108 protein-coding genes, 2 pseudogenes and 1 riboswitch (1 of these 111 cut by a window edge) are annotated in these 109,905 nt (G+C 72.3%); of the genes and pseudogenes, 50 read left to right on the top strand and 60 right to left on the bottom strand.

All coding sequences use genetic code 11. The features are described 5' to 3' along the window. Positions 1-59: 59 nt before the first annotated feature. The 3 genes from ACFTZC_RS14965 to ACFTZC_RS14955 all read right to left on the bottom strand — a co-directional run bounded on the left by ACFTZC_RS14965 (position 60) and on the right by ACFTZC_RS14955 (position 2,347). Positions 60-308 (bottom strand): chaplin, encoded by a 249-nt coding sequence (locus ACFTZC_RS14965; protein ID WP_382889565.1) that lies wholly within the window; start codon positions 306-308, stop codon positions 60-62. Positions 309-498: 190 nt separating this feature from the next. After that, positions 499-1,128, bottom strand: a complete 630-nt coding sequence (locus ACFTZC_RS14960) for a response regulator (RefSeq protein ID WP_382889586.1) — start codon at positions 1,126-1,128, stop codon at positions 499-501. Between the two features lie 61 nt (positions 1,129-1,189). Beyond that, the gene (locus ACFTZC_RS14955; RefSeq protein ID WP_382889563.1) at positions 1,190-2,347 is read right to left on the bottom strand and encodes a GAF domain-containing sensor histidine kinase; all 1,158 of its coding nucleotides are present in this window, start codon (positions 2,345-2,347) and stop codon (positions 1,190-1,192) included. A gap of 287 nt (positions 2,348-2,634) precedes the next feature. Here ACFTZC_RS14955 and ACFTZC_RS14950 point away from each other — a divergent pair, with 287 nt between their 5' ends. The 3 genes from ACFTZC_RS14950 to ACFTZC_RS14940 all read left to right on the top strand — a co-directional run bounded on the left by ACFTZC_RS14950 (position 2,635) and on the right by ACFTZC_RS14940 (position 5,672). Further along, positions 2,635-3,333 (top strand): SDR family NAD(P)-dependent oxidoreductase, encoded by a 699-nt coding sequence (locus ACFTZC_RS14950; RefSeq protein ID WP_382889561.1) that lies wholly within the window; start codon positions 2,635-2,637, stop codon positions 3,331-3,333. Between the two features lie 110 nt (positions 3,334-3,443). Then, positions 3,444-4,601 (top strand): S-adenosylmethionine:tRNA ribosyltransferase-isomerase, encoded by a 1,158-nt coding sequence (locus ACFTZC_RS14945; protein ID WP_382889584.1) that lies wholly within the window; start codon positions 3,444-3,446, stop codon positions 4,599-4,601. A 309-nt stretch (positions 4,602-4,910) separates the two neighbouring features. Continuing rightward, positions 4,911-5,672 carry a transglycosylase SLT domain-containing protein gene (locus tag ACFTZC_RS14940; RefSeq protein ID WP_382889559.1) on the top strand — a complete coding sequence of 254 codons (762 nt, stop codon included), beginning with the start codon at positions 4,911-4,913 and terminating at the stop codon, positions 5,670-5,672. 223 nt (positions 5,673-5,895) lie between these two features. Here the strand turns inward: ACFTZC_RS14940 and ACFTZC_RS14935 are convergent, their stop codons facing one another. Beyond that, entirely contained in the window at positions 5,896-8,526 is a 2,631-nt protein-coding gene (locus ACFTZC_RS14935; protein ID WP_382889556.1) for an FHA domain-containing protein, read from the bottom strand. A gap of 489 nt (positions 8,527-9,015) precedes the next feature. On the opposite strand from ACFTZC_RS14935, the gene serB reads away from it, so the two are divergent. After that, entirely contained in the window at positions 9,016-10,290 is a 1,275-nt protein-coding gene (gene serB / locus ACFTZC_RS14930; RefSeq protein ID WP_382889554.1) for a phosphoserine phosphatase SerB, read from the top strand. A gap of 217 nt (positions 10,291-10,507) precedes the next feature. On the opposite strand, the gene ACFTZC_RS14925 is transcribed toward serB, so the two are convergent. From ACFTZC_RS14925 to ACFTZC_RS14910, 4 genes are all read right to left on the bottom strand, one after another. After that, positions 10,508-11,026 (bottom strand): SixA phosphatase family protein, encoded by a 519-nt coding sequence (locus ACFTZC_RS14925; RefSeq protein ID WP_382889552.1) that lies wholly within the window; start codon positions 11,024-11,026, stop codon positions 10,508-10,510. 93 nt (positions 11,027-11,119) lie between these two features. Further along, positions 11,120-11,329, bottom strand: coding sequence for a hypothetical protein (locus ACFTZC_RS14920; protein ID WP_382889551.1), 210 nt, complete (start codon positions 11,327-11,329; stop codon positions 11,120-11,122). 198 nt (positions 11,330-11,527) lie between these two features. Further along, positions 11,528-11,644, bottom strand: coding sequence for an SGM_5486 family transporter-associated protein (locus ACFTZC_RS14915; RefSeq protein ID WP_283958703.1), 117 nt, complete (start codon positions 11,642-11,644; stop codon positions 11,528-11,530). 4 nt (positions 11,645-11,648) lie between these two features. Then, positions 11,649-13,007, bottom strand: coding sequence for a CynX/NimT family MFS transporter (locus ACFTZC_RS14910; protein ID WP_382889548.1), 1,359 nt, complete (start codon positions 13,005-13,007; stop codon positions 11,649-11,651). A gap of 111 nt (positions 13,008-13,118) precedes the next feature. On the opposite strand from ACFTZC_RS14910, the gene ACFTZC_RS14905 reads away from it, so the two are divergent. Beyond that, positions 13,119-13,799: a FadR/GntR family transcriptional regulator gene (locus tag ACFTZC_RS14905; protein WP_382889546.1), complete on the top strand. Its 681-nt coding sequence runs from the start codon at positions 13,119-13,121 to the stop codon at positions 13,797-13,799. Here ACFTZC_RS14905 and ACFTZC_RS14900 read toward each other — a convergent pair. From ACFTZC_RS14900 to fabG, 3 genes are all read right to left on the bottom strand, one after another. Then, positions 13,780-14,148 carry a hypothetical protein gene (locus ACFTZC_RS14900; protein WP_382889544.1) on the bottom strand — a complete coding sequence of 123 codons (369 nt, stop codon included), beginning with the start codon at positions 14,146-14,148 and terminating at the stop codon, positions 13,780-13,782. The two genes, ACFTZC_RS14905 and ACFTZC_RS14900, sit on opposite strands and share 20 nt — an antisense overlap. Before the next feature lie 161 nt (positions 14,149-14,309). Next, entirely contained in the window at positions 14,310-15,080 is a 771-nt protein-coding gene (fabI, locus tag ACFTZC_RS14895) for an enoyl-ACP reductase FabI (RefSeq protein ID WP_382889541.1), read from the bottom strand. Between the two features lie 4 nt (positions 15,081-15,084). After that, positions 15,085-15,804 (bottom strand): 3-oxoacyl-[acyl-carrier-protein] reductase, encoded by a 720-nt coding sequence (gene fabG, locus ACFTZC_RS14890; protein WP_365818582.1) that lies wholly within the window; start codon positions 15,802-15,804, stop codon positions 15,085-15,087. A gap of 338 nt (positions 15,805-16,142) precedes the next feature. On the opposite strand from fabG, the gene ACFTZC_RS14885 reads away from it, so the two are divergent. The 3 genes from ACFTZC_RS14885 (at position 16,143) to tyrS (ending at position 20,613) form a co-directional block, all read left to right on the top strand. After that, on the top strand, positions 16,143-17,666 hold the full coding sequence (locus ACFTZC_RS14885; RefSeq protein WP_382889538.1) for a TldD/PmbA family protein: 1,524 nt from the start codon (positions 16,143-16,145) through the stop codon (positions 17,664-17,666). Between the two features lie 190 nt (positions 17,667-17,856). Then, the gene (locus ACFTZC_RS14880) at positions 17,857-19,269 is read left to right on the top strand and encodes a metallopeptidase TldD-related protein (RefSeq protein ID WP_382889536.1); all 1,413 of its coding nucleotides are present in this window, start codon (positions 17,857-17,859) and stop codon (positions 19,267-19,269) included. Between the two features lie 75 nt (positions 19,270-19,344). Further along, positions 19,345-20,613: a tyrosine--tRNA ligase gene (tyrS, locus tag ACFTZC_RS14875; RefSeq protein WP_382889534.1), complete on the top strand. Its 1,269-nt coding sequence runs from the start codon at positions 19,345-19,347 to the stop codon at positions 20,611-20,613. 154 nt (positions 20,614-20,767) lie between these two features. Here tyrS and ACFTZC_RS14870 read toward each other — a convergent pair whose 3' ends face one another. Further along, positions 20,768-21,067, bottom strand: a complete 300-nt coding sequence (locus tag ACFTZC_RS14870) for a GlsB/YeaQ/YmgE family stress response membrane protein (protein ID WP_382889532.1) — start codon at positions 21,065-21,067, stop codon at positions 20,768-20,770. A 235-nt stretch (positions 21,068-21,302) separates the two neighbouring features. On the opposite strand from ACFTZC_RS14870, the gene ACFTZC_RS14865 reads away from it, so the two are divergent. Continuing rightward, a complete protein-coding gene (locus ACFTZC_RS14865; RefSeq protein ID WP_382889530.1) occupies positions 21,303-21,689 on the top strand; it encodes a DUF3099 domain-containing protein in 387 nt (128 codons plus the stop codon). Between the two features lie 246 nt (positions 21,690-21,935). After that, a complete protein-coding gene (locus ACFTZC_RS14860) occupies positions 21,936-22,208 on the top strand; it encodes a hypothetical protein (RefSeq protein WP_382889528.1) in 273 nt (90 codons plus the stop codon). On the opposite strand, the gene moaA is transcribed toward ACFTZC_RS14860, so the two are convergent. The 3 genes from moaA to ACFTZC_RS14845 form a co-directional block, all read right to left on the bottom strand. Further along, complete coding sequence (gene moaA, locus ACFTZC_RS14855; RefSeq protein ID WP_382889526.1) at positions 22,191-23,180, bottom strand: GTP 3',8-cyclase MoaA; 990 nt, start codon at positions 23,178-23,180, stop codon at positions 22,191-22,193. The genes ACFTZC_RS14860 and moaA overlap by 18 nt on opposite strands. Before the next feature lie 207 nt (positions 23,181-23,387). After that, positions 23,388-25,040 carry a cation acetate symporter gene (locus ACFTZC_RS14850; RefSeq protein ID WP_382889524.1) on the bottom strand — a complete coding sequence of 551 codons (1,653 nt, stop codon included), beginning with the start codon at positions 25,038-25,040 and terminating at the stop codon, positions 23,388-23,390. Then, positions 25,037-25,480, bottom strand: coding sequence for a DUF485 domain-containing protein (locus ACFTZC_RS14845; RefSeq protein WP_382889522.1), 444 nt, complete (start codon positions 25,478-25,480; stop codon positions 25,037-25,039). The genes ACFTZC_RS14850 and ACFTZC_RS14845 overlap by 4 nt, the downstream gene beginning before the upstream one ends. Positions 25,481-25,744: 264 nt before the next feature. Between ACFTZC_RS14845 and ACFTZC_RS14840 the strand changes: the two genes are divergently transcribed. Together ACFTZC_RS14840 and ACFTZC_RS14835 are read left to right on the top strand one after the other, a co-directional pair. Then, on the top strand, positions 25,745-27,325 hold the full coding sequence (locus ACFTZC_RS14840) for a S8 family serine peptidase (protein ID WP_382889520.1): 1,581 nt from the start codon (positions 25,745-25,747) through the stop codon (positions 27,323-27,325). A gap of 89 nt (positions 27,326-27,414) precedes the next feature. Then, on the top strand, positions 27,415-30,462 hold the full coding sequence (locus tag ACFTZC_RS14835; protein WP_382889518.1) for an NACHT domain-containing protein: 3,048 nt from the start codon (positions 27,415-27,417) through the stop codon (positions 30,460-30,462). Here ACFTZC_RS14835 and ACFTZC_RS14830 read toward each other — a convergent pair. Beyond that, positions 30,459-31,208, bottom strand: a complete 750-nt coding sequence (locus tag ACFTZC_RS14830; RefSeq protein ID WP_382889517.1) for a VIT family protein — start codon at positions 31,206-31,208, stop codon at positions 30,459-30,461. The two genes, ACFTZC_RS14835 and ACFTZC_RS14830, sit on opposite strands and share 4 nt — an antisense overlap. Before the next feature lie 123 nt (positions 31,209-31,331). Here ACFTZC_RS14830 and ACFTZC_RS14825 point away from each other — a divergent pair, with 123 nt between their 5' ends. From ACFTZC_RS14825 to ACFTZC_RS14805, 5 genes are all read left to right on the top strand, one after another. Continuing rightward, positions 31,332-32,435 (top strand): DEDDh family exonuclease, encoded by a 1,104-nt coding sequence (locus ACFTZC_RS14825; protein WP_382889515.1) that lies wholly within the window; start codon positions 31,332-31,334, stop codon positions 32,433-32,435. Positions 32,436-32,511: 76 nt separating this feature from the next. After that, entirely contained in the window at positions 32,512-32,745 is a 234-nt protein-coding gene (locus tag ACFTZC_RS14820; protein WP_382889514.1) for a hypothetical protein, read from the top strand. Positions 32,746-32,850: 105 nt separating this feature from the next. Continuing rightward, the gene (locus ACFTZC_RS14815; protein ID WP_382889512.1) at positions 32,851-33,660 is read left to right on the top strand and encodes an SURF1 family protein; all 810 of its coding nucleotides are present in this window, start codon (positions 32,851-32,853) and stop codon (positions 33,658-33,660) included. A gap of 63 nt (positions 33,661-33,723) precedes the next feature. Then, positions 33,724-35,613, top strand: a complete 1,890-nt coding sequence (locus tag ACFTZC_RS14810; protein WP_382889510.1) for a glycoside hydrolase family 15 protein — start codon at positions 33,724-33,726, stop codon at positions 35,611-35,613. A 5-nt stretch (positions 35,614-35,618) separates the two neighbouring features. Beyond that, complete coding sequence (locus tag ACFTZC_RS14805; protein WP_382889508.1) at positions 35,619-36,374, top strand: SDR family oxidoreductase; 756 nt, start codon at positions 35,619-35,621, stop codon at positions 36,372-36,374. Positions 36,375-36,417: 43 nt separating this feature from the next. Here ACFTZC_RS14805 and amaP read toward each other — a convergent pair whose 3' ends face one another. The 5 genes from amaP to ACFTZC_RS14780 form a co-directional block, all read right to left on the bottom strand. Further along, a complete protein-coding gene (gene amaP, locus ACFTZC_RS14800) occupies positions 36,418-36,996 on the bottom strand; it encodes an alkaline shock response membrane anchor protein AmaP (RefSeq protein ID WP_382889505.1) in 579 nt (192 codons plus the stop codon). 4 nt (positions 36,997-37,000) lie between these two features. Then, positions 37,001-37,669, bottom strand: a complete 669-nt coding sequence (locus ACFTZC_RS14795) for a DUF6286 domain-containing protein (protein WP_382889582.1) — start codon at positions 37,667-37,669, stop codon at positions 37,001-37,003. Positions 37,670-37,812: 143 nt separating this feature from the next. After that, positions 37,813-38,160, bottom strand: a complete 348-nt coding sequence (locus tag ACFTZC_RS14790; protein WP_382889503.1) for a hypothetical protein — start codon at positions 38,158-38,160, stop codon at positions 37,813-37,815. A gap of 21 nt (positions 38,161-38,181) precedes the next feature. After that, complete coding sequence (locus ACFTZC_RS14785; RefSeq protein WP_382889502.1) at positions 38,182-38,373, bottom strand: hypothetical protein; 192 nt, start codon at positions 38,371-38,373, stop codon at positions 38,182-38,184. Between the two features lie 35 nt (positions 38,374-38,408). Then, entirely contained in the window at positions 38,409-38,876 is a 468-nt protein-coding gene (locus ACFTZC_RS14780) for an Asp23/Gls24 family envelope stress response protein (RefSeq protein WP_382889500.1), read from the bottom strand. Between the two features lie 93 nt (positions 38,877-38,969). Here ACFTZC_RS14780 and ACFTZC_RS14775 point away from each other — a divergent pair, with 93 nt between their 5' ends. Beyond that, entirely contained in the window at positions 38,970-39,749 is a 780-nt protein-coding gene (locus ACFTZC_RS14775; protein WP_382889498.1) for a hypothetical protein, read from the top strand. An 8-nt stretch (positions 39,750-39,757) separates the two neighbouring features. Here ACFTZC_RS14775 and ACFTZC_RS14770 read toward each other — a convergent pair whose 3' ends face one another. The 6 genes from ACFTZC_RS14770 to ACFTZC_RS14745 all read right to left on the bottom strand — a co-directional run bounded on the left by ACFTZC_RS14770 (position 39,758) and on the right by ACFTZC_RS14745 (position 46,896). Then, positions 39,758-40,549 (bottom strand): enoyl-CoA hydratase/isomerase family protein, encoded by a 792-nt coding sequence (locus ACFTZC_RS14770; RefSeq protein ID WP_382889496.1) that lies wholly within the window; start codon positions 40,547-40,549, stop codon positions 39,758-39,760. Between the two features lie 131 nt (positions 40,550-40,680). Then, complete coding sequence (locus tag ACFTZC_RS14765; RefSeq protein ID WP_006123601.1) at positions 40,681-40,902, bottom strand: helix-turn-helix domain-containing protein; 222 nt, start codon at positions 40,900-40,902, stop codon at positions 40,681-40,683. Between the two features lie 410 nt (positions 40,903-41,312). After that, a complete protein-coding gene (locus ACFTZC_RS14760; protein ID WP_382889494.1) occupies positions 41,313-42,911 on the bottom strand; it encodes an ABC-F family ATP-binding cassette domain-containing protein in 1,599 nt (532 codons plus the stop codon). Between the two features lie 298 nt (positions 42,912-43,209). Beyond that, the gene (locus tag ACFTZC_RS14755) at positions 43,210-44,619 is read right to left on the bottom strand and encodes a hypothetical protein (protein ID WP_382889493.1); all 1,410 of its coding nucleotides are present in this window, start codon (positions 44,617-44,619) and stop codon (positions 43,210-43,212) included. A 332-nt stretch (positions 44,620-44,951) separates the two neighbouring features. Further along, the gene (locus tag ACFTZC_RS14750; RefSeq protein ID WP_382889491.1) at positions 44,952-46,079 is read right to left on the bottom strand and encodes an alpha/beta hydrolase; all 1,128 of its coding nucleotides are present in this window, start codon (positions 46,077-46,079) and stop codon (positions 44,952-44,954) included. A 115-nt stretch (positions 46,080-46,194) separates the two neighbouring features. Next, a complete protein-coding gene (locus tag ACFTZC_RS14745) occupies positions 46,195-46,896 on the bottom strand; it encodes a class II aldolase/adducin family protein (protein WP_382889580.1) in 702 nt (233 codons plus the stop codon). A 194-nt stretch (positions 46,897-47,090) separates the two neighbouring features. Here ACFTZC_RS14745 and ACFTZC_RS14740 point away from each other — a divergent pair, with 194 nt between their 5' ends. The 7 genes from ACFTZC_RS14740 (at position 47,091) to ACFTZC_RS14710 (ending at position 55,785) form a co-directional block, all read left to right on the top strand. After that, positions 47,091-48,374: an anion permease gene (locus tag ACFTZC_RS14740; protein ID WP_382889489.1), complete on the top strand. Its 1,284-nt coding sequence runs from the start codon at positions 47,091-47,093 to the stop codon at positions 48,372-48,374. Positions 48,375-48,446: 72 nt separating this feature from the next. Beyond that, positions 48,447-48,710 carry a hypothetical protein gene (locus ACFTZC_RS14735; protein ID WP_382889487.1) on the top strand — a complete coding sequence of 88 codons (264 nt, stop codon included), beginning with the start codon at positions 48,447-48,449 and terminating at the stop codon, positions 48,708-48,710. Between the two features lie 146 nt (positions 48,711-48,856). Continuing rightward, a riboswitch (cobalamin riboswitch) is annotated at positions 48,857-48,977 on the top strand. 36 nt (positions 48,978-49,013) lie between these two features. Then, a complete protein-coding gene (locus ACFTZC_RS14730) occupies positions 49,014-50,015 on the top strand; it encodes a cobalamin biosynthesis protein (RefSeq protein ID WP_382889485.1) in 1,002 nt (333 codons plus the stop codon). Next, the gene (locus ACFTZC_RS14725) at positions 50,012-51,568 is read left to right on the top strand and encodes a cobyric acid synthase (RefSeq protein WP_382889483.1); all 1,557 of its coding nucleotides are present in this window, start codon (positions 50,012-50,014) and stop codon (positions 51,566-51,568) included. Before ACFTZC_RS14730 ends, ACFTZC_RS14725 begins: the two co-directional genes overlap by 4 nt. Before the next feature lie 70 nt (positions 51,569-51,638). After that, on the top strand, positions 51,639-53,765 hold the full coding sequence (locus ACFTZC_RS14720) for a putative cobaltochelatase (protein ID WP_382889481.1): 2,127 nt from the start codon (positions 51,639-51,641) through the stop codon (positions 53,763-53,765). Further along, complete coding sequence (gene cobO / locus ACFTZC_RS14715; RefSeq protein WP_382889479.1) at positions 53,765-54,364, top strand: cob(I)yrinic acid a,c-diamide adenosyltransferase; 600 nt, start codon at positions 53,765-53,767, stop codon at positions 54,362-54,364. Before ACFTZC_RS14720 ends, cobO begins: the two co-directional genes overlap by 1 nt. Further along, a complete protein-coding gene (locus tag ACFTZC_RS14710) occupies positions 54,358-55,785 on the top strand; it encodes a cobyrinate a,c-diamide synthase (RefSeq protein ID WP_382889477.1) in 1,428 nt (475 codons plus the stop codon). Before cobO ends, ACFTZC_RS14710 begins: the two co-directional genes overlap by 7 nt. Positions 55,786-55,817: 32 nt before the next feature. On the opposite strand, the gene ACFTZC_RS14705 is transcribed toward ACFTZC_RS14710, so the two are convergent. Continuing rightward, positions 55,818-56,642 (bottom strand): ZIP family metal transporter, encoded by an 825-nt coding sequence (locus ACFTZC_RS14705; protein WP_382889475.1) that lies wholly within the window; start codon positions 56,640-56,642, stop codon positions 55,818-55,820. Positions 56,643-56,705: 63 nt separating this feature from the next. Here ACFTZC_RS14705 and ACFTZC_RS14700 point away from each other — a divergent pair, with 63 nt between their 5' ends. Next, entirely contained in the window at positions 56,706-57,107 is a 402-nt protein-coding gene (locus ACFTZC_RS14700; protein WP_382889473.1) for a cobalamin biosynthesis protein, read from the top strand. 236 nt (positions 57,108-57,343) lie between these two features. After that, positions 57,344-58,405, top strand: coding sequence for an Rv2231c family pyridoxal phosphate-dependent protein CobC (gene cobC, locus ACFTZC_RS14695; RefSeq protein ID WP_382889471.1), 1,062 nt, complete (start codon positions 57,344-57,346; stop codon positions 58,403-58,405). Positions 58,406-58,457: 52 nt separating this feature from the next. On the opposite strand, the gene ACFTZC_RS14690 is transcribed toward cobC, so the two are convergent. Next, entirely contained in the window at positions 58,458-59,807 is a 1,350-nt protein-coding gene (locus ACFTZC_RS14690) for an MDR family MFS transporter (protein ID WP_382889469.1), read from the bottom strand. Positions 59,808-59,989: 182 nt separating this feature from the next. Beyond that, on the bottom strand, positions 59,990-60,568 hold the full coding sequence (locus ACFTZC_RS14685) for a TetR/AcrR family transcriptional regulator (RefSeq protein WP_382889577.1): 579 nt from the start codon (positions 60,566-60,568) through the stop codon (positions 59,990-59,992). A gap of 77 nt (positions 60,569-60,645) precedes the next feature. Between ACFTZC_RS14685 and ACFTZC_RS14680 the strand changes: the two genes are divergently transcribed. From ACFTZC_RS14680 to ACFTZC_RS14670, 3 genes and pseudogenes are all read left to right on the top strand, one after another. Beyond that, positions 60,646-61,419, top strand: a complete 774-nt coding sequence (locus ACFTZC_RS14680; RefSeq protein ID WP_382889467.1) for an oxidoreductase — start codon at positions 60,646-60,648, stop codon at positions 61,417-61,419. Positions 61,420-61,451: 32 nt separating this feature from the next. Next, positions 61,452-61,820, top strand: coding sequence for a VOC family protein (locus tag ACFTZC_RS14675; RefSeq protein WP_382889465.1), 369 nt, complete (start codon positions 61,452-61,454; stop codon positions 61,818-61,820). A gap of 118 nt (positions 61,821-61,938) precedes the next feature. Continuing rightward, positions 61,939-62,796: pseudogene (locus ACFTZC_RS14670) on the top strand (GNAT family N-acetyltransferase); the annotation flags it as partial. A gap of 232 nt (positions 62,797-63,028) precedes the next feature. Here ACFTZC_RS14670 and ACFTZC_RS14665 read toward each other — a convergent pair. From ACFTZC_RS14665 to ACFTZC_RS14655, 3 genes are all read right to left on the bottom strand, one after another. Further along, positions 63,029-63,394, bottom strand: a complete 366-nt coding sequence (locus tag ACFTZC_RS14665) for a hypothetical protein (protein ID WP_382889463.1) — start codon at positions 63,392-63,394, stop codon at positions 63,029-63,031. Positions 63,395-63,551: 157 nt separating this feature from the next. Continuing rightward, a complete protein-coding gene (locus tag ACFTZC_RS14660) occupies positions 63,552-65,126 on the bottom strand; it encodes a TIGR03086 family metal-binding protein (protein ID WP_382889460.1) in 1,575 nt (524 codons plus the stop codon). Positions 65,127-65,231: 105 nt separating this feature from the next. Continuing rightward, positions 65,232-65,651 carry a winged helix-turn-helix transcriptional regulator gene (locus ACFTZC_RS14655; RefSeq protein ID WP_382889458.1) on the bottom strand — a complete coding sequence of 140 codons (420 nt, stop codon included), beginning with the start codon at positions 65,649-65,651 and terminating at the stop codon, positions 65,232-65,234. A 130-nt stretch (positions 65,652-65,781) separates the two neighbouring features. Between ACFTZC_RS14655 and ACFTZC_RS14650 the strand changes: the two genes are divergently transcribed. Then, positions 65,782-66,654 (top strand): aldo/keto reductase family oxidoreductase, encoded by an 873-nt coding sequence (locus tag ACFTZC_RS14650; RefSeq protein WP_382889457.1) that lies wholly within the window; start codon positions 65,782-65,784, stop codon positions 66,652-66,654. A 126-nt stretch (positions 66,655-66,780) separates the two neighbouring features. On the opposite strand, the pseudogene ACFTZC_RS14645 reads toward ACFTZC_RS14650, so the two are convergent. From ACFTZC_RS14645 to ACFTZC_RS14615, 7 genes and pseudogenes are all read right to left on the bottom strand, one after another. After that, positions 66,781-67,440, bottom strand: a pseudogene (locus tag ACFTZC_RS14645) (SCO1860 family LAETG-anchored protein); the annotation flags it as partial. Positions 67,441-67,581: 141 nt separating this feature from the next. Next, positions 67,582-68,025, bottom strand: a complete 444-nt coding sequence (locus ACFTZC_RS14640) for an NUDIX hydrolase (protein ID WP_382889455.1) — start codon at positions 68,023-68,025, stop codon at positions 67,582-67,584. A gap of 57 nt (positions 68,026-68,082) precedes the next feature. After that, positions 68,083-68,310, bottom strand: coding sequence for a hypothetical protein (locus tag ACFTZC_RS14635; protein ID WP_382889454.1), 228 nt, complete (start codon positions 68,308-68,310; stop codon positions 68,083-68,085). 233 nt (positions 68,311-68,543) lie between these two features. After that, entirely contained in the window at positions 68,544-69,152 is a 609-nt protein-coding gene (locus tag ACFTZC_RS14630; protein WP_382889452.1) for a dTMP kinase, read from the bottom strand. Between the two features lie 56 nt (positions 69,153-69,208). Next, complete coding sequence (locus ACFTZC_RS14625) at positions 69,209-70,225, bottom strand: radical SAM protein (RefSeq protein WP_382889450.1); 1,017 nt, start codon at positions 70,223-70,225, stop codon at positions 69,209-69,211. Positions 70,226-70,440: 215 nt separating this feature from the next. Further along, positions 70,441-70,644: a hypothetical protein gene (locus ACFTZC_RS14620; protein ID WP_382889448.1), complete on the bottom strand. Its 204-nt coding sequence runs from the start codon at positions 70,642-70,644 to the stop codon at positions 70,441-70,443. After that, positions 70,641-71,087: an ATP-binding protein gene (locus ACFTZC_RS14615; protein WP_382889446.1), complete on the bottom strand. Its 447-nt coding sequence runs from the start codon at positions 71,085-71,087 to the stop codon at positions 70,641-70,643. Before ACFTZC_RS14615 ends, ACFTZC_RS14620 begins: the two co-directional genes overlap by 4 nt. 231 nt (positions 71,088-71,318) lie before the next feature. Here ACFTZC_RS14615 and ACFTZC_RS14610 point away from each other — a divergent pair, with 231 nt between their 5' ends. After that, positions 71,319-72,602 carry an XRE family transcriptional regulator gene (locus ACFTZC_RS14610; RefSeq protein ID WP_382889444.1) on the top strand — a complete coding sequence of 428 codons (1,284 nt, stop codon included), beginning with the start codon at positions 71,319-71,321 and terminating at the stop codon, positions 72,600-72,602. Then, entirely contained in the window at positions 72,599-73,138 is a 540-nt protein-coding gene (locus ACFTZC_RS14605; protein ID WP_382889442.1) for a GNAT family N-acetyltransferase, read from the top strand. The genes ACFTZC_RS14610 and ACFTZC_RS14605 overlap by 4 nt, the downstream gene beginning before the upstream one ends. Positions 73,139-73,161: 23 nt before the next feature. Here ACFTZC_RS14605 and ACFTZC_RS14600 read toward each other — a convergent pair whose 3' ends face one another. Next, on the bottom strand, positions 73,162-74,253 hold the full coding sequence (locus ACFTZC_RS14600; protein ID WP_382889440.1) for an amidohydrolase family protein: 1,092 nt from the start codon (positions 74,251-74,253) through the stop codon (positions 73,162-73,164). A gap of 111 nt (positions 74,254-74,364) precedes the next feature. On the opposite strand from ACFTZC_RS14600, the gene ACFTZC_RS14595 reads away from it, so the two are divergent. The 5 genes from ACFTZC_RS14595 (at position 74,365) to thpD (ending at position 79,169) form a co-directional block, all read left to right on the top strand. After that, positions 74,365-75,507: a pyridoxal-phosphate-dependent aminotransferase family protein gene (locus tag ACFTZC_RS14595; RefSeq protein WP_382889438.1), complete on the top strand. Its 1,143-nt coding sequence runs from the start codon at positions 74,365-74,367 to the stop codon at positions 75,505-75,507. Positions 75,508-75,836: 329 nt separating this feature from the next. Beyond that, a complete protein-coding gene (gene ectA, locus ACFTZC_RS14590) occupies positions 75,837-76,385 on the top strand; it encodes a diaminobutyrate acetyltransferase (RefSeq protein ID WP_382889436.1) in 549 nt (182 codons plus the stop codon). Positions 76,386-76,502: 117 nt separating this feature from the next. After that, positions 76,503-77,771, top strand: a complete 1,269-nt coding sequence (gene ectB, locus ACFTZC_RS14585; RefSeq protein WP_382889434.1) for a diaminobutyrate--2-oxoglutarate transaminase — start codon at positions 76,503-76,505, stop codon at positions 77,769-77,771. A 100-nt stretch (positions 77,772-77,871) separates the two neighbouring features. Further along, positions 77,872-78,270 carry an ectoine synthase gene (locus ACFTZC_RS14580; protein ID WP_365808728.1) on the top strand — a complete coding sequence of 133 codons (399 nt, stop codon included), beginning with the start codon at positions 77,872-77,874 and terminating at the stop codon, positions 78,268-78,270. A 2-nt stretch (positions 78,271-78,272) separates the two neighbouring features. Then, entirely contained in the window at positions 78,273-79,169 is an 897-nt protein-coding gene (gene thpD / locus ACFTZC_RS14575) for an ectoine hydroxylase (RefSeq protein ID WP_382889432.1), read from the top strand. Between the two features lie 201 nt (positions 79,170-79,370). Here thpD and ACFTZC_RS14570 read toward each other — a convergent pair whose 3' ends face one another. Then, the gene (locus ACFTZC_RS14570) at positions 79,371-80,774 is read right to left on the bottom strand and encodes an aminotransferase class I/II-fold pyridoxal phosphate-dependent enzyme (RefSeq protein ID WP_382889430.1); all 1,404 of its coding nucleotides are present in this window, start codon (positions 80,772-80,774) and stop codon (positions 79,371-79,373) included. 165 nt (positions 80,775-80,939) lie between these two features. On the opposite strand from ACFTZC_RS14570, the gene ACFTZC_RS14565 reads away from it, so the two are divergent. The 5 genes from ACFTZC_RS14565 (at position 80,940) to ACFTZC_RS14545 (ending at position 85,692) form a co-directional block, all read left to right on the top strand. Further along, on the top strand, positions 80,940-81,908 hold the full coding sequence (locus ACFTZC_RS14565; RefSeq protein WP_382889428.1) for a hypothetical protein: 969 nt from the start codon (positions 80,940-80,942) through the stop codon (positions 81,906-81,908). Between the two features lie 114 nt (positions 81,909-82,022). Continuing rightward, on the top strand, positions 82,023-82,829 hold the full coding sequence (locus ACFTZC_RS14560) for a nitrilase-related carbon-nitrogen hydrolase (RefSeq protein ID WP_382889426.1): 807 nt from the start codon (positions 82,023-82,025) through the stop codon (positions 82,827-82,829). Beyond that, the gene (locus ACFTZC_RS14555) at positions 82,829-83,788 is read left to right on the top strand and encodes an ABC transporter substrate-binding protein (protein ID WP_382889424.1); all 960 of its coding nucleotides are present in this window, start codon (positions 82,829-82,831) and stop codon (positions 83,786-83,788) included. Before ACFTZC_RS14560 ends, ACFTZC_RS14555 begins: the two co-directional genes overlap by 1 nt. Positions 83,789-83,812: 24 nt before the next feature. After that, the gene (locus ACFTZC_RS14550) at positions 83,813-84,850 is read left to right on the top strand and encodes an amino acid ABC transporter permease (RefSeq protein WP_382889422.1); all 1,038 of its coding nucleotides are present in this window, start codon (positions 83,813-83,815) and stop codon (positions 84,848-84,850) included. Beyond that, the gene (locus ACFTZC_RS14545; protein WP_382889420.1) at positions 84,847-85,692 is read left to right on the top strand and encodes an amino acid ABC transporter ATP-binding protein; all 846 of its coding nucleotides are present in this window, start codon (positions 84,847-84,849) and stop codon (positions 85,690-85,692) included. Before ACFTZC_RS14550 ends, ACFTZC_RS14545 begins: the two co-directional genes overlap by 4 nt. 34 nt (positions 85,693-85,726) lie before the next feature. On the opposite strand, the gene ACFTZC_RS14540 is transcribed toward ACFTZC_RS14545, so the two are convergent. The 5 genes from ACFTZC_RS14540 to ACFTZC_RS14520 all read right to left on the bottom strand — a co-directional run bounded on the left by ACFTZC_RS14540 (position 85,727) and on the right by ACFTZC_RS14520 (position 90,164). Further along, a complete protein-coding gene (locus ACFTZC_RS14540; RefSeq protein ID WP_382889418.1) occupies positions 85,727-86,785 on the bottom strand; it encodes an aminotransferase class V-fold PLP-dependent enzyme in 1,059 nt (352 codons plus the stop codon). A 70-nt stretch (positions 86,786-86,855) separates the two neighbouring features. Continuing rightward, positions 86,856-87,515, bottom strand: a complete 660-nt coding sequence (locus ACFTZC_RS14535) for a DsbA family oxidoreductase (protein ID WP_382889416.1) — start codon at positions 87,513-87,515, stop codon at positions 86,856-86,858. Between the two features lie 161 nt (positions 87,516-87,676). Next, positions 87,677-87,922 carry a hypothetical protein gene (locus ACFTZC_RS14530; protein ID WP_382889414.1) on the bottom strand — a complete coding sequence of 82 codons (246 nt, stop codon included), beginning with the start codon at positions 87,920-87,922 and terminating at the stop codon, positions 87,677-87,679. A gap of 107 nt (positions 87,923-88,029) precedes the next feature. Further along, positions 88,030-88,371, bottom strand: coding sequence for a hypothetical protein (locus ACFTZC_RS14525; protein WP_382889412.1), 342 nt, complete (start codon positions 88,369-88,371; stop codon positions 88,030-88,032). Positions 88,372-88,631: 260 nt separating this feature from the next. Further along, positions 88,632-90,164: an aldehyde dehydrogenase (NADP(+)) gene (locus ACFTZC_RS14520; protein WP_382889411.1), complete on the bottom strand. Its 1,533-nt coding sequence runs from the start codon at positions 90,162-90,164 to the stop codon at positions 88,632-88,634. Positions 90,165-90,305: 141 nt separating this feature from the next. Here ACFTZC_RS14520 and ACFTZC_RS14515 point away from each other — a divergent pair, with 141 nt between their 5' ends. The 3 genes from ACFTZC_RS14515 (at position 90,306) to ACFTZC_RS14505 (ending at position 94,026) form a co-directional block, all read left to right on the top strand. Beyond that, the gene (locus ACFTZC_RS14515; protein ID WP_382889409.1) at positions 90,306-91,076 is read left to right on the top strand and encodes an IclR family transcriptional regulator; all 771 of its coding nucleotides are present in this window, start codon (positions 90,306-90,308) and stop codon (positions 91,074-91,076) included. Positions 91,077-91,190: 114 nt separating this feature from the next. Further along, positions 91,191-92,639: a peptidoglycan D,D-transpeptidase FtsI family protein gene (locus tag ACFTZC_RS14510; protein ID WP_382889407.1), complete on the top strand. Its 1,449-nt coding sequence runs from the start codon at positions 91,191-91,193 to the stop codon at positions 92,637-92,639. Positions 92,640-92,802: 163 nt separating this feature from the next. Continuing rightward, the gene (locus ACFTZC_RS14505; protein WP_382889405.1) at positions 92,803-94,026 is read left to right on the top strand and encodes an MFS transporter; all 1,224 of its coding nucleotides are present in this window, start codon (positions 92,803-92,805) and stop codon (positions 94,024-94,026) included. Here the strand turns inward: ACFTZC_RS14505 and ACFTZC_RS14500 are convergent. Together ACFTZC_RS14500 and ACFTZC_RS14495 are read right to left on the bottom strand one after the other, a co-directional pair. Then, a complete protein-coding gene (locus tag ACFTZC_RS14500) occupies positions 94,009-95,187 on the bottom strand; it encodes a hypothetical protein (protein WP_382889403.1) in 1,179 nt (392 codons plus the stop codon). The two genes, ACFTZC_RS14505 and ACFTZC_RS14500, sit on opposite strands and share 18 nt — an antisense overlap. Continuing rightward, on the bottom strand, positions 95,184-96,182 hold the full coding sequence (locus ACFTZC_RS14495; protein ID WP_382889401.1) for a 5-dehydro-4-deoxyglucarate dehydratase: 999 nt from the start codon (positions 96,180-96,182) through the stop codon (positions 95,184-95,186). Before ACFTZC_RS14495 ends, ACFTZC_RS14500 begins: the two co-directional genes overlap by 4 nt. Positions 96,183-96,489: 307 nt before the next feature. Here ACFTZC_RS14495 and ACFTZC_RS14490 point away from each other — a divergent pair, with 307 nt between their 5' ends. Beyond that, positions 96,490-97,299 carry an NAD(P)-dependent oxidoreductase gene (locus ACFTZC_RS14490; RefSeq protein ID WP_365808693.1) on the top strand — a complete coding sequence of 270 codons (810 nt, stop codon included), beginning with the start codon at positions 96,490-96,492 and terminating at the stop codon, positions 97,297-97,299. A 165-nt stretch (positions 97,300-97,464) separates the two neighbouring features. Next, a complete protein-coding gene (locus ACFTZC_RS14485; RefSeq protein ID WP_382889574.1) occupies positions 97,465-98,649 on the top strand; it encodes a TerD family protein in 1,185 nt (394 codons plus the stop codon). 126 nt (positions 98,650-98,775) lie between these two features. Here the strand turns inward: ACFTZC_RS14485 and ACFTZC_RS14480 are convergent, their stop codons facing one another. Both ACFTZC_RS14480 and ACFTZC_RS14475 read right to left on the bottom strand, forming a co-directional pair. Beyond that, positions 98,776-99,003 (bottom strand): hypothetical protein, encoded by a 228-nt coding sequence (locus ACFTZC_RS14480; RefSeq protein WP_078490871.1) that lies wholly within the window; start codon positions 99,001-99,003, stop codon positions 98,776-98,778. 127 nt (positions 99,004-99,130) lie between these two features. Then, positions 99,131-100,549, bottom strand: coding sequence for an alkaline phosphatase PhoX (locus ACFTZC_RS14475; RefSeq protein ID WP_382889399.1), 1,419 nt, complete (start codon positions 100,547-100,549; stop codon positions 99,131-99,133). A gap of 158 nt (positions 100,550-100,707) precedes the next feature. Here ACFTZC_RS14475 and ACFTZC_RS14470 point away from each other — a divergent pair, with 158 nt between their 5' ends. Then, on the top strand, positions 100,708-101,511 hold the full coding sequence (locus ACFTZC_RS14470; protein ID WP_382889397.1) for an SDR family NAD(P)-dependent oxidoreductase: 804 nt from the start codon (positions 100,708-100,710) through the stop codon (positions 101,509-101,511). A 150-nt stretch (positions 101,512-101,661) separates the two neighbouring features. On the opposite strand, the gene ACFTZC_RS14465 is transcribed toward ACFTZC_RS14470, so the two are convergent. From ACFTZC_RS14465 to ACFTZC_RS14455, 3 genes are all read right to left on the bottom strand, one after another. Continuing rightward, a complete protein-coding gene (locus ACFTZC_RS14465) occupies positions 101,662-103,194 on the bottom strand; it encodes a hypothetical protein (protein ID WP_382889395.1) in 1,533 nt (510 codons plus the stop codon). A 173-nt stretch (positions 103,195-103,367) separates the two neighbouring features. After that, positions 103,368-104,096 (bottom strand): antibiotic biosynthesis monooxygenase, encoded by a 729-nt coding sequence (locus ACFTZC_RS14460; protein ID WP_382889392.1) that lies wholly within the window; start codon positions 104,094-104,096, stop codon positions 103,368-103,370. A 285-nt stretch (positions 104,097-104,381) separates the two neighbouring features. Further along, the gene (locus ACFTZC_RS14455; protein ID WP_382889390.1) at positions 104,382-104,957 is read right to left on the bottom strand and encodes an SMI1/KNR4 family protein; all 576 of its coding nucleotides are present in this window, start codon (positions 104,955-104,957) and stop codon (positions 104,382-104,384) included. Between the two features lie 632 nt (positions 104,958-105,589). On the opposite strand from ACFTZC_RS14455, the gene ACFTZC_RS14450 reads away from it, so the two are divergent. Further along, a complete protein-coding gene (locus ACFTZC_RS14450) occupies positions 105,590-106,492 on the top strand; it encodes a 4-hydroxy-tetrahydrodipicolinate synthase family protein (protein WP_382889388.1) in 903 nt (300 codons plus the stop codon). 16 nt (positions 106,493-106,508) lie between these two features. Here the strand turns inward: ACFTZC_RS14450 and dapD are convergent, their stop codons facing one another. The 6 genes from dapD to ACFTZC_RS14420 all read right to left on the bottom strand — a co-directional run. Then, the gene (dapD, locus tag ACFTZC_RS14445; RefSeq protein ID WP_382889386.1) at positions 106,509-107,516 is read right to left on the bottom strand and encodes a 2,3,4,5-tetrahydropyridine-2,6-dicarboxylate N-succinyltransferase; all 1,008 of its coding nucleotides are present in this window, start codon (positions 107,514-107,516) and stop codon (positions 106,509-106,511) included. Positions 107,517-107,645: 129 nt separating this feature from the next. After that, positions 107,646-107,849, bottom strand: a complete 204-nt coding sequence (locus ACFTZC_RS14440; protein ID WP_382889384.1) for a hypothetical protein — start codon at positions 107,847-107,849, stop codon at positions 107,646-107,648. A 4-nt stretch (positions 107,850-107,853) separates the two neighbouring features. Further along, entirely contained in the window at positions 107,854-108,402 is a 549-nt protein-coding gene (locus ACFTZC_RS14435) for a TetR/AcrR family transcriptional regulator (protein ID WP_382889382.1), read from the bottom strand. Further along, the gene (locus ACFTZC_RS14430; protein ID WP_382889380.1) at positions 108,402-108,728 is read right to left on the bottom strand and encodes a DMT family transporter; all 327 of its coding nucleotides are present in this window, start codon (positions 108,726-108,728) and stop codon (positions 108,402-108,404) included. Before ACFTZC_RS14430 ends, ACFTZC_RS14435 begins: the two co-directional genes overlap by 1 nt. A gap of 74 nt (positions 108,729-108,802) precedes the next feature. Beyond that, a complete protein-coding gene (locus tag ACFTZC_RS14425; RefSeq protein ID WP_382889378.1) occupies positions 108,803-109,468 on the bottom strand; it encodes an aspartate/glutamate racemase family protein in 666 nt (221 codons plus the stop codon). Positions 109,469-109,572: 104 nt separating this feature from the next. Beyond that, a protein-coding gene (locus ACFTZC_RS14420; protein ID WP_382889376.1) for an AroM family protein crosses the window boundary here: on the bottom strand, positions 109,573-109,905 show its final stretch. The gene runs 423 nt beyond the window's last position; 333 of the gene's 756 nt are visible here — the last part of the coding sequence; its start codon lies off the right edge, out of view; its stop codon occupies positions 109,573-109,575.

Here is a 109,905-nt window from a genome sequence, read left to right as displayed (position 1 = left end):
GCCGCCCGGTGCGGCGCCTCGCGGCGGCGCGCCGGGCGGCGGCCCGTGGCCCACTGGGGTCAGTGGTTGACCGAGTGGTTGCCGAACGCCGGGTTCAGCAGGCCGATCACGGTGGCCGTGTTACCGGTCACGTTCACCGGGACGTGCACCGGGACCTGGACGGCGTTGCCGGAGCCGACCCCCGGGGAGTGCTGGGCCACGCCGTTGGCGTGGGCGCCGCCCTCGGTGGCGAACGCGGCACCGGCCGAGGCGCCCGCGGCGAGACCGGCGGTGACGAGGACCAGGGCGGCCTTCTTGGCAACCTTCATGGGGTGTTCCTTAATCGCGTGATCAACAGCCGCGGCGGTATGCGGCGGCACGCCATGGAGAACGCCCGACCGGCGCCCAGGATGCGCCGTGTGGGTGACATACACCCGACAGTATGAATCTCGGATCGGAAGATGACCCTCCGGTTCGTGCCGGGTCATGCGCCGCGCGCCGTCGTATCAGCCGGTCACCTCAGCCGGTCACCCCATGGCGTACGGCCCACAGCGCCGCCTGCGTACGGTCCGACAGGTCGAGCTTCATCAGGATGTTCGAGACATGCGTCTTGACCGTCTTCTCGGAGAGCACCAGCGCGCGGGCGATCTCCCGGTTGGAACGCCCGTCGGCGATCAGGGTGAGCACCTCGCGCTCCCGTTCGGTGAGCGAGGTCCCCCTCCCCTGGCCCGTCGCCGGGTCGTCCTGGGCCAGCAGCGCGCCCGCCACCTCGGGCTGGAGCAGTACGTGACCGGCATGGACGGAACGGATGGCGCCGGCCAGCGCCTCGGGGTCGATGTCCTTGTAGACGTAGCCGGAGGCCCCGGCGCGCAGTGCGGGAACGACGGTGCGCTGCTCGGTGAAGCTGGTGACGATCAGCACCCGGGCCGGGTTGCCGAGGTCGCGGAGCCGGCGCAGCGCCTCGATCCCGTCGGCGCCGGGCATCTTGATGTCCATGAGGACGACGTCGGGCCGCAGCTCCTCGGTGCGGGCGACGCCCTCGGCCCCGTCCGCCGCCTCCCCCACGACCTCGATGTCGGGCTGGATCTCCAGGAACGTGCGCAGCCCGCGCCGTACCACCTGGTGATCGTCGACCAGCAGTACCCGGATCGCCCTCCCGGCATCCGGTACCGGCCCTCCTTCGAAGCGCTGCCCGCCGCCCTCGTGCTCTTCAGCCACCGGGCACCTCCATCTCGATCGTGGTGCCCTGTCCGGGCGCCGATCGCACCCGGAGCCTGCCGCCGACGCCGCTCGCCCGGTCGCGCATCGAGACCAGTCCGAGGTGGCGTCCGGCCCTGCGGACCGCGCGGGGCTCGAAACCCTTGCCGTTGTCCGTGACGCTGAGGACCGCGCCCTGGGCGCGGCGGGCGAGGGTGACGTCGACGCGGTCGCCCCCGGAGTGGCGCAGCGCGTTGTGCAGGGCCTCCTGGGCCACCCGCAGCAGCGCCTCCTCCTGGGCCGCGGGCAGCGCCCGTACCGCGGAGCTGTCGAAGGTGACCCTGGCCGAGTGGGCGCGGTCGAGCACCTGGATCTGGGTACGGAGCGTGGCGACCAGGCCGTCCTCGTCCAGGGCCGCGGGGCGCAGCTCGACCACGGCGGCGCGCAGCTCGTCGGCGGCCTCCGCGGCGAGGGCGGCGATCTGCTGGAGCTCGCCCTTGGCGCGGGCGGGGTCGCGGTCGACCAGCGCGGCGGCGGCCTGGGCGGTGAGCCGCAGGGAGAAGAGCTTCTGGCTGACGGCGTCGTGCAGCTCGTGCGCGAGCCGGGAGCGCTCCTCGACGATGGTGAGTTCGCGGCTGCGCTCGTACAGCCGGGCGTTGGTCAGGGCGATCGCGGCGTGCTGGGCGAGGATCGAGAGGAGTTCCTCGTCCTCCTCGGTGAAGCCGCAGCCGTCCCCGCGGGAGGACGGGGGTCGGGGGCAGCGTTTGTTGGCGAGGAAGAGCGCGGCGATGATCTCGTCGCCGTCCCTGACCGGCAGGCCGAGGAAGTCCGACATGTCGGGGTGGGCGGAGGGCCAGCCCTCGAAGCGGGGGTCCTTCCGTACGTCGGCGAGGCGCTCGGTCTTCTCCTCGTGGAGCATCGCGGCGAGGATGCCGTGCTGCCGCGGCAGCGGGCCGATGGCCTTCCACTGTTCGTCGCTGACGCCGTCCACGACGAACTGGGCGAAGCCGCCGTGGTCGTCCGGCACACCGAGGGCCGCGTACTCGGCGTCGAGCAGTTCGCGGGCGGAGACGACGATCGTCTTGAGGACGTCGTGCACCTCCAGACGCCTGCTCATCGCGAGGAGTGCGGTGCTCACGGCCGCGAGGCCGGAGCTGGGTCGGTGGCTCATGTGGCCACCGTACCGGCGGGCCGGTAGGCCGCGTATCGGACCGGGGACCGCCTGGGGCCGGGGTCTTTGGGCCTAGGACCCGGCCGCTCCGGCCTAGGGCGAACTGCCCGCGTGGGTCAGGGCCCGCGCACGAGGCGGCGGGGGCGGGAGCGTTCCTACGTTGGACGCGTCACAAGGCCAGGAGCGACAGGGCCACAGGGCTGCCAGGGCCGCCGGTCCCGCCGGGACACGACGGCGGGAAACCGGTGGCCGGTGGCCGGGAACGCCGACGCGAAGGAGCGGACGTCATGCCGGTAGCGGTCATCACGGGGGCATCGAAGGGGCTGGGGCGGGCGCTGGCCGAGGAGCTGGCGCGGCGCGGCTGGGATCTGGTGCTGGACGCCAGGACCGCGCGCGTACTGGAGGAGACGGCGCGGGCGGCCGGGGCGCACGGGACCCGGGTGGTGGCGCTCGCCGGGGACGTGACGGACGCCACGCACCGCGCGGAGCTGGTGGCCGCGGCGGCGGGGCTCGGCTCGCTGGACCTGGTGGTGAGCAACGCGAGCGCGCTGGGCGCGGAGCCGCTGGTACGGCTGGACGCGCTGCCGCTGACGGGGCTGCGGGCCGCGCTGGAGACGAATGTGGTGGCGGCGCTCGGGCTGGTGCAGGAGGCGCTGCCGCTGCTGCGGGCGAGCGCGGCGGGCGCGGTGATCGCGGTCAGCTCGGACGCGGCGGCCGAGGCGTACGAGACCTGGGGCGGGTACGGGGCGTCCAAGGCGGCGCTGGACCATCTCGCGGCCGTGCTGGCGGTCGAGGAGCCCGGGCTGCGGGTGTGGTCGGTCGACCCGGGGGACATGGGGACGGATCTGTACGCGGCGGCCGTACCGGACGACACGGACCCGCGCCCGGCGCCCGAGGCGGTGGTGCCCGGCTTCCTGCGGCTGCTGGAGCGGCGGCCGGCCAGCGGCAGGTACGCGGCGCCCGCGCTGCTGGAGGCGACGGCATGAGCGGCGGAACGGGGGCGGCCACGACGGAGACGGCCATGTGTGAGACGGGAACGGGCACGGCGGAGACGGGAACGGGCACGGCGCCGGGGGCCGGGGCGGGGCCGCTGGAGATGCCGGAGGTGCCCGAGGAGCTCTCGGCGCGGGTTCCGGCGGAGCAGCGCGGGGCGGGGCGGGACGACGTACGGCTGCTGGTGTCCCGGGGGACGCGGGTGAGCCACCACGCCTTCCGGGAGCTGCCGGGGCTGCTGCGGGCCGGGGACGTCCTGGTGGTCAACACGTCGGCGACGCTGCCCGCGGCCGTCGACGGGCGGGTCGGTCCCGATCCGGGCGGTGAGCGGGTGGTCGTGCACTTCTCGACGGTGGGTGACGACGGCAGGTGGGCGGTCGAGCTACGGACGCCGCAGAGGCGGGGCGGCGCCGCGGCGCGGGCGGGGACGGGTGCCGCGGCAGAAGCAGGCGCCGCGGCCGGGACCGGGGCCGGAACGGGGGCAGGAGCCGGGACGGGGGCAGGAGCCGGGACGGGGACCGGGGCGACGCTGCCTCGGCCCGGTGGCCCGGCCGGTCTGGTCGTACGGCTGCCGGGCGGGGCGGAGCTGGTGGTGGAGGAGCCGCTGGACCCGGCGGGCGTGCGGCTCTGGTGGGCGCGGGTTCTCGGCGCCGGGGTGCCCGAGCTGCTGAGCCGCCGCGGCCGGCCCATCCGGTACGGGTACACCGAGCGGGACCAGCCGCTCTCCGCGTATCAGACGGTCTTCGCGCTCCCCTCCCCCGACGGCCGCGGCTCGGCGGAGATGCCGAGCGCGGGGCGGCCCTTCACGGCGGGGCTGGTGGCGGCGCTGGTGAGCCGGGGCGTGCAGTTCGCGCCGCTGGTCCTGCACACGGGGGTGGCCTCGCCCGAGGCGCACGAGCCGCCGTACCCGGAGCGCTTCGCGGTGCCGGAGTCGACGGCGCGGCTGGTGAACGCCGCGGCGGCGGCCGGGGGCCGGGTCGTCGCGGTCGGTACGACGGCGGTGCGCGCCCTGGAGTCGGCAGCGGACCAGGACGGGGTGGTGCGGGCGGCCGCCGGCTGGACGGACCTGGTGGTGACGCCCCGGCGCGGGGTACGGGTCGTGGACGGGCTGCTGACCGGGCTGCACGAGCCCGCCGCCTCGCATCTGCTGATGCTGGAGGCGATCGCCGGGCGGGCGGCACTGGCCCGGGGATACGCGGCGGCGCTGCGTTCCCGCTATCTCTGGCACGAGTTCGGGGACGTGCATCTCCTGCTGCCCTGAAAACGCCCCGAAATCACTCACTCTTCGAATTGCTGGAGCAACAACCGGTCATGGAGCGGGGGGCCCGATGTGAGCCCCGGCATAGGACCCACGTCACTTACGAGCGGGATTAGTCGACGGATAAGGGCCGCGTGAGCACGGCAAAACCGGACATTGGGGCGCCTTCCCGGCGCCCCTTTGCACTATCCGGGGTCGTACGTCACACCTTTGCCAGGGCATTTTGCGGGCGCTAACAATTGCCGACGTCGCCGCCGAGATGGCTGGCCGTCCGGCCTCCGCGACTCCCGCTATTCGAAGAGGTACGTCTCTATGTTCTCGTCACGCACCCCTGGCTTCGGCCGCCTGAACAAGACCCACAAGGTTTCGATCGCCGGTGTCGCAGCCGCCGGAGCCGCGGCTCTGACACTCTCCCTGGTCCCCGGGGCCCACACCGCCTCGGCCCAGCCCGCGGCCCAGGCCAAGTCCTCCGCCGCCACTCAGGTGGCGTGGACGCCCTCGGCCGACGGCAAGCAGGCTTCGAACGTGCAGGCGGTCATCGCCAAGCAGTACACGCACTCGCTCGACAGTCAGGCCAACGTCCACACCGTCGGCATCACGAAGTCCGACTCCGAGTCCAAGGCGAAGGCCGCCGCGAAGGCGAAGGCCGAGGCGAAGGCCAAGGCCGCCGCCAAGGCGAAGGCCAAGGCCGCGGCGGAGAAGCGTGAGAAGACCACGTCCGCCAGCCGCTCGACCGTGCGCAAGCCGGTCTACGCGAACAACCTGGACGGCTGGATCCGCGAGTCGCTGGCCATCATGAAGAAGCACGGCATCCCGGGCTCGTACAACGGGATCCACCGCAACATCATGCGTGAGTCGAGCGGTAACCCGAACGCGATCAACCTGTGGGACATCAACGCCCAGAACGGCATCCCCTCCAAGGGGCTGCTCCAGGTGATCCCGCCGACCTTCAAGACGTACCACGTCAAGGGCACGCCCAATAACATCTACAACCCGGTCTCGAACATCGTGGCCGCGTGCAACTACGCCGCGGACAAGTACGGCTCGATGGACAACGTCAACAGCGCGTACTGACCGGCGCGGACACATACGGACGCGCACAGACACGTGCAGGCAGGCGCAGACACGTGCGGACGCGTACGGACACGCACCGGCACCGGATGATCCGGGCAGCCGTGTGAACGGCTGAGGGCGGCACCCCCACTGCGGGGGTGCCGCCCTCCGGCATGTTCCGGCGCGTCACGGGCGTGCCGCGCCCGGGTGCCTCACGCCCGGCCGTGGCCGGGCGCGCCGGTCGTCACTTGCGCATGACCTCGGGCTCGTGGCGGCGCAGCAGCCGCGCGACGGCGAAGCCGCAGACGACCCCGATCAGCAGCAGGACCGAGATGTTCAGGGCCCACTGGCTCGCGGCGTGCTCCCACAGCGGGTCCAGGTTCGTCGGGTCGTTGATGTCCCACGGCGCCATCAGGTGCGAGAGGTCGAGGGTCGTGCCCGCTCCGGCGATGGCCCAGCGGGACGGCATCAGCCAGGCGAGCTGCTCCAGGCCCGGCGAGTCGTAGAGCTGGAAGAGGACGCCGGTGAAGACGACCTGGACGATCGCGAACATGACGAGCAGCGGCATCGTCTTCTCGGCGGTCTTCACCAGCGAGGAGATGACCAGGCCGAACATCATCGAGGTGAAGCCGAGGGCGATCACGACCAGGCAGATCTCGACGGCGGGCGGCATGATCAGGCCCTCTTCGGGCAGCACGCGGGGCGCGAAGCCGATACCGCAGATGATGACGCCCTGGAAGGCGGTGATCACACCGAGTGTGATCACCTTGGACATCAGATAGGCGGAACGGGAGAGGCCGGTGGCCCGTTCCCGTTCGTAGATCACCCTCTCCTTGATCAGTTCACGTACGGAGTTGGCCGCGCCGGAGAAGCACATGCCGACCGTGAGGATCAGCATGATCGTGCCCGCGGCGCTGTTGAACCGGGACGGCGCCTCGGGCGGCCCGAGGCCGAACTTGGCGGGGATCACGACGCTGACCACCCCGAGCACGGCGGGCAGGATCAGCATCAGCCCCATGAAGCCCTTGTCGGAGGCGATCACCGAGGAGTAGCGGCGTATCAGCGTCCAGAGCTGGGAGCCCCAGCTCTGGGCCTTCGGCGGGCGCAGCTGCTGGTGCGGCGGCATGGGGACGGACTGCGGGGCGACGGCGTCGAGGTCCGCGGCGTACATCTGGTAGTGCTGGGAGCCGCGCCAGCGGCCCGCCCAGTCGTAGTCGCGGTAGTTCTCGAAGGCCGAGAAGACATCGGCCCAGGTGCTGTAGCCGAAGAAGTTGAGCGCCTCCTCCGGCGGGCCGAAGTACGCCACGGAGCCGCCGGGGGCCATCACGAGCAGCTTGTCGCAGATGCCCAGCTCGGCCACGGAGTGGGTGACCACCAGGACCGTACGGCCGTCGTCGGCGAGGCCGCGCAGCAGCTGCATGACGTCGCGGTCCATGCCCGGGTCGAGGCCGGAGGTCGGCTCGTCCAGGAAGATCAGCGACGGCTTGGTGAGCAGTTCGAGGGCCACGGACACGCGCTTGCGCTGACCACCGGAGAGCGAGGTGATCTTCTTGTCCTTGTGGATGTCGAGCTTCAGCTCGCCCAGCACCTCGCCGATCCGGGCCTCACGCTCGGCCTCGGCGGTGTCGCCGGGGAAGCGGAGCTTGGCCGCGTACTTGAGCGCCTTCTTGACGGTCAGCTCCTTGTGCAGGATGTCGTCCTGCGGAACGAGACCGATGCGCTGGCGCAGCTCGGCGAACTGCTTGTACAGGTTCCGGTTGTCGTAGAGGACCTCGCCCTGGTCGGCGGGGCGGTAGCCGGTGAGCGCCTTGAGGAGCGTGGACTTGCCGGAGCCGGAGGGGCCGATGACCGCGATGAGCGACTTCTCGGGGACGCCGAAGGAGACGTCCTTGAGGATCTGCTTGCCGCCGTCGACCGTGACCGTGAGGTGCCGGGCGGAGAAGGAGACCTCACCGGTGTCGACGAACTCTTCGAGCCGGTCGCCGACCAGCCGGAAGGTGGAGTGGCCGACGCCGACGATGTCGTTGGGGCCGAGGAGCACGGTGCCGGACTTGGCGATCGGCTGACCGTTGACGTACGTGCCGTTGTGGGATCCGAGGTCGTGGATCTCGAAGCGGCCGTCGGGGGTCGCCGTGAACTCGGCGTGGTGGCGCGAGACCTGGAGGTCGGAGACGACCAGGTCGTTCTCCAGCGCACGGCCGATGCGCATCACCCGGCCGAGGGAGAACTCGTGGAAGGTGGTCGGGCTGCGGTCCCCGTACGTGGACGGGGCCCCCGCGGCTCCGCCCGCACCGCCCATGTCCGGCCGCTGCGCCTGCTGGGGCTGGTACGCCTGCTGCGCGGGAGCCTGCGCCTGGTGCGGTACGGAGCCCTGCGGCGGGGCCTGCTGCCAGTTCTGCTGCGGCGGAGCCGCCTGCTGCTGGGCCGCCCAGCCCTGCTGGGGCGGTGCCTGCTGGGCCCCCGCCTGCTGCGGCGGAGCGCCCTGGGCGGCGGCCTGGGCGCTGTAGGCCCCGGCGCCGGCCCCCGCCGGCGCTCCCGCTGCCGCCGCCGCGCCGGTGAGGCTCACGCGCGGTCCGTCGTTGGCGTTGCCGAGGTGGACGGCGGCGCCGGCGCCGATCTCCGTCCGCTGGACGCGCTGCCCCTGCAGATACGTGCCGTTGGTGCTGCCGTGGTCCTCAATGACCCAGCCACGGCCTCCCCAGCTGATGGTGGCGTGACGCCACGAGACCCTGGCGTCGTCGATGACGACGTCGCCCTGTGGATCGCGGCCGAGGGTGTACGACCTGGATGGATCGAGCGTCCAGGTCCTTCCGTTCAATTCCAGTACGAGTTCCGGCACTCCATGCCCCACTTGTTGTCCCCCGAGTTCCCCCATCGCAGGGAGTCTAGGGATGGCGAACATCGGTGGGAACTATTTCAGGCTCGCTCCTGACTTTGAAAGTCGGGCCGTGTGCAATACCGGCACAAGCGTGTAACAGCCCCACAAGGGAGGGCTGTCGGCGGAGAACAAAGGCCCATGCAAAGCAACAAGACCGACAAACCACGGCCCCGGCCGGGGCGCCGGGAGGGATGTTCCGGGGCCGTGCCGGAGCACACCGGACGGCATCGGACCGGTTGGGGGCGATATAAACCGTCGCTTTCTCGCCAATCAGTGACCGGACGGAGAGCCGTAGCGGAGTCAGGTAATCCGGTACGTCGGGTACTTCCCGCGTACCGGAGGGTGCGCGGGAGGCGCCAGGGAGTGACCCGGGGTCCAGGGACACACCGTATCCGCTGGTCATCCCCGCCCTCGCCGGATGATCGCTGTCCGGTACGCGGGACGGTTGGCCGGTTTCCGCGCCCCGCCCGATACGGTGGAACCACCATGAGCGCAACTCAGACCCGTCTGAACTCCGACGTCCCGACCCTCCTCGTCAAGATCTTCGGAAAAGACCGCCCGGGGATCACCGCCGGGCTCTTCGACACCCTCGCCGCCTTCTCCGTCGATGTGATCGACATCGAGCAGGTCGTCACCCGTGGCCGTATCGTCCTGTGCGCACTCGTCACCGCGCCGACCGCGGGCGGTGCCGGCGAGGGCGAGCTGCGGGCCACCGTGCACAGTTGGACCCAATCCCTCAAACTACAGGCCGAGATCATCTCCGGTACGGGCGACAACCGCCCGCGCGGCAGCGGCCGTTCGCATGTCACCGTCCTCGGCAACCCGCTGACCGCCGAGTCGACGGCGGCCATAGCCGCCAGCATCACCGCGACCGGCGGCAACATCGACCGGATCTTCCGGCTCGCGAAGTACCCGGTCACGGCGGTCGAGTTCGCCGTGTCCGGGGTGGAGACCGAACCGCTGCGGACCGCCCTCGCCACCGAGGCGGCCGGCATCGGGGTGGATGTCGCCGTCGTCTCGGCCGGGCTGCACCGCCGGGCCCAGCGGCTGGTGGTGATGGATGTGGACTCGACCCTGATCCAGGACGAGGTCATCGAGCTGTTCGCGGCGCACGCCGGCTGCGAGGCCGAGGTCGCCGCGGTGACCGCCAGGGCCATGCTCGGCGAGCTGGACTTCGAGGAGTCCCTGCACGCCCGGGTCGCCCTGCTCGCCGGGCTCGACGCTTCGGTGGTGGAGAAGGTACGGGCCGAGGTACGGCTCACCCCCGGCGCCCGCACCCTGGTCCGTACCCTCAAGCGGCTCGGCTACCAGGTGGGGGTGGTCTCCGGCGGATTCACCCAGGTCACCGATGCCCTCCAGGGACAGCTCGGGCTGGATTTCGCCGCCGCCAACACTCTGGAGATCGTGGACGGGAAGCTCACGGGACGGGTCGTGGGCGAGATAGTCGACCGGGAGGGCAAGGCCCGGCTGCTGCGCAGGTTCGCGGCCGAGGCCGGGGTGCCGCTGGCGCAGACGGTCGCCATCGGGGACGGCGCGAACGACCTCGACATGCTGAACGCGGCGGGGCTGGGCGTGGCTTTCAACGCCAAGCCGGTGGTCCGCGAGGCCGCGCACACGGCGGTGAACGTACCGTTCCTGGACACCGTGCTCTATCTGCTCGGCATCACCCGCGAGGAGGTCGAGATCGCGGACTGCGAGGACGGCCTCGACGAACCGGTCGTACCGGTCGAGCCGGGTCCGCGGAACGGCCGGACCGGCTGAGCCGACGGCCGCGTGAGGCCGGAAACAGGTGAAGGGGAGGGCCCCGGTGCGGAGTCGGCGTACGCGCCGGCCTCCGCACCGGGAGCCCTCCCCTTCGCCGTGTACAGCCCGGCCCGCGTACGGCCTGATCGGGCGTAGGACCTGGCGGGTGTACGGCCCGGCCCGCGTACACCCGCCCCTGCCGTACGGCCGGAATCACTCGCGCGTCAGCTGCGTGTCAGTCGCGCGGCGTCCAGAACTCGGTGAGCGTCGCCACGCCGTGCTCCACCGACTTCCAGGTGCCGTCGAAGGTGAGGACCGCGAAGGCCGCGGTGGGGAACGCGCTCCTGTTCATCCGGGTGAGCGCGTCGCCCTCCGTCCTGCCCGCGAGCGCGTCGGCGAGGGCGTGCGTGCCGGGGTTGTGCCCGACGAGGAGGAGGTCGCGCACCTCGTCAGGGGTTTCGTTGACCACGGCGATCAACTCACCGAGGGCGGCGTCGTACAGCCGGTCCTCGTAGACGGTCCTGGGGCGCTGCGGCAGCTCCGCCACGGCGAGCTTCCAGGTCTCTCGCGTTCTGACCGCGGTCGAGCAGAGGGCCAGATCGAAGGCGATACCCGTCGCGGCCAGCCTGCGGCCGGCGATGGGCGCATCCGCACGGCCCCGGTCGGCGAGCGGCCTTTCGTGGTCGGCCACGTCCGGCCAGTCGGCCTTCGCGTGCCGGAGGAGGACGATCCTGCGGGGTGTTTCGACGCTCATGCTTCCCAGCTTCGCATGAAATGAGCCAGCGGGCGCAGGGTGTTGACGTGCTCACCCGGCACGGGTGAACGCCGTCGTCACCGCTGACCGGTACTACCGGGCCAGCGTCAGATGCAGCTGTTCCAGGATTCGGCCGACCGCGGGGTCGGCGGGCACGGCATGCGCCTGGCCGGGATCCGCCACCAGCAGGAACAGGACCACGAAGGCTATGGAGGGCAGGGCGACCGACCACCACGGCAGCCGGGTTTCGAAGCTGCCGGAGGAAAGCGGCGAGTGGGACCGGGAGTGGGTACGGGCCGGCATGGCCGCCTCCGGAAGTCGGTGATTCGGGTCGGTGATCCGTGATGCCTCCACGCTACGGATCGGCGGGCCCTGCTCCCATCCGGTGACCCACCCACTTGACCCTGACCCACGCCCCCTAGGGGATGGGGGGACAACCCCACCCCGGCCGGCCCACGCGCACGGCCCACGAGCAAGGAGCGAGGGCGGACGGGGCGGCTGTCAGGGGCTGGCGATGGTCGCGATGATGCTGATGATCACCATGATGCCGATGATCGTGCCGAAGACGAGCAGCAGTTTCCGCTGCCCGTTCTGGGGGTTCGGGTCAAGGACTGGCATGCGCTCAGTCTCGCATCCGCGTCTCGTCCTCGATCGTCCGGTCCCGCCCCGCGATGACGCCCATCACCATCTGCGGCACGAGGAACCCCGCCATCAGCGCGATCGGCAGCCCCCAGCCGCCGGAGTGCTGGTACAGGACGCCCACCAGTACGGGGCCCGGGATGGAGATCAGGTAGCCGGTGCTCTGGGCGAAGGCCGAGAGGCGCGCGACACCGGCGCCCGTCCTGGACCGCAGGCCGATCATGGTGAGGGCCAGCGGGAAGGCGCAGTTCGAGATGCCCAGCAGCACGGCCCACAGCCACGCTCCGCCGGCCGGCGCGACATACAGCCCGGCGAAGGCGGTCAGCCCGCAGAGCCCCAGGGCGACGACGATCGGCCCCTGGCTGCTCATCCGGGTCGCCACCCGCGGGATCACGAAGGCCAGCGGCACGCCCATCGCCATGGTCACGGCGAGCAGCAGCCCCGCCGTGCCCGCCGGGACCCCGGCGTCCCGGAAGACCTGCGGCATCCAGCCCATGGTGATGTACGCGCCGGTGGCCTGAAGGCCGAAGAAGCAGGCCAGGGCCCACGCCGTACGGCTGCGCCCGAGCCGGAGACCGGACCCGTCACCGCCACCGCCCGGAGCCACCGGGGCGGCCCCGGCCGGAGCCGCGGCCCCGCCCGGGGCACGGTCGCGCGCCAGGGCGGTCCACGGCAGTACGGCAGCGGCGGCGAGCACCGCCCAGACGCCCAGTCCCGTACGCCAACTGCCGCCCAGCGCCTCGGTCATCGGGACCGTCACCGCGGCCGCCGTGGCGGTGCCGAGCGCCAGCGCCATGGAGTACAGGCCGGTCATGGTGCCGACCCGGTCCGGGAAGTGGCGCTTGACGATCACCGGCATCAGCACGTTGCTGACGGCGATCCCCATGAGCGCGAAGGCGCTGGCGGCGAGGAAGCCTGCCGTACCGCCGGCGAACGGCCGGAGCGCCGCTCCGGCGGTGATCGCCACCATCCCGGCGAGCACCACGGCGCCGGGGCCGAAGCGGCGCGCCAGCCGAGGCGCGGCGAAGCCGAAGGCGGCGAAGCAGAGCGGCGGTACGGAGGTGAGGACCCCCGCGAGGGTGCCGCTCATCTGCAGCCCGTCCCGCACCTCTTCCAGGAGGGCGCCGAGGCTGGTGATGGTGGGGCGGAGGTTGAGGGCGGCGAGGACAAGCCCGGCCACGAGAAGCCGTGTGCGCCATTTCGAGGGCCGGCCGGGGAGCGGCGGCGCGCTCACGGCCCCGCCTGCGGCTGCCGCCGGTATGCGCCGGGTCTGTGGACGGAGGGGGGTCCCCGGGCGGGGAGAGGCGTTCGGACGGAGGGAGGTGTGCGGCTCGTCGGGCATGAGCCCATCATAGAATCATGGGATGATTAACTGTCCACTCGTGGGTCACCGCCCGCCTGCGGGAGACTGCCCACCTGCGGGACGCTGTCCCTCTTAGAGACCAGGAGCACCATGGCACTGACCTCTCCCCGGCGCTCCGCGCTCTCCGATCAGGTGATCGCGGAGCTGCGGAACCAGATCACGTCGGGCGCGTGGCCGGTGGGCTCACGCATCCCCACCGAGCCCGAGCTGGTCGAGCAGCTCGGCGTGGCGCGCAACACCGTCCGCGAGGCGGTCCGCGCCCTCGCCCACAACGGGCTGCTGGACATCCGCCAGGGCTCGGGCACGTATGTCGTCGCGACCAGTGAGCTGGCCGGGGTGATGCACCGCCGGTTCGCCGACGCGGATCCCCTGCACGTCGCGGAGCTCCGCTCCACGCTGGAGTCCTCGGCCGCGCGGCTGGCCGCCCGGCGCCGTACCGAACGCGATCTGCGGCAGCTCGACACGCTCCTCGCGCGGCGCGAGGAGGCGTGGTCCGCGGGGGACGCGGAGCGGTTCGTGGCGGCCGACGCGACCCTGCACCTCGCGGTCGTCGCGGCCTCGCACAACGAGGTGCTGACGGCGCTCTACGCGGATCTGGGCCATCTCCTGCGCGACTGGCTCCGCGACGGCGTGGGCCGGGAGCTGCGCCCCGAGAACCACATGGACCACGCGCGGCTGGTGGCGGCGATCCGGGCCGGCGACGCGGAGACGGCGGCGGCCGAGGCGGCCAGCTACACCGAGCACTGCGTGGTCACGGGCGTTCGTGGCTGACCCGTACGGAACGGATCTCCTTCCAGCACCGGTCGGCGAGCCGGACGTATCCGGCGGCCGGGATGTCAACGGCCGCGCCGACGGTGTCGATGTCCCACCAGCGCGCGCAGTCCACGTGCAGCCGGACCCGGTCCGTCTCGGGGTACGGGTTGTGGCAGTACGCGAGGGCGCGGGAGCCCCGTATCTCCGTACGGCAGGTGGCGTGGAACCGGTCGGCGCCCGGGCGGTCCTGGCCCGGGCGCCCGGCGGCCACGGTGAACGCCGAGGCGACCAGCACGGCTGCTGAGAGAACGGCCGCCCGGCGACGGTGACGGGAGAGGCGGGCGAGGCGGGAACGGCGGGGACGCATACGGGCACCTCCTCCCCCACCGCACGGCGCGTTGCGCCCAGTGTGCGGCGAAGCGGCGCACTTTTCGACTCGGGGAGCCGGGGAGAAGCGCGGGAGCCGCGTGCCGTCCCCGGGACGGAACACGCGGCTCCCCAGCACTGCCGAGAGGTGTCAGCCCCCGGTCAGGCACCCATCATGTGCACGCCGCCGTCGACGTGGACGATCTCGCCGGTGGTCTTCGGGAAGAAGTCCGACAGCAGGCCGACGACACCGCGCCCGGCCGGCTCCGGGTCCGAGAGGTCCCAGCCGATCGGAGCCCGGTGGTTCCAGACGTCCGCGAGCGACTCGAAGCCCGGGATCGACTTGGCCGCCATCGACTTGAGGGGGCCGGCCGAGATCAGGTTGCAGCGGATGTTCTGGGCGCCCAGGTCACGCGCGAGGTAGCGGTTGGTGGACTCCAGGGCCGCCTTGGCGACGCCCATCCAGTCGTACTTGGGCCAGGCGACCTGCGCGTCGAAGGTGAGGCCGACGACCGAGCCGCCGCGCCCCATCAGCGGCAGGCACGCCGTCGTCAGCGACTTCAGGGAGTACGCCGAGACGTGCACCGCCGTGGAGACGTCCTCCCAGCTTCCCTCCAGGAAGTTGAAGGCGCCCTGCGGGCCGAAGGCGATGGAGTGCACGATGCCGTCGAGCCCGGCACCCTCGCCCTGGTGCTCACGGATCTTGTCGGCCAGCCCGTCCAGGTGCTCCTGGTTGGTGACGTCCAGCTCGATGACCGGGGCGGGCTTGGGCAGCCGCTTGGCGATGCGCTCGACGAGCGAGAGCCTGCCGAAGCCGGTGAGGATGACGTCCGCGCCCTCCTCCTGCGCCACCTTGGCGGCCTGGAAGGCGATGGAGGACTCCGTGAGGACCCCCGTCACGAGAATGCGCTTGCCGGCGAGGATTCCACTCATGTGATCAGTGACCCATGCCCAATCCGCCGTCAACGGGAATGACGGCTCCAGTGATGTACGAGGCGTCGTCGGAGGCGAGGAACCGCACCGTCGCGGCGATCTCCTCCGGCTGCGCGTAACGGCCGAGCGGCACCTGCGAGACGATGCCCGCGCGCTGCTCGTCGGTGAGTACCTGTGTCATGTCGGTGTCGACGAAGCCGGGCGCGACGACATTGAAGGTGATGTTCCGCGAACCCAGTTCACGGGCGAGGGAACGGGCGAACCCGACCAGACCGGCCTTGGACGCGGCGTAGTTCGCCTGCCCCGCCGAACCGAGCAGCCCGACCACGGACGAGATCAGCACGACCCGGCCCTTCTTGGCCCGCAGCATCGCGCGGTTGGCGCGCTTGACGACGCGGAAGGTTCCGGTGAGGTTGGTGTCGAGCACGGACGCGAAGTCCTCCTCGGACATCCGCATCAGCAACTGGTCCTTGGTGATACCGGCGTTGGCCACCAGCACCTCCACGGGACCGTGCTTCTCCTCGATCTCCTTGTATGCCTGCTCCACCTGCTCGCTGTCGGTGATGTCGCAGCGGACCGCCAGGCAGCCCAGCTCCGTGAGAACCTGCGGCGGCTCGCCGGAGCGGTAGGTGATGGCGACCTTGTCGCCGTTGTCGGCGAAGGCACGGGCGATGGCGAGGCCGATGCCCCGGTTTCCTCCGGTGACGAGAACCGAGCGGCTCAACGGATCAGCCTTTCCTCAGGGGGTCTGCTACCCCTGAAAACCTATAGGTCCCACCCGTTCCGCGGGGACTCGGCCCCTGACAGCGCCTCGGGGCACTCCCTGTCGGATCCCTACAGAAACGCGCCGGGTCCGATCGCCGCACGGACCCGCCGCGGGCTCACTCCCCGCCGTACAGCCGGTCAAGATCCATGAGCAGTGCCTGTACCGCGTCTACCACACACGGCGCCGCGCTCGGCCGAGGAGCCGTAATGGGCCTCCGGACCGGCTGCCCCGCATGATTCACTGCGGACGCATGGAAGGTGCGACAACCAGAGCGTGATCAGAAGGGAAGGCAGCACGTGCCCCACGAGGTAGATCAGTCGTTCCTGGCGCTGCCGCTGCGGGCGCTCGCCGACGCCGCGCTCGCGCGGGCGCGGGCGCTCGGTGCGCAGCACGCGGATTTCCGGTTCGAGCGGGTGCGCGGCGCGGCCTGGCGGTTGCGGGACGGGAAGCCCGCCGGGTCCTCCGACACCACCGATCTCGGGTACGCGGTCCGGGTGGTGCACGGCGGGGCCTGGGGTTTCGCGTCCGGGGTGGATCTGACGATGGACGCGGCGGCGCGGGTCGCCGGGCAGGCCGTGGCGATGGCCAAGCTGTCGGCGAAGGTGATCGCCGCCGCGGGGTCCGACGAGCGGGTGGAGCTGGCCGAGGAGCCGGTGCACGCCGAGAAGACCTGGGTGTCGGCGTACGAGATCGATCCGTTCACCGTCCCCGACGAGGAGAAGAGCGGGCTGCTCACCGAGTGGAGTGAGCGGCTGCTGCGGGCGGAGGGCGTGGCGCATGTGGATGCCTCGCTGCTCACCGTCCACGAGAACAAGTTCTACGCGGACACGGCGGGCACCGTCACCACCCAGCAGCGGGTACGGCTGCATCCGCAGCTCACGGCGGTCGCGGTCGACGGCAAGAGCGGCGAGTTCGACTCGATGCGCACCATCGCGCCGCCCGTCGGCCGGGGCTGGGAGTACCTGACCGGGACCGGCTGGGACTGGGACGCGGAGCTGGAGCGCATCCCGGAGCTGCTCGCGGAGAAGATGCGGGCGCCGAGCGTCGAGGCCGGAACGTACGACCTGGTCGTCGACCCGTCCAACCTGTGGCTGACGATCCACGAGTCGATCGGCCACGCCACCGAGCTGGACCGGGCGCTGGGGTACGAGGCGGCGTACGCGGGGACGTCGTTCGCCACGTTCGACCAGCTCGGGACGTTGGCGTACGGCTCCCCGGTGATGAATGTGACGGGTGACCGCACCGCCGAGCACGGGCTCGCCACGATCGGGTACGACGACGAGGGCGTCGAGGCGCAGTCGTGGGACCTGGTCAAGGAGGGCACCCTCGTCGGCTACCAGCTCGACCGCCGGATCGCGCAGCTCACCGGCCTCGGCCGGTCGAACGGCTGCGCGTACGCGGACTCGCCGGGGCATGTGCCCGTGCAGCGCATGGCGAACGTCTCGCTGCGGCCGGATCCGGGCGGGCTCGCCACGGAGGATCTGATCGGCGGGGTGGAGCGCGGGATCTATGTGGTCGGCGACCGGTCGTGGTCGATCGACATGCAGCGCTACAACTTCCAGTTCACGGGGCAGCGGTTCTTCCGGATCGAGAACGGCAAGCTGGCGGGCCAGCTCCGCGATGTCGCCTACCAGGCGACGACCACGGACTTCTGGGGCTCGATGGAGGCGGTCGGCGGACCGCAGACCTATGTCCTGGGCGGCGCCTTCAACTGCGGCAAGGCACAGCCCGGCCAGGTGGCGGCGGTCTCCCACGGCTGCCCGTCGGCGCTCTTCCGCGGCGTCAACATCCTTAACACCACGCAGGAGGCCGGGAGGTGACCGCGGCGATCACCCGGCCGGGGGTCCGGGGGTCGTCCCCCGGGACAGCACAGTCTCAACACGACGCAGGAGGCGGGCCGATGACCACAACGACCCCGATCGGCCGGGGGTCCGGCCCGCGGCGGAGCCGCCTGCAAGCAGAGTGTCCCCCGGGACAGCACAGTCTCAACACCACGCAGGAGGCAGGCCGTTGACTTCCCCGACTTCCCCCACGAGCCGTATCAGCGCGCCGCACGAGATCGTCGAGCGCGCCCTCGACCTGTCCACCGCCGACGGCTGTGTGGTCATCGCCGACGAGCAGTCCTCCGCCAACCTCCGCTGGGCGGGCAACGCGTTGACGACCAACGGGGTCACCCGGGGCCGTACGCTCACCGTCATCGCGACCGTGGACGGGGCGCGGGGCACCGCCTCCGGGGTCGTGTCACGCTCCGCGGTCACCGCCGACGACCTGGAGCCGCTGGTGCGGGCCGCCGAGGCCGCCGCGCGGGGGGCCGGGCCTGCCGAGGACGCGCAGCCGCTGGTGGGGGCGGGGCAGGTGTCGGGGGACTTCACGGACGCGCCCGCCGAGACGACCTCCGCCGTCTTCGCCGAGTTCGCGCCGGCACTCGGCGAGTCCTTCGCCCGGGCCCGGGCCGGCGGCCGGGAGCTGTACGGTTTCGCCAACCACGAGCTGACCTCCACGTATCTCGGTACGTCGACGGGCGTACGGCTGCGCCACGACCAGCCGAGCGGCACGCTGGAGCTGAACGCGAAGTCGCCCGACCGCTCGCGCTCCGCCTGGGCCGGGCGGGCCACCCGCGACTTCACGGACGTGGACCCGGCCGCCCTCGACGCCGAGCTGGCGCGGCGCCTCGCCTGGGCCGAGCGCAAGGTGGAGCTGCCCGCCGGGCGGTACGAGACGCTGCTACCGCCGACCGCCGTGGCCGATCTGCTGATCTACCAGCTCTGGTCGTCGGCGGCCCGGGACGCGGCCGAGGGCCGTACGGTCTTCTCCCGGCCCGGCGGCGGCACCCGCGTCGGGGAGAAGCTGTCGGAGCTGCCGCTCACGCTGCGCAGCGACCCCGGCGAGCCCGGTCTGGAGTCCGCGCCGTTCGTGATCGCGCACGCCTCCGGCGACGACGCCTCCGTCTTCGACAACGGGCTGCCCCTCGCCCCCACGGAGTGGGTACGCGGCGGCACCCTGGACCGTCTGATCACCACCCGGCACAGCGCCGCCCTGACCGGGCTCCCGGTCGCGCCCGGCATCGGCAATCTGATCCTGGACGGCGGGGGCGGGCGCTCGCTGGACGAGATGGTCGCGGACACCTCGCGCGGGCTGCTGCTGACCTGCCTCTGGTACATCCGCGAGGTCGATCCGGCGACCCTGCTGCTCACGGGGCTGACCAGGGACGGTGTCTATCTGGTCGAGAACGGTGAGGTCGTCGGCGAGGTGAACAACTTCCGGTTCAACGAGTCGCCCGTCGATCTGCTGTCCCGGGCCGCGGAGGCCGGCCGTACGGAGAAGACGCTGCCGCGCGAGTGGGGCGACTGGTTCACCCGGGCCGCGATGCCCGCCCTGCGCATCCCCGATTTCAACATGAGCTCGGTCAGCCAGGGTGTATGACCCCCATAGACTGGTGATTCGGCGCGGCATCATCCGCGCTGTCCGAGTGTGCACCATCCGAGGAGAGAAACGACCGTGACGGACATCGTCGACGACCTGAAGTGGCGCGGGCTCTTCGCCCAGTCCACCGACGAGGACGCCTTGCGCAAGGCGCTCGCGGACGGTCCCGTCACGTTCTATTGCGGCTTCGACCCCACCGCGCCCAGCCTGCACGTGGGCCATCTGGTGCAGGTGCTGACCGTACGCAGGCTCCAGCGGGCCGGGCACCGGCCGCTGGCGCTGGTGGGCGGGGCCACCGGGCAGATCGGTGACCCGCGGCCGACCGCCGAGCGCACGCTGAACGACCCGGAGACGGTGGCGGGCTGGGTGCAGCGGCTGCGGTCGCAGATCGAGCCGTTCCTCTCCTTCGAGGGCCCGAACGCGGCGACCATGGTCAACAACCTGGACTGGACCGCGGGCCTGTCCGCGATCGAGTTCCTGCGGGACATCGGGAAGCACTTCCGCGTCAACAGGATGCTGACCAAGGACTCGATCGCGCGGCGGCTGGAGTCCGACGAGGGCATCAGCTACACCGAGTTCAGCTACCAGCTGCTCCAGAGCATGGACTTCCTGGAGCTGTACCGCCGGTACGGCTGTGTCCTCCAGCAGGGCGGCAGCGACCAGTGGGGCAATCTCACGGCCGGCCTGGATCTGATCCACCGCCTGGAGCCGGGCGCCGAGGTGCACGCGCTGGCGACGCCGCTGATGACGAAGGCGGACGGCACCAAGTTCGGCAAGACGGAGGGCGGCGCGGTCTGGCTCGACCCGGAGATGACGACGCCGTACGCGTTCTACCAGTTCTGGCTGAACGTGGACGACCGCGACATCTCCGCGTACAGCCGCATCCTCAGCTTCCGGTCCCGTGAGGAGCTGGAGGAGCTGGAGCGGGCCACGGCGGAGCGTCCGCAGGCGCGCGCCGCGCAGCGGGCACTGGCGGAGGAGCTGACGACGCTGGTGCACGGCGCGGAGCAGTGCGCGGCGGTCATCTCGGCCTCCCGGGCGCTCTTCGGCCAGGGCGAGCTGACGGAGCTGGACGAGGCGACGCTGGGCGCGGCGCTCTCCGAGGTGCCGCGCGCCGAGGTCACGGAGCTGGCGTCGGTGGTGGATCTGCTCGCCGCGGTGGGTCTGGCGCCGAGCAAGTCGGCGGCGCGGCGGACCGTCAAGGAGGGCGGCGCGTACGTGAACAACGTGAAGGTCGCGGACGGCGAGGCGGTCCCGGACCGTACGGAACTGCTGCACGGCCGGTGGCTGGTGCTCCGCCGTGGGAAGAAGAACCTGGCCGCGATCGAGGTCACGGCGGGCTGAGCCGAGCCGGCGCGTCACGACGCCGAGTCGGCGCGTCAGGACGACGCCGGGTGACGACAGCACCGCGGCCGGGGGGGCGGGCCCAGCGCCTTCCCCCTCCGGCCGCGGTGCTGTCGTACTCCCCGCCCGGGAGGGGAGGGGGTCCCGGAATCCGTCAGATTCGCTCCCGGGTGCCGGTGGTGCCCGTGCCCTTGCTGCCGCGGATCGTCTGCCAGAGCTTGGCGACCAGCGCGACCACGATGACGGCCCCGATGAGCTGGAGCACGTGCCGGGTCCAGTCGACCCCCTTGGTGTCGGCCACCCCGAGCCAGCCGGCGACGGCGTTGCCGAGCACGCTGCCCAGGATCCCGCAGAGGATCGTCAGCCACAGCGGGATGTTCTGCTTGCCCGGGATGATCGCTTTGGCGATCAGGCCGAGCACCAGGCCCACGATGATGACCCACAACCAGCTCATGGTCGCCTCCTCACGCGGCGCGATGTGCGCATGAGGGCCAGTCTGTGGCGATCGCCCATACGGCGCATGTCGGACGCGGCCGTACGGGGCGTGACGAGCGGCGTCGGCCGGACCGACGAGGGGCGTCGGTCGCTCTGAAGGGTGACCCCCTCTCGTCGCCGCCGGGCGCCGGGCGTACCGTGAGGGGTACTCCGGTCCGGGGAGTCCGGCGGCGGGAATCGGGTGGTGGAACGTGATGCGCAAGCAGAGCGGCACGGAGGTCTTCCAGATCACCGGGGCCCGTACGGGACTGGCCGAGGATGTACGTGGCCGGCAGCGCCGGTATGTGATCTCGATGACGGTGCGGACGCTCTCGGTGATCGCCACGGTGGCCCTGTGGAACGTGCAAAGGCCTGTCGCGATCGTGACGCTCGCCCTGGGGGTGCTGCTGCCCTATGTGGCGGTGGTGATCGCCAACGCGGGCCGGGAGAACTCCCCCGCACTGCCCGCCACGTTCGTGGCCACGCCGACACTGCCCCCGATGATCGCGGCGCCGCCCGCGCCCGGTACGGCGCAAGCGGGGGCCGGGGGCACCGGCCGGGAGTACCGCGAGGGGCCGTCACCGACACATGAACCGACGTGACGAGAGGCGGCGGACACCGGCGGGAGCGGACTCACCGCGTCCGCCTGAGGCAGGCGCAGCCTCAGGAAAAGCTCAGATCAATCGTGAAGTTCCGGTGCACGGCACCCCATTGCGCGTGACATACTTTGCAGGCGCTCCGCATCCCCCGTCGGAGCGACGGACCGACGCCGGGCAGCTCCCCCCGTGGCTGCTCGGCGTCGCCTTTTCCGGGGTCGAGCGCGGTCTTTTCCGTCCTAGGGTGGGTGGGTGAACTTCCCCCTCTTCCCCACTCCTGATTCCCCCGACGACAGCGCGGCTCCGGTCTGCTCGGCGAAGGGCTGCCGGGACGCCGCCGTCTGGGTCCTCGCCTGGAACAACCCCAAGCTGCACACGCCGGAGCGCCGCAAGACCTGGCTGGCGTGCGACGCGCACCGGGAACACCTTTCGTCGTTCCTGGGGGTGCGCGGGTTCCTCAAGGAGGTCGTGACCCTGGCGGAGTGGGAGGAGCGCGAGGAGCCCGGTTCAGCCTCCGATGGCTGACATGGGCCGGTCCGGCTGGAGGAACGCGGGATCGTCCAGACCGGAACCGGCCTTCTTTCCCCACATCGCCAGCTTCCAGAGCGTGGCTATCTCCTCGTCGGGGGCGCCCGAGCGCAGGGCGGCCCGCAGGTCGGTCTCCTCCCGGGCGAACAGGCAGGTACGCACCTGGCCGTCGGCCGTCAGCCGGGTGCGGTCGCAGGCGCGGCAGAAGGGACGGGTGACGGAGGCGATCACCCCCACGCGGTGCGGGCCGCCGTCCACGAGCCAGCGTTCGGCGGGCGCCGAGCCCCGTGCGCTCCCGCTCTCCTCGGTCAGCGTGAAGCGGGTCCGCAGCGAGGCCAGGATGTCACCGGCCGTGACCATGCTGTCGCGCTTCCAGCCGTGCTGCGCGTCGAGGGGCATCTGCTCGATGAACCGCAGCTCGTAGCCGTGTTCGACCGCCCAGGCCAGCAGGTCGGGGGCCTCGTCCTCGTTGACCCCCGGCATCAGGACCGTATTGACCTTGACGGGGGTCAGCCCCGCGTCACGGGCCGCGCGCAGTCCGTCGAGGACGTCCCGGTGGCGGTCCCGGCGGGTGAGGGCCTTGAAGGCGTCGGGCCGCAGGGTGTCGAGGGAGACGTTGACGCGGTCCAGCCCGGCGGCCTTCAGCGCGGCGGCCGTACGCACCAGCCCGATGCCGTTGGTGGTCAGCGACATCCTGGGGCGCGGCTCCAGCGCCGCGCACCGCTCCACGATGCCGACGAGCCCCGGCCTGAGCAGCGGCTCACCGCCGGTGAAGCGGATCTCCTCGATGCCCAGACGCGTCACGGCCAGCCCGATCAGCCGGACGATCTCGTCATCGGTCAGCAGCTCGGTTTTCGTGAGCCACTGGAGACCCTCCTCCGGCATGCAATAGGTGCACCGCAGGTTGCACTTGTCCGTGAGTGAGACACGAAGGTCCGTGGCAACCCGGCCGTAGGTGTCGATGAGCACGCTGGCCCCTCCCGGTGATGTCTGGTGGTGGGTATGGCTCCCCGGTGACCGGCCAGTGACCGGCCGGTGACCGGCCGGTGATCGGATCCGGACTCCTTCGAGCCTACGTCAGACCTCCAACACCGTTGTCGGTGCTGACAGCAGCGGGGCCGCGTCGCGGGATTCCACGACGCGGCCCCGGATCAGGACTCGTTCACCCGATCGAGGTCAGTGCGCCCCCGTACCGGTGAGGGACTTGACCTCCAGCTCGGCGTACTTGCCGCTGTCGGGCTCCTCCTTGGAGAGTACGGTGCCCAGCCAGCCCAGCAGGAAGCCCAGCGGGATGGAGATCAGCCCCGGGTTCTCCAGCGGGAAGAAGTGGAAGTCGACGTCGGGGAACATCGACGTGGGCTTGCCCGAGACGACCGGCGAGAAGAGCACCAGCAGGACGGACGAGGACAGACCGCCGTAGATGGACCACAGGGCGCCCTGGGTGGTGAACCTCTTCCAGAACAGGCTGTACAGGATCGTCGGCAGGTTGGCCGAGGCGGCGACGGCGAAGGCGAGCGCGACCAGTCCGGCCACGTTCAGATCGCGGGCCATGGCACCGAGTCCGATGGAGACGACACCGATGGCGACGGTCGCCCAGCGGGCCGCGCGGACCTCCTCCTGCTCGGTCGCCTCACCCTTGCGGATCACATTGGCGTAGATGTCGTGGGCGAACGACGAGGACGAGGCGAGCGTCAGCCCGGCCACCACCGCGAGGATGGTGGCGAAGGCGACCGCCGAGATCACGGCCAGCAGGATCGCGCCGCCCGTCGACCCGGCGCCACCGCCGATCTCCAGGGCCGCCAGGGGAGCCGCCGTGTTGCCCGCCTTGTTGGAGGCGATGATGTCGTCCGGCTTGAGGAGCGCGGCGGCGCCGAAGCCGAGGACGATCGTCATCAGGTAGAAGGCGCCGATGATGCCGATGGCCCAGATGACCGACTTGCGGGCCGCCTGCGCGGTCGGCACGGTGTAGAAGCGGATCAGGATGTGCGGCAGCCCCGCCGTACCGAGGACCAGGGCGATCCCCAGCGAGATGAAGTCCAGCTTCGAGGTGGCCGTCGCACCGTACTTGAGACCGGGCTCCAGGAAGGCCGCGCCCTTGCCGCTGTTGCTCGCCGCCGTGCCCAGCAGGTCGGAGAGGTTGAAGTGGAACTTCCACAGGATCAGGAGCGTGATCAGCAGGGTGCCCGCGATGAGCAGGACGGCCTTGACCATCTGCACCCAGGTGGTGCCCTTCATGCCGCCGATCGTGACGTACACGATCATCAGCAGGCCGACCAGCGCGACGATCGCGATCTTCCCCGCGTCGCTGGTGATGCCGAGCAGCAGGGAGACCAGCACGCCCGCGCCGGCCATCTGCGCCAGCAGGTAGAAGATCGACACGACGATGGTGGAGGTGCCCGCGGCGGTACGGACCGGGCGCTGGCGCATGCGGTACGCGAGGACGTCGCCCATCGTGTACCGGCCGGAGTTGCGCAGCGGTTCGGCGACGAGCAGCAGCGCGACCAGCCAGGCGACCAGGAAGCCGATGGAGTAGAGGAAGCCGTCGTACCCGAAGAGCGCGATGGCCCCGGCGATCCCGAGGAACGACGCGGCGGACATGTAGTCGCCGGAGACGGCGAGGCCGTTCTGGAAGCCGGTGAACTGCCGGCCGCCCGCGTAGAAGTCCGAGGCGTCCTTGGTCTGGCGGCCGGCCCAGACGGTGATGATCAGGGTCGCCACGACGAAGAGCCCGAAGAGCGTGATGATCAGCGGCCGGTGCTCGCTGGCGTCGCCGGCGGCGGCGAGCCGCACCGGGGCCGACTGGCCGAGGAGAGTGACGGGATGGCTCATGCGTCCGCCTCCATGCGGGACTTGATGGCCTCGGCCTGCGGGTCGAGCTTCCGCGCCGCGTGCCGCGAGTAGACCCAGGCGATGAGGAAGGTGGTGGCGAACTGCGCGAGGCCGAGGACCAGCGCGACGTTGATGTTGCCGAAGACCTTGGTGCCCATGAAGCCGCCCGCGTAGTTGGACAGCAGGACGTAGAGCAGGTACCAGGCGATGAAGGCGACGGTCAGCGGGAAGGCGAAGGAGCGGTACGTACGGCGCAGTTCGCCGAACTCCTCGCTCTGCTGCACCGCGACGTACTGGGCCGTCGTGGGCTGGGCCGTCGTGGGCCCGTCCTTCTCGATCCGGACCTGCGGAGCCCCGTCCTCCGGGGCTCCCTCGGGTGTGGACGGGGCGGTGCTGGTGTCCGTACCGCCCTCGGGCGGCGGCGGTGTGTCGGAAGCCACGGACTCTCCTCGTGACGCGGGTGCGGTGGGGTGGTTCATGGGGACGGGAGACCTCACAGGAATCGCGTAGGCACTGGTCCCCCTGACAACGGCACGGGAGGCGTGGCGAAGCGGTTCAACACCGGCCTTTTTCTTCCGGTTCTTCCGGAAAGGATTCGGGAAGTGATTGATGAGCGCGGCTGGTCGGCGATAACTTCACTGGTCATGTACCCGTCCAGGCGTAGCCCGCGCCCGGACGGCTCTCACGGATGATGTGGAGAACCCATGGCTCATCTGGGATCCAGACGGCGGCGCGTCCTCGCGCTGCCCGCAGGTCTGGCCCTCACCGTCACGCTCGGCTTCCTGCCGGCGGGTACGGCCACGGCCGCGGTCACGGCCCCGGAAGGCGGCCCGTCCGCCCCCGTCGTGACGGACGGGCCGAAGCTCTCGTACGTGGTCAACACCCGCGGCGGACGCTCCACGGCCCGGTCGGTCGAGAAGGCGATCGGCAAGGCCGGCGGCACGGTGGTGACGACGTACGACCGCATCGGGGTCATCGTCGCCACCTCGCAGAACCCCGACTTCGCCCGGACCGTCCGCAAGGTCAGGGGCGTCGACTCGGCCGGGGCGACCCGTACCTCGCCGCTGCCCTCCCAGTCCACGACGGACCTCGGGGCGCCCCGGGCGGTAACGGCCGAGGAGATCGCGGCGGCGACCGCCAAGGCCGAGCGCGCCAACAAGCAGGCGGGCGGGGCGTCGGGCCGGGCACTGGCCCAGGACCCGCTGGAGCCCTTGCAGTGGGACCTGCCCGCCATCAAGGCGGACAAGGCCCACGAGAAGACCCTCGGCAGCAAAAACGTCACTGTGGCGGTCATCGACACGGGCGTGGACGACACGCACCCGGACATAGCCCCGAACTTCGACCGCGCCGCCTCGGTCAACTGCGTGAGCGGCAAGCCCGACACGGCGGACGGCGCCTGGCGGCCGACCGCCGAGGAGAGCCCGCACGGCACCCATGTGGCGGGTGAGATAGCCGGGGCGAAGAACGGCGTCGGGATCACCGGTGTCGCGCCGGGCGTGAAGGTCGCCGGCATCAAGGCGTCCACCCCGGCCGGGTACTTCTTCACCGAGGCCGTCGTGTGCAGCTTCGTCTGGGCCGCCGAGCACGGCGTGGACGTGACGAACAACAGCTACTACACCGACCCGTGGTACTTCAACTGCACGAGCGACCCGGACCAGAAGGCCCTGGTCGACTCGATCACCCGGGCCACCCGGTACGCGGAGAGCAGGGGCACGGTCAACGTGGCCGCGGCGGGCAACGAGAACTACGACCTCGCGGCCGACTCGATCACCGACCCGAGCAGCCCGAACGACTCGACGCCGGGTGAGCGGGTCATCGACCCGTCCGAGTGCTTCGACATACCGACCCAGCTGCCCGGCGTGGTGACGGTCGCCTCCACCGGCGCCAAGAACCTGAAGTCCTCGTTCTCCAACCACGGTCTGGGCATCATCGACGTCGCGGCCCCGGGCGGCGACTCCACCCGCTACCAGACCCCGGCCCCGCCGGCCACCAGCGGTCTGATCCTCGGCCCGTTGCCGGGCGGCGGCTGGGGCTACATGGCCGGTACGTCGATGGCCTCCCCGCACGCCGCGGGCGTGGCGGCGCTGCTGAAGTCGACGCACCCGCACGCCCCCGCGTGGGCGATCAAGGCGCTGCTGAAGGCGCAGGCGGACGACGTCGCCTGCCCGGAGGCGTACGACATCGACGGTGACGGCCGGATCGACGCCGTCTGCGAGGGCGGCGAGCGCTACAACAGCTTCTACGGGGCGGGCCTGGTCGACGCCCTGGCCGCCGTCAGCAAGTAGCGGCGCACAGCACCGGGCGCGGGCGAACGCGCCCCCGGCCTCCCCCGACGACCGTACGATCATGTGTACCGGCGTCGGGGGAGGCTGCTGTGTCAGGTCCGGAAGTGCTGCTGATCCGTCTCGCGGGTACGGTCGCGGGCGCGATCGCCAAGTCCCTGCTGACCCCGCGGCCGGGCGCGGCCCTGGTCGGCGACCCGGTCCGCCCGCTCCCCCGTCCGGTGGGCCAGGACGCCCCACGCCGCCTGGCGAGAGTCCTGGCCGGACGCCTCTCCGACGCGTACGCCGCGCTCCCCGAACACGAACGGCAGGCGGCGGCCGACTCCGTACAGGACACCTTCGCGGCGGCGGGCGCCCTCGACGCGGAGCTGCTCTTCTCGCTGGACCTGGACCCGGCCCGGCTGTGCGCCCGGCTGCGGGCCCCGGCGGCCGGGCTGAGCGAGCGAGCACTCGGGCTGTACGACGAACTGCTCGGGCTGTGTTGCGCGCATGTGGTGGAGCAGCTCACGGCGCACCCCTCGTTCACGGCCCGGGCGGCGGTGGAGCAGACCCGGTCGGCGGGGCGCACCCGGGATCTGGTGGAGGACGTACGGGACCGGCTGGGCCCGCGCCCCGCCGCTGCCACGCTGGAGTTCGAGGGGCGGTACGCGGAGTACGTGGCGGCGACCCAGGGCCGGCTGGAGCTGTACGGGCTGACGCTGGGCAGGTCGGCGAGCGAATGGCCGCTGGACACGGCGTACATCAGCCTCGCGGTCACCGGTGACCGGGAAGAAACCCGATGGCAGAATCCCTGGAGCGAGAGCGCCTCCCCCCAGGGCCCGGTCAAGGCCGAACAGGCCCTGCGGGGCGCGCGCCGGGTGGTGCTGCGCGGCCCGGCCGGCTCCGGCAAGAGCACGCTGGTCCAGTGGCTGGCGCTGAACGCGGCCCGGCGCACCTTCCCCGCCGAACTCGCGGCCTGGAACGCGTGCGTGCCGTTCGTCCTGCGGCTGCGCGCGTTCACGACCTCCGCCGAACTGCCGCTGCCCGCCGACTTCCTGCGGGCGGCGGGCGTACCGCTGGGCGCCTCGGCACCCGCGGGGTGGGTGGAGGACCTGCTGACGAGCGGCCGGGCGCTGGTGCTGGTGGACGGGGTGGACGAGGTCCCGGCGCGGCTGCGGGCCCGTACGGAGAGCTGGCTGAAGTCCCTGATCGCGGCGTTCCCGGAGGCGCGGTACGTGGTGACGACGCGGCCCTCCGCCGTCCCCGAGGAGTGGCTGACGGGCCATGGCTTCACCGCGCACTCGCTGCTGCCGATGGAGCGCGGCGACATCCGCGCGTTCGTCAGGCACTGGCACGACGCGGCGCGCCAGGAGTGCCCGCCGGACGCGGCTCAGCTGGATACGTACGAACAGTCCCTGCTCCAGGCGGTCTCGGGGCGGCGCGACTTGGGCCGGCTGGCGACGAACCCGCTGATGTGCGCGCTGCTGTGCGCCCTGAACCGCGACCGCAGGATGCGACTGCCGCGCGCGAGGAAGGAGTTGTACGACGCGGCCCTGGACCTGCTGCTCGTACGGCGCGACACGGAGCGCGAAGTCGTCGGCGTCGAAGGCGTGGACCTCACGCGCGACGAGCAGACGGTGCTGCTCCAGCGGCTGGCGTACTGGCTGATCCGCAACGGCCAGGTGGAGGCGGCCCGCGAGGAGGCCGTGGAGATGGTGGGCGAGTGGCTGGCCGTGATGCCCCAGGTGGAGGGCGACGCGGACCAGGTCTTCGCGCATCTGCTGATCCGCAGCGGCCTGCTGCGCGAACCGGTCCCGGGTTCCGTCGACTTCGTCCACCGGACGTTCCAGGACTACCTGGGCGCGAAGGCGGCGGTCGAGGCGCGCGACTTCGGTGTGCTGGTACGCCACGCACACGACGACCAGTGGGACGACGTGGTCCGGATGGCGGTGGGCCACGCCCGCCCCGACGAACGGACCAGGCTGCTCCGGCAGTTGCTGCGCCGCGCGGACAAGGTTCAGCGCCACAGGAGCCGCCTGGTCCTGCTGGCGGCGGCATCACTGGAGCACGCGCCGGAGCTGGATCCGGCGGTCCGGGAGGAGATCGAGGAGCGGACGGCGGGGCTGATTCCGCCGCGTGGCCCTGAGGAGGCCGAGGAACTGGCCAAGGCGGGCGAACTGGTGCTGGAGCTGCTGCCCGGGCCGGAGGAGCTGGATGAGGAGAGCGCGGCGGGGGTCGTGCGGACGGCCGGGCTGGTGGGGGGCGACGCGGCGCTGGAGGTGATCTCGCGGTTCCGGGAGGACGAGCGTTACTGGGTCGGCATCGAGATGTCGTCGGCCTGGGGCAGTTTCGAAGCGGACACGTATGCCCGGTCGGTGTTGGCCCCTCGCGAGTGGACACAGGTCTCCCTCCACGTACGGACGGAGGATCAGCTCCGTGCGCTGCGGCTGCTTCCGGAGGTACACGACCTCTCTCTGCTCGGCTCCTTTGCCGATGTATCACCCCTGAGCGTTCTCCGCGCACTCGAAGAGCTGTACGTCGGCAACAACCCCCGGGTGACCGATCTCTCCCCCTTGGCGGACATCGCCTCCCTGCGCGCACTGAGCTTGATTCGCTGCACCGCGCTGCGGGACCTGTCCCCGCTACGGCGGCTGGAGGGCCTCACGGACTTCGCGCTCAACTCCCCCGTGGCGGCGGCCTCGGTCGGTGAACTCCCCCTCGGTCCACAACTGACCCGTCTCTTCCTGGGCAAGGATGCCGGCCATCTGACACTGGACGGAGTCGGCAGCTTGCCGGCGCTCCGTGAGCTGGCGGTCTCCGGCACCCGGCAGGTCGACGAGGTGAGCGGTCTTCCTGCCCCGCTCCCCCTCACCACTCTTCATCTCATCGAGGACGACAGCCTGAACCTCGCATGGCTGGCCGACTGGGACTCGCTGAGCGATATCCAACTGTCGAATTGCCACCACGTCGGCGGACTGGAGCCGTTGACCCGCCTCCCGAACCTCCGCAACCTCATCCTCTCCTTCTGCACGCAGGCCAGCGGGCCGATCGATCTGTCTCCGCTGACCGCCGTGGACGACCTGATGATCATGCTGCGCGGAGACACCCCGGTCCGTGGCGAGGACACATTCCCGCCGGGCCGGATCATCCACGCCGGTTAGACCCCCGCCGCCCCCAGCAACGTCCCCGCCCCGTACGTCACCCCCATCGCCACCGCTCCCCCGGCGACGTTGCGCAGCAGTGCGGGGCCCACCGACGCCGAGCCGAGGCGGGCGCTGACCCAGCCCGTCAGGGCCAGGGCCGCCAGGACCGACAGGACGGTGATCCAGAGGCGCAGGGACGCCGGTGGGAGCACCATCGCCAGGAGGGGGAGCAGGGCGCCCGCCGTGAAGGCGAGGAAGCTGGCGCCCGCCGCGTGCCAGGGGTTGGTGAGGGCGTCGGGGTCGATGCCCAGTTCCACGCTCGCGTGGGCGCGCAGGGCGTCGCTGTGGGTGAGTTGTTCCGCGGCCTCTCTCGCCACGTCCTGCGAGAGACCGCGGGCCGCGAGCATCTCCGTCAGCTCGTCCAGTTCGGCCTGCGGCTGCTCGCGCAGTTCCCGCTTCTCCGTCTCCAGTGCCGCCTTCTCCGAGTCGCGCTGGGTGGAGACGGACACGTACTCCCCCGCCGCCATCGACATCGATCCGGCCAGCAGCCCGGCGAGCCCCGCCGTGAGCAGGGTGGAGCGGGCCTGGGTGGCGCCCGCGACCCCGACGACGATGCCCGCCGTGGAGACGATGCCGTCGTTCGCGCCGAGGACGGCCGCGCGCAGCCAGTTGAGGCGGGGGCCGAGGGAGTCACCGTGGGGTTCGTCGTGGGGTTCGGGACGGGGTTCGCCGGACGGTTCATCCTGCTGCGTGGGGTCGGTCATCCCGCCAAGGTCTCACCCCGGGGCCTCGTGGCGCGCGTACCGACCCGCCCGTCAAGGCCGTTGACGGGGCAACGGCTGACCGGGCAACAGCACTGTCGGTCCCGGCCCGTATTCTCTGTGACCATGCTTGACGACCAGACGCAGACGACTTCAGCGGCATGGCCGACCGCCTATCCACAGGGGTACGCGGTGGTCGACGTCGAGACCACCGGTCTCGCCCGCGACGACCGGATAATCTCCGCCGCCGTCTACCGTCTGGACGCCCTCGGCAATGTCGAGGACCACTGGTACACCCTCGTCAACCCGGAGCGCGATCCGGGGCCCGTGTGGATCCACGGTCTGACGAGTGAGGTGCTGGCGGGCGCGCCGCTCTTCCCCGAGGTGGCCGAGGAGCTGGCCGAGCGGCTGGACGGGCGGGTGCTCGTGGCGCACAACGCGATCTTCGACTGGTCGATGATCGCCCGGGAGTACGCGCGCGCGAAGCGCACCGCCCCCACCCGGCAGCGGCTGTGCACCATCGCGCTCTCCAAGGAGCTGGGCCTGCCCCTGCCCAACCACAAACTGGAGTCGCTCGCCGCGCACTTCGGTGTCGAACAGCGGCAGGCGCACCACGCGCTGGACGACGCCCGGGTGCTGGCCGAGGCGTTCCGGCCGAGCCTGCACGCCGCGGCGCGGGGCGGCGTACGGCTGCCGCTGCTGGAGTGCCGGCCGCTGACCGAGTGGTCCGACGCCCCGTCGCGGCCCCGGGTGGGGTATCAGCCGTCGTACGGCCAGTCGTCGTACCGTCAGGGAAGCTGGCGGCCGTCGCGCAAGCGGCCCGCCTGTCCGTATCCGAACCCGGGGCGGTACGTGCCGGGCGGGACGCTGAAGCAGGGGATGCGGGTGGCGTTCTCGGGGGACACGTCCGTCGACCGGGAGCTGCTGGAGGACCGGGCGGTGGAGGCGGGGCTGCATGTCGCGACGAGCGTGTCCCGGCTGACGAGTCTGCTGGTGACGAACGATCCGGGGGCCTCGACGTCGAAGACGGTCAAGGCGGCGTCGTTCGGGACCCCGGTCGTGGACGAGGCGGCCTTCACCCAGCTCCTGCGGGACGTGACGCCCGCGGGCGGCCCCGTACCGGAGGACCGCCGCGTGCAGGAGAACCGTCCCGTGCCGGAAGGCCGTCCCGTACCGGCGCAGGAGTCGGCTCCCGCGCTGTTCCCCATGGACGGATCGGCGGACGGGTGAGCAGACGGGTGAATTGACCCGCGACTCGCCACCGGACCGCTCGCTCCCCGGCCCCTCGCGCTCCACTCTGTGGCGCATGGCACGTTGTGAGGTCTGCGGAAACGATTACGGCATGTCCTTCGAGGTGCACGCGCAGGGCGCGGTGCACATCTTCGACTGCTTCGCCTGCGCCATCCACCGGATGGCGCCGATCTGCGAGCACTGCCGGGTCCAGGTCATCGGGCAGGGCGTCGAGGTGGACGGGCACTGGTTCTGCGGCGGCCACTGCGCCCGCGCCGACGGCAGGGTGGGGATCGTCGACCGCGTCTGAGGCCCCCGGCCGCACTGATCCGGCGCACGACCGTGCGCGGCCCGGCGGCGGCCGAGGCCGACCCCCCGCTCCGGGCGCCGGGACCCGCCGGGTACCGTCGTTGGCGTGTACCGCTTCCTGTTGTCCCGGCAATGGGTGATCCTCACCCTCCTTGCCCTCGCGCTCATCCCCGCGATGATCGAGCTGGGCTTCTGGCAGTTGCACCGCCATGAGCGCAAGGTCGCCCAGAACTCACTGATCTCGGCCAACCTCGCGGCGAAGCCCGTACCGGTCACCGAGCTGACCTCCCCCGGGCACTCCGTCCCGCGCGCCGACTACTGGCGCGGCGTCACCGTCACCGGCACGTTCGACCCCGAGCACGAGGTCGTCGTACGCCGCAGGACCTCCAACGACGACCGGGTCGGCTACCACGTCCTGATCCCGCTGATCATGAAGGACGGGCGGGCGGTCATCGTCAACCGGGGCTGGATCCCGGCCAACGGCGACCAGCACGCCTTCCCGAGCATCCCCGCCCCTCCCGAGGGCGAGGTCACCATCGCGGGCCGGCTGAAGGCCGACGAGACCTCCGCGGTCACCGGCATCCGGGACGTGGGGGACCTGCCGCCCCGCCAGGTCATGCTGATCAGCAGCCGCCAGCAGCAGGAGGAGCTGGGCCGTACCGTCCTCGGCGGCTATGTCGAGCTGACCTCCCCGGTGCCGGCGGACGGCAGTCCCCAGCCGATCCGGAACCCGGACGACAGCTCGATCGGCCCGCACATGGCGTACGCCGTCCAGTGGTGGCTGTTCGTGGCCGCCGTGCCGGTCGGCTGGGGAATCCTCGTACGCAACGAGAAGCGCGACCGCGCCGCGGCCGCCGCCGCGAAGAGCGCCGAGGAGACGGACGCGGGGGCCGAGCCCGAGCCCGCGAACGCCTGACCCCCGCCGCCCCGGCCGGGCTCCCGCTGCTTAGCGCCCCCGCCGTACGGGAACAGCCCTGGCGTGAACCAGCAACGCATCGAGGATTACGCACTCATCGGCGATCTCCAGACCGCCGCCCTGGTCGGCAGGAACGGCTCCATCGACTGGCTGTGCCTTCCTCGCTTCGACTCGGCCGCCTGCTTCGCCGCGCTGCTCGGCGGCGAGGAGAACGGTCACTGGCGGGTCGCTCCCGCCGGGGCCGGGGTGTGCACGCGGCGCGGCTATCTGGGTGACTCACTGGTGCTGGAGACGGTGTGGGAGACGAGGACCGGCACCGTCCGCGTCATCGACTTCATGCCGCAGCGCGAACGGGCCCCCGACATCGTGCGGATCATCGAGGGCGTCAGCGGCTCCGTGGACATGACCGCCACCCTGCGGCTGCGCTTCGACTACGGCTCCGTGGTGCCGTGGGTGCGCCGCTCGGACGGCCACCGGGTCGCCGTCGCGGGACCCGACTCCGTCTGGCTGCGCAGCCAGCCTCCGGTGAAGACCTGGGGGCAGCACTTCAGCACCTGTTCGTCGTTCACGGTCGGGCCCGGCGAGTCGGTGGCGTTCGTCCTCACCTGGCACCCCTCGCACGAGCCGCGCCCGACGCGCGTCGATCCGTTCGACGCGCTGGCGCACAGCCTGGAGGACTGGGAGACCTGGGCGGCGCGCTGCCGCTACCGGGGCCAGCACCGCGCGGCCGTCGTGCGCTCGCTCATCACGCTCAAGGCGCTCACCTACGGCCCGACGGGCGGCATCGTCGCCGCGCTCACCACCTCGCTGCCGGAGGTGCTGGGCGGCGTACGCAACTGGGACTACCGCTACTGCTGGCTGCGCGACTCCACCCTGGTGCTGGGGGCGCTGGTCTCCGTCGGCTATCTGGAGGAGGCGGCGGCCTGGCGCGACTGGCTGCTGCGCGCGGTGGCCGGCGATCCGGCCGATCTCCAGATCATGTACGGGCTGGGCGGTGAACGCCGGCTCCCGGAGAGCGAGCTGCCGTGGCTGCGCGGCCACGCGGACTCGGCACCGGTCCGTACCGGCAACGGCGCCGTCGACCAGCTCCAGCTCGATGTGTACGGGGAGGTCATGGACTCCCTGGACGTGGCGCGTACGGCCGGGCTCACCCCCAAGCCCCACGCCTGGAACATCCAGCTCAGCCTGCTGGGCTTCCTGGAGTCGAAGTGGCGGGAGCCGGACGAGGGGCTGTGGGAGGTACGGGGACCGCGCCGGCACTTCGTGCACTCCAAGGTGATGGCCTGGGTCGCGGCGGACCGTGCCGTACGGGCCCTGGAGGAGGACCCCACGCTCCGCGGCGACGTGCGCCGGTGGCGGGCGATGCGCGACGAGGTGCACCGGGAGGTGTGCGAGAGGGGGTACGACCCGGAGCGGAACACCTTCACCCAGTCGTACGGCTCGGCGGAGCTGGACGCGGCGACCCTGCTCATCCCGCGCGTCGGCTTCCTGCCGCCGGACGACCCCCGGGTGATCGGCACGGTCGACGCGGTACGGGCGGAGCTGGGGCAGGACGGTCTGCTGCGCCGGTACAGCACGGCCGGACCGGCGGTGGACGGGCTGCCCGGCGAAGAAGGAACGTTTCTGGTCTGCTCGTTCTGGCTGGCCGACGCGCTGCACCTCACCGGGCGCGCGGCGGAGGCCGAGGAACTGTTCGAGCAGTTGCTCGCGCTCCGCAACGACGTCGGGCTGCTCGCGGAGGAGTACGACCCGGTGGCGCGGCGGCAGCTCGGCAACTACCCGCAGGCGTTCAGCCACATCGGCCTGGTGGTGACGGCGCTGACGCTGGCGGGGGTGGCGGCGGGGAAGGAGCCGGACACCACCGCGCTGGAGACCGGCGGACGGGAGGGGCCCGGGGACGGCGGACGGAACGGGCCCGGGGACGACAGTACAGGGGCCGGCACGGCAGGATAGGGGCCATGGATCTTGGACTGAAGGACCGCGTCTACGTCGTCACCGGTGGCTCACGGGGGCTGGGCCGCGCCGCCGCCGGAGCACTCGCGGCGGACGGTGCGAAAGTCGTCATCTCGGGGCGCGACGAGAAGAGCGTCGCCGCCGCGGCGGCGGAGATAGGGCCCGGCGCGCACGGAGTGGCCGCGGACAACGCGGACCCGGCGGTGGCCGAACAGCTCATCGCGACCGCCAAGGAGCGGTTCGGCCGCTTCGACGGCGTCCTGATCAGCGTCGGTGGTCCGGCCCCCGGGTCGGCCGCGGACAACACCGACGAGCAGTGGCGTACGGCGTTCGATTCGGTCTTCCTCGGCGCGGTACGGCTGGCCCGCACGGCGGCGGCGGAGCTGACCGAGGGCGGGGTCGTCGGCTTCGTGCTCTCCGGCTCGGTCCATGAGCCGATGGCGGGCCTGACCATCTCGAACGGGCTGCGCCCCGGGCTCGCGGGGTTCGCGAAGTCCCTGGCGAACGAGGTCGGGCCGCGCGGAATCCGGGTGCTCGGCCTGCTGCCGGCCCGGATCGACACGGACCGGGTCCGCGAACTGGACGCGCTGTCGGGCGACGCGGAGGCGGCGCGGGCGGCGCACGAGTCCCGGATCCCGCTGCGGCGGTACGGGACGCCGGAGGAGTTCGGCAGGACGGCGGCGTTCCTGCTGTCGCCCGCCGCGTCGTATCTGACGGGCGTGATGCTCCCGGTGGACGGCGGCTCGCGCCACAGCTTCTAGTGCCCTCCCGGCAAGCTTTGCCCTGCCGTCGTGCACGGCCCTCTCAGCTCACCCGTTCCGCCCGGTGCTTCGCCGCCCGGAGCCGTACCTTCGCCGGGAGGGACGTCAGGCCGGCCGAGCTCCGGGCGCGCTCCAGGGACTCGTCGGAGAGGCGGCGCAGTGTCGCGGCCGGGGGCGCGTGCGGTTCCAGGAGGAGGCGGATCCGGGCAGAGGGACCGGTGCGGCGGCCGGTCAGCCGGACATCGGCGCGGGCCACGCCGTCCAGGGACTCCGCGTCGCCGGCGAGCACGTCCTCCAGCGCCCGGCCGCGCACCACCGCGCCCTCGCCGTCACCGCTGCCGATCAGAACCTCCGGCAGCCGGGCGCGGCGCAGTTGGGCCAGCAGCCACCACAGGGCGAGCACGACCAGGATCGCGAGGGCGGCGATGACCGCCGGCCACCACCACTCCTCGTCGCGGTAGCGGAGCCGGTCCGCGCGGCTCAGCAGGACGCCGCGTGGTCCGGCGTACGGCCACCAGGACGGCACCGGCCACCCCGCCCCGGCCGCGAGGACCACCCCGCCCCCGCACACCAGGGCCAGGCCGATGAGAGCGAGCAGCACCCGGTTGACCAGGCGGATCATCCCGTCACCTCTTCTTCGGGGGCCGGTGGACCCGTACGGTCAGCCCCGGCCGCCGCGCCAGGCCCAGTTCGCCGATGCCGTCGCCGAGCTCCCGCTCCAGGTCCGCCCGTACATCGTCGAGTGCGCGGAAGTGCGCGGCGGCGCTCACCCTGGCCCGGGAGCGCCGCAGCCGTACCTGTGCCGACCGGACGCCGGAGACCTCCATGGCCCGGTCGCGCAGCGCCAGTTCGGCGGCTTCGCGGTCGATCCCGGCTCGTACCGACGCGGACTCCCGCCGCATCGGCAGCAGCCGGCGCAGTCCCGGGGTGAGGGCGAGGGCGAGCAGCCACAGGCCGAGGAGCGCGGCGACGCCGGCGGCCACCAGGATCCACAGCTCGTCCAGCGGCCGGCGCGCGAGTTGGTCGGCGAGGGCGCGGCGCCAGTACATGGCGGGGTGGCCGGCGCGTACCGCCGCGATGTCGTAGAGGAGCAGCCCGGTCGCGCCGAGCAGGATCAGTGCGGTCAGCGCGGCGGGGACGCGGCGGAAGGACCAGAAGCGCCCGGCACGGGCCACGCCGGCGCCGGGGTCGGCGTGGCGGCCGTCGTCGTCACCCTGCCCGTCGCCGTCGCCATCGCCGTAGCCGTCGAGGGTGGGCCTGCGCCGCCGGCCGAACGCCTCGTCCGCGTCGTCCAGTTCGAGTACGCCGCCCCGGTCCGCGCCCGTGGCCGCATCGCCCGTCGCGCCCGCGCCCTCACCCGCGTCCGCGTCCGCGTCCCCGTTGTTCCAGTCCCCGTTGTTCCAGTCCCCGTTCCGTCCCCCCTGCGCGGGCTCCTCGCTCATCCGGTCCTCCCCCGCGCCGCGAGACGCGACCGTTCGGAGTGCAGTCGCTCGACCCGCACGTCCACCTCCGGTACCTCCATCCCCACCAGCGTTCCGACCCGGTGGACGACCTGCCGGCGTACCGCGCCGCACTGGGCCCCGAGGTCGGAGGGGTACTCCAGCTCGACCCCGACCCGTACCCGCGCGCTGTCGTGGCGCACCGTCACCGAGGCGTGCGGCGGCGCGCCGCCCTCCGGTACGCCGTCGAGCGCCTCCCTGGCCGCCTGCGCGGCGACCTTCGCGACGACCCGGTCGGCGATGGTGGTCGCTCCGCGTCCGGCCGCCGCGACCCGGTCATCCGTCATCCGCTCCCCCGCCACCCGGGGTCACCGCCGCCGGTCGTCGCGCTCGCGGGGGCGGAAGAAGTCGCCGGGTTCCAGATCGCCGTCGATGAACTTCCCCGCCAGAAAACCGACCGCGCCCAGCACGGCCACCACCACAAAGGCTCCGAAACCGCCGAAGTATCCGGCGAATCCGAGCACCATCCCGGCCACCAGGCCCACCGCCGCCATGCTCATCGTGCGCTCCTCTTCCGCCGCGCCCCCGCCGGCCGCTACTGGAGCCGTGATTCCGGCTCTTCGTCGTCTTCCTCGTCGGGGAGCTTCACATCGCTCACCGCGATGTTGACCTCGACGACTTCGAGGCCGGTCATCCGCTCGACGGCGGCGACGACGTTCTCCCTGACGGCGCCGGCGACCTCGGTGATCGAGACGCCGTAGTCGACGACGATCTCCAGATCGAGTGCCGTCTGGACCTCTCCGACCTCGGCCTTCACCCCCCGGCTGACGGACTTGCCGCCGCCGGGGACCCGGTCGCGTACGGCGCCGAAGGTGCGGGACATTCCACTACCGAGGGCGTGCACGCCGAGGACGTCCCTGGCCGCGAGACCGGCGATCTTCTCCACCACGCCGTCGGCGATGGTCGTACGGCCGCGCGAGGCCGGGGCTCCGCCGCCGCGCTTGGTGACCGGCGTGGCTCCCCCCTTCTCGTCGGACCGGCTGCGGGGTGCGGTGTCTGACATCGCCGTTCATCCCTTCCGCGCGGTGATTGACTCCTTTGCCCACATTAGGTGTGCTTGCCCCGTCTCGCGCCGTGGATGCGGCAGGGTGGCGGAATGACGACCGGACAACGGAGCGAGGCGTGGCCCGCCGCGGTACGGCATCGGCTCACCCTGGGCCGACTGCTCGCCCTGGGCGACGCGGCCGACGGGGCGTGGCTGGCCGAAGGGGCGGCGACGGCGGAGCTGCGGCGGGCCGCGGCGGGCGTCGCGGGGGCCGCGCTGGGCACGGTACGGATCGCCCTGGCCGACCCCGAGGGGGCCGGGGCCCCGGCCGTGGCCCCGCCGCCCGGCGCGCAGCCGCCGGGGCCGCTGCGGATCGACGCGGAGTTCGCCGCGGGCCCGGGAGAGCCGCTGCCGGTGCTGGCGGAGCGGCTGCGCGGGGCGCTGTTCGGATGCGCGGTGGACGGGCTGGGGCTGCGGGTGACCGGCGTCGACCTCCGGGTGACGGCGCTGCTGGACTCGGCGACGCGGCCCCCGTCCCCGGCACCCGCCGGGCCGGTCGGGCGGGACGCCGCCGAGCCGGAAGGGGCGACGGGGCGGGCCGTCGCGGCGGTGCCCGGGGTCGCGTATCTGACCAGGACCCTGGGCAGGGCGGTGTGCGAGACGGCGGCGCCCGACGGCGGCGTGGCGCGGGTACGGGTCGAACTGGCGACGGCGGCGGGGCATCGCCCGCTGGACGTGGCACGGGCGGTGCGCGCGCGGCTGGCCGGGTCTCCGGGGGCGCCCTCGGTGACCGTACTGGTGACGGCGGTGGAGGCCCCGGCCGAACGCACGACGCCCCGTGCGCCCCGGACGCCCCGTACGGGAAGCACGGGGCGTCCGGGGAGGAGCTGACGGGTGGATCAGTCGCCCAGGCCCGCCAGGTCGCGCAGCCGGCGTGCCTGTGCCGCCCGCTCGGCGGTGCGCTGGGCCTCGAAGGAGCGGTCCGACGCGCCCTGGAGCAGCGCCTTGGTCTCGATCAGCGCGTCCCTGGGCGCGGCGAGCAGCGCCGCCGCCAGGTCCTTGGCCGCGGCGTCGAGTTCGCCGGGGGGCACCACGAGGTTGGCGAGCCCGGTCCGTTCCGCCTCCTCGGCGTGGACGAAGCGGCCCGTGGCGCAGATCTCCAGCGCGCGGGCGTACCCGACGAGCCCCACCAGCGGATGGGTGCCGGTGAGGTCGGGGACGAGGCCGAGGCTGGTCTCACGCATGGCGAACTGCGCGTCCGACGCGACGACCCGCAGGTCGCAGGCGAGGGCGAGCTGGAAGCCCGCCCCGATCGCATGCCCCTGGACCGCCGCGATCGACACGATGTCGCTGCGGCGCAGCCAGACGAAACCGTCCTGGTATCCGGCGATCGCCGCGTCGAGGTCCGCGTCGGATCCCCGGGCGAGATCGGTGAAGGACGGCTCGCCGTCGAACCCCTCTGGGGTGAACGCCTGCCGGTCGAGCCCCGCGGAGAAGGACTGCCCCTCACCGCGCACCACCACGACCCGGACGCTGCCCGGCAGTGACCTTCCGGCTTCTGTCAACGCCCGCCACAGAGCGGGAGACTGGGCGTTGCGCTTGGCCGGAAGGGCCAGTGTCACCGTGGCAACCGCGTCCTCGACGGTGAGCCGTACGCCGTCCTTGTCGAGTACTGGTGCGAGTGAAGTCATGGGGCGCCTCCGGTTCGGGCAGTCGGACTCACCTAGCTAAGTGACTGCACAGTAACCACCCGGCCGATCGTCCGATCGACCCGGGTGGCCACCCTCCGAACCGGTGGCCCAGCAGGAGCCGCGTCCGGCCGTCAGGCCGATGCGGCCTTCTTGCCTCGCGTAGCCCCACCGCGTCCCCGCAGTGTGACTCCGGACTCGCTGAGCATCCGGTGGACGAATCCATAGGAACGGCCGGTTTCCTCGGCCAGTGCCCGGATACTCGCACCACTGTCGTACTTCTTCTTCAGGTCTGCCGCGAGCTTGTCGCGCGCGGCGCCGGTCACCCGGCTGCCCTTCTTCAGAGTCTCGGCCACCCGTGCCTCCTCATGGGAAGTGCGCTCTGGACTTCTCATGATCACCCCTCGCGGGCGTCCTGGCCACCCATTCAGCAAGGTCCGTACGACAAGCTTCGGCGTGCTTCAACCTTCGAGCACGAACGGAATGCCGCATTCCAGAGCCGCCCGGATCCGGCCCTGACCTGCATGGGACGAGAAGTGCCAGGTCAGGGCCGTGCGGCGGAAGAGGGTGCGGATGATGTACGCGGGGACGCGTTCCGTCGCGTACCACGCCGACGGTACGAGACACAGTCACTCAGATGGTGGATCACTGCTGAGCCGAATGAGCCGAATGATCCAGAGGAAGTGGATCACACCGGACGATCACGCCGTCGGCGCCTCCCGGGGCGGCACCCGGGCAGGGCGGGCACGGCGCGGGCACGGCACGGTCAGGCGAGCGCGACCAGGTCGGCGTAGTCCGCGCCCCACAGGTCCTCGACGCCGTCCGGCAGCAGAATGATCCGCTCCGGCTCCAGGGCGTGGACGGCGCCCTCGTCGTGGGTGACGAGGATGACCGCGCCCTTGTACGTACGCAGCGCCCCCAGGATCTCCTCACGGCTGGCCGGGTCGAGGTTGTTCGTCGGCTCGTCCAGCAGCAGCACGTTGGCGGAGGAGACGACCAGGGTGGCGAGGGCCAGCCGGGTCTTCTCCCCGCCGGAGAGCACCCCGGCGGGCTTGTCGACGTCGTCGCCGGAGAAGAGGAAGGAGCCGAGCGTCTTGCGGACGGCGACCAGATCGAGGTCGGGGGCCGAGGAGCGCATGTTCTCCAGGACGGAGCGCTCCGGGTCGAGGGTCTCGTGCTCCTGGGCGTAGTAGCCCAGCTTGAGGCCGTGGCCGGGGGTCACCTGGCCGGTGTCCGGCTTCTCGACCCCCGCCAGCAGCCGCAGCAGGGTGGTCTTGCCGGCGCCGTTGAGGCCGAGGATGACGACGCGGGAGCCCTTGTCGATGGCGAGATCCACGTCCGTGAAGATCTCCAGCGACCCGTACGACTTGGACAGGCCCTCGGCGGTGAGCGGGGTCTTGCCGCAGGGGGCGGGCTCCGGGAAGCGCAGCTTGGCGACCTTGTCTGCCTGGCGCACCTGCTCCAGGCCGGAGAGCAGCCGCTCGGCGCGGCGCGCCATGTTCTGCGCGGCGACGGTCTTGGTGGCCTTGGCGCGCATCTTGTCGGCCTGCGAGTTGAGCGTCGCGGCCTTCTTCTCGGCGTTGGCGCGCTCGCGCTTGCGGCGCCGCTCGTCCGCCTCGCGCTGCTGCTGGTAGAGCTTCCAGCCCATGTTGTAGACGTCGATGTGCGCGCGGTTGGCGTCCAGGTAGAAGACCTTGTTGACGACCGTCTCGACCAGTTCGACGTCGTGGGAGATCACGATGAAGCCGCCGCGGTACGTCTTGAGGTAGTCGCGCAGCCAGACGATGGAATCCGCGTCGAGGTGGTTGGTGGGCTCGTCGAGGAGGAGGGTGTCGGCGTCCGAGAAGAGGATGCGGGCCAGCTCGACGCGGCGGCGCTGACCGCCGGAGAGGGTGTGGAGGGGCTGGCCGAGCACCCGGTCGGGCAGGCCGAGCGCGGCGGCGATGGTGGCGGCCTCGGCCTCGGCGGCGTAACCGCCCTTGGTGAGGAACTCGGTCTCCAGGCGCTCGTACCGCTTCATCGCCTTCTCGCGGGTGGCGCCCTTGCCGTTCGCCATCCGGTCCTCGTTCTCGCGCATCTTCTTCAGTACGGAGTCGAGGTCGCGGGCGGAGAGGATACGGTCGCGGGCCAATACGTCGAGGTCGCCGGTGCGCGGGTCCTGCGGGAGATAGCCGACCTCACCGGAGCGGGTGATGGTGCCGGCGGCGGGGATGCCCTCGCCCGCGAGGCACTTGGTGAGGGTGGTCTTGCCGGCCCCGTTGCGCCCGACGAGACCGATGCGGTCCCCCTTGGCGATGCGGAACGAGGCGGACTCGATGAGGACGCGGGCGCCGGCGCGCAGCTCTACGCCGGTTGCGGTGATCACGGAAAGACTCCAGGGCGGTATGGACGGCGGAAGAGGGCAGGCGGAGGGATTCTTCGACGCCGGCTAATGCACAAGGAGAAATGCCATACGGGTCAGTCTAGCGGGGCGGCGCAACTGCTTTGTCTGGGCGGGCCCCGGTTCTGTCCGGGCGGGCCCATGGTCTGTACGGGCGGGCCCCGGGCGCCGGGCCCCCTGTTCCGGGGCCGGGCGTCGGGATCCGCGTACCGGCCCGACGCGCTGTCCCGGCGGCCGGGCCCGGTCCGGCGCCCCTGGGTGCGCGCAGGGGCGCCGGGGCGGGTCAGGAGCCTCCGGTGTGCACCTGGAAGGCGGCCCTGCGGACGGCCTTGGCCAGCGCCGGGTCGGGGTGCGCGGCGGCGAGGGCGACCAGGACCTGGACCGTACGGGGATGGCCCAGGGCCCGGACCTCGGCGAGCAGGGCCGGCACATTGCCCTGGACGGCGGATTCGAGGTGGCGCACCAGCAGATCGCTCTCGCCGTGGTCGGCGACGGCCGCCGCCGTGTCGACCCACAGCCAGGTCGACTCCTCGCGGGTCAGCACCTCGGCGGCGTCCTCGGGGTCGGCTCCCTCGTACTCGGCCAGCCAGAGCAGCGCGTAGGGCCGCAGCGAGGTGTCGGTGGCGGCGGCCCGTACATCGGCCTCCGCGGGTGCGCCGACCACGCGGAGCGCCTCGAAGGCGAGCCCGCGCAGCAGGGCGTCCTCGCCCCGGGCGACGGTGAGGAGTTCGGTGACGGCGCTGCCGACGGTACGGGCCGCGAGCCAGGCCCGGTACTCGGCGCGGGCCGGGCCGGGGGTGAGCCGGGCGCAGCCGCGCAGCATGTGCTCCGCGGACTGCTCGATGTTGCCCGCGGGGCTCTGGGCGGCGACGCAGATCTGTTCGAGCTTGACCCAGACCGCCCAGCTGCCGAGCGGGGTGAGCGTGGCCTGGCCCTCGCCCCGGGTGAGCGCGCCCACGGCGGCCAGGCCGTCCAGGGCCCAGTCCAGGAGCGGGGGCAGCAGGGCCTCGTCGACCGGGGCGACGGCCCCCGGCTCGGTGGAGGCGGGCGCCGGGGCGGGCTGCGGGCCGTAGGGGACCTCGCAGCGTTCCTCGTGCAGCTCCGCGACCCGCTGCTGGAGCAGGTCGAGCAGGGTCGGTTCGAGCACGGGCCCGGCCGAGAGCTGGAGGAGGGAGAGCACCTGGGGGACGGCCTCGATGACCTCGCCGACCGTCGCCGGGGCGATGTCGGCGGGGCCGGGGTGGACCAGCGACCAGGCGTCGAAGAGGGCGACCCAGCCGCGCTGGACGGCGCTGTCGTCGCGGTCCCACGCCTGGAGGCGCCAGCCGGGGCGCACGGTGCCGTCGTGCAGCTCGACGAGGCCGGCCAGCCGGGCCCTGTCCCAGGCCGCGCTCACCTGGTCCGGGGTCAACTCCAGCGCCGTCGCGGCCCGTTCGCGTGCCCCCGCGGCGAGCGGGCCCGCGCCGGGGTCCCGGTCGACGGCGGCCCAGCGGGCCAGCCGTACCGCGTCGGCGAGCACGGCCCTCGCCTGCCGGGCCAGCTCCGCCTGGGGCGGAGTGCCCTGGGGCGGCCGCGGGGCCGGCCGGCCGCGCCCCTCGGTCACAGCCCGTCGGGCCGTGGTCAACGGCCGCGCGGGGACGAGTCGGAGTCTGGAGTTGCGCGCCAATTGCTCATCAGGCTTTCGGGACGTCACGGGGGCAGTCTTCCCGGTGACTGCCCGAAAGCCCAAACGGAACCCCTTTCAGCGGTACCGGAACGACGGAAGTGGCCCCTCGTGCGGAGGCGTCCCCTCGGTACGCGGAGCGTCGCACGGGCCTGTTCGGGGAGGTGGGGGACGGGAACGGCGCATTGCGGACCGTCGGGGCGGCACGGTCCGCGCGAGGGCGCGAAGGCGGCGCAAGGAGTCCAAGCGGAGGCGCCGGAGGTGAGCCCTGCGGAGGGCCTGACGGCGGGCCCGGCAGCCGGCCCGGCGGCGGGGCGTCCGGCCCGGGGCGGGCGTGGCGCTCCATCCGCAGGGTCCTGGTGCTACATGAGCGGGGTGAGGAAGCGGCGGAGCGTCTCCTCGTAGCCGTCGGGATTCGCGTTCCACATCGCCGCGTGCGGGGCGTGCGGGACGGCGTGGAGGCTGACCAGATCCGACCGGTGGGCCGCGAGTTCGCGCGAGGGGTTCCAGGGGGCGATCGTGTCGTCGGGGCCGTGGAAGATCAGCGTCGGTACGTGCAGATTGCGCGGGTCCGCCGCTTCCAGCAGCCGGTCGCCGTGCAGTCCCGTCCGCCCCTGGGCGGCCCGCACCGCGAGCGGCAGCAGGGGCCCGGGGATCCGGCGGGCGGAGGCCAGCGCCCGCAGGGTGGCCTCCCAGTCCAGCACCGGTGAGTCGAGCACGAGGCCGGAGATCCGCTCGCTCAGCGCCGAGTTCGCGGCGGCGTGCAGGGCCATCGAGGCGCCGGTGGACCAGCCGTGCACGACCACGCGCTCGGCGCCGAAGCGGACGGCGTAGCGGATCGCCGCGTCGAGGTCGCGCCATTCGGAGTCGCCGAGGTGGCCGAGGCCGTCCGGCGAGCGGGGTGCGCCGGGGTCGCCCCGGTAGGAGATGTCGAGGACGGGCAGCCGCTGGGCCGCGAGGAACTCCATGACGTTCAGCGGATGTTCCCGGGTGGTGCCGAGGCCGTGCACCGTGATCACCCAGGTGTCGCGCGGCCCCGGTACGAACCACGCGGGCAGGGAACCGAGTTCACCCGGGATCCACACGTTCTTGTGCGTGAGGCCGAGGGCGGTGCCGGGGTCCCCTTCGTACAGCCGCGGGGTGAACCGTACGCGGCTCCCGGGCACGAGGGTGCCGCGGCTGACCCGTTCCAGCCGGCGCACCACGGTGTCGGCCGGGCGCGGGACCCCGTCCAGGACCGGTCCGACGACGGCGTGCGCGCCCGCCCCCTCGATCCCGTACGTTCCGGGGCGCAGCGAGGCGAGCGAACGGGTCAGGGTGACCTGCCCGGCGGCCAGGGCGTGCACCGTGATCTTCGGGTCGCTGGGCAGGGGCCGCCCCGGCGGTGCCTTCAGCGCGGCATCGCTGGCGTACCGGCCGGCCGCGACCGCAGCCGCGCCGACCCCGAGCACTGTGGTGACGGCCGCTGCCGCCGCTGTAGCCGGGCGCACGCTCCCAGTGTCACCACCCGTGCGCGCCCCGGCCAGCGGGCGGGGGCCGTCGGAGGCGGAGACGGGAAGCGGGAGACGGGAAGCGGGAGGCGGGAGGCGGAGCCCGGGACCGGGGTCAGGTCCGCTGGCCGTACCCCTTGAGCTTCTCCGCCACCTCCCGCACCTGTTCCTCCGACAGCAGCGAGGGTTGGTGTCCCGGCACCGCGGCGGCCGTGAGCCAGAGGCGGCACATCCATTCGAGCTGGGCGGTGCGGTCGTACGCCTGGGCGAGGGTGTCGCCGTACGCCACCGTGCCGTGGTTCTGGAGCAGGCAGGCCGTACGGTCCACCAGGGCCTCCCGCATACCGCGGGCCAGCGCCTCCGAGCCGTACAGCGCGTAGGGGGCGACCCGGACGGCGCCGCCGAGGGCCGCCGCCATGTAGTGGATCAAGGGGAGTTCGGTGACGAGTGTGGAGACGGCGGTGGCGTGCACGGCGTGGGTGTGCACGACGGCCGTCGCCGATGTGTCGCGGTAAACGGAGAGATGCAGGGGAAGTTCGCTCGTTGGGGTGAGAGTGCCGAGAACCTGCCGTCCGGCGAGGTCCACGGCGATCGCGTCGCCCGGCGCGAGCCGGTCGTACGGCACTCCACTGGGGGTGACCAGGACAAGCTCCCCGACGCGCACGGAGACATTGCCCGAGGTGCCGACGACCAGGCCCTCCGCGGCCGTTCTGCGGGCTGTGTCGACGAGCTCCGCCCAGGCCCGTTCCAGAGCCTCCTGACCGGCCCCCCGACCGGCCTCCGTCCGGCCCTCCGCCACGCCCCGCGCGCCCGTCATCTCGCCTCGCTCGTCCGCCAGTTCGCCGTGTTCGCCGGTCCCGTCATCCGTCATACGGCGATCCTGCCAGGCCCCGCCGTCAACCTCACGGGGTGAGTCACCCCGAAGACCCACCTAGTTCATCTTCCGTTCACCCTGACTCCCTACGTTCACCGAGGCCACCGACGTCGAACGATTGCCTGGGTCCTGGGTCAATGGAACACATCACACTGCTGCTCGCGATCGTGATCGTGACAGCGCTCGTGTTCGATTTCACGAACGGTTTCCACGACACCGCCAACGCGATGGCGACGACCATCTCGACCGGCGCTCTGAAGCCCAAGGTCGCGGTGGGCATGTCCGCGGTCCTGAATCTCGTCGGCGCGTTCCTGTCCGTGGAGGTCGCCAAGACGATCTCCGGCGGGCTCATCAACGAACAGGGCATCAGAACCGAAGTCATCTTCGCGGCGCTCGTCGGCGCCATCCTGTGGAATCTCTTCACCTGGCTGCTCGGACTCCCGTCCAGCTCCTCCCACGCTCTCTTCGGCGGCCTGATCGGCGCGACCCTGATGTCCGTCGGCGCCTCGGGCGTCAACGGCGGGGTCGTCATCACCAAGGTCCTGATCCCCGCGCTCGCCGCCCCCGTCGTCGCCGGGCTCGCCGCCCTCCTCGCGACGCGGCTGACGTACCGGATCGGCCAGGCCGTCAACGACGGCGACGACCGGGTCACCGCCAAGGGTTACCGGGCCGGGCAGATCGCCTCCGCCGGGCTCGTCTCCCTGGCCCACGGCACCAACGACGCGCAGAAGACCATGGGCGTCATCACGCTCGCGCTGGTCACCGGCGGCGTTCTCGCCCCCGGCTCCAACCCGCCCCTGTGGGTCATCGTCTCCGCCGGGATCGCGATCGCGCTCGGCACGTACCTGGGCGGCTGGCGCATCATCCGCACCATGGGCACCGGCCTCACCGACCTCCAGCCGCAGCAGGGCTTCGCCGCCCAGACCAGCGCCGCGACGGTCATCCTGGCCTCCTCGCACCTCGGCTTCTCGCTCTCCACCACGCAGTCCTGCTCCGGCGCCGTCATGGGCGCGGGGCTCGGCCGCAAGGGCGGGGTGGTGCGCTGGTCCACGGCCACGCGGATGTTCGTCGCCTGGGGGCTGACGCTCCCGGCCGCGGGTCTGGTCGCCGCCGGCGCCGAGTTCCTGACCGGCCAGGGCACCTGGGGCATCGTCGTCGTCGCGGTGCTGCTGATCGCGGGCTCCGCCGGGATCTGGCTCGCCTCGCGCCGCAAGCCCGTCGACCACACCAACGTCAACGCCGACGAAGCCGTCGCCGACGGCGGCTCGGGCCGGACCGGTGAGCCGGCCGGTGTGGTGACCGCCGCCGTCGCGGCCGTCACCCCGCCTCCCCCGGCGGGCGCCGCGGGCCAGGACCTCTCGGCCACCATCCCCGCCCCGGCGGACCAGAGCGGCGAGCCCGCCCGCCGCGCCACGGTGTGATCCGCGCCGCCTCTTAGCGCCGCTCCTCCTCTCCGCCTCATCTCTCCGCGCCACCTCTCAGGAAGCGACCGCATGGACATCGACTGGGCAGCACTCGGCTCCGTCTTCGGCGTCAGCCTCGTGGCGACCGTCGCCCTCGTGGGCCTCTTCAGCCTGGGCGTCGTGGGCCTCGCCAAGCGGGGTTCCGCGCCCGCGCAGGGCCAGGCCGGGACCTCGACCGCCGCCTCCACCCCCGCCACCGGACCGGCGCCCCTCACCGCCCGCGCCGGCGCCTACCTGTGCTTCGCGCTCTGCGCCGGAGCCGTCGCGTACGGGATCAGCCTCATCGTGGCCTGACCGTCACGCACGCCATACGCGCCACACGCGCCACGCACGTCCCCGCGGGAGCCCCGCATCGGCCGACCGGTCCGGTGTGGGGCTCCGCACACTGTCCCGCCGCAGGTCAAGGATGAGTTGACGGGTCCTGCGCGGCGTGGTGGACTTCCGGGGCCATTGACGACGGCAGCAGAGGAAGCCGGTGCGAATCCGGCGCGGTCCCGCCACTGTCACTGTGAGCCTCGCCTCCAGGAGCCAGGAACTCTCGCCGTCGCATCACGTACGTCGAGCCGGGGCGCGGACCCTGAGTGAGGACACTTCGCCATGCCTGGCTGCGGTTCTGCCGCCGCGCGCGGCGGCGGCCGGGCCGCCCCTGCCGCCGAGCGGATCTTCGCGTACGGTGCCACCCTCGGGCTCCTGGCCGACCGGCTGTTCGGCGATCCGCGCCGGGGACATCCGGTGGCCGCCTTCGGCCGGGCCGCGGGAGCTGTCGAGCGCGCGCTGTGGCGCGACCACCGGGGCCGCGGCGCGCTGCACACCGCGCTCTGCGCCGGAGCCGCCGCCGGGGTCGCGGCACTGGCCGCGGCGGCGGTACGCGAGCGGCCCGCCGCCGCCGTGACGCTGACCGCCGCCGCCACCTGGGCCGTGGTGGGGGGCACTTCGCTGGGCCGGGAGGCACGGGCCGTCGGCGCGGCGCTCACCGCCGGGGACCTCGAAGGGGCCCGCGGGCGACTGCCGCATCTGTGCGGGCGTGACCCGTACTCCCTGGACGAGGACCAGATCGCGCGCGCCGTCGTGGAGTCCGTCGCCGAGAACACCTCCGACGCCGTCGTCGGCGCCCTGGTGTGGGGCGCGCTCGCCGGGACGCCGGGGCTCGTGGGGTTCCGCGCCGTGAACACGCTGGACGCGATGGTGGGTCACAAGAGCGCCCGTTACCGCCGGTTCGGCTGGGCGTCGGCCCGCCTCGACGACGTCGTGGGGTGGCCGGGCGCCCGGCTGACCGCCGCGCTGGCCGTCGCCGCGGGCCCGGACCGCCGAGGCGCGCTGCGGGCCCTGCGGCAGGACGCGCACCGCCATCCGAGCCCCAACGCGGGCCCCGTGGAGGCGTCGTTCGCCGGGGCGCTGGGCGTACGGCTCGGCGGGACCCTCGCGTACGGCGGGCGGGTGGAGCACCGGCCCGTCCTGAACGGCACGGGGCGCCCCGTCGGGGTCCCGGACATCGAGCGCGCCGTACGGCTGGCCGGCCGGGTCAACGTGCTGGCTCTCGCGGCCTGCGTGACGGGCCGATTCGTGTACGGGGCGATGCGTACCGGGAGGCCTGGATGAGCCGGAACAGCGGTGGCGCGGGGCTCGGCGGAGGGCTGCTGATCGCCGGGACGACCTCCGACGCGGGCAAGAGCGTCGTCACGGCGGGGATCTGCCGCTGGCTGGTGCGCCAGGGCGTGAAGGTCGCGCCGTTCAAGGGCCAGAACATGTCGCTGAACTCGTTCGTGACGCGCGAAGGGGCGGAGATCGGGCGCGCCCAGGCGATGCAGGCACAGGCCGCGCGGGTGGAGCCGACCGCGCTGATGAACCCCGTCCTGCTCAAGCCGGGCAGCGACCGCAGCAGCCAGGTGGTGCTGATGGGGAAGCCCGTCGGGGAACTGAGTGCACGCGGCTACCACGGAGGCAGGCAGGAGGCGCTGCTCGGGCCGGTTCTGGAGTGCCTGGCGGAGCTGCGGTCCACGTACGACGCCGTGATCTGCGAGGGCGCCGGCAGCCCGGCGGAGATCAATCTGCGCCGGACGGACATCGTGAACATGGGCATCGCGCGGGCCGCGCGGCTGCCGGTGGTCGTGGTCGGGGACATCGACCGGGGCGGGGTGTTCGCCTCCTTCTTCGGGACGACCGCGCTGCTGAGCCCCGAGGACCAGGCGCTGGTCGCGGGGTATCTCGTCAACAAGTTCCGGGGCGACGTGTCGCTGCTGGAGCCGGGGCTCGACATGCTGCGCGGGCTGACCGGGCGGGCGACGCTCGGGGTGCTGCCCTTCCGGCACGGTCTGGGCATCGACGAGGAGGACGGGCTGCGGGTCTCGCTGCGCGGCGCCCTGCGCGAGTCGGTGGTGGCTCCCCCGTACGGCGAGGACGTGCTGCGGATCGCGGTCTGCGCCGTACCCCTCATGTCGAACTTCACCGATGTGGACGCGCTGGCGGCGGAGCCCGGGGTCGTGGTGCGGTTCGTGGACCGCCCCGAGGAGCTGGCCGACGCCGATCTGGTGATCGTGCCGGGCACGCGCGGCACGGTGCGGGCGCTGGCCTGGCTGCGGGAGCGCGGGCTCGCCGACGCGCTGGTCCTGCGGGCCGCCGAGGGCCGTCCCGTGCTGGGGATCTGCGGCGGCTACCAGATCCTCGGCGAGCGGATCGACGACGAGGTGGAGTCCCGGGCGGGATCGGTGGCCGGGCTCGGACTGCTGCCCGTACGGGTCAGGTTCGACCGGGAGAAGACCCTCGCGCGGCCGGTCGGGGTGGCCCTCGGCGAGCGGGTCGAGGGGTACGAGATCCACCACGGCGTGGCGGACGTGCGCGGCGGGGACGCCTTCGTCTCGGACCCGCAGGGGCGGGCGCTGGACGGCTGCCGGGCCGGGGCCGTGCAGGGCACGCACTGGCACGGGGCGCTGGAGAGCGACGCGTTCCGGCGGCGGTTCCTGGCGGAGGTGGCGCGGGCGGCCGGCCGGCGGTTCGTGCCCGCGCCCGGCACGAGCTTCGGCGCACTGCGCGAGGAACAGCTCGACCTGCTCGCGGACCTCGTCGAGGAGCACGCGGACACGACGGCGCTGCTGCGGCTGATCGAGGAGGGCGCCCCGGCGGGGCTGCCGTTCATCCCGCCGGGGGCGCCGTGAGCGCCGCGCGCCGCCCCGGAGTCCGTCCGGTCATCGACGAGTCACCCGAACCCGAAGGAGCGATCAGCCTATGAGCACCCCCTTTCCGTTCACCGCCGTGGTGGGCATGGACGACCTGCGGCTCGGCCTGCTGCTGAACGCGGTCAGTCCGGCGGTCGGCGGCGTCCTGGTGCGGGGTGAGAAGGGCACCGCGAAGTCGACGGCCGTACGGGCGCTGGCCGCGCTGCTCCCCGAGGTGCCGGTGGTGACGGGGTGCCGGTTCAGCTGCGATCCGGCCGCGCCGGATCCGCGGTGCCCGGACGGGCCGCACGGGGCGGACGGGGCGGACGGGCGGGTGCCCGGCGGGGCGCGGGCCGCGCGGATGGTCGAGCTGCCCGTGGGCGCCTCCGAGGACCGGCTCGTGGGGGCCCTGGACATCGAACGGGCCCTGTCCGAGGGCGTGAAGGCGTTCGAGCCGGGGCTGCTCGCGGACGCGCACCGCGGGGTGCTGTACGTGGACGAGGTCAACCTGCTCCACGACCACCTGGTGGATCTGCTGCTGGACGCGGCGGCCATGGGCGCCTCGTATGTCGAGCGCGAGGGCGTCTCCGTACGGCACGCCGCGCGCTTCCTCCTCGTCGGGACGATGAACCCGGAGGAGGGCGAGCTGCGGCCGCAGTTGCTGGACCGCTTCGGGCTGACCGTCGAGGTCGCGGCGTCCCGCGAGCCCGATCTGCGGGTGGAGGTGGTCCGGCGGCGCCTCGCGTACGACGACGACCCGGCCGGGTTCGCGGCGCGCTGGGCCGGTGAGGAGAGCGCGCTGCGGGAACGGATCGTCGCGGCACGGGCCCTGCTGCCGGACGTACGCCTCGGGGACACGGCGCTGCGGCAGATCGCCGCGACCTGCGCCGCGTTCGAGGTGGACGGGATGCGCGCGGACATCGTGATGGCGCGGACGGCGACGGCGCTGGCCGCGTGGGCGGGGCGTACGGACGTCACCGCCGACGACGTACGGCAGGCCGCGCTGCTGGCCCTACCGCACCGCAGGCGCCGCAACCCCTTCGACGCGCCGGGGCTCGACGAGGAGAAGCTCGACGAGACGCTGGAGGAGTTCAAGGGCGACGAGGGCGACAAGGACCCGGACCCGGACGGGCCGGACGGACCCGACGGGCCCGGGGGCGGAGGCGGGCAGTCGCCGGAGCAGCGCCCCGAGACCCCCGAGGCGCCGCACGCGCCGGACGCCCCCGCGCAGGACGGACCGGCGCCGGACGACTCCCCCGTACCGCATCAGCCGGAGCCCCGGCCGGAGGGCGAGCGGCAGCGTCAGAACACCGGGGCCGCCGAGCAGTCCCCCGTGCGGGCAGCCGAGCCGTTCCGTACGAAGGTGCTGAGCGTGCCGGGGCTGGGCGAGGGCGCGGCCGGGCGCCGCTCCCGGGCCCGTACCGAGCGCGGCAGGACGACCGGGTCCCGGCGGCCGCAGGGCAAGCTGACCAAACTGCACCTCGCGGCGACCGTACAGGCGGCGGCGCCGCACCAGCGGGCGCGCGGGCGCAGCGGTCCGGGGCTCGTGGTGCGCGCGGACGATCTGCGGCAGGCGACCAAGGAGGGGCGCGAGGGCAATCTCGTGCTCTTCGTGGTCGACGCGTCCGGGTCGATGGCGGCCAGGCGGCGGATGAGCGCCGTGAAGGGCGCGGTGCTGTCGCTGCTGCTCGACGCGTACCAGCGGCGCGACAAGGTCGGTCTGGTCACCTTCCGGGGGAAGGACGCGGAGCTGGCGCTGCCGCCGACATCCTCGGTGGACGCGGCGGCGGCCCGGCTGGAGTCGCTGCCGACGGGCGGCCGGACCCCGCTGGCGGCCGGGCTGCTGAAGGCGCACGACGTACTGCGGGTGGAGCGGATGCGGGACCCGGCGCGCCGTCCGCTGCTGCTGGTGGTGACGGACGGACGGGCGACGGGCGGCCGGGACCCGGTGGCGCTGGCGGCGCGCGCGGCGCGGCTGCACGCGGCGGACGGGACGGCGTCGGTGGTCGTGGACTGCGAGACCGGTCCGGTACGGCTCGGGCTCGCCGCGTCCCTCGCCGGTGAGCTGGCGGGCACGGCGGTCACGCTGGACGAGCTGCGGGCCGACAGCATCGCCGGGCTGGTCAGGGACGTACAGCAGAGGAGTGACGGACACCGCGAGGGTTACGTCACCGCAGACCCCAGGAGGGCCGCGTAATGCCGCAGGGACAGCCGGAGAACGTACCGGACGACGGTCTCACCACCCGTCAGCGCCGCAACCGCCCGCTGGTACTGGTCCACACGGGCACCGGCAAGGGCAAGTCGACGGCGGCGTTCGGGCTCGCGCTGCGCGCGTGGACGCAGGGGTGGCCGGTCGGGGTCTTCCAGTTCGTGAAGTCCGCGAAGTGGAAGGTCGGCGAGGAGCGGGCGCTCAAGGTGCTCGGGGCGAGCGGCGAGGGCGGCTCCGTCTCCTGGCACAAGATGGGCGAGGGCTGGTCCTGGGTGCAGCGGGACGCGCAGTACTCCAACGAGGAGGCGGCGCGGGAGGGCTGGGAGCAGGTCAAGCGCGATCTGGCGGCCGAGACGCACAAGCTGTACGTGCTCGACGAGTTCGCGTACCCGCTGCACTGGGGGTGGGTGGCGACCGACGAGGTGATCGAGGTGCTGCGGAACCGGCCCGGGACCCAGCATGTGGTGATCACCGGGCGCAACGCGCCGCCCGAGCTGATGGACTTCGCGGACCTGGTCACGGAGATGACGAAGGTCAAGCATCCGATGGACGCGGGACAGAAGGGCCAGAGGGGCATCGAGTGGTGAACGTCCCGCGTCTGGTCATCGCCGCGCCGTCCTCCGGAAGCGGGAAGACGACGGTCGCGACGGGCCTGATGGCGGCGTTCTCGGAGCGCGGCCTCGCCGTCTCCCCGCACAAGGTCGGGCCGGACTACATCGACCCCGGCTACCACACGCTGGCGGTGTCGTCGGGGTCCTCGGCGTCCGCGGGATCCGGCGGCGGCCGGACGCGTCCCGGCCGGAACCTCGACGCGTACATGTGCGGACCCGGACTGATCGGGCCGCTGTTCGCGTACGGCGCGGCGGGGTGCGACCTGGCGATCGTCGAGGGCGTGATGGGGCTGTACGACGGCGCCTCCGACCAGGGCGAACTGGCCTCCACCGCCCAGGTGTCGAAGCTCCTGCGGGCGCCGGTGGTGCTGGTCGTGGACGCCTCGTCGCAGTCGCGTTCGGTGGCGGCGCTGGTGCACGGCTTCGCCTCCTGGGACCCGGAGGTGCGGATCGGCGGGGTGATCCTCAACAAGGTCGCCACCGACCGGCACGAGCGGCTGCTGCGGGACGCGCTGGACGGGTCCGGGGTGCCGGTCATGGGGGTGCTGCGCCGTACGGACCAGGCCGCCGCGCCCTCGCGCCACCTCGGTCTCGTACCGGTGGCCGAGCGGCGCGCGGACGCGCTCGACGCGACGCGGGAACTCGCCGGGCGGGTCCGGGCCGGATGCGACCTGGAGGCGCTGCTGGCGCTGGCCCGCAGCGCGCCCGAGCTGGCCACGGAGGCGTGGGAGCCGGGCGTGGCACCGGTGGTGGGCCCGGGACGCGAGCGGCCGGTGATCGCGGTGGCCGGCGGGCCGGCGTTCACGTTCTCGTACGCGGAACACACCGAGCTGCTGACGGCGGCCGGCGCCGAGGTCGTCCCCTTCGACCCGCTGCGGGACGAGGCGCTGCCCGCGGCGACGCGCGGGGTGGTGATCGGCGGCGGCTTCCCCGAGGTGTACGCGCCGGAGCTGTCCGCGAACGAGCCGCTGCGCAAGGCGGTGGCGGAACTGGCGTACGCGGGCGCGCCGGTGGCCGCCGAGTGCGCCGGGCTGCTCTATCTGGCGCGCTCCCTGGACGGGAAGCCGATGTGCGGGGTGCTGCCCGCGGACGCGCGGATGTCGGGGCGGCTGACGCTGGGCTACCGGGAGGCGGTGGCGATCGGCGACAGCGCGCTGGCGGCGGCCGGGACCCGGGTACGGGGCCACGAGTTCCACCGGACGGTGCTGGAGCCGGGGGCCGGGGCGGAGCCCGCGTGGGGGGTGGTGCATCCCGGGCGCCGGGTGGAGGGGTTCGTCAGCGGCGGCGTGCACGCGAGCTATCTGCATACGCACTGGGCGGCGGCGCCGGAGATGGCGCGGCGGTTCGTGGCCCGGGCGGCGGGCGGGGGCGGGGACAGGGACGGGGACGGACGGTGAACGCCTTCCCGAACACCCTTCTGCCCGAGAAGTCACCCGGCGATCCCCACCACCAGCCAGATGAACCCCACGCCCAGGACGGTGCACAGGAGCGTGGAGCGGGCCGGGTGGTCGTGGTGCGCCTCGGGCAGGATCTCGGCGGCGGCGAGATAGAGCAGGACGCCGCCGAAGAACCCGAGGTAGCTGCCGAGCACCTCCTCCGGGAGCGTGAAGAGCAGCGTGGACGCGGCGCCGACGACCGGCGCGAGCGCGTCCGCGACGAGCATGGTGATCGCCCGGCGGCGGTCGTTCCCGTACAGGCTGGTGATCGTGTACGTGTTGAAGCCGTCGGCGAAGTCATGGGCGATGACGGCGAGGGCGACTGCCGTGCCCATGCCGCCGCCGACCTGGAAGGCCGCGCCGAGGGCGATGCCGTCCATCAGGCTGTGGCCCACCATGGCCGCGGCGGCGGTCAGCCCCAGCTGGGGAACGCGCCCGTCCGCGCCGGAGCCGGGCCCGTGGTGGGGATGCGCGTGACCGGAAGTGTGCGCGTGACCGGAGGCGTGGGTGTTGCCGGAGGCGTGGGCGTGGCCGCCGTGCGGGGCGCCGCCGTGGGAGGCCTGCCGGACGGCGAGCAGTCGCTCGACCAGATGGGCGACGAGGAAGCCGCCGACGAAGAGCAGCAGCGCCCGCGGCACCCCCAGGAACTCCTCACCGGCGGCGTGCAGCGCCTCGGGCAGCAGGTCGAGGCCGACCACCCCGAGCATCAGCCCACCGGCCAGTCCGAGGACGAGATGGCGCCGGTCGGTGACGCGCTGCGCCGTCCAGCCGCCGAACAGCGTCATGAGGAACGCGCCGAGCGCGACGAAGACCGCCATGCGCCCCTGCATAGCCGATCGGAGCGGTCCCCCGCACCTCAGGAACCGCGTGACGGACTGGTGGTGGGGGTCGGCGCGCGCGCCGGGACCGGTGCCGCGGAGGTGCTCGGGCTGATCGAGGAGACGCTGCGGGAGGCGGGGCTTCCGCCGTCCCGCGTGGTCGAGTTGGCGACGCTCGACGCGAAGGCCGGGGCCGCGGGGATCGCCGGGGCGGCGGCGCGGCTCGGTGTACCCGTACGGGGGTATCCGGCCGCGCTGCTGGCCGGGATCGCCGTACCGCGTCCGTCGGCCGCGCCACTGGCGGCCGTGGGCACCGCGTCGGTCGCGGAGGCCGCGGCGCTCGCGGGCGGCGGGCGTCTGCTCGTACCGAAACGGAAATCGAACCCCGTCGCCGGGCCCGCGCGGGCGACCTGCGCGGTGGCGTACAGGGGCCAGTCGGAGTGGAACCGGCACGGAGGGAAATGATGTCGGTGTCGTCAGTGCCCGCCCCGGCGGCCCCAGGCTGCCCCAGGCGGCCCGCTCGGCCCTTCCCGGCCGTCCGGAACCATCCCGTCCATCGAGAGCAGAGTGAACCGTGAGCATGGCACTCCACCAGCGCGGACCGAGACCCCAGGACCTGCCGGGATCCTGCCCCCGGCAGCCGTGGGCCCGGTCCGGCCGATCCGCCGCGATATCCGACGATCACCTCAGCGGCGGCCGCCATGTCTACGCGCGCTGACCGCTACGACCTGCGCCATCACGGCGACGCGGAGGTCCGGGACCGCGCGGAGGGCCTGGTCGACCTCGCCGTCAATGTCCGTACGGGCACGCCCCCGGTCTGGCTGCGCGAGCGGATCGCCGACTCGCTGACCGGGCTCGCCGCCTACCCCGACGGCCGCGCGGCGCGCGCGGCGGTCGCGGCGCGGCACGGGCTGCCGGTCGAGCGGGTGCTGCTGACGGCGGGGGCGGCGGAGGCGTTCGTGCTGCTCGCGCGGGCGCTGCCGGCCCGCGCGCCCGTGGTCGTGCATCCGCAGTTCACGGAGCCGGAGGCGGCGCTGCGGGACGCGGGGCACGAGGTGCGCCGGGTGCTGCTGCGGGCGGGCGAGGGCTTCCGGCTCGATCCGGCGGAGGTGCCCGAGGAGGCCGATCTGGTGGTGATCGGCAACCCGACCAACCCGACGTCCGTGCTCCACCCGGCCGAGGCGATCGCGAAACTGGCCCGGCCGGGCCGGACGCTCGTGGTGGACGAGGCGTTCATGGACGCGGTACCGGGCGAGCCGGAGGCGCTGGCGGCGCGTACGGACCTACCGGGCCTGGTGGTGCTGCGCAGCCTGACCAAGACCTGGGGGCTGGCCGGACTGCGCATCGGGTACGTGCTGGCCGAGCCGGACACCGTAACGGCGCTGGAGCGCGTCCAGCCGCTGTGGCCGGTCTCGACCCCCGCGCTGGCGGCGGCGCGCGCGTGCATGGAACCCGCGGCGCTCGCGGAGGCGGAGCGGGCGGCGCGCGGGATGGCGGTGGAGCGCGCGCATCTGCTGGCGGGGCTGGCGGAGTTCGAGGAGGTACAGGTGGTGGCCGCCGCGGCGGGCCCGTTCGTCCTGATCGCGATGGACCGCGCGGACGCGGTACGGGCCCGGTTGCGCACCCTGGGCTTCGCGGCCCGGCGCGGCGACACCTTCCCGGGCCTGGGCCCCCGCTGGCTCCGCCTGGCGGTCCGGGACCGCACCACGACGAACCGTTTCCTCCAGGCCCTCGACCAGGCGCTGACGGCGGTCGGAAGCTGACCGGGCCCGTCCCGGCGCCCGTCGCCCCCTCCAGGACACGGGGCCCCGGGCGTCAGGGGGGCGCAGAAAGCGTCCCTGGTCGGCGGCCTGGGTCGCCTTCGAGTTCGGGCTCCCCTCCGGGCTGTGATCCGGCCGGTGCGGGAGGGGGGATCACCTTGCCCAGTGGTTTGGCCAGTGGTTTGGCCAGCGCCCCGTAGCCCAGAGCGGCCACCATGCCGATGACGGCGCATCCCGCCCACAGGGTGTCGGATCCGAACCGGTCGATGACGACACCGCCGAGCAACGGGCCCACGAAGGTCCCTCCCGACAACGCCAGTGTGTAGATGCCCTGGTAGCGGCCTCGGGCATGGGCCGGCGAGAGTGCCGCGGCCATGGACATGCTGGTCGGGTTGTGCATGATCTCGCCGATGGTCCAGACGCAGACCGTCACGATGTAGAAGGGCACGGAGTGAGCGAGGGCGGTGAGTCCGAAGCCGAAGCCCGAGAGCAGGGAGGCGATGATCAGGACGGTGACGGGCCTGACGCCCCTGAGTGCTCTGGTGACGGGAATCTGGGCGAGGACGACCACCAGTCCGTTCATGCTGATGACGATGCCGTAGTCCACGCTGGAGAAGCCCTCCTTCCCCATGCTGACCGGCAGTGAGGTGGTGTACTGCATGAGCACGAGGGAGACCAGGAAGGACAGGAGGACCACGGCCATGAAGCGGCCGTCGCGCAGTACCGCGCCCAGACCCGTCACGGGGCGCGCGGACACGTCGGCGGTGTCGGCGGGGTCGTCGGCGGCCAGGCCGTCCTGGGGCCTGGTCTCGGGCACCTTGAGGAAGATGACGACCGCACACAGCAGGACGGACGCCGAGTTGCCGAGGAACAGCAGCAGGTATCCGTGCTCGGCGATCAGGCCGGCGGCGGCCGACGCCACGCCGAAACCGATGTTCACGGCCCAGTAGTTGAGCGAGAAGGCCCGGACGCGGTCCTTGTCCGGCACCAGGTCGGCGATGATCGCCTGGATGCATGGCCGCGCGGCATTGGCGGTCACCCCCAGGACGGTCACGACCACCGCGATCAACGCCGGGTCCCGGCTAAATCCGAGGACCGCCATGGCGGCGGCGGTGGTCAGTTGGGAGACCAGGAGCGTGGGGCGGCGGCCCACACGGTCCGCCAGTACCCCCGCCACGACGGAGGCGACGGCGCCGCCCCCTCCGTACAGCGCGGCCACCATGCCCGCGAAGCCGGCCGACAGGCCCCGTTCCGTCGTCAGGTAGAGCGCGAGGAACGTCGTCACGAAGCCGCCGAGCCGGTTGATCAGCGTGCTCGCCCACAACCACCAGAACTGGGACGGCAATCCGCCCATGGCGTCCTTGACGGCGCGCGCCATGGGTGCCGGACGTGGCAGGCCTGACACGAGACCCCCTGGGGCATGGGAGCGGAAAGGCGGCGAGCAGACAGAGTAAGCAGTGCTCGCCGCGAGCAGACATTACCCACCTCGCGGTCCGACGCGACACCGAAAAGCACGGCCGAACGACATTTGGCCGGAAGCGCGAAATCGGCCTCGGCCGGCCACCGGGCGCCCTTGGGGCAGGTAGCTCAGGTCGCTCGTGGGGCGCCGAAGCGCAGACCGTCGAAGAGCAGGGTGGTGATCTGCCGGGCTTCGTCCTGCCAGCCTTCGGTGGCGCGCAGGTGACAGATGCCGCCCAGGGCGCGCAGCAGGGTGGGGCCGGTGACGCCGCCACGGACGGTGCCGGCCGTGGTGCCCGCGTCGAGCAGTTCGGTGAGGGCGTTGCCCATCTGGGTGCGGGAGTTGTCGAAGACCGGTGAATCCGTTGCCATGATGCTCTCCAGGGCGACGGCCATCCCCTTACCCACGGCCGCGTGGTCCACGAGCATCAGCAGGAAGCGCCGCAGCGCCTCGTGCGGGGCGTGTTGGCCCAGGAGCTGTGCGGGAGCGGTGCACAGTTCGTCGACTTCCTTGCGGTAGACCTCCTCGATGAGGGCTTCGCGTGTCGCGAAGTGGCGGTAGAGCGTTCCGACGGCCACCCCGGCCCTGCGGGCGATCTCCTCGACGTGGGCGTCGGTGTCGCCGTTGAGGAACGCATCCCGCGCCGAGGTGAGGAGCGCCTCGCGGTTGCGGCGCGCGTCGGCGCGCAGCGGACGTGATGACATCAGCGGATCTCCATAAGGTGAGTCGGACTCCGGTTGTGTATGGTTTCCGGAGTCAGGTTCATCTTACGGAGGAGGAACTCATGACGGTCACGGAAGAAGGCCTGGCCGGGCTTCGCGTGCTGGTCACCGGTGGCAGCCGCGGCCTGGGCGAAGCGACCGCCCGCCGCTTCGCCGCGGCGGGGGCGACCGTGCTGACCGCCTCGCGGAGCGAGCCGAGGAAGGACCTGCCGGCCGTGTTCATCCCGGCGGACCTCTCCACGGAGCAGGGGGTGGCGGAGCTCGGGAGGCAGGTCATCGACCGCTTCGGCGGGGTGGACGTGCTCGTCAACAACGCGGGCGCGGCGAGTGCCCCGGCACCGACGCTGAGCCGGTCGGACGAGTCCTGGCGTGCGGACCTGGAGATGAACCTCCTCAGCGCCGTACGCCTGGACCGGGCCCTGGTGCCGGGGATGGTCGAGCGGGGATCCGGCGTCGTGGTCCACGTCTCGTCGATCGCGAGCCGTCTCCCGCAGCGTACGGAGGCCTCCTACGCCGCCGCCAAGGCGGCGCTCAACGCCTACAGCCGCGAACTGGCGACCGAGGTGGGCGAGCACGGGGTGCGCGTGGTGTGCGTCCTGCCGGGCTTCGTCGTCACCGAAGGCGCCACCGCCCACCTGCGGCAGATCGCCGACCAGCGGGGCATCGGCCCGGACGAGGTGGCGAAGGAGATCGTGGACCACCTGAAGGTGCCGATGGGCCGCCCGGGCGAACCCGAGGACGTCGCCGAACTGATCGCCTTCCTCGCGTCCGGGCGCGCGAAGTGGCTCACCGGAGCGCAGTTCCGCGTCGACGGCGGCATCATCCCGGCGCTCTGAGCGGCGACCAGCGGAAATGGGAGGACACCACCGTGAACATCACCCTGAGTTCCGTGATCATCGATGCCGCCGACCTGGAGCCGGAGAGCGCCTTCTGGCACCGGCTGCTCGGCGGTTCGCTCACCCGGACACCGACCCACCACTTCGTCCAGGCCCCCGGCCTTCCGGTGCTCGTGATCCAGTCGGCCCCGGGGCACGTCGCCCCTGACTGGCCGGACGGCAACTCCCAGCAGATGCATCTCGACTTCGCCGTCGACGATCTCTCGACCGCCGACCGGACGGCGACGGAAGCCGGTGCCGGTCGCCTGCACCCCACTGACGACGCCGGCCCAGCGCCCCGGAAGGGCAGCCGGGTCTACTCCAGCCCGGCCGGACACCCCTTCTGCCTGCGCTCAGCCTGAGCAACCGCCGCTTTGACCACGGCGTTCACGATCCCTTCCCGAGAGCCCGAACCCGCACCACGCCGGCCGGTCGAAATCCGGGTGCGGACGGTCGATGCGGTGCTGTGTGATCGCAGGTATGACGATTGCATCAGGCAGGCCGGGAGTCGACGGGCTGAGCAGGGCTGTGGGTGTGCTGCGGGAGTGGCAGTCCGACGGGGCAGCGATGCAACTGCATCCGGGAGACCTGGGCTGGTTCTGGCGGTCAGGTGCGGAAGTGACCGCCGCGGCGGTCAGGACCTGGGGCCGGGACGGACGGATTCTCGCCGTCGGACTGCTGGACGGCCCCGGGCTGTTGCGGCTGGCGATCGCGCCGGACGCCCGGCACGACGAGGAGCTGGCACGGCGGTTACTCGAAGACGTCAGCGAGCCGGAGCGCGGCGTACTGCCCCGGGGGAAGGTGACCATCGAGTCACCGATGGGCACTCTGGTCCGGGACCTGCTGTTCAGGGACGGCTGGAACGCCGGCGCGCCGTGGACACCGCTGCGCCGCGGCCTTACGGAGCCGGTGGAGGACCCGGGTGTGCGGATCGGGGTGGTCGGGCCGGAGCAGGCGCACGTGTTCACCGCCGTACATCGGGCAGCGTGGGACGGGTCGAGCCTCACGGACGAGCGCTGGCACGCGATGGCGGCCGGAATGCCGTACGCGGACGCCCGGTGTCTGGTCGCGTACGACGACCGGGGCAACGCGGTGGCGGCGGTGACGGTGTGGTCGGCCGGTCCGGGCAGGCCCGGGCTGCTCGAACCGATGGGCGTACATCGGGAACATCGCCGTCACGGATACGGCAAGGCGATCAGCGTCGCCGCGGCGGCCGCACTACAGGAGTGGGGATCGTCGAGCGCGATCGTCTGCACTCCCAGCGCCAATGTCGGTGCCATCGCGACCTACAAGGCAGCCGGCTTCCAGCAACGCCCTGAGGTCCGGGACCAGGACCGTGGTCAGCCGCCACGGGAGCGGCCGAGTACTTCGCCTGACGCCCCGTCCCCGCCAGGACGGGCGCAGGCGCATGGGCGCGCGCGTGTGAACTGCTCTTTGCCACGTCGCGGCGCCCGGTCCCGGAGCAGCGGGTCGATTCGCGTTCACCTCGCACAACTCAAGGTCGGGTTCGTCTCAGCCCGCAGCAGAGATGGAGAACGCTGTCCACACTGGACGAGTCATTCCGAAGTGATCAGTGGTCGTAGGGGATCAGGGATCGCATGGTCGGCGCGCCGTTCTTGTGGTTGTGCCAGATCGCCACGACCATGGCGAGTATGCGCTGGGCAACGCGGACGGCGACGCCCTCGAAGGTCCGGCCGCCGTGCTGTTCCAGGTCGAGCTGACCCTTGAGGGTGTCGTTGACCAACTCGGTCAACTGCCGCACTGATTTCAGCTGGGACTCGCCCTTGCGGCGCTTTTCCCACGTGAACGACGGCCGCAGCACCTCAGCACCGCGCAAGCCCAGATCGGCCTCGAACTCCTTGGAGGCGAACCCCTTGTCCGCGATCAGCAGCAGGCCCGGCCGGGCCGCAACCGTGTCCGGCTCGCGGTCCAGCATCGCTGTGAGCACCTCTCGCTCGTCGATCTTGGGGTTGGTCAGATGCCCTCGCGGTGTTTCCGTACTGTGGCTGAGTGGTTCGGCCGACGGCCTCCGCCAGCTGAACCACACCAGCAGCCCTGCACGTTGAGCTCCTGCGAGGCGGCCTGGTGGTTCGTCAGGTGACGACGCGGCCGAGGTAGGCAGCCAGGCGGTCGAGAGCAGTCGCGCCAGCAGGTACCGGCTGCGGCGGAGCGAAGGAGCTGGCAGCGGTTCGGGGCAGGCCGCCGTAGATCTCCCGCACGACGGGCAGGGCTGACTCGGCGAGGTCCGGGACGAGGTCGCGGGGCTGCCCGGTTGCCTGTGCCAGGTCCCATCCGTGGACCAGCATTTCGATCACCAGCTGCTCGACCAGCCGCCGCCCCGGCGCCGGCCCGTACCGCTGGTCGAGCATGCCTGGCCGGCCGAAGGCGGTCAGTGCAGCTCTTGAGGCGCTATGGAACGCCTCAATGTGATTCTTGCCGAGGTGGTCGGCGGTCATGTCGGAGCGGGGAGTACCGTCGGCCAAGCCCGCCCACAGCAGGTTCTCCCAGACCAGGTGGTTGAGCAGGGCGCGTACATCCCAGTCGGCACATGGCGTCGCCAGGTCGAACTGGCTCGGATCCACGGCGGACACGAGGCTGTTCACGACATCCAGGACTTCGCCGCAGGCGTTCAACACGCCCGCCGGTCCCCACGCATCGGCCCCGGTGTCATACATCTCGCTGAGTTCCGTGGCGCGCGCTCCGGGCTCGGGGTTGGTCCGCAACGCGGTCATCAGCCATTCCCCGGCCGCCGCCATACTCGGCCGCGTCGGCCAAGCATTGATGATGCACAGCAGTTGCCAGTACCGCTCGACGTATACGTCGCAGGCGACTTCGAGCTGTTCCAGCAGCAAGCTTCGGGCCTGCGCATCATCCGTGTGCAGCCCATGGGGCATAGAAGCCTGCGTGGGAATCCAGGCCACCACGGTATCGGCGACGACGGTATCGGCTACCGGCGAGTCCGGGGCGATCCCTTCCTCCATCGCCGCATTCACTCGCCTCAGCCAGTCATCGGTCACACGCTGCACCTCCCGCAGCGCGCCTTCGTCGTGTTCGCCGGGAGCGTGCTCAGCGGCGTACCGCGCCATACGGCGCATTCCGCTGCGCAGAGCGGGATCCGCCACGAGTTCGCTCAGTTCGATCCAGGCGTCGACCTGCTCATCAGTGGGGTCAGCGGGCAGATCCGCGGTGGCCGCCAGTAGTCCCCGGCGGTAGGTCGGAACGTCAAGCTCTCCGAGGGTTTCTGTCACAAAGTCCTGAATAATCGTGCGGCGTTCGGCGGCGGACATGCGCGCCAGTCTGGTCATGAAGGTGAGCCCCTCAGTTGTAGTGTCCCGGCGGGTGACGGAGCGCATGACCGCCTGCTGTGAGCGCAGCGTGCGAATCTGCGCTTCCAGCGCATCGACGTGAGCCGCAGCGACCTCTACCAAGGTGTGCTCCCGGCTCAGTACGTCACGAATCGTCGCCAGGCTCAGCCCGAGATCCCGCAGTGTCCGTGCCAGCTCCAGGCGGACCACGGCTTCGGAGTCGTAGACCCGGTAGCCAGCTGAGGTCCGCCGGGCCGGTTGCACCACCCCGGTGTCGGACCAGTGCCGGATGAGCTTCACCTTCAGTCCGGTCTTCCGCGCAACCTCTCCGATGCTCCAGAACGTGGCGTCGTCGACGTGCATGCGCTCTACTCTTGGGTCTCCCACAGTGGGAGAGTCAACCGCCCACTGACTTGTCGTCCAACCATTCAGTCCACGGACGTACCGCCAGCATTGGGAATGACACGTCTAGGAAGCTCGCGCGTCGTGCGCCTCGCGGTTGGCGAGGACCTGGTCCATGTGGGTCTGCGCCCACTGCCTGAGGCCGCGTGTCAGGTGGTGGAGCGAGAGGCCGAGGTCGGTCAGCTCGTAGGTGACGGTGACGGGGACCGTGGGTATCACGGTGCGGATGAGCAAGCCGTCGCGTTCGAGGGCTCGTAGGGTCTGCGTCAGCATCTTCTGGCTGACGCCGGCCAGGAGCCGGGCCAGCTCGGAGAAACGCATCGCCTTCGGGGCGTGCGGTGCGCCGGACTGTTCGGACGCGTCACCGCCCAGTGCGCACAGGATCAGGACGGCCCACTTGTTCGAGATCCGGTCGAGGAGCTGACGGCTGGGGCACACCGCTAGGAACGCGTTGTACTCCGCCTTCTCGTCGGGCGTCGTCGTCACTGATCCACCTCTCACTCTCTGGGTTAGTTACGCACTTCAGAGTGCCTACTTCCCGATAGGAAGTTCATCTCCAATGCTGGTGCAAGGGGCCCGGAGACACCACCCCCAGCGACAAGTGAAAGGCACCACGATGAACACGCCCTCCACACCCCTTCCCGACGGAATCTGGACGCTGGGTGACTCGACCGTCACCCGTTTCGGCTATGGCGCGATGCAGCTCGCCGGACCGTGGGTCATGGGGCCGCCCGCCGACCGCGACGGCGCCCTGGCCGTCCTGCGCGAGGCGGTCAGCCTCGGGATCACCCACATCGACACCAGCGGCGCCTACGGACCGCGTATCACCAATGAGCTGATCCGCGAAGCGCTGCACCCCTACCCGGAGTCGCTGTTCATCGCCACCAAGGTGGGCGCGACCCGCGACGCGCAGGGCGGCTGGCCCACGGCCCGGCGCCCCGAAGACCTGCGCAAGCAGGTCCACGAGAACCTCGAATCCCTCGGTGTCGAGACCCTCGACCTGGTCAACATGCGTATGGGCGACGCTCAGGGCACCGTGCCCGGCTCGATCACCGAAGCATTCGAAACGCTCGTCGACCTCCAGCGGGAGGGCCTGCTCCGCCACCTCGGCGTCAGCAACGTCACCGCGGAACAGGTCGCGGAGGCACGCGCCATCGCCCCGATCGTGTGCGTGCAGAACATGTACAACCTCGCCCACCGCCACGACGACGACCTCGTGGACGATCTCGCCGCCGACGGTATCGCCTACGTGCCGTTCTTCCCCCTGGGAGGCTTCACGCCACTACAGTCCGAGGCCCTCTCGCGGGTCGCGAGCCGGCTGGAGGCGACGCCGATGTCGGTCGCGCTGGCCTGGCTGTTGCAGCGCTCGCTGAACATCCTGCTCATCCCCGGTACCTCGTCCACCGCCCACCTGCGCGAGAACATCGCAGGCGCCAGGCTCTCCCTCTCCGACGAGGACGTGGCCGAGCTGGACGGCATCGGCCACTGAACGACACATACGTCGTCGGCACTCGGCGCCCGGCCGGCCTACTCGCCGAGGACGTCCCCGGCGCCGCCACAACGGCGCCGAGGTCGTCCTCACGACCACCCTGGCGCGGGCCCATGGAGGAAAAGGTCACCGACGGGCGCGGGACCGCCTCGTCAGGGCCAGCGCGACCGCGCCCGCCGCGAGGAGTGCGGCCGCGCCCGTGACCAGGTAGGGCGTGGTGGAGCTGCCGCCCGTCTCCGCCAGGCCGGCCCGCTCCTGTTCCGCGGCGCTCTGCGCCTTCACGTCGGCCTGCTCCGGCCCGGCCTCGTCGGCAGGCCGCCGCATCTCGGACGTCTCGGGCGTCCCAGGCGTTTCGGGTGTCCCGGAGGCCCCGGAGGGCGCCGCCTGCTCGCCCGCTCCCCCTGAGGCCTCCTCCGCCGACTCCTCGGGCGCCTTCGCGGGGGCCTTCGGCGACGCACAGGTCGCTTCGGCGAGCGTCAGCGTGCCCGTCACCTCGGCGACGTTCAGCTTCAGCGGGTCGACGGAGATCTTGAGGCCGAGCGCCATCGCGGCGGCCGTACGGGAGGTGGTCCGCGTCGTCGACAGGTCGAGGGTCACCTCGCCCACGCCCGGGACCTCGACCCGCGTCGGGCCGCCCGCCGAGAGCGTGACCTTCTTGCCGAGCACGGTCACCTGCCCGAGCAGGTTCGCGTCGGAGACCGGCCGCTTCCCGGCCTCGCAGACCGCGCTGGAGGTGACCTCCTCGATCTCTACGAGCAAGAGCAGCGGAAGCCCGGGGACGTGCACGACCGGTCGCCGCGTCACGCCCGGTCAACCGGCAGCCGCTGTCGGGGTACGGCCCCGGCAGCGCACCCTGGGCTTCGCGGCCCACAGGTCACCATCTCCCCGGGCCCGGGCCCGGGCCCGAGCCGTACCCGTGGACTCCTCTCATGCGGCGGTCAACTGCTGGGCCAGCAGCAGTGCCAGTGGGCCACCCTGGAGCAGGAAGCGTCCTTGGGTGGCGGCCTGGACCGCGTCGGCCATCGGCCACCACATCAGTTTGAAGTCCGCTTCGCTCGATGTGAGTTGCTGCGGGCCACAGGTGACATCTTCGGCCAGGAAAAGGTGGATGCGAGCGGGAGAGTTCAGAGTGATGGCGTACGAGCCGAGGGGCCGCCAGGTCCGGGCGATGACGCCGGCTTCCTCGCGCAACTCGCGCCGTGCGCACTCCTCCGGTGTCTCCCCGCTCTCCCGGCGCCCTCCGGGCAGGAACAGGTACGCGCCGCCGTGGCGTGGGAATTCGGCGGTCAGGACGGCGACCATGCCGTCCCGGTCCCGGGCCACAATGACGGAGGCGTCAGACGTTGTCCCCCGCTGGGATGTGTCGTTCATGGCTCGGGAGCGTAGCCGCCTGCTCCGACAGCCACGCTGATGGCCTCGCCGCGTTGATCACGGTATCTCCACCAGGTCGCGGCGCTCGGTGATGCTGCCTTTGGCCTGGTCGTTCACCGGGATGGGAACCTGGTCAGAGGCGATCATCTCCCGCAGTCCGGCCAAGCCGGTGTCCTCGGTGACCGGTCGGCCGGCCGCGTCGTAGAGGCGGATGGTGACGGTCGGCCGTTCGCCGTCGCCAGTCGTGGACAGCCGAGCGCCGGGGACGCGGCCGAGTGTCTTCATCGCATGCAGGAGCTGAGCTTCGTCGGCCGCGCCGAGGCTGAAGACCTGGCAGCCGAAGTGCCGGGCGTTGATGGCCCCCCCGACAGAACTGCCGGTGGAATTCGGTCGTGGTGGGGTGACCGTCCTGGGCCACAGCCATCTGGCGGGTCTGGCTGACCACGACGAAGCAGGCGGCAATCCACCAGGCCACGCCCTCGTGGATCTCGTCCGGGAACACGCCTGCGACGCGGCCGTCACAGATGACGGTGTCGGTGTCGATCGGGTTGAGCACGCCTGTTCTCCAGATACTTGACGATGATGTCGGCCAGTTCGTCAGGGCTGCGGCCGTCGGTGGGGAGCGTGATGGCGCTGGGGTCCGCTTCGGCGACGGCCTGGAAGTTTTCCCGGAGCCGGGCAAGGCGTCCGGGGACGCCGAACAGGTCGGTGTCGTCCTCCTTCACGTCGGTCTTGGTGCCCAGCCGTTCCTTCAGCGAGTGATCGGAGCTGGTGAGGTAGAAGCTGGCGTCCGGCGCCACGAGGTACGGCCGGAACGGAGCGATCAGCTCCTCCACCTGGTCCAGGGTGACGCCGTTGACAGCGGCATGGCAGGCCGTGACCGAGGAGGCGTAGCGGTCCGCGACCACCGGCCCCCTGCCGAGGTACTGCCGTACGGCGTCGGAGGCGTGCAGGAGTCCGGAGAGGTAGAAAGCGAACTGCGGCAACGGTCGGATCTCCCGATTGACCGCGTCGGACCAGCTGGCGTGCGGTTCGGTGAGGGTGTGGATCGCCGTGGCACCGAACCGCTTGGCAAGCAGGCGACTGAGCGTTGACTTCCCCACACCTGAGACGCCTTCCAGGACCACGAACGGCCCCTGGCGTCCTTCGCGCGCCCCAGGCACGTACGGGGCACGCAGGGGCCTCACAGCGTGCCCTCGGTGAAGGCGGAAACGTGCTGGGCCACGGCCGCGGGAACCTGCTCCGGCTGGTCCAGCAGTGACCGGATGTCCATACGCAGGTCGTCGCGCAGAAGGCAGGGCTGGATTCCGCCGGCGTGGTCCATGCGCAGGGCCCAGAAGCCCTCCACGCATTTGGCCTTCACCGGGCAGGTGCCGCATTGGCCGACGTGGTGGCGGCCCAGTTCGCGCTGGATGACGTCGATCTCGATACCGTCGATGCGGAAGATCCGCCGTCCCTGACCGGTGCCGGAGACCTCTGCTTCCTCTTCGCTGGTCAGTGTGCGCAGATGGTTGATGAGGCCATGGGCCCCGATCGCCGAGGACTTCCGGTCGGCGTTGAAGTCGGTGTCGACCAGCTCGATGAACTGGACCGGCAGCCTGCGTTCGAGTGCGAAGGCGAGGATGTCGCACAGTTCATGTTCGTTCTCGCGCTGGATGAGCGTGTTCAGCTCCACCCGCTCGAACATCTCGCGGGCGGTCTCGATCCCGTCCAGGACGGCCGCGACGCCGTAGCGGGTCCGTGCGATGGCTCGGAAGGACTCGTCCGAGAAGTAGTGCAAGGAGACCTTCACCTTGTCCAGGCCGGTCGTAGCGAGCCAGTCCTGATGCGTGCGTACCAAGAGCCCGTTCGTGATCAGCGTGTAGGACACGTCCGGGCCTCGAACGGGAAGCCGGGTCAGGACAGGCCGGGCCAGCCTCGACGTGAGCGGCTCGCCTCCGGTGAAATACACACGCTTCAGACCCGCCTCGATCAATTCACGCAGCACGTTCACGTAGTCCTCGGCGGTCAGCTCACGGGCGCGGGGCTTGGCGTCACGGTGCAGATGTGTGAACGGCGGCGGCACATCGCCCTCGTTGTGGCAGAACCAGCACTTCACGTTGCAGAGAGGTGTCAGCGACACCCTGAGCTGTCCGCGCAACGCGGCGAAGTTCCGCAAGGCGGTCCAGTCCAAACCGGCGGTCGGAAGCGGAATGGTCATGACCCGGTACTCCTTCCAAAGAGATACGGAATCCGGTGGCGCCCCGAGCCTCGGGCGTCAGCGCGCCACCGGCTGTTATTTGGCCAGCAGGGTCAGGGCTATGGATCCCAGCAATCCGGCGATGTCGGCGATCAGCCACCAGACTTCCCAGCGGCGCGTCAGCGGGATGTGGCGGTCAAAAGACCGATGGACGCGTGTACGGCGCCGGCTGCCGGTCACTGCTCGCCCCGGGCGCGTGGCGGGCACTCGGCCTCGCAGATCCACAGCCGGAACAGCAGGCCCCGGTAGCGCACGTCACCGAGCACACGGCCGGACATTCCCAGATGCCGGGCACACCGGGCACAGTCGATGGCCATCTGCTGCCGGGGCCGCAACCGGGCCAGGTCCGGGAGGAGCTGGAGCGAGGGCCGGCCGGTCACTGTTCGGCCTCTATGAGGAGCTCCGCCCAGACCTCTTTGGCCCACGTGCGCCCGCGTCTTCCGTGGAGTTCGTAGCCCCAGCGGTCGGCGATCGCGTCGATGAGGAACAGTCCGCGCCCGGACTCGTCGTCGGCATCGGCCGGGCTGAGTACGGGCAGTCGTGAGGGGGCGCGGTCCACCACCCCGATGCGTACCCGCCTCGCACTCGGCCGCCCGACCATCAGGCAAATCGAGGCGCACGGGGTGTGCCGGACGGCGTTCGCGATCAGTTCGGACATGACCAGCGCGGCGCGGTCGGCGAGGTCGTCAAGGCGCCATACGGCGAGGGCGTCACGGACGAGCTTGCGTCCGACCTCGGCCGTCTCCGGCTCGCAGGGAAACGTTTGGCTGTAGGCGGGATGGCCGACGGCTGCGGCCTGAACTGGGTTACTGAGACTCGTCATTGGTGGAGCCTTCGTCGTTGTCTCGGCGCCCGGCTCGCCCCGTCGGAGGACTCCAGGGGCGGACCGAGCCGTCAACAGCCGCCCACAGGGCTCACGAGCGGCCAGTAACCAGACAACTCGCTTTTGCAGCAACATGGTTAGGACGATCGGGAGGGTATGCGATGGAATGCCCTAGGGTGATTTGACCTCCTATTCCCTGACAGACAGCGATCGTGGGGCTACGGTGCAGGGATGGACGTCATGCGTAATACGGCTCTTGAGGTGTGGATGGCCGAGCACGGGCACAGCTCCAACAGCCTGGCTGACGCCGTGAACAGAGCAGTTGAGCGGCTTACCGGGCGGGCCGGCGGGTTGGACGGCTCCTCCGTCCGGTCCTGGAAAGCGGGCCGGGTCAAGTGGCCCAAATCGGCCACCCGCAGGGCCCTTGAGGATGTCACGGGCTTACCCGCCATCTCTTTAGGGTTCGTTCCACGGGGCCGGACATCGCTCACACCAGCCCCATCGCAGGAGGACCCCGACTTGAAGCGCCGTACCCTCGTGGGCGGCGTCGCAGCCGCCGCAGCAGCGGCAGCCGCCCCAGGCACCGCAGCCCCCCGCCGTATCGGTATGAGCGATGTCGACCGTCTACAGACGCGCTTCGCCGAGGTCATCGCCAGCGACCACCGCCACGGCGGACAACGCGGCATCGAGCAGCGGGCCGCCGCGCTTGCCAACGAGGCGCTGAATCTTCAGAACGCCGGCAGCGCGACTCAGCGCGTACGCAGCAGCCTGTACGCGTGTGCGGCGTCGTTCCTCTCATCGGCGATGTGGGCGGCGATCGACAGCCGCCGCTACGACGACGCGAAGGGGCACATGCGCGAAGCACAGGCCCTCGCCGAGATGTCCGGTGACCAGGCGATCAAGTTCCGCATCTGGAGTCACGCGGGGACCATGTACCGGCACATGGGCCGCCCTGCCGAAGCCCTCGCCGCCAACGATGTCGCCCGCAATCTGAACATCACGCGTCGTGATCCCCTGTTCGCCTCCCTCGGCCTGGCCCGTCAGTCGGCCATCCGTGGGACGGCGCAGGACCGCACCGGCACCCGCCGCGCGTTCGAGCAGGCGCAGGACGCCATGTTGCGCGCCGATCCGGCCGACTTCCGGCCTGTGTGGATGCTCGCGTTCTACGACCAGGCCGAGCTGGATTCGCTCGCGCTCTCGGCCTTTCTCGCTCTCGGCGACTACCAGACAGCCGAGTTCCACGCTCACCGCTGTCTGTCCGCCCTACGGCCCCACATGCGCCGGTCGCTGGCCATTACCACGACGCGGCTCGCGCACGCCCAGCTCGCGCAGGGTGCCGCTGACGCCGCTATGGTCACCGCGATGTCGGTCTCGTCCGACGCCGCTACCCAACACGCCCGCGTGTCCCGCATGCTTCAGGAGTTCGGCGCCGCACTGCGCGCCACTGCGCCGGGCAGCTCTACCGCGCAGATCTGGACCGAGCACACCCGCGACGCTTGGAGGACACCCGCATGACCACGGCACCGGCTATCCAATTCCGCACGTTCACCGCTCTCGGAGCCGCCCGCGGCGACCTGGTCGACGTGTACGCCGACGTGCGTGCGCCGCTGCTCCACCTGCCGAACTACGCCGTGACCGCGTTCGGTGAACGCCTGGACCGGCACGGGGGTGAACCGGGGTTCGTTGCCGTCCTCGGGTACGCGGACGGGCATCCGATCGGCTACGCCTACGGCAACACGATCGAGCATGGTGACCGGTACTGGCAGCGCACCACCCCGGCCCCGGCGGATGAGTACACCGCGCATCCAGCCGTGGCTCTGAAGGAGATCGGTGTGCGCGCCGCGTGGCGTGGCACGGGGACCGCCCGTCGTATCCACGACGCCCTCCTCGCCACACGCGACGAGCCGTACGTCACGCTCATGGTCAACCCGGCCGCCGGCGACGGAAAGGTCCGCTCGCTGTACAAAGCATGGGGGTACCAGGACATCGGGCGGAGCCAGCCCTCAGCAGCCTCGCCGGTCCTCACGGTGATGATCCGCGCAATGCGCTGACCGGTCTGACCGGCGCGGACACGTCAGCCCACCACCCGCCCGTTCAGCACGATCCGCCGCGGCGCCGCCAGGACCCGTACGTCCGCCCTGGGGTCCTCGTCGTACACCACGAGGTCGCCCGGTGCGCCCTCCTCCAGGGACGGGCGGCCCAGCCACTGCCTTGCGCGCCAGGTCGTCGCGGAGAGGGCCTCAAGGGGCGGGATGCCCGCGGCCACCAGTTCCGCCACCTCGCCGGCGACCAGGCCGTGGGCGAGACCGCCGCCCGCGTCGGTGCCGACGTAGACCTCGATGCCCGCGTCGTACGCCGCGCGCACGGTGTCGTAGCGGCGCTCGTACAGCCGGGTCATATGGGCCGACCAGCGCGGGAACCGCTCCTGGCCGCCCGCGGCGAGGCGGGGGAATGTCGCGATGTTGACCAGCGTCGGGACGATCGCCACGCCCCGCTCGGCGAAGAGCGGGATGGTGTCCTCGGTGAGCCCCGTGGCGTGTTCGACGCAGTCGATGCCCGCCTCGACCAGATCGCGCAGCGCGGCCTCCGCGAAGCAGTGCGCGGTAACCCGGGCGCCCAGCCGGTGCGCCTCGGCGATGGCCGCCTCCACCTCGGCGCGCGGCCAGCAGGCGGTCAGGTCGCCCGCGTCGCGGTCGATCCAGTCGCCGACGAGCTTGACCCAGCCGTCGCCGCGGCGGGCTTCCCGGGCGACGTAGGAGACCAGGTCGGGGGGCTCGATCTCATGGGCGTAGTTGCGGATGTAGCGGCGCGTACGGGCGATGTGGCGGCCCGCCCTGATGATCTTCGGGAGGTCCTCGCGGTCGTCGATCCAGCGGGTGTCCGCGGGTGACCCGGCGTCCCTGAGCAGCAGGGCGCCCGCGTCCCGGTCCCCGAGCGCCTGCTTCTCGCTGGTGGCGTCGTCCACCGCGCCGTGGTGGTCGAGGCCGACGTGGCAGTGGGCGTCGACCAGTCCGGGCAGCGCCCAGCCGTGGACCGTACGGACGTCACGGGCGCCCGCGGGCCGGTCGAAGGTGATTCTGCCGCCCACCACCCACAGCTCGTCCCTGACCTCCTCGGGGCCGACCAGCACCCGTCCCGTCACCCGCAGCACCGCGTGATCACTCATATGCAGCACTGTACGAGGCCGTGAGTACCCTCGACCGGAGGGATTCCCCGCCCGGCCGGGCAGGGGGTCCCTCCCCCGCTCCCCCGATCCGTCCCTGAAGAGAGCACCGCCGTGACACCTGCGCATCCGCTGCTTGACCTGCCCCCGCTGACCGCCGCGCACTTCGCCTCCGTCGAGCGCCGGTTGGCCGCCCTCCTCGCCACCGGGAACGATGTCGTGATCACCCAGGGTGAGGCCCTGCTTCCGCTGGAGGGGTGCATCCGGGGCGCCGCGGGACCCGGCACGACCGCGCTGAACGTGGTGACCGGGCCGTACGGGCAGACCTTCGGGAACTGGCTGCGGGACTGCGGCGCGACCGTCGTGGACCTGGCGGTGCCGTTCCACACCGCGGTGACCGCCGCCCAGGTCGAGGAGGCGCTCGCCGCGCACCCGGAGATCGACTTCGTCTCGCTGGTGCACGCGGAGGCCGCGACCGGCAACACCAACCCGGTGGCCGCGATCGGTGAGGTGGTACGGGCCCACGGCGCGCTCTTCATGCTGGACGCCGTCGCCTCGGTGGCCGCCGAGCCGCTGCTGACCGACGCCTGGGGCGTGGACCTGTGCGTGATCGGGGCGCAGAAGGCGATGGGCGGGCCCGCCGGGGTCTCGGCGGTCGCGGTGAGCCCCCGTGCCTGGGAGCGGTTCGCCGCCAATCCGCGGGCGCCCCGGCGCTCGTACCTCTCGCTGCTCGACTGGAAGGAGCGCTGGATCGACGCGGGCCGCAAGGCGCTGCCGCACGCCCCGGCCCAGCTGGAGATGCTGGCGCTGGAGGCGTGCGTGGAGCGCATCGAGACGGCGGGGCTGGCGGCGGTGACCGGGCGGCACGCGGCCGCCGCTGCCGCCACCCGGGCCGGCGCCCTGGCGCTCGGGGGCGGTCTGGCGCCGTTCGTCCACGAGGCGGCGGAGGCCGCGCCGGTCGCCACGACGCTCCGTACCCCCGCCGGGGTGGACGCCACGGAACTGGTCGCGAAGGCGCTGGCCGCCGACCCGTCGCTGCCGCTGATCGCGGGCGGGGGCGCGCTGGCCGCCGGGATGATCCGGGTGAACCACTACGGGGCCGACGCGACCGGTGACGTGGTGCGCTCCTGCCTCGATGCGCTGGGGGCCGCGCTGGCGGGAGCCGGGGTCGCGGTGGACCGGCCGGGTGGCGTCCGCGCGGCCGAGGCGGCATGGGCGGCCGTTCGCGCGGACCGGTCCGACACGACCGGAAATTGAAATCACCCCACCTGCCAAATGAATTCACGAATACGGGGAGCTGCTTTATTCCGAGCAGCTCCCCGTATTCTTCTGCCCGCTTTTCATTGGCCTAAACGCCCGGGTTCCGACACCCCCGAACCCGCGATTCCGACGGGTCTCACGAGCGTTACGGACATGTGACCGAGCCCACAATGACCACCGATTTGCCCGGATTTATCCGCATATAGTAACCCCAAACCCGGTGGGTCCGCCACCGCACCCGCGCCCGCGCGATAACACAGGAGCTCATATCTCCCAACCCCTGCCGAAGATGCACTTTGCCCATTTGCTCGGTAAATTCAATTCACATGACCGCCGCACAAGCAGACCTTGCAGGCGCCCGAAGCGAATTCAACCGACCCCTGACGATCGACACCCCACGAGTGGAGGACGGAGCCGCGATCTGGCGCATAGCCCGCGACTCCGAGGTCCTGGACCTCAACTCCTCGTACAGCTACCTGCTCTGGTGCCGTGACTTCGCCGCGACGTCCGTCGTCGCCCGCGACGGCGGAGGCGAGCCGATCGCCTTCGTCACGGGGTATGTCCGGCCCGAGCGCCCCGAGGCGCTGGTCGTCTGGCAGGTGGCCGTCGACGCGAGCCACCGCGGACGCGGGCTCGCCGGCACCCTGCTCGACGAGCTGACCGTCCGGGCCGCCAAGGAGCTGGGCATCACGGCCGTGGAGACGACCGTGACCCCGGACAACACCGCCTCGGACCGCCTGTTCACCGCGTACGCGGCCCGCCACGGCGCGCCGCTGGAGCGCGAGGTCCTCTTCGACGGCGGGATGTTCCCCGACGGGGTGCACCAGCCGGAGGTGCTGTACCGCATCGGCCCGCTCGCGCCGCTCGCCCCCTGAGCCCGCCCGGCCCCCTTCCCGTACGCGGCCACCCCCGTACGGGACGCGTGTGACCTCCGTACGTGACGCACACGCCCTCCCCGCGCTTCCTCCTCTCACACCGGCTGGAGACCCCCCATGACCATCACCCCGCCCGCACTGAGCGTCTTCGAGACCCTCGAATCCGAGGTACGCAGCTACTGCCGCGGCTGGCCCGCCGTGTTCGACCGCGCGCAGGGCGCCCGCCTGACCGACGAGGACGGCCATGGCTACCTGGACTTCTTCGCCGGTGCCGGATCACTCAACTACGGTCACAACAACCCGGTACTGAAACGGGCGCTGATCGACTACATCGAGCGGGACGGCATCACCCACGGCCTCGACATGGCGACGACCGCGAAACGCGCCTTCCTGGAGTCCTTCCAGAACGTGGTGCTCCGGCCGCGCGACCTGCCGTACAAGGTGATGTTCCCCGGCCCGACCGGCACCAATGCGGTCGAGGCCGCCCTCAAGCTGGCCCGCAAGGTGAAGGGCCGGGAGTCGATCGTCTCCTTCACCAACGCCTTCCACGGCATGTCGCTGGGGTCGCTGGCCGTCACCGGCAACGCGTTCAAGCGCGCCGGGGCCGGTATCCCGCTGGTGCACGGCACCCCGATGCCGTTCGACAACTACCTGGACGGGCAGACGCCCGACTTCCTCTGGTTCGAGCGGCTGCTGGAGGACCAGGGCTCCGGGCTGAACAAGCCCGCGGCCGTGATCGTCGAGACGATCCAGGGCGAGGGCGGCATCAATGTCGCGCGCCCCGAGTGGCTGCGCGCGCTGGCCGACCTCTGCCACCGCCAGGACATGCTGCTCATCGTCGACGACATCCAGATGGGCTGCGGCCGCACCGGCGCCTTCTTCTCCTTCGAGGAGGCGGGCATCACGCCGGACATCGTCACGCTGTCGAAGTCCATCAGCGGGTACGGGCTCCCCATGTCGCTCTGCCTCTTCAGCCCCGAGCTGGACGTCTGGGAGCCGGGCGAGCACAACGGCACCTTCCGGGGCAACAACCCGGCCTTCGTCACCGCCGCCGCGGCGCTGAACACGTACTGGGCCGACGGGCAGATGGAGAAGCAGACCATCGCGCGCGGCGAGCAGATCGAGCGCGCCCTCGACGCACTGCGCGCCGAGTCCACCGGCGACGTACCCGAGATCCGTGGCCGCGGCCTGGTCTGGGGCATCGAGTTCGCCGACAAGACCCGCGCCTCCGCGGTCTGCGCCCGCGCCTTCGAGCTGGGGCTGCTGCTGGAGACGTCGGGACCGCAGAGCGAGGTCGTGAAACTGCTGCCGCCGCTCACCATCACCGCCGACGAGCTGGACGAGGGGCTGCGGACGCTGGCCCGCGCGGTCCGCGACACCTCCTGACCGAACCGGAACCGGCACACCGACCCGGCACACCGCCGGGACGCCGGCATCACCGAACAGCGACCCCGTCACCGTCGAGAGAGAAAGGGCTCAACGCACCGTGATCGTCCGATCGTTCAAGGACATCGAGAACACCGACCGCCATGTGAGGTCGGCCTCCGGCACCTGGGAGAGCAAGCGCATCGTGCTCGCCAAGGAGAAGGTCGGCTTCTCCCTGCACGAGACCGTGCTGTACGCGGGTACGGAGACATCGATGTGGTACGCCAACCACATCGAGGCCGTCCTGTGCGTGGAGGGCGAGGCCGAACTCACCGACGAGGAGACCGGCGAGACCCACTGGATCTCCCCCGGCACGATGTATCTGCTCGACGGGCACGAGCGCCACACGCTCCGCCCCAAGACCGATTTCCGCTGTGTCTGCGTGTTCAATCCCCCCGTGACCGGGCGGGAGGACCACGACGAGAACGGCGTCTACCCGCTGCTGACCGAGGAGGGCTGACCATGACCACCACCCCCGTGCACACCGATCTGTACCCGACGCGCGGCCGTGGCGAGGTGACCACGCCGAGGCAGGACCCCGTCGTGTGGTCCCCGCCCGGCGCGGCGGGCCCGATCTCCCCGGACGGTCTCGGGGCGTTCGAGCGGGACGGTTTCCTCCCCGTCGACCAGCTGATCGGCCCGGACGAGGTGGCGCTCTACCGCGCCGAGCTGGAACGGCTGATCACGGACCCGGCGGTGCGCGCGGACGAGCGCTCGATCATCGAGCCCAAGTCCCAGGACGTACGGTCCGTCTTCGAGATCCACCGCATCAGTGAGATCTTCGCCGGACTCGTGCGCGACGAGCGGGTGGTGGGCCGTGCCCGGCAGATCCTCGGTTCCGACGTCTACGTCCACCAGTCCCGGATCAACGTGAAGCCCGGCTTCGGCGCCTCCGGTTTCTACTGGCACTCGGACTTCGAGACCTGGCACGCGGAGGACGGTCTGCCGAACATGCGGACCGTCTCGGTGTCGATCGCGCTGACCGAGAACTTCGACACCAACGGCGGCCTGATGATCATGCCGGGGTCGCACCGGACGTTCCTCGGCTGTGCGGGTGAGACGCCGAAGGACAACTACCGGCAGTCGCTGAAGATGCAGGGCGCCGGCACGCCCTCCAACGAGGCGCTGACCAGCCTCGCCGACGCGCACGGCATACGGCTCTTCACGGGCAAGGCCGGGTCCGCGACCTGGTTCGACTGCAACTGCATGCACGGCTCGGGCGACAACATCACGCCGTACCCGCGCAGCAATGTCTTCATCGTGTTCAACAGTGTGGAGAACGCGGCGGTCGAACCGTTCGGGGCGCCGGTGCCCCGGCCCGAGTTCATCGGGGCGCGGGACTTCACCCCGGTGCGCTGAGCCGGCGCACACCCGAGGGGCGCGGGACCGGTCAGGAGGACGACCGGGCCCGCGCCCCTTTCCCGTGTCAGGCGGCCGAGTCGTCGCGTCGCAGGGCCGGGTAGTCGATGTACCCCGGCTCGCCCCGGCTCATTCCGCCACGCCCACGCGCGCGGGTCCGACGGCCCATGCCGCTGGGCGGCCCGTGCGGCGGACGTGCTCTCAGCCCAGTCGGCCGGCCGACGCCGACGCCGCCAGGGCGATCAGCGCGGCCGTCTCGTCGAGCGCGTCCTCGTCGTCCGTGAGCCTGCTCGTGGCGATCCGTACGTGCGGCAGGGCGTACGCGACACAGAAGCGGCTGCCCGGGGAGACCGTGACGCCCCGCGCGGCCAGGGTGACCAGCGCGGACGCCTCGTCCGCCACCGGCACCCACAGCATCAGCCCGTCCCGGTTCGCGGTGTGCACCCCGCGCCGGGCGAGCCGCCCGGCGAGCCCCTCGCGCCGCAGGTCGTAGCGGTGGGCGGCGGCCCGTACGGTCCGGGTCGCGGCGTCGTCGGTGAGGAGATGAGCGAGGGCGTCCTGGAGGATCCGGCTGGTCCAGCCGGTGCCGAACGTCCGCAGCACCCGGGCCCGTTCGACCACCTCGCGCGGCCCGCCGATCACCGCGATGCGCAGGTCGGGGCCGTACGCCTTGGAGTACGAGCGCACCAGGACCGTACGGTCGGGCAGGTGGGCGCCGATGCTGGCCACCGGGTCCGCGGCGAGCGGGCCGATGCCGTCGTCCTCCAGCACCATGACGTTCGGGGCGCTCTCCAGCACCCTCGCCAGCTCCGCCGCGCGCTCCTCGCCGACCGTCCAGCCGCACGGCGCCTGCGCCCTGGACTGGTGGAGGAAGAGCGCGGGCCGCCGCTCCAGCGCCTGGGCGAGGGAGCCGGGCAGCGGCCCCTCACCGTCGCAGGCCACGGGCACGATCTGCGCGTCGAGCGCCTCCAGGATGTCCAGCAGCCGCGCCGCCGTCGGGTCCTCCACGGCGACCCGGTCACCCGGCACGATCAGGGCCTGGCAGAGCAGTTGCACCCCCTCGTAGCCGCCGCCCACCGCCGTCCACGCCGCCGCCTCGAACGGCCAGGTGTCCCGTACGGCGTCCAGCAGACCGTCCGTGACGGCCGTACGCGAGTAGTCGTTGAGCCGCGGGGTGCGCGCGCCCGCGAGGAGCGCGTCCGTCAGTCCGGGCAGCAGCGCCGGGTCGGGGGCCGCGACCGCGAGATCCAGGGTGAGATGGCTGCCGAGATCGCCGACCCGTTCGAACCGGGCCGGGTGCGGGACGCTCGGCGGGCCGCTGACCACACTGCCACGCCGGCCCAGCGTCGTGATCATCCGGTGTCTGCGCAGGACCGCCCACGCCTCCGCGACGGTGCCGGGGCTGACCCCCAGCGCGACGGCGAGCGCGCGCACGGTCGGCAGGGCGCTGCCCGGGGCCAGTTCGCCTGAGCGTATGAGGTCGGTCATGGCCGCCGCGACCCCCCGCGCGCTGGGGTCGGGGATGCGCCCGGCCAGTCTGACCGCGCCCTCCGGCCCCGCCGCCCATGCCTTGTCCACCGTTTCGTTCTCCCGCCTCGCCGACACGCTCCGTAGATTACGGCACGGAAAATTTATGTTCGGACACAAAACACATCTTGTTTGACCTATCGCTGAACAATATTGTTCCAGCCATCGCACGGCCGAATATTGCTTATTCGGCTTGATTGTGAACCATGCGAGAAGTGCACCGAAAAGCAAGGAGCGTCCGCTGTGTCATCTCCCGTGATCCATCTGGGGCTACGTGACTGGGACCACCTCGTACCACTGGCCTCCGGCCTGGTGGACGTGGCGGGCTTCACGGTCCGGGTCGACTCGCGGGAGGTCACCCCCGACGTGCTCGCCGAGCCGGGACTCGACGGCGGCGAGACCTCGTTCAGCCGCTACGTGCAGGCCCGCGCGGCGGGTGACGACCGGCTCGTCGGGCTCCCCGCGTTCATCATGCGGGGGTTCCGCCACCGCTGCGTCCTGGTACGGGCGGACAGCCCCTTCCGTACCCTCGCCCAGCTCGCCGGAGCCCGGATCGGGCTCACCGGCTGGCCCGACTCGGGCAACACCTGGACCCGGGCGCTGCTGCGCGGCGCCGGGGTGGATCTCACCGGGGTGGAGTGGCGGGTGGGACCGCTGACCGCCGGGGAGTCGGGCAAGGACCGGGTGGGCGGGCGGCCCCTCCCGGCGAACGTCTCCGTCCTGGCCGAGGGCGACTCGCTGGAGGAGGAGCTGGCCGCGGGCCGGCTGGACGCGGTCCTCACCCCGTTCATGCCGGCGGAGCTGTTCACCTCCGCCAGCCGCTTCCGGCATCTCCTCGACGACCATCCGGCCGCGGAGCGCGCGTACTGGGAGACCACCGGATTCGTCCCCGGCATCCATCTCGTCACGCTCAAGAAGGAGACGGTCGAGGCCCACCCCGCCCTGCCGGCCGCGCTGCTCTCGGCGCTGGAGCGCTCCAAGCACCGCTGGGTCGCCCGGCGCCGGCTGCTCACCGACACCACCCCCTGGCTGCTCCACGAACTCACCGAGTCGGCCCGGCTGTTCGGCGACGACTGGATGCCGTACGGGGCCGATCCCAACGCGGCGATGACCCGCGCCTTCTGCGAGGAGCTGCACGCCCAGGGGATCTGGCCGGAGCCGATAGACCCGCGGGTGGTCTTCCCCGACCCGGCGCTCGCCACCGCCCGCTGACTCGTCAACGCCGCTGACTCCCCGCCGCCCACTGACTCTTCGTCGCCCCGCCGACTCCCGTCGCCCACCGCCTTTCCTTCGCCGGTCCACCGAGCCACCTCCGGAGCCCACACCATGCGTATCGCCGTCGGACAGTTCGCCGCCACCCCCGACTGGAAGGACAACCTGACCGCCTGCCAGGAACTCACCGCCGAGGCGGAACGGGGCGGCGCGGACCTGCTCGTCCTCCCCGAGGGGGTCCTGGCCCGCTTCACCGAGGACCGCCACCGCATCCGCGAGGTCGCCCAGCCGCTGGACGGCCCGTTCGTCACCGAGCTGCGCGCGGCCACCGCCGGGGGGCGCGCCACCGTCGTCGTCGGCATCCACGAACCGTCCGACGACGGCCGCGTGTTCAACACACTGGTGGCGCTGCGCGACGGCGAGCTGATCGCCCTCTACCGGAAGATCCATCTGTACGACGCCTTCGGCGACCAGGAGTCCGCCCACGTGCGCCCGGCGGACGAGCCGCCGGTGATCGTCGAGGTCGCGGGCACCAAGGTCGGCCTGATGACCTGCTACGACGTGCGCTTCCCCGAGCTGGCCCGGCTGCTCGTGGACGCCGGCGCCGAGGTGCTCGCGCTCCCCGCGGCCTGGGTGCGCGGCCCGGCCAAGGAGCGGCACTGGGAGATCATGACCGCGGCGCGCGCCCTGGAGAACACCTGCTGGGTCGCGGCCAGCGGGGAGTGCGGGCCGCGCAACATCGGCAACAGCCTGATCGTGGACCCGCTCGGCACCGTCCGCTCCCGGCTCGGCGCCGTCCGCGGTCTGGCCTGGGCCGAGGCCGATCCCGACATGACGGCGGCGGCCCGCCGGACGCTGCCCGTCCTGGCCAACCGGCGGTTCACCGTCAATCCCACCGTCCTTCCCCTCGGAGCCCACTGATGCGTGTGACGCGATCCCCCAAGAGCGTGGCCCTGCTGGCCACCACCGCCCTCACCTGTTGTCTCGTCCTCACGGGCTGCGGCAGCAACCCGCCCCAGGCCGACGGCGCCACGGACAGCGCCGCCGGCGGCACGGCCGAGCCCGCCGGGGCCCGGCTCACCGAGGACCCGGCGCTGCACGCGCTGCTGCCGGAGAAGAACCGCACGTCCGGCACGCTGGTCTCGGTCAACAACGGCTCCTTCCCGCCGTACGAGATCGCCGGTTCGGACGGTCACAGCCTCACCGGCGCCTCCGCCGACCTCTCCACCTCGCTCGAACAGCTCCTCGGCGTGAAGATCGAGCACGTCACCGCCGACGGTCTGCCCAGCGAGCTGACCGGCATCAAGGCGGGCCGCTACGACCTCGCCATCGGCCCCGTCGGCGACTTCAAGGAGCGCCAGGGCGCCAACGACTTCGTCGACTGGGTGAAGGAGTTCGTCGTCTTCGCGGTGCCCAAGGGGAACCCGCGCGCCATCAACGCCCTCGACGACACCTGTGGCCGGCGGATCGCCGTCATGGGCGGCGGCTCCGCCGAGGGCGTGATCAAGACGCAGTCCGAGAAGTGCGTCAAGGACGGCAAGGCGGCGGTACAGGTCCAGTCCTACAAGGACCAGCCGGGCTCCATCCTGGCCGTGCGCTCCGGCCGGGCCGACGCGTTCTTCTCCTCGCGGGCACCGCTCACGTACTTCGTGTCGCAGGCCAAGGGCGACCTCGAACTCGCCGGGACCGGACAGCCCAACGGCTTCGGCGATCTCTACCAGGGCGCCGTCGTCGCCAAGGACTCGCCGCTGCGCGACGTGCTCCTGAAGGCGGTCCAGAAGCTGATCGACAACGGAACCTACGGACAGATCATGAAGAAGTGGGGCCTGTCCGCCAACCAGCTCGACAAGCCCGGCGTCAACCTCGGCGGCGCCGCCTGACCACCGTGAGGAGGTGCGCCGCCCATGGCCACCACTGACGCTCCCCCGCCCATGACCGGCGAGGACCCGGCGGAGCCCGGCTCCCGTACCGGTTCCGGCAGTTCGTCCGGCGCGGTCCCCGCCGTGGACGTCGCCGGGGCCACCCCGGTCCGGCATCCCCTGCGCTGGCTCTCGGTCCTGGTCCTCGCGGTCCTCGCCGCCCAGCTCACGCACTTCCTGGTGACCAACGCCAACTTCGAATGGTCCACGGTCGGCAGCTACTTCGGCGCCCAGGTGATCGGCCAGGGCATCGCCACGACCGTCGAACTGACCGTGGTGGCCATGCTCATCGGCATCGTCGGCGGTGTGCTCGTCGCGGTCGGCCGGATGTCGGAGAACCGCGTGCTGAGCGCGGTCTGCGGCGCGTACGTCTGGTTCTTCCGCGGCATCCCGGTCCTGGTCCAGCTGGTGTTCTGGTACAACCTGTCCGCTTTGCTGCCCCGGATCTCCTTCGGGGTGCCGTTCGGCCCCGAGTTCGTCAGCGGGCAGACCAACTCCCTGATCACCCCGCTGCTCGCCGCCATCCTCGGCCTCGGGCTCAACGAGGCCGCGTACATGGCGGAGATCGTGCGCGGCGGGCTGCTCGGTGTCGACCAGGGCCAGTCGGAGGCCGCGGCGGCGCTCGGCATGGGCCGGGCGCGGATCCTGCGGCGGGTGGTGCTGCCCCAGGCGATGCGGTTCATCGTGCCGCCCACCGGCAGCCAGGTCATCAACATGATGAAGGCCACCTCGCTGGTGAGCGTCATCGCGCTGGCCGATCTGCTCTACACCGTGCAGTCGATCTACAACCGCACCTTCGAGACCATCCCGCTGCTGATCGTCGCCTGCCTCTGGTACCTGGTGATGACGTCCGTGCTGTACGTCGGCCAGTCGTTCATCGAGCGGTACTACGCGCGCGGGGCGACCCGTAACGCCCCGCAGGGCTTCTGGGACTTCGCCTTCTTCCGGCGCCGGGCCGCCGCCGGGGCGCCCCTCGCCGGGGAGCGGGACGCGCGGCACGAGCAGGAGGAGAGGACCTCATGACGGAGGACAGCCTGACCAAGATCCCCGCGCCCTCGCCCGCTCCTCCGGAGGCGTCTACGGAGGCAGCCGTGGACGCGGCCGGCCCGCCGCTCGTCGTGGCGCGGAACGTCCACAAGAAGTTCGGCCATCTGGAGGTGCTGCGCGGCATCGACCTCGACGTCCGCGCGGGCGAGGTCGTGGTGCTGCTGGGCCCGTCCGGCTCCGGGAAGTCGACGTTCCTGCGGTGCGTCAACCACCTCGAACAGATCGACTCGGGCTCCATCCACGTCGGTGGCCAGTTGATCGGCCACCGCCGCTCGGGCGCCCGGGTCCACCATCTGCGCCCCGGCGAGGTGACCCGGCAGCGCCGCGACATCGGGATGGTCTTCCAGCACTTCAACCTCTTCCCGCACCTGACGATCCTGGGGAACGTCACGGAGGCGCCGGTGGGCGTGCTCCGCGTACCGAAGGCGCAGGCGCGCAGGACCGCGCTGGAACTGCTGGAGCGGGTCGGCCTGTCGGACAAGGCCGACGCCTATCCGCGCCAGCTGTCCGGCGGCCAGCAGCAGCGGGTGGCGATCGCCCGCGCCCTGGCGATGCGGCCGAAGCTGATGCTCTTCGACGAGCCGACCAGCGCCCTGGACCCGGAGCTCGTCGGCGAGGTCCTGGCCACCATGCGGGATCTGGCGCGCGACGGGCTCACCATGCTGGTGGTGACGCACGAGATCGGCTTCGCGCGGGAGGTGGCGGACCGGGTGGTGTTCATGGACGGCGGCCGGGTCCTGGAGAGCGGCACTCCCAAGGAGGTGCTCGACCACCCGTCCAACCCGCGGACCAGGGCGTTCCTGGCCCGCTTCCTCTGACCACCGCACCCCGCGCCTCCGGCGGTCCGGCCGCCTAGGCGGCCGGACCGAGGGCCTCCAGTGCCCGGTCCACGTCCTCGGTGGTGTTGTAGAGGTGGAAGGCGGTACGCAGCGAGCCCGCGCGGACCGCGACCGCCACCCGGGCCTGCCGGAGGCCGGGGTGGCGGTGGGCCAGTCCCGGCAGCGCGACGACGGCGGAGTCCCCGGCGTCCACGGGCACGTGGCCGAGGGCGGCCAGCCCCTTGCGGAAGCGGGCGGCGAGCGCGGTGTCATGGGCGTGGATCCGCTCGACGCCGATCTCCTCCAGGAGGGCGAGGGACCGCGCGGCCCCGCAGTAGGCGAGGAGGGCCGGCGACTCGTCGTAACGGCGTGCCGAGCGCGCCAGTTCGCCGACGGGCCCGTAGGTGCTGGCCCAGGGGTCCTCGCCCGCGACCCAGCCCGCGTGGAGCGGCACCAGCGACTCCTGCGCCTCCTCGGTCACGGTGAGGAACGACGTGCCGCGCGGGGAGCACAGGTACTTGTAGCCGGCGGTGACGGTGTAGTCGTACGCCCCCGCCGCCAGCGGCAGCCAGCCGGCCGACTGGCTGGCGTCCAGCAGCGTACGGGCGCCGTGCGCCGCGGCGGCGGCCCGTACCCCCGCCAGATCGGCGATCCTGCCGTCCGCGGACTGGACGGCGGAGAAGGCGACGAGCGCGGTCTCCGGCCGGACCTCCTCGGCCAGCCGGTCCAGCGGGACATAGCGCGTCCTGAGATCGCCACGGATCGCGAACGGGGTCGGGACGGAGCTGAACTCCCCCTCCGGCAGCAGGACTTCGGCGCCGGGCCGGAGCGAGGCCGCGATCACCGCGATGTGCACGGCGACCGAGCCGCCGACGGCGACCCGGTCGGCCGGCACCCCGGCGAGCCGGGCGAAGGAGGCACGGGCGGCGTTGACGATCTCGAAGCCGCCGTCCGCCAACCCGCCCCGCCCGGTCGCGTTGGCCTCCGCCATTTCCTGGACGGCGGCGACGGCCCGGCGGGGCAGCAGGCCGCAGGTCGAGGTGTTCAGATACGTCATGTCCGGCGCGAACTCGGCGCTCACCAGAGTGTCCATGCGTTCCACCCTGTGGGCCCGCCCTCCCCCGGTCAATCACGCATGTCTGACGGACGGACCGAAGCGTTGCTTATGCATGGGCCCCGGCCTGCGCACGGCTGTCCCACGCCTGCTCCAGCGCCTGGGTGAACACCTCGGCGGGCTGGCCGCCGGAGACGCCGTACCGCCGGTCGAGCACGAAGAACGGCACCCCGTTCGCGCCCAGTTCGGCGGCCTCGCGCTGGTCGGCCCGTACCTCGGCGGCGTACGCCTCCGGGTCGGCGAGCACCGCGCGCGCCTCGGCCTCTTCGATCCCCGCCTCGACCGCGAGCCCCACCAGTGTGTCCTCGTCGTAGACGGAGCGCTCCTCGGCGAAGTTGGCCCGGTAGACGAGGTCGAGCAGCGCGTCCTGACGGCCGCGGGCCTTGGCGAGATGGAGCAGGCGGTGGATGTCGAAGGTGCTGCCGTAGTCCCGCCCGTCGAGGACGTAACCGAGCCCTTCCGAGCGCGCGTTGGAGGCGACGTGCTCCTCCATCTCGCGCACCTCCGCCGGGGTGCGCCCCGTCTTGGCCACCAGCATGTCGAGGACCGTCCCGGTGTCCGCCTTGGTCAGCCGGGGGTCCAGCTCGAAGGACCGGTGCACGACCTCCACCTCGTCCCGGTGCGCGAATCCGGCCAGCCCCTTCTCGAACCGGGCCTTGCCGATGTAGCACCAGGGGCAGGCGATGTCGCTCCAGATCTCCACGCGCATGTGTCTGATTCCTCCAGGTCACGTCCGCCGCGTTCGCGACCCGGTACGGGCACGACGACGGCGCTCAGCCGGTGCGGAGGCACCCTCCGCACCCTGCGGCAACGCGCCCGGCCGACGACTCATTCCCCGCGGCTCATTCCCGGCAGCTCATTCCCGGCGGCTCATTCTCCGCTCAGCCCGTGGTGGGGAACCTGGTGGATGTAGGAGGCGCCGCAGGCGTGGCAGAGCGGCTGCCCGGCGGGGGTGCCCCACAGGTCGGCCGACTGGGTGACGGCCGCCGGGTCGAGATCGCGTCCGCAGAGGGCGGTCGCCTCGTCGGCCCGTGCCATGTGCCAGACGAAGAACCGGGGCTCCGGGTCGCGGGGCGAGGCGCCCTCCTCGTACTCCGCGCGCATTTCGTAGTCCATGGGGTATCTCCTGACCTGCGCCATGTCCGGGGAACCGAGGCGGAGACGGAAATGCCCCGTCCGGCGCAGCGGGCCGGACGGGGCGGGAGTGCCGGTCGGGACAGCGGTCAGGAGAAGACCACGGAGCGCAGCTTGAGCCGCTCGGACGCGGAGCCGCCGGGGCGCAGCGAGTAGTGGTCGCCGTCGCACTCCGGCCCGGTGAAGACCGTCGCGGTGGAGTTGGTGCGGTTGCGCGGCGAGTGGGCGGGCGGTACGTACTCGCCGGCCGCCTGGGGGATCGTGATGCAGGTGCGGCTCGCGGGGTTCACGAGCTCGCCGAGGCGGGGCTCGCCCGCGATGTCCGTGTAGAGGTAGCTGAAGGTGCCCTCGGCGGCCGAGGCCTGCCCCGGGAGGGCGACGAGCAGGGTGAGGGCGCCGACGGCGGCGGCCAGGGTGGTGCGGAGGCGCATGAGGGGGAACTCCTTGTGTCGTGCCGGGCCTTGAGGCTCCACGACACCGCCCCCGCGCGGCGGGCCCGTAGCCGCGGCGTCACCCGAAAGCGGCGGCGGAAACGTTCCGTCCTCACCCGTACGGAGCAGTCGGGTCGGGGCGCGGGCCCGGAGCGCGGGCCTGGAACGCGGGCCCCGGAGCGCGGGCCTGGAACGCCGCCGCCCCACCGCACGCGGTGTGCGGTGGGGCGGCGGCGGAGCGAGGTGAGTGGGGGCTCAGCTCAGCTCTCGGGGCGGCCGTCGACGCGGCGCGGCAGGTCCAGCGGGTTCTCGTCGCGCAGCTCCGGCGGGAGCAGCGCGGCCGGCGTGGACTGGTACGAGACCGGGCGCAGCCAGCGCTCGATCGCCGTGGCGCCGACCGAGGTGGAGGTGGAGGTCGTCGCCGGGTAGGGGCCGCCGTGCTGCTGGGCGGGGGCGACCGCCACGCCGGTGGGCCAGCCGTTGACGAGGACGCGGCCGGCCAGCGGGGTCAGCTCGGCAAGGAGTTCGGCGGCGCCGGGCTCGGTGCCTTCGGCCTCCTCACCGGCGAGGTGGAGGGTGGCGGTGAGGTTGCCGGGGAGGCGGGAGAGGATCGAGGTGACCTCGTCCGTGGAGGTGTAGCGGGCGACGACCGCGACCGGGCCGAAGCACTCCTCCAGCAGCAGGTCGTGCGGTCCCTCCGCGGTGAGCAGTTCGGCGGGCAGCGTGAGGAAGCCCGCGCTGACGGTGTGCTCGCCGCCCGCGCCGGGGGTGACCGGGGCGTCCACGCCGGGGAGCGCGGCCCGTTCGGCCACGCCCGCGACGAAGGCGTCGCGCATCCGGTGGTCGAGCATCACGCCGGGCTCGGTCTCGCTGACCGCGGCGGTCAGGGACTTGACCAGCCGGTCGCCGGGCTCGCCGGCCGGGGCGAGCACGAAGCCGGGCTTGGTGCAGAACTGGCCGACGCCCAGCGTCATCGAACCGGCGAGGCCGGCGCCGATCTCCTCGGCGCGTCCGGCCGCGGCGGCCTCGGTGATCACGACGGGGTTGAGGGAGCCCAGTTCGCCGTGGAACGGGATGGGCGCGGGCCGGGCCGCGGCCGCGTCGAAGAGGGCGCGCCCGCCGCGTACGGAGCCGGTGAAGCCGGCCGCCGACACCAGCGGGTGCCTGACCAGCTCGACACCGGCCTCGAAGCCGTGGACGAGGGAGACGACGTCCTCGGGCAGCCCGACCTCGGCGGCGGCCCTGCGCAGCACGGAGACGCACAGCTCGGAGGTGGCCGGGTGGTCGGGGTGCGCCTTGACGACGACCGGGCAGCCGGCCGCGAGCGCGCTCGCGGTGTCGCCGCCGGGCACGGAGAAGGCGAACGGGAAGTTGCTCGCGGAGTAGACGGCGACGACGCCGAGCGGCACCTTGTAGCGGCGCAGGTCGGGCCAGGGCGGCGTACGGTCGGCGTCGGCGTGGTCGATGCGTACGTCGAGGAAGGCGCCCTCGTCGACGACCTCGGCGAAGGCCCGCAGCTGGGCCGTGGTGCGGGCGAGCTCGCCGGTGAGCCGTACGGGCCCGAGAGCGGTCTCGGCGTCCGCCGCCTCGATGACGTGCTCACCCGCGGCGTCGAGCAGGTCGGCCGCCGTCCGGAGCAGGGCCGCGCGCACCGTTCGGTCGGCGAGCGCGCCCCTGACGGCGTGCGCGCCCCGTACCGCGCTGTCCACTTCCGCGGCGGTGGCCTCCTGCGCGACCTGCTCACGCTGCTTCCCCGTTCGGGGGTCGACACTCCAGACTGGTGCTGCTGCCACCACGGCTTCCTTCCCGAAGTTGTTCGGTATTCTGAACAGGATTCCTGATAGTGAATGTGCAAGGACTCTATTTCCGCACGTTCTGTGTGGTCAAGAGCGGTCAAGTGGGCAAGGCGAGCGGGCCAGAAGAGGCGAGGGACGATGTCGGCTGCGGAAACCGGTGGAGCACAAGTCAAGTCCGCGGTACGGACGGTCGAGTTGCTCGAATACTTCGCCGGGCGCCCCGGCATGCACTCCCTCGCCACCGTCCAGGAGGCGGTCGGCTACCCCAAGTCGAGCCTCTACATGCTGCTGCGCACGCTGGTCGAGCTGGGCTGGGTGGAGACGGACGCGACGGGGACGCGGTACGGCATCGGCGTACGGGCGCTGCTCGTCGGCACGTCGTACATCGACGGGGACGAGGTCGTGGCCGCCGCCCGGCCGACGCTGGACCGGCTCTCGGACGACACCAGTGAGACCATCCACCTCGCGCGGCTCGACGGCATCAATGTGGTCTATCTCGCGACCCGCCAGTCCCAGCACTATCTGCGGCCCTTCACCCGCGTCGGCCGCCGACTGCCCGCCCACTCGACCTCGCTCGGCAAGGCGCTCCTCGCGACGCACAGCGACGAGCAGGTGCGCAAGCTGCTGCCCGAGACGCTGCCCGCGCTGACCGAGCACACGATCACCGACCGCGAGAAGCTCATCGAGGAGCTGCACACGGTGCGTGAGCAGGGGTACGCCGTGGACCGCGAGGAGAACACCCTCGGGCTGCGCTGCTTCGGGATCGCGATCCCGTACCGGACGCCCGCGCGGGACGCGATCAGCTGCTCGGTGCCGGTGGCCCGGCTCACGCCCGCGCACGAGCAGATGATCAAGGACACGCTGTTCGACGCGCGCGACCGGCTCACGCTCGCCACCCGGCGGCTCTGAGCGCCAGGATGAAGAGTTCGCCGGTATTCGCCAGCATTTCGCCAGTATGAAGAGTTTCTGAGAAGCGCCTTCCGGGGGAACGCGGCGCCCTCCCCCGCTCGTCCCTCATACGGGATGAACAAGACGATCAGACACACAGCGGTCATCTGCCTCTCCCTGGTGCTCGCCCTTCTCGTACGGGCGACCTGGCTCCAGGCGTACGAGGCCAAGGCGCTCGCGGACGACACGCACAACCGTCGCGCCGCCATCGCGCAGTACGCGCAGCCCTTGGGCGACATCGTCGTGGCCGGTTCTCCGGTCACCGGCTCCAGAAAAACGACCGGCGGCGATCTGGCGTACGAGCGCACGTACCGGGACGGCGCCCTCTACGCGCCCGTCACCGGCTACAGCTCGCAGGTGTACGGCTCCACCCAGTTGGAGGGCATCTACGCGGACATCCTCGACGGGACCGACAGCCGGCTCCAGAACCCGGTCGACGCGCTCATGGGCAAGCAGGCGAAGCCCGGCGACGTGCTGACGACGATCGACCCCGCCGTGCAGCGCGCCGGATACGCCGCGCTGGGCTCCACCAAGGGCGCCGCCGTCGCGATCGATCCGAAGACCGGCCGGGTCCTCGCCGTGGTCAGCACGCCCGGGTACGACCCGACGCGGATCAGCGGGACCACGGACGGCTCGGCGTGGACCCAGCTCACCGGGGACGCGGACAAGCCCATGGTCAACCGCGCCCTGCGACAGCCGCTGCCGCCGGGTTCGACGTTCAAGCTGGTCGTCGCGGCGGCGGCGCTGGAGGACGGGCTGTACAGCTCGGTGGACGAGGCGACGGACAGCCCCGATCCGTACACGCTGCCCACGACGAGCCAGCAGCTGGGCAACGAGAACGCCTCCGCGCCCTGCGAGAACGCGACGATCCGCACGGCGCTGCGGTACTCGTGCAACACCGTCTTCGCGAAGATGGCCGTCGATCTCGGGCAGGACAAGGTCCGGGCCATGGCGGAGAAGTTCGGGTTCAACGACACCACGCAGGACATGCCGGTGCGCGCCTCGGCGAGCGTCTACCCCTCCGGCATGGACAAGGCGCAGACGGCGCTGACCGGCATCGGCCAGTTCGATGTGACGGCGACGCCGCTCCAGATGGCGATGGTCTCGGCGGCGCTGGCCGACGACGGGCTGATGGCCGCGCCCCACATGGTGTCCAAGGTCGTCGACGCGAGCGGGGACACCCTCCAGGAGTACCCGGACGGGGACACGACCCGGATCGTCTCGTCCGCCACCGCGGAACAGTTGCGCAGCGCAATGGTGACGGTCGTCCAGGACGGCACCGGGACCAACGCGAAGATCGACGGCGCCGAGGTGGGCGGCAAGACGGGCACCGCGCAGCACGGCGTGGAGAACAGCCGTACGCCGTACGCCTGGTTCACGTCGTACGCGAAGGACGCGTCCGGCGGCAAGCAGGTGGCGGTCGCGGTGATCGTGGAGGACTCGGGCGCGGCGCGCTCGGAGGTGAGTGGCAACGGGCTGGCCGCGCCGATCGCGCAGAAGATGATGAAGGCGGCCCTGAAGTGACCCGTGCGGCCCATGCCGCCGATGCGGCCGGTTCTGAGGATCCTCAGCTCACTCCGCTCCCCCGGCGAGCCGGGAAGTAGGTCTTTCTCCCCATGCGGCGGCCCGCTCCTCAGCCGCCACACTGACGCCCGGTGCGCCGCGGTGGAAGGGGTGGGTGGAGACCATGGGGTCGACGCGTGGGGGCGTGGTACGGGACCGGAACGCGGCGCTCTACCTCGCCGGGATCGTGGTCTCCGGGTTCGGCACGTCCGCGATGTGGCTGGTGTCGGGCGTCTGGGTCAAGTCGCTGACGGGGTCGGACAGCCTGGCCGCGCTCACGGTCTTCGCGATGTGGGCGCCGGTCCTGGTCGGCCCGCTGCTGGGGGTGGTGGCCGACCGGGTGCGGCGGCGCCCGCTGCTGATCGGCTGCCAGCTCACGATGGCGGTGCTGCTCATGGCGCTGCCCGCGGTGGACTCGGCGGACCGGATCTGGATCCTGTTCTGCGTGCTGTTCGTGTACGGCGCGAGCGGTGTCGTCCAGGACGCGGCGGAGGCGGCCCTGGTCGCCGCCTCCGTCGACCGGCGGCTGCTGGGCGACTTCAACGGGCTGCGGATGACCGCCAACGAGGGCATGAAGCTGCTGGCGCCGCTCGCGGGCGCCGCGCTCTACGCGCGGTACGGCGGCGGCCCCGTCGCGCTGCTCGACGCGGCGACGTTCGTCCTGGCCGCGGGCCTCTTCGCGCTGTTGCGGGTACGGGAGGACCGGCCGGACCCGGCGCCGCCGGGCGCCTGGCGGACCGGGCTCGTGGCGGGCGTCCGGCGGCTGCGGGAATCGCCGGCCCTCCGCCCGCTCGTCGGCGCCGCGTCGGTCACGATGCTGCTCGCGGGGGTCAACGGGGCGGCCGTCTACGCCGTGATCGACCGGGGACTCGGCCACGCCCCGGCGTACGCGGGGGTGCTGTACGCGGCGCAGGGGGCCGGGTCCGTGCTGACCGGGATCCTCGCCGGTCCGCTGCTGCGGCGGCTGCCCGAGCGGGGGTACGCCGCGGCCGGGATCGCGCTGTTCGCGGTGTCGGTCGCGGCGCGGGCGCTGCCGTACGACGCGGTGGTGCTGGCGAGCGCCGTGGGGGTGGGTCTGGGGCTGCCGTGTGTGCTGATCGCCGCGCTCACCGCCGTCCAGCGGGAGACACCGGACGCGGTGCTCGGCCGGACGGCGGCGACCGCCAACACCCTGATCCATGTCCCGAACGCGGTGGCGCTGGGGCTCGGCGCGGGGCTGGTGGCCGTCGTCGACCACACCGTGCTGCTGGCGGTGGCCGGTGCGGCCGGGCTGCTGACGGCCGGGGGACTCCTGCGGGCGGCGGCGCCGGGGGCGGAAGGGGCCGCGGGCTCACCCGCCCAGGTGTGAGAGCGCCGCCCTGACCGCCGCCAGATCCGCGTCGGAGGCGAGTCCCGCGTGGTAGAGGCGCAGTTCGGTCGCGCCGAGTTCCGCGGCGCGCGCCGCGTCCTCGGCGAGGGTGGCCGGGCTGCCGCCCATGCCGCTCACGACGCCGAAGTTGGCGGCCAGCACGGAGGTTCCGGTGCGGTGGTCCGCGAACGGGCCGAGCATCGCCGGTGCCGCGCCGCCCCCGCAGGGCAGGACCACGCCGTCCGCGACGCCGAGGATGTGCGCCGGGTCCACGCCGGTGTTGGCGCCGACCCGGTACGAGGCCGGGTCGGCGTGGAGCAGCACCTGGAAGCCGGGGGGCGCCTCCGCCCGTACGGCCGCGACGGCCGCCTCCTGGAACCCGCGGGCGACGCCGCCGCGCCACGCGGCGACGAGGGCCGCGAGATCCGCGCCGAGCAGCTTCTCGACGGCGGGCCATCCGCTCTCCTGCGAGCCGGTGGCCCACACGGGCTCCAGGGAGCGGCGTACGGCGGCGGCCACCTCGTCCGGGTCGGCCCCGAGGCCCGCGTACCCCTCCCGGCAGACCGTGCAGAAGCAGAGCGACATCAGGTACTGCGCGGCGTCCCCGAGGGCGACGCCGGCGGTCTTGTCGTGGGCGTGCAGATGGCCGAATCCGTACCAGCCGCAGGATTCCAGCTCCGTGCCGCCCGTGCCGGGGCGGACACCGGCCTCGGCGGCCAGCTCCGTCAGGTACGCGGCGACGTCGGGGCGCGCGACGCACGGCGCCCAGGGGTAGCGGTCGCCGTAGGCGTTGACCACGGAGGTGTCGGGGCGCTCCGCGCCGAGCCGGGAGTTGTGCGCGAGGACGACCCAGCTGTGCACGTCGAGCCCCGCCCCGGCGAGCGCCTCGGCGGCCGCCCGGTAGGCGTCGCCGGGGGCCCAGTCGCCCGCGGCGTACGGGCGCGGCTCGCGGCCCGCCCAGCGGGCGGGGTCCGGCGGGTAGAGGACGGCGGCGTGCTCGGCGGTGACGATCCGGTGGCGCGGGTGGCGGGGGGTGAGGGCGCGGGTGGAGTGGTAGGCCGCGGCGAGGGTGACCTGCCGGACGCCGAGGTCAGCGATCCTGGCGGGGGCGTCGGGGTCACCCACGACGTCCCAGGGGTAGACGAAGGCGGAAGTCCTCACGCGTCCTCCTCACGGGCGTCGCCGGTGCCGCCGGTCGTGCCGGTGTCTCCGGGCGTGCCGTCGGGGAGCAGCGTACGGCCGTGCTCGATGAGTTCGGCGAGGACCTTGAGGTGGTCGGCGCCCGGTTCGCGCAGCGGTGGCCGTACCTCTCCCACCTCCAGGCCGCCGAGCCGTACCCCCGCCTTGACGAGCGAGACGGCGTAGCCGCGGCCCAGGTTGCGCAGTTCGACCAGGGGTACGAAGAAGCCGTCGATCAGCCGGGTGGCGGTCGCGTCGTCCCCGGTGGTCAGCGCCCGGTGGAAGGCGAGCGCGATGTCGGGCGCGAAGGCGAACACCGCGGAGGAGTAGAGGGTGACGCCGATGCCCCGGTAGGCCAGCCCGGTGAGTTCGGCGGTGGGCAGCCCGTTGAAGTACAGGAACTCCTGCCCGGGGAGTTCGCGGCGGACGGTGCTGACGATGCGCTGGAGCAGATCGAGGTCGCCGTAGCCGTCCTTCAGCCCGATGATCTTCTCGACCCGCGCCAGGGCGACCACGGTCGCGGGGGTGAAGACCACGTTGTCGCGCTGGTAGACGATGGTCTCCAGGGAGGTGGCTGCGGCCAGCGCGGTGTAGTGGCGGACCAGCCCCTCCTGGTCGGCGACGACCAGATAGGGCGGCAGGGCGAGCAGCCCGTCCGCGCCCGCCTCCTCGGCGATCCGCGCGTACCGCACGGCGAGCGCCGTGCCGTAGCCGGCGCCGGCCACGACGGGCACGCGGCCCGCGGTCTCCTCGACGGCGGCGGCGACGCACTGCCGGAACTCGTCCGGGTCCAGCGCGTGGAACTCGCCCGTACCGCAGCACGCGAAGACGGCGGCGGCGCCCGCGTCGACACCGGCGCGCACATGCGCGCGGTAGGCGTCGAGGTCGAGGCCGCCGTCCGGTCCGTACGCGGTGACGGGGAAGAACAACGGCCCGGCCACTTCGGTGAGGCGGGCGGCGAGCGGGGCTGAGGTCACGGGCGCTCCCTGGCCGTGCGGCGAGCGGCCGACCGCTCGTGCACCAATATGATCGACGTCCACGTCTCTGAACGCCGCCACGCTAGGCCAGCCCTGAGGTGCCGGTCAAGACGGTGCGCGGCAACCTGGGGACGGAATGGCCACCTTCGGGCGACACTTGACGGTGCCCGGCCGGACTCCCTATTTTGTCCACGCATGTGAATTCCGTCTACGAATCTGAGTGCGCTCCGAACCGTCGAGATCCGACCCATCGCGATCCGAGCCGTCGAGAACCGAACCGCCGAGAACCGTCGAGGAGATTCCGCCCATGCCCGCACCCCGCACCGTCCTGCTCACCGGCGCCGCCGGCGGCCTCGGCACCCTGATGCGGGGCCTGCTGCCCGCGTACGGCTACGAGCTGCGGCTCTTCGACGCCACACCCATTGAGGGCGAGCCGGACGCGATCACGGCGGACCTGGCGGACAAGGCAGCGCTGCGCGAGGCGGTGACGGGTGTCGACGCGATCATCCACCTCGCGGGCATCTCGCTGGAAGCCTCCTTCGACAAGATCCTGCGCGCCAACATCGAAGGCACGTACAACCTGTACGAGGCGGCGCACGCGGCGGGCGTACGGCGCACGGTGTTCGCCTCCAGCAACCACACGGTCGGCTTCACCCCGCGCCCCGAGCCCGGCGAGCCGCTGATCCCGATCGACACGCCCCGCCGCCCCGACACCTTCTACGGGCTCTCCAAGTGCTTCGGCGAGGACCTGGCGCAGCTCTACTGGGAACTGCACGGCCAGGAGACCGTCTCCGTACGCATCGGCTCCTGCTTCCTGGAGCCCACCACGGTCCGGATGCTCTCCATCTGGCTGAGCCCCGGCGACTGCGCCCGGCTCTTCCACGCGGCGCTCACCGCCGAGGACGTCGGCCACACCACGGTCTACGGCTCGTCCGCCAACACCCGGCTGTGGTGGGACCTGACGACCGCGCGGGCGCTCGGGTACGAGCCGCAGGACGACTCGGAGCAGTACGCCGAGAAGCTCATCGCGGAGCAGGGCGAGGCGGATCCGGCCAACCCCGCGCACACGCGGCTGGGCGGCGCCTTCACCACCGACCCGCCGCAGTGGCCGTACTGACCGGGGCGGCCGCACCGGGACGCGTCCAGGGGCCTCCAGGGACGCCCGAGCGGTATCCGAGGGGGCATCCGAGGGGGCAGGAAGCCTTCGAAGGTAAGGGCCGAAGGTAGTCGAAGGTAAGGGAACGGCAAAGCGGGGTCGTTCGTTACGCCTGGCATGACAGCTATGACCCCCGGCTCGAACATCCCTCTCCCCACCGCCCACATCGCGGTGGACGTCGCCGCTCCGGTGCGGCTCGACGTATCGGGCCTGCTGCTCACCGCCGACGGCAAGGTGCGCTCAGACGACGATTTCATCTTCTACAACCAGCCGGCGGGCCCCGGCGTGAGCTACCGCTCCGGCGGGGGTTCGGCGCCCGACGCGATCGTCGTCGACACCACCGCCGTCCCGGCCGGCATCGAGAAGATCGTCGTCACGGCGAGCCCGGACGCCGCGGGCCAGAGCTTCCAGGGCATCGAGCCCACGGCCACGATCCGTGACGCCGCCGGCACCGCGCTGGCCAGCTTCACCCCGCCCCGGCTGGGCGCGGAGACGGCCCTCGTGATCGTGGAGATCTATCTGCGCAACGGCGCCTGGAAGGCCCGCGCGGTCGGCCAGGGGTACGCCGACGGGCTGGCCGGGATCGCCACCGACTTCGGCGTCTCCGTCGAGGAGCCCGCGCCGGCCGCGCCCCCGGCGCCCGCCGCCGCGCCCGTCGCCGACCCGCGGGTCGCCGCTCCCCCGGTCCCGGCCACGCCGCCCGCGGCCCCCGCGGCTCCGGCGCCCGGCAGCGGGAAGATCAACCTGGACAAGGGCCGGATCAGTCTCCAGAAGAACCAGACGGTGTCCCTGGTCAAGGGCGGCGCCCCGCTGCTCAGCCGGGTGAAGATGGGACTCGGCTGGGAGCCGGCGTACCGGGGCAAGGACATCGACCTCGACGCGTCCGTGATCGTCTACGGCCCGAACCGGAACCACATCGAGAGCTGCTACTTCGGCAAGCTCTCCATCCTGAACGGAGCGATCAAGCACTCCGGCGACAACCTCACGGGCGAGGGCGGCGGGGACGACGAGGTGATCGTCGTCGACCTCGGGAAGATCCCCGCCGAGGTGAGCGGCCTGGTCTTCACGGTCAACTCGTTCTCCGGGCAGAAGTTCACCGAGGTAGCCAAGGCGTACTGCCGGCTGATCGACGCGGCGAACGGCGAGGAGCTGGTGCGCTTCGACCTGACCACCGCAGAGCCGCAGACGGGCGTGATGATGGCGAAGCTGATCCGCCAGTTCTCCGGCGAGTGGGAGATGACCGGCCTCGGGGAGTTCGCGAAGTCCCGGACGGTGCGCGGCATGGTCAAGCCCGCCGCGAAGATCCTCTGAGCAGAACGGTACGCGGGACGTAGGCGGGACGGCCCGCGGGGCAGCGCGAAGCCCCCGGGCCTGCCGCGGGTCCTGAAGGTCCGCCGCGGGCCCGGGGGCCGGGGCAACGCGCTCCGAAGACCGGCTTCAGAGCTTGGTGAGCTTGGCGAAGGGGCTCAGGATCCGCCCCTGTCGACCCGAGAAATCGATGAGCACTGCGTGTTCGCCCTCGACTCCGATGACTCTTCCCAATCCGAACTGATCATGGGAAACCCGGTCTCCCACGTCGAACTGCTCGGGCGGAGGTGAGGCCGGGGCCTGGCGGTTGAAGGGACTGGACGGCAGGTGGCGCCGGGATCCGGCTGACTTTGTCATTACGTGGAGTATGCGCCCAAGGGACCCCGCCGCGCCATGCCCGACCGCGGACGAGCCACCGGATCGCGCGCCCCGGGCCCGTACGCGCCCCTTCCCGCTCCCCCGTCCCGGCCCCGTTTTTTCCGCGTCAGCGGCGCGGTGAGCGCCGCCAGGGGCCGGTGACGGCCAGCATGATGCCCGGTTCCTGGATGTTGGCGAAGAGAGTGCGGCCGTCGGGCGAGAACACGACGCCCGTGAACTCGCTGTCGTTGAGATCGTTGCGCGCGATGGGGTACGTCCGCCCCCGCTCCGTCGCGCCGAAGAGGTGCTGAAGCCCCTCTCCGTCCTCCGCGATGACCAGACCGCCGTACGGTGAGACGGTGATGTTGTCGGGGCCGTCGAAGCCGCCGTCCTCCGTGGGATCCGGGTTGACGCCGAGCAGCACCTTGAGGGTGAGCGTGCGCCGCCGCGGGTGGTAGAACCACACCTGGCCGTCGTGCGGGGTCCCGGGGCTCTCGGCGCGGGCGTACGAGGACACGAGGTACGCGCCGCCGTCCCCCCACCACATGCCCTCCAGCTTCCTGGCCCGGGTGACGTCCCCGGTGCCGAACTGCTCCCGTACGTCGACGGTCCGCGCGTCCCGTTCCGGTACGTCCACCCAGTCGACGCCGTAGACCGTGCCGATCCGGGTGGCCCGCGAGAGGTCGTCGACGAACGAGCCGCCCGCGTCGAAGCAGCGCGGCGCCTGGAGCGCGCCCGCGTCGTCGGCGAGCCGGGCGAACTGGCCGCGGCCGTGCTTGAAGCCGTGCGGCGGGATCCAGCGGTAGAACAGGCCGTTGGGACCCGAGGCGTCCTCGGTCAGATACGCGTATCCGGTGCGCGGGTCGATGACGACGGCCTCGTGGTCGTACCGGCCGAGCGCCTTGATCGGCCGGGGGTCACGGTTGGCGCGCCGGTCGTACGGGTCGACCTCGAAGACATAGCCGTGGTCCTTGGTCATCCCGTTCTCGCCGGCGCGGTCGGTGTTCTCCTCGCAGGTCAGCCAGGTGCCCCAGGGGGTGCGTCCGCCCGCGCAGTTGGTCGACGTACCGGCGATGCCGACCCACTCGGCGGTCCGGCCGTCCGGGCGCGTCTCCACGACCGTGCAGCCGCCGGCCGCGGCGGGGTCGTAGACCAGGCCCTCGGTGAGCGGCACGGGGTGGGGCCAGTCGGACCGGGGGCCCTTCAGCTCGTGGTTGTTGACGAGCAGGGTGACCCCGCGGGAGCCCTCGAACGTCGCCGTTCCGTCGTGGTTCGAGGGTGTGTACTCGCCGGTCTCCAGCTTGGTGACCCCGCTGTGGGTGACGACCCGGTACGAGAAACCGGCCGGTAGCGCGAGCATGCCGCGCGGATCGGCGACGAGGGGCCCGTATCCCGGCTCGGGCACGGGACCTGACGCGACGTCGGGCGCGTCGTCGGCGGCGAGCGCGCCGGGCGCGGTGGCGAACGTCCCCGCGGCGCCGGTGAGGACGAGTCCCGCGCCGGTGAGCGCGGATCTTCCGGTGAATTCCCTGCGGGTCAGCGGCATCGGGTCTCCTTGGGGCGGCGGAAGGAGGTACGGCGGCGGCGAAGCCACGGAAGTGCGGAGGTACGCTCCCGGCACTGCCGCGGAGGTACGCTCCCCGACGCTGCCGCCCGTGCCTGAACGGCGGTTGAACACCGTCCGACGACGAGAGGCCCCGATCCGTGAATCTCCCCGCCGGCAAGCACACCGAGAAGGCCCGCACGAAGCTCGCCGCCACCGGTCGGGGCATCCTCGTCAGCGGCGCGTCACGCGGTCTCGGCCGGGCCGTCTGCCGGGCGTTCGCCGCCCAGGGCGACCGGGTCGCGGTCCACTACGGCAGCCGCGCCGCCGACGCCCGCGCCACCCTGGAGTCGCTCACCGGCACGGGCCACGTGCTGGTCGGCGGTGATCTCTCCGACCCGGTGGAGGCGGCCCGGGTCGCGGACGAGGCCGCGGAGGCGCTCGGCGGGATCGATGTCCTCGTCAACAACGCGGCGGTGAACGAGGCCCACCCGCCGGCCACGACGGAGTACGAGGAATGGACGGCGGTCTGGCAGCGCCATCTCTCCGTCAACCTCCTGGCGACGGCACTGCTCAGCCACCGCGCCGCGCACGGCATGATCGCCCGTGCGACGGCCGGCCGGATCATCAACATCGGCTCCCGGGGCGCCTTCCGCGGCGAACCGGACCACCCGGCGTACGGGGCCACGAAGGCCGCGGTGCATGCCCTGGGGCAGTCCCTGGCGGTCTCCCTGGCTCCGTACGGCATCGGTGTCGCGTCGGTGGCGCCGGGCTTCTTCGACACGGAGCGGGTGGCGTCCCGGCTGGCGGGCGAGGAGGGCGAAAGGATCCGCGCCCAGAGCCCGTTCGGCCGGGTGGCCTCGGCGGACGAGATCGCGGAGGCGGTGCGCTGGCTGGCCTCGCCGGGGGCGGAGTGGTCGTCGGGCGCGGTTCTGGACCTGAACGGAGCGTCGTACCTCAGGTGACCGTCCGCACGGTCCGCCGCGCCCTCCCTCGCGCCCGCCGCCGCGCCCTCCCTCGCGCCCGCCGTCGCGCCGTCCGTCACACCCGGCGTCGCGCCGTCCGTCACACCCGCCGCGCGCACACCGGCCGCGCGCTCAACCCCCGCCGCACGCTCAACTGCCGCCGCGCGACCGCGCCTTGAACGCCGCCTTGCGCGCGTCCTTCGACACGGCCCGGTCCCGGTGCAGCCGGCCCATCGCCTCCAGGACGTCCGCCGTCGCCGGGTGGTCCACCCGCCAGGCCGCCTCGAAGAACCCGCTGTGCTGGCCCACCAGCCCCTCCACCAGTTCCTGGAGCTCGTCCGGCTCGCCCTCCGCGTCGAGCTGCGCGGCGATCGTGTCGACGGCCAGCCAGAAGATCATCGACTCCGGCGGCGGCGGTACGTCCCCGGCCCCCAGCTCCGCGAGCCAGACCCGCGCCAGACCGCCCAGTTCCGCGTCGTCCAGGACCTCGCGGACCGCCGCCTCGGCCTCCGCCCCGACGAGGGAGAGCGCCTGCTGGCACTGGAGGCGGCGCACCGGTGCGCCGGTGTCCCTGCCGCGCGCGGCGGCGAGGAGTTCGCGTACGGCGTCGAGCGGCGCGCGCCCGGCGAGCCACTGCTCCGTCTCGGCGCGGGCCGCCGCCTCGGGGAAGCGCGCGACGCCGTCGAGGAGCGCGTGGGCGTCCTTGCCGGCCAGTTCGCCGACGACGGGCGCGGCGACGCCCGCCTCCAGCATCCGGGCCCTGATCCCGTAGAGCCCGAGCGGCGTCAGCCGGACCATGCCGTACCGCGAGACGTCGTCGTCGCCGACCGGCGGCTCCGGTTCGGGTGTGCCCGCCGGGTCGGCGTCCTCCGCCATCAGCGCCTCGTCCACCGGTACGTACGAGACGAGCCCGATCGGCTCCAGCACCCGGAACTGCTCGTCCAGCCGCATCATCGCCTCGGACACCTGCTCCAGGATGTCGTCGGTGGGCTCGCCCATGTCGTCGGGGATGATCATCGACGCGGCGAGAACGGGCAGCGGGACGGGACTGTCCGCACCGCCGCCTTCCGCGACGGTGAGCAGGTAGAGGTTGCCGAGGACGCCTTCGAGGAACTCCGCCTCCTCCTCCGGGTCCCAGTCGAGCGCGTCGAAGTCGATCTCGCCGTCGTCGTCGATGGCCGCCGTGAGATCGTCGAGTACGGGCACGGTGGCGTCCGCGAAGGCGACGTCCAGGGCGTCCAGCCAGAGGGAGAGGATGTCCTGGGGGGCACCGGACGTGACCAGGGCGAGCTGCTCGCCGTGCGTGACGCGCCCGGTGCGCTCCTCCTCGTCGCCCTCCTCGGCGGACTCGGCGGACTCGACCGCCTCCGCCTCGGCGGACTCGTCGTCCTGGACGGGATACTCGACGTCCAGCAGTCCGGTGTCGACCGCGACCCGCCACGCCTCGCTCGCGTACGCCTCGCCGTCGCCCTCCGAGAGCTCGTCGCCGAGGCCGAGCTGCTCCGCCGCGGCGGGCAGTTGCTCGTCGACCAGTTCGCCCCCGGCGCTCACCCGGGTCTCCGGGCCCGCCCAGCGGGCGAGACGCACGGCCCGGGCGAACAGCGGCGCGGCCAGCGCCTCCCGGGCCAGTTCGGCGTCCGGGAGCAGCCGAACCGGCGGCAGAATGGGGTGGTCTGCGGGCATCTGGTGGGTCTCCTTGTGGGGTACGGAGGCTGGACGCGTGAGTCCGGACGGGTCCCCAGCGTAGACGCTTTGGACCCTTCCCACCCGGTTCATGTACCCGACAACCGCCGTCCCCCGGACCTCCCTTGACCCGGGAACCGCGCCGCGCCGGTTCCGTCCGCCACCGGGGCGGGTCAGCCCGCGGCGTCCTCTCCGGAGGACAGGCTGATCGCGGGCGTCCAGCGGGACACGGTGCTGCCCTTCACCCCCGGGTGGTCCCGGACCGCGCGCCACTGCTCCGTGTCCGACCCGACGCCCCGGCCGGGCGCCGCGAGGGCGTCGGCATGGGCCTGTTCGCTCTCCCATCCCGCGAGGTTGAGGACCCGGGTCCCGTCCGTGGAGACGTGGAAGTACGCGGAGATCCCGCCCGGTGGCAGGTCCGGGTCGGTCTCGATGGCATGACGGACGGTGTCCACCCAGCCGCGGGCGCGCGCCGGGTCGGGGCCCTCGAACTCCACGTCGACGGTGACGAAGCAGCCGGGCACCGGAGGCTCGCCGCCGGGGGCCGTCGCCAGTCGCTCCTCGCGGTAGAGGGTGTACGGGCGCAGCCCCACACGCTCGATGCCGGGCACGGCGGCGTCGATCTCCGCGATGCGCTCGTCCCGGCCGGTGGCGGCGAACGCCCGGTACGCGGCCCGGTCACGCCACTGGGAGTAGTGGAGCAGTGTCTGCCCGTCGTTCCCGGTGAGGACGGTGTACGAGAACAGCCCGGCCGCCGGCCATTCCCGGCTCCGCCAGGCCCGGCCGATGGCCTCGACCGCCGCCCGCTGCCGCTCGGGCGTGCCGACGCGCCAGGTGCTGATCGTGACGGAGCCCACATCGGGGCGGGTGACATCAGGAAGGGTGCTCAGTCGCACGGACATGCCGGTTCCTCCTCGCGGCACGCCCCCGCGGCGCGCCCACGACCAGCATGCTCGGAGCTGAAGCGCGGTTGAGGTCAACCCAGGGCCGGGGGCGTCGTCCCGAGCCCCCGCCGCACGGCCTCCAGCGTTCCGGGTCCGTTCGACCCCGTCACCGCATGTCCCCGTTCACCCCGTGACCCCGTTCGCCCCGTGACCCCGTTGTCCCTCGTATCCCCGTTCACCCCGTATCCCCGTTGTGCCGCACTCGCTTCCCTGTCGCGCGTCGCGGTGTCGGACCACGCGGTGTCAGACCACCACGTCGAACCACGGCCGGCGCGTGGTGGCCCAGTGCGCCACCCAGCCGGCGAGGCCGGCCCCGGCCGCCGGGTGGCCGAAAGTCGTCCCGAACGGCGCCGCTCCCACGTCACTGATGTTCCATATTCGGCCACGGTGCGCGCCAGTGACGACCAGGTGCCAGTACATGCCACTGCCGTCCGAACCCAGCACCACACTGCCGTGATTGCTGACCTCGTCGATGAGCGGCTCGATCTCCTCGTACGGCCGGGGGTCGTCCTCCCACACCCACGCCTCGGTGAGAGGGAAGGGCTTCGACAGCACCCGCTGGGTCTGGTCGCACCCCCAGTCCTCGGGCAGCGCGGCCACCGGGAGCAGCCCGTCGACGTCGGCGGGACCCTCCGCGCAGCCGTCGCACACCTCCGCGACGAGCGTGCGGTACGGCTCGGGCAGGACGATGCCCTGCTCGCGCTCGAAGGCGCGTACCGCGTCCCAGCCCAGCGGCGGCAGGCGCCGCTCCGGCGGGAAGGCCGCGCGCAGCGCGTCGAGTTCGCCCAGGTCGGCGCTTTCGGTGTTTCCGGCGTCCATGCTCTTCATACCTTCCATGCCTTCCATGTCCTCCATACCCCTTGCTGCGTCAGCACCCGCTGGCACTCCGCCCCCTGCTACCCCGGAGCGCCCCGCGGCACGCTGATGCCGGGGGCGCGGTCATGGGTGAGCCGAACGATATGGCCCCCTTCTGCCCGCACCTACGCATCCGAACGTCCGGGGGCGCGATACCAGGCCACGGCCCGGAAGGAGGAACCGATGCCGACGAACGGGGGCAAGGTGGTACGGGCCGCGCCCGCGCCGACGCGGCCACGGCCCACGCGCCGGGCTCGCGGGCGTACATCATTGGCCAGAACTTCGGCATCCGAGGCGCCGCCGACGCGACAAGGCCGCCGGCCGCCGTTCACCGGCGCGGCGGCCACGCCCCGCGCCCTTCCCGGGCGCCTGCGGGCGCTCTCCGTTCGACGCGTACGCAGCACGCGATCCCCTCCCCCGTTCGACCACCCGAACAAAGCGGCGGCCTGCGCCGATCATGCCAGACCGACGCACCCCAGAACCTTCAGTGTTGCTTCGCGTTCACCCGAAGCAGATCTAAGTGGACCTTCACAGTCCGGCGGGCGGAGACTCACCGTATGACGACTTCACGCCCCTTCGGCCGAGCACTTTGCGCCATGGTCACGCCGTTCACTCCGGCCGGGGAGCTGGATCACCCCGGCGCGCGGGCACTCGCCCGCCGGCTCGTGGACGGCGGATGCGACGGACTCGTCCTCAACGGCACCTCGGGAGAGTCCCCCACCACGACGGACGCCGAGAAGACCGCTCTGGTCGAGACCGTGTGCGCGGAGGTCGGCGACCGGGCGCACATCGTCGCGGGCGTCGGCAGCGCGGACACCCGCCACACCCTCGCGCTGGCGCGCGCGGCCGAACGCGCGGGAGCGCACGGCCTGCTGGTGGTCGCGCCGTACTACAGCCGCCCGCCGCAGGCGGACGTCGAGGCGCACTTCCTGCGGATCGCGGACGCCGCGCGCGTCCCGCTGATGCTGTACGACATTCCGGCGCGCACCGGCACCCGGATCGAACCGGCGACGCTGGTCCGGCTCGCCGCGCACCCGCGCGTCGTCGCCGTGAAGGACTGCGCGTACGACCTGATGGGCAGCTCGAAGGTGATCGCCCGCACCTCGCTCGCGTACTACTCCGGCTGCGAGGAGCTGAACCTCCCGCTGTACGCGGTGGGCGGCGCGGGTTTCGTCAGCACGGTGGCCAATGTCGCGCCCGGTGCGCTCCGCTCCGTCCTGGACGCCTACGACTCCGGCGCCCGCGGGCGTACCGACTCCGTACGGCTGCATCAGCGCGTGCTGCCGCTGGCCGAGGCGATGATGGCGGCCGGGCTGCCCGGCACGGTCACCGCGAAGGCGCTGCTCGGCCGGCTCGGGCTGCCGGGCGGGCCGGTCCGTGAGCCGCTGCGGCCCGCCGGCCGGGAGACGGCCGACGGGCTGCTGCGGCTGTACGGCGAACTCGTGGGGGTCCCCACGGAGGCCACCACGGAGGCCACCGCGGAGACCGCCGCACTGTGATCGGCCGACCGGTTGATCAGTTGTGGCTGTGCAGGACGTCGTTGAGGCCGCCCCACACCGCGTTGTTCGGACGGGCCTCCATGGCGCCGGTGACCGAGTTGCGGCGGAAGAGGATGTTGCTCGCGCCGGACAGCTCACGCGCCTTGACGATCTGGCCGTCCGGCAGCGTGACCCGGCTGCCGGCCGTGACGTACAGCCCGGCCTCGACGACGCACTCGTCGCCGAGGGCGATCCCGACGCCCGCCTCCGCGCCGATCAGGCAGCGCTCGCCGATGACGATGCGCTCCTTGCCGCCGCCCGAGAGGGTGCCCATGGTGGAGGCGCCGCCGCCGACGTCGGAGCCGTCGCCGATGACGACGCCCGCGGAGACCCGGCCCTCGATCATGGAGGTGCCGAGGGTGCCCGCGTTGAAGTTGACGAAGCCCTCGTGCATCACGGTGGTGCCCGCGGCGAGGTGCGCGCCCAGGCGTACCCGGTCGGCGTCGGCGATCCGGACGCCGGCCGGCGCCACGTAGTCCGTCATCCTCGGGAACTTGTCGACCGAGGTCACCTGGAGGTGCAGCCCCTCGGCGCGGGCGTTGAGCCGTACGGTCTCCAGCGCGTCCACGGCGACCGGGCCGAGCGACGTCCAGGCGACGTTGGCGAGCAGGCCGAAAATGCCGTCCAGGTTCTGGCCGTGCGGCTGGACCAACCGGTGGCTGAGGAGGTGCAGCCGCAGGTAGACATCGTGGGTGTCGAGCGGCTTGTCGTCGAGGGAGGCGATGACCGTACGGACCGCGACGGTCTCGACCCCGCGGCGGGCGTCGGTCCCGATGGCTTTCGCCGCGCCTTCACCGAGCAGTTCCACGGCGCGCTCGGCGGAGAGCCGCTCGGTGCCGGCCGGGCCGGGCTCGGCGGAGAGCTCGGGGGCGGGGAACCAGGTGTCGAGGACGGTGCCGTCCTCGGTGAGGGTGGCGAGGCCGGCGGCGACGGCGCCGGTGGTCCGGGAGGAACTGGGGGAACCTTGGGAAGACGTGTCGGTCATGCCCCGAACCTAACGTTCCCGACGCCGCCCGGGCCAACCGGTCTCAGGTGCCGGGCGCGCGCCACCCGTACGCGCTCCGCCCCGCCCCACCCGCACGCACACCCGCGCGCACCTCGGCCGGAGTCCCGCTCAGCTCAGGCGGTTGCCCGCGGCCCCGCCCGTCCGGTGGTCGGTGTCGTCCTCCGCGCGGGGCAGCGCGCGGTGTCCCTCGGAGTGGTGGTTGACCCAGCCGCAGACACCGCAGCTGTAGCGGCCGTCGAGTCCGGCGATGAGGGTGCCGCACTGCCGGCACTCGGCGTAGGTGATCTCGGGTCCCGGAGGCTGGTCGTTCATCCCGTCAACCTACGGCGGGCGGGACGAGCCGCGCCAGCGCCCGCCGGGCGTACTCCTCGTCGTACACCCCGTCCGTCAGCAGCACCTGGAGGCAGATCCCGTCCACCAGCGCGATCAGTGCCCGCGCGGTCAGGGGGTCGGTGTGCGGATGGAGCACCTCCGCGACGCCGTCGCTCCACTCCGCGGCGACCTGGCGCAGCGCGGGCCGGCGCAGGGCCGCCAGGTACAGCTCGTACTCCAGCTCGACGCCGGTACGGTCCCGGGCCAGCCACTGCCCGGTGATCCGGGCCAGCTCGCCCGCGATGTCGCACCCCGGCCGGGCGAAGGCGGCGCTCTCCCGTACCTCGCGCGCGAACCCCTCGTTGGCCTGCCGGAGCGCGGCGACCAGCAGTTCGTCCAGCGAGGCGAAGTGGTATGTGGTCGAGCCGAGCGGCACATCGGCCTCGGCGGCGACCGTACGGTGGCTCAGCCCGGCGATACCGGCGCGGCCGACCACGCGCAGCGCGGCGTCGATGATGCGCTGGCGGCGCTCGGGGTCGTAGCGGCGGGCCATCAGTGGGCCCCTCCGAGATTGAGCACGACGACGCCCGCGATCACCAGGGCGATGCCCAGCAGCTTGAGCGCGTCCGCGGACTCGTTCAGGAAGACCATCCCGATGGCGGCGACCAGCGCCGTACCCGCTCCGGCCCAGATCGCGTACGCCGTCCCGATGGAGAGCGTCTTGAGCGTCTGGGAGAGGAGGAGGAACGCGACGACGTACCCCGCCACGGTCAGCACCGAGGGCCACAGCCTGGTGAAGCCCTCGCTGTACTTCATCGCGGTCGTCGCGCCCACCTCGGCCGCGATGGCGACGGCCAGCAGTCCGTATCCCGTTCCCATGCGTACGAGTGTACCCATCGATGCGTACGACCGTACGCATCGATGGGTACACTATTTCAGCACTGTCTCGCGGCTCAGCGGATCCGGGCGTAGGAGGCCATCAGCCCCGCGGCGAGCACCGCGTCCACCGCGGGGACCGACAGCCGCTCCTCCAGCAGCGGACGGATCCCGATCGTGGTCAGCCCCGTGCAGGCCAGCAGCAGGGTGTCCGCGCCCGCCGCCACCAGCTCGGTGGCCGCCGCCAGCACGGCGGCCGGGCCGTGCGGCGCGAGAAGGTCGGTCGTACGGTGCACGTCGCGCGGGCGTACGGCGCCGAGGAAGTGCGGGCCCAGCACCGCGCGGACGCCGGGCGGCGCCTCGTCGGTGATGCCCAGCACGCCGACCCGGGTGCCCAGACCGAGCGCCACGGCGGCGGCCGCGGCACCCGCGCCGATCACCGGCACCCCCACGGCCGCTCGGGCCTGCGCCAGCGCCGGGTCCGCGGCGCAGCTGATGATCACGGTGCCGGCGCCCTCGTCGGCCAGCTCACGGACCAGGTCCACGATCTTGGGCTCGGCGAGCCGTTCGGTCTCCTCGTCGTGGATGCCGTGCGGCTGGTCCGGGATGCAGCGGGAGACGGTCGGGTAGCCGAAGTGCTGTTCCAGGATCCGGCCGTGGGCGGTGACCAGCGCGGGGTCGTCGCTGGTGAGGACGCGGACCAGGCCGACGGGCGACGACGGTCCTGGCGGTGCGGCGTTCATGGGAGACGGGTCCTCTCTGCGGGTCGGGACTGCGACCGGCTTGCGGGCGGCTTGCGGCCGGTCTGCTGCCGGTCTGCTCGTCAGGACTGCTGCCGGTCTGCGGGTCAGGGCTGCTGCCGGCCGAACGCGGTCACGACCTCACCGGCCAGCCGCACCGCGAGGGCCCGGGCCAGCAGGACCGGGCGGTCCGCCGCGCGCGCCGCGGCCCGCCGCATCTCCTCCGTGTAGCCGATGCAGTCCAGGACGAGCCACGAACAGCCGCCGTCCGCGAGCGTCCGGGCGGCCTCGGCGACCTCGTCGAGGGCGCGTTCGCGCGGTGCGTACGGATTGGCGCCCGCGGCCAGGACGCGGCCCGGCAGAACCTCGGAGAACCGCCGGGCCACGTCCTCGGCCTGGTCGGGGTGGGGGCAGACGACGCCGACCGGATCGGTGCCGAC

The organism is Streptomyces sp. NPDC056987 (assembly GCF_042673865.1).
In the GTDB taxonomy this organism is placed as follows: Bacteria; Actinomycetota; Actinomycetes; order Streptomycetales; family Streptomycetaceae; genus Streptomyces.
The sequence above is the reverse complement of the archived record's forward strand: the minus strand, read 5'-3'. Positions and strand labels throughout refer to the sequence as shown.

What these genes read in the sequence shown, in the direction of transcription:
- cobO (WP_382889479.1), top strand. Translation starts at nt 53,765, where the DNA reads ATGCCGCAGGGACAGCCGGAGAACGTACCGGACGACGGTCTCACCACC.
- ACFTZC_RS14945 (WP_382889584.1), top strand. Translation starts at nt 3,444, where the DNA reads ATGCCGGAGGTGCCCGAGGAGCTCTCGGCGCGGGTTCCGGCGGAGCAG.
- ACFTZC_RS14460 (WP_382889392.1), bottom strand. Translation starts at nt 104,096, where the DNA reads ATGTCCGTGCGACTGAGCACCCTTCCTGATGTCACCCGCCCCGATGTG.
- ACFTZC_RS14820 (WP_382889514.1), top strand. Translation starts at nt 32,512, where the DNA reads ATGGCACGTTGTGAGGTCTGCGGAAACGATTACGGCATGTCCTTCGAG.
- ACFTZC_RS14440 (WP_382889384.1), bottom strand. Translation starts at nt 107,849, where the DNA reads ATGAACGACCAGCCTCCGGGACCCGAGATCACCTACGCCGAGTGCCGG.
- cobC (WP_382889471.1), top strand. Translation starts at nt 57,344, where the DNA reads ATGTCTACGCGCGCTGACCGCTACGACCTGCGCCATCACGGCGACGCG.
- ACFTZC_RS14965 (WP_382889565.1), bottom strand. Translation starts at nt 308, where the DNA reads ATGAAGGTTGCCAAGAAGGCCGCCCTGGTCCTCGTCACCGCCGGTCTC.
- ectB (WP_382889434.1), top strand. Translation starts at nt 76,503, where the DNA reads ATGACCATCACCCCGCCCGCACTGAGCGTCTTCGAGACCCTCGAATCC.
- ACFTZC_RS14525 (WP_382889412.1), bottom strand. Translation starts at nt 88,371, where the DNA reads ATGCGCCTCCGCACCACCCTGGCCGCCGCCGTCGGCGCCCTCACCCTG.
- dapD (WP_382889386.1), bottom strand. Translation starts at nt 107,516, where the DNA reads ATGACCGACACGTCTTCCCAAGGTTCCCCCAGTTCCTCCCGGACCACC.
- ACFTZC_RS14720 (WP_382889481.1), top strand. Translation starts at nt 51,639, where the DNA reads ATGAGCACCCCCTTTCCGTTCACCGCCGTGGTGGGCATGGACGACCTG.
- ACFTZC_RS14510 (WP_382889407.1), top strand. Translation starts at nt 91,191, where the DNA reads ATGAACAAGACGATCAGACACACAGCGGTCATCTGCCTCTCCCTGGTG.
- ACFTZC_RS14745 (WP_382889580.1), bottom strand. Translation starts at nt 46,896, where the DNA reads ATGACGGGCGCGCGGGGCGTGGCGGAGGGCCGGACGGAGGCCGGTCGG.
- ACFTZC_RS14550 (WP_382889422.1), top strand. Translation starts at nt 83,813, where the DNA reads ATGGCCACCACTGACGCTCCCCCGCCCATGACCGGCGAGGACCCGGCG.
- ACFTZC_RS14540 (WP_382889418.1), bottom strand. Translation starts at nt 86,785, where the DNA reads ATGGACACTCTGGTGAGCGCCGAGTTCGCGCCGGACATGACGTATCTG.
- ACFTZC_RS14940 (WP_382889559.1), top strand. Translation starts at nt 4,911, where the DNA reads ATGTTCTCGTCACGCACCCCTGGCTTCGGCCGCCTGAACAAGACCCAC.
- ACFTZC_RS14925 (WP_382889552.1), bottom strand. Translation starts at nt 11,026, where the DNA reads ATGAGCGTCGAAACACCCCGCAGGATCGTCCTCCTCCGGCACGCGAAG.
- ACFTZC_RS14850 (WP_382889524.1), bottom strand. Translation starts at nt 25,040, where the DNA reads ATGAGCCATCCCGTCACTCTCCTCGGCCAGTCGGCCCCGGTGCGGCTC.
- ectA (WP_382889436.1), top strand. Translation starts at nt 75,837, where the DNA reads ATGACCGCCGCACAAGCAGACCTTGCAGGCGCCCGAAGCGAATTCAAC.
- ACFTZC_RS14785 (WP_382889502.1), bottom strand. Translation starts at nt 38,373, where the DNA reads ATGAGCATGGCGGCGGTGGGCCTGGTGGCCGGGATGGTGCTCGGATTC.
- ACFTZC_RS14455 (WP_382889390.1), bottom strand. Translation starts at nt 104,957, where the DNA reads ATGGACGCCGGAAACACCGAAAGCGCCGACCTGGGCGAACTCGACGCG.
- ACFTZC_RS14915 (WP_283958703.1), bottom strand. Translation starts at nt 11,644, where the DNA reads ATGCCAGTCCTTGACCCGAACCCCCAGAACGGGCAGCGGAAACTGCTG.
- ACFTZC_RS14505 (WP_382889405.1), top strand. Translation starts at nt 92,803, where the DNA reads ATGGGGTCGACGCGTGGGGGCGTGGTACGGGACCGGAACGCGGCGCTC.
- ACFTZC_RS14485 (WP_382889574.1), top strand. Translation starts at nt 97,465, where the DNA reads ATGACCCCCGGCTCGAACATCCCTCTCCCCACCGCCCACATCGCGGTG.
- ACFTZC_RS14475 (WP_382889399.1), bottom strand. Translation starts at nt 100,549, where the DNA reads ATGCCGCTGACCCGCAGGGAATTCACCGGAAGATCCGCGCTCACCGGC.
- ACFTZC_RS14650 (WP_382889457.1), top strand. Translation starts at nt 65,782, where the DNA reads ATGAACACGCCCTCCACACCCCTTCCCGACGGAATCTGGACGCTGGGT.
- ACFTZC_RS14615 (WP_382889446.1), bottom strand. Translation starts at nt 71,087, where the DNA reads ATGACGAGTCTCAGTAACCCAGTTCAGGCCGCAGCCGTCGGCCATCCC.
- ACFTZC_RS14910 (WP_382889548.1), bottom strand. Translation starts at nt 13,007, where the DNA reads ATGCCCGACGAGCCGCACACCTCCCTCCGTCCGAACGCCTCTCCCCGC.
- ACFTZC_RS14530 (WP_382889414.1), bottom strand. Translation starts at nt 87,922, where the DNA reads ATGGACTACGAAATGCGCGCGGAGTACGAGGAGGGCGCCTCGCCCCGC.
- ACFTZC_RS14790 (WP_382889503.1), bottom strand. Translation starts at nt 38,160, where the DNA reads ATGACGGATGACCGGGTCGCGGCGGCCGGACGCGGAGCGACCACCATC.
- ACFTZC_RS14730 (WP_382889485.1), top strand. Translation starts at nt 49,014, where the DNA reads ATGCCTGGCTGCGGTTCTGCCGCCGCGCGCGGCGGCGGCCGGGCCGCC.
- ACFTZC_RS14555 (WP_382889424.1), top strand. Translation starts at nt 82,829, where the DNA reads ATGCGTGTGACGCGATCCCCCAAGAGCGTGGCCCTGCTGGCCACCACC.
- serB (WP_382889554.1), top strand. Translation starts at nt 9,016, where the DNA reads ATGAGCGCAACTCAGACCCGTCTGAACTCCGACGTCCCGACCCTCCTC.
- ACFTZC_RS14665 (WP_382889463.1), bottom strand. Translation starts at nt 63,394, where the DNA reads ATGCTGGACCGCGAGCCGGACACGGTTGCGGCCCGGCCGGGCCTGCTG.
- ACFTZC_RS14490 (WP_365808693.1), top strand. Translation starts at nt 96,490, where the DNA reads ATGCCCGCACCCCGCACCGTCCTGCTCACCGGCGCCGCCGGCGGCCTC.
- ACFTZC_RS14640 (WP_382889455.1), bottom strand. Translation starts at nt 68,025, where the DNA reads ATGAACGACACATCCCAGCGGGGGACAACGTCTGACGCCTCCGTCATT.
- ACFTZC_RS14725 (WP_382889483.1), top strand. Translation starts at nt 50,012, where the DNA reads ATGAGCCGGAACAGCGGTGGCGCGGGGCTCGGCGGAGGGCTGCTGATC.
- ACFTZC_RS14450 (WP_382889388.1), top strand. Translation starts at nt 105,590, where the DNA reads ATGGTCACGCCGTTCACTCCGGCCGGGGAGCTGGATCACCCCGGCGCG.
- ACFTZC_RS14605 (WP_382889442.1), top strand. Translation starts at nt 72,599, where the DNA reads ATGACCACGGCACCGGCTATCCAATTCCGCACGTTCACCGCTCTCGGA.
- ACFTZC_RS14950 (WP_382889561.1), top strand. Translation starts at nt 2,635, where the DNA reads ATGCCGGTAGCGGTCATCACGGGGGCATCGAAGGGGCTGGGGCGGGCG.
- ACFTZC_RS14435 (WP_382889382.1), bottom strand. Translation starts at nt 108,402, where the DNA reads ATGGCCCGCCGCTACGACCCCGAGCGCCGCCAGCGCATCATCGACGCC.
- ACFTZC_RS14900 (WP_382889544.1), bottom strand. Translation starts at nt 14,148, where the DNA reads ATGCGTCCCCGCCGTTCCCGCCTCGCCCGCCTCTCCCGTCACCGTCGC.
- ACFTZC_RS14780 (WP_382889500.1), bottom strand. Translation starts at nt 38,876, where the DNA reads ATGTCAGACACCGCACCCCGCAGCCGGTCCGACGAGAAGGGGGGAGCC.
- ACFTZC_RS14545 (WP_382889420.1), top strand. Translation starts at nt 84,847, where the DNA reads ATGACGGAGGACAGCCTGACCAAGATCCCCGCGCCCTCGCCCGCTCCT.
- ACFTZC_RS14515 (WP_382889409.1), top strand. Translation starts at nt 90,306, where the DNA reads ATGTCGGCTGCGGAAACCGGTGGAGCACAAGTCAAGTCCGCGGTACGG.
- ACFTZC_RS14735 (WP_382889487.1), top strand. Translation starts at nt 48,447, where the DNA reads ATGGACATCGACTGGGCAGCACTCGGCTCCGTCTTCGGCGTCAGCCTC.
- ACFTZC_RS14535 (WP_382889416.1), bottom strand. Translation starts at nt 87,515, where the DNA reads ATGCGCGTGGAGATCTGGAGCGACATCGCCTGCCCCTGGTGCTACATC.
- ACFTZC_RS14825 (WP_382889515.1), top strand. Translation starts at nt 31,332, where the DNA reads ATGCTTGACGACCAGACGCAGACGACTTCAGCGGCATGGCCGACCGCC.
- ACFTZC_RS14600 (WP_382889440.1), bottom strand. Translation starts at nt 74,253, where the DNA reads ATGAGTGATCACGCGGTGCTGCGGGTGACGGGACGGGTGCTGGTCGGC.
- ACFTZC_RS14775 (WP_382889498.1), top strand. Translation starts at nt 38,970, where the DNA reads ATGACGACCGGACAACGGAGCGAGGCGTGGCCCGCCGCGGTACGGCAT.
- ACFTZC_RS14425 (WP_382889378.1), bottom strand. Translation starts at nt 109,468, where the DNA reads ATGAACGCCGCACCGCCAGGACCGTCGTCGCCCGTCGGCCTGGTCCGC.
- ACFTZC_RS14625 (WP_382889450.1), bottom strand. Translation starts at nt 70,225, where the DNA reads ATGACCATTCCGCTTCCGACCGCCGGTTTGGACTGGACCGCCTTGCGG.
- thpD (WP_382889432.1), top strand. Translation starts at nt 78,273, where the DNA reads ATGACCACCACCCCCGTGCACACCGATCTGTACCCGACGCGCGGCCGT.
- ACFTZC_RS14705 (WP_382889475.1), bottom strand. Translation starts at nt 56,642, where the DNA reads ATGGCGGTCTTCGTCGCGCTCGGCGCGTTCCTCATGACGCTGTTCGGC.
- ACFTZC_RS14805 (WP_382889508.1), top strand. Translation starts at nt 35,619, where the DNA reads ATGGATCTTGGACTGAAGGACCGCGTCTACGTCGTCACCGGTGGCTCA.
- amaP (WP_382889505.1), bottom strand. Translation starts at nt 36,996, where the DNA reads ATGATCCGCCTGGTCAACCGGGTGCTGCTCGCTCTCATCGGCCTGGCC.
- ACFTZC_RS14920 (WP_382889551.1), bottom strand. Translation starts at nt 11,329, where the DNA reads ATGCCGGCCCGTACCCACTCCCGGTCCCACTCGCCGCTTTCCTCCGGC.
- ACFTZC_RS14660 (WP_382889460.1), bottom strand. Translation starts at nt 65,126, where the DNA reads ATGCACGTCGACGACGCCACGTTCTGGAGCATCGGAGAGGTTGCGCGG.
- ACFTZC_RS14935 (WP_382889556.1), bottom strand. Translation starts at nt 8,526, where the DNA reads ATGGGGGAACTCGGGGGACAACAAGTGGGGCATGGAGTGCCGGAACTC.
- ACFTZC_RS14740 (WP_382889489.1), top strand. Translation starts at nt 47,091, where the DNA reads ATGGAACACATCACACTGCTGCTCGCGATCGTGATCGTGACAGCGCTC.
- ACFTZC_RS14830 (WP_382889517.1), bottom strand. Translation starts at nt 31,208, where the DNA reads ATGACCGACCCCACGCAGCAGGATGAACCGTCCGGCGAACCCCGTCCC.
- ACFTZC_RS14680 (WP_382889467.1), top strand. Translation starts at nt 60,646, where the DNA reads ATGACGGTCACGGAAGAAGGCCTGGCCGGGCTTCGCGTGCTGGTCACC.
- ACFTZC_RS14870 (WP_382889532.1), bottom strand. Translation starts at nt 21,067, where the DNA reads ATGAGCTGGTTGTGGGTCATCATCGTGGGCCTGGTGCTCGGCCTGATC.
- ACFTZC_RS14840 (WP_382889520.1), top strand. Translation starts at nt 25,745, where the DNA reads ATGGCTCATCTGGGATCCAGACGGCGGCGCGTCCTCGCGCTGCCCGCA.
- ACFTZC_RS14955 (WP_382889563.1), bottom strand. Translation starts at nt 2,347, where the DNA reads ATGAGCCACCGACCCAGCTCCGGCCTCGCGGCCGTGAGCACCGCACTC.
- ACFTZC_RS14480 (WP_078490871.1), bottom strand. Translation starts at nt 99,003, where the DNA reads ATGACAAAGTCAGCCGGATCCCGGCGCCACCTGCCGTCCAGTCCCTTC.
- fabI (WP_382889541.1), bottom strand. Translation starts at nt 15,080, where the DNA reads ATGAGTGGAATCCTCGCCGGCAAGCGCATTCTCGTGACGGGGGTCCTC.
- ACFTZC_RS14770 (WP_382889496.1), bottom strand. Translation starts at nt 40,549, where the DNA reads ATGACTTCACTCGCACCAGTACTCGACAAGGACGGCGTACGGCTCACC.
- ACFTZC_RS14635 (WP_382889454.1), bottom strand. Translation starts at nt 68,310, where the DNA reads ATGAAGACACTCGGCCGCGTCCCCGGCGCTCGGCTGTCCACGACTGGC.
- ACFTZC_RS14560 (WP_382889426.1), top strand. Translation starts at nt 82,023, where the DNA reads ATGCGTATCGCCGTCGGACAGTTCGCCGCCACCCCCGACTGGAAGGAC.
- ACFTZC_RS14465 (WP_382889395.1), bottom strand. Translation starts at nt 103,194, where the DNA reads ATGCCCGCAGACCACCCCATTCTGCCGCCGGTTCGGCTGCTCCCGGAC.
- ACFTZC_RS14865 (WP_382889530.1), top strand. Translation starts at nt 21,303, where the DNA reads ATGCGCAAGCAGAGCGGCACGGAGGTCTTCCAGATCACCGGGGCCCGT.
- ACFTZC_RS14905 (WP_382889546.1), top strand. Translation starts at nt 13,119, where the DNA reads ATGGCACTGACCTCTCCCCGGCGCTCCGCGCTCTCCGATCAGGTGATC.
- ACFTZC_RS14430 (WP_382889380.1), bottom strand. Translation starts at nt 108,728, where the DNA reads ATGGGAACGGGATACGGACTGCTGGCCGTCGCCATCGCGGCCGAGGTG.
- ACFTZC_RS14610 (WP_382889444.1), top strand. Translation starts at nt 71,319, where the DNA reads ATGGACGTCATGCGTAATACGGCTCTTGAGGTGTGGATGGCCGAGCAC.